Below are 115,343 nucleotides of genomic sequence, written 5' to 3' on the forward strand. Positions count from 1 at the left end.
TTCTGCCTCCTCGCCTTGAAGACCGTCCTCGCCGTTCAAAACGGTGTCCATGCTTTCAGGCAGTCCAAGGATTCTTAATACCTCAAAAATCAAAGTTTGTGCGTCCTGTGTATTGTTCATCTAGTACGCCGACTTAATACAAAACGGAGTTAGTTCTTCGCATGCCGCTCGTAAAAATGACCGCTCTCCTGAACAATTGGCAATGCACTGATCCAATATGACGAGATCGGCAGCGAGAAGCCCCCAGCCGATGCCTGGAATCCAGCGACCAACAAATCGCAATAAAGACTTCGTACTCGACATCTTGACAATTTTTGGTCCGCCAAACACCGGAGCTTTATTAGGAATGGATTTCGGTACTGGTACTTTTCCGAGCGAAGGAACCTTGTGTGCAATGATTGATGTTACAGAGGTGAATCTGCTTGCTGTGGGTCCTGCCCCTCTGGGGAGACCCACCCAGCTTTTCGGAACAGAGCCGCTACTTATTGCCCCGATACCTGTGACGGCGATTTCAGGAACAACACCACCGGTCAGGCACATCCATAGACAGTTTTTTTCTTCATCCTCTTGGAACGGTAATGCAATGGGTCTATAAATAAGGCTTTGCAGTTTTTGTTCATGCTCAGCAGTGTCAACGACACAATAGTTTTCTGGCAATGGAGGCGCTGCCTCGTTCACGTCAGATATTGTTATGCTCTCTCTTTCGTAGAATTCACCGAACATCACTGCTGTAGGTCTGGTTTCAATCAAAGTCATGATAATAATCCGAAATAGAAAATTGAATATATGTTAGTCTAGGACAAGCGGAAATAAATGCAACCTAGCCGCATTAGAGCGTGTCGCGATTGATCAGGTTCGGGATTCCTATTCGTCTTGATCTCTGATTCCTTGTTTGGAAACGAAACAAGGCGGTCTTCATGGGCAAACCTCATCCTGTGGAACTCCAGCAGCGCGTTGTTGCGCATGTTGAGGCGGGCAATACGCATACCTCTGCCGCGGCGCGGTACGACGTTTCGGTCAAATTCGTCAACGAGATGGTCAAGCTGAAGCCCGAGACCGGTTCCCTGTCGGCCAAACCGCAAGGCAATCCAGGGGGCGGCAAACTCACATCCCATGCGGACTGGGTTCGCTCCAAGGTCGATGCCAAGGGCGAGATCACGTTAGATGAATTGCTGCTGCTGGCAGATGAAAAGCAGATCTCCGTGCATCGCGCGACGGTCGGACGCCTGCTTCAGCGGCTCGGGCTCACGCACAAAAAAAGACCTGCAAGCGCTTGAACAAAAGCGGGCCGATGTGGCGGACTTGCATGATCACTGGATCACCCGCCGCCAGCCGTTCATGGCGCATATGCTGGAACGTATTGCGTTAATTGACGAAACCTGGCTGAAGACCAACATGGCAAGGCGCACCGGCTGGGCCCCGCGCGGCGAAAGGCTGGTCGATCATGCTCCCTTCGGCCATTGGCACACCCAGACCTTTGTCGCGGCCCTGCGCCATCACAGGCTGGCCGCTCCTTGGGTCCTTGACGGCACAATGAACCGCAAGAGGTTCGATGTCTATGTTGAAACCCAACTCGCGCCGACACTGCAAAAAGGCGACGTTGTCATCCTGAACAACTTGTCCAGCCACAAAAGCCCCCGCGCGCGGCTGAGATGCTGCGTGAGCGAGGGGCATGGTTCTTGTTCTTGCCGCCATATTCGCCGGATTTGAACCTGATCGAAATGGCCTTTTCAAAGCTCAAATCGCAGGTTCGAAAAGCGGCAGCAAGAACCTACTAGGACCAATGGAACGCCGTTGGCCATGTCTGCAATCTCTTCACCGAGGAAGAGTGCTACAACTTCTTCAAAGCCGCCGGATCCAGAACCAATTAAATGCGACGCGCTCTAGCTGCGGGCTTTCGCCTTGTTGCCGCGCCACAGGATGAACAGGCCGGATCCGACGATCACCGCGCAGCCGGCGAGCATCCAGACATCGATCTGTTCCCCGAACCAGACGGCCCCCAGCAGCACGCCGAACAGCAGCCGCGAATAGCGGAACGGCGTCACGGTGGCAACGTCGCCTGTCCGCATCGCCTTCATCAGCGCCGTGTAGGCGAAGACACCGCAAAAGACGGCGGCGGCGAGAGCCTGGAGAGCAGAAGCTGCAGGCATGACGAACGCCGACCGGTCCCAGAGGCCGAACAGCACGCCTGCGACAATGATCGTCAGGAAACCGTAGAACCCCAGAACGCGGGTGCTCAGGGAGGCGGGAGCGGCTCGGCTGGCAAGATCGCGCCCGGAAAAGCCGAGCATGCCGATCAGGGCGAGCAGCGAAAGCAACGAGAAACTGTCGCTGGCGGGGCGCAGGACGATCAGCACGCCCGCCAGGCCCACCAGGATGGCCGTCCACCTGCGCCAGCCGACCTTTTCACCAAAAAAAAGCGCTGCGCCGAGCACGACGAAGATCGGTGCGGCCTGTAGGATCGCCGTCGTCGAGGACAGCGGCGTCAGGGCGAGCGCAAGCACATAAAACAGCCGGCCGACAAGTTCGAACGCGAACCGGATCCGCATGACGGGCGACACCACATCGCGGGTGAACAGCGGCTCGCAGTTTGCCAGTGCCAGAGCGAAAAAGGCCAGGGCACCGCCGGCACCAAACAGAATCAGGATTTCCCAGACCGGCAGGTGAACGGCGGCCCGTTTGACGAAAGCGTCTTCCAGGGCGAAGGCCGCCATGGCGGCGATCATCCAGAGGCTGCCGACGAAGTTGGGTTGCAGCAGCATGTTCTTGAGGGATCGGGACGGCAAGGAGGGGATCCTGGATTGTCGTCATCGCGCCGTGAGGCCCGAAGGAAACGAACGGTCTGGAAGGGAAAGTCTGAAGCGGAACGATAGCACCGGTAATGCCGGATCGGGCTCAGGTCAAGGAACCGGCACTGATGAGACAGGCCTGCCGTTCACCGCCTCGCGCGTCCCGTCTTGACATGGATCAACGCGGCTTTTCGAGAGTCATGCGCATGGTCGTGCCATCGTTGGCACCTTGTAACGATTTTAAAGACTGGGGCGCTATAATGGCACAAAACAAGGCCAAGATGGTCTCGCTCGAGGAAGGCGGATTCGCCATCTTTCTCGTGCTGCTTGCATTTACCTGCATTATCGTGGCGGGCAAGACCTTTGACCAGGTCATGGCATTTCACGCTGGCATCGGCGCATTGTTCGCCGCCGTCAGTGTATTTCTGATCTTCAAGACCTATTTCGACGACGGCGGGGAACCGATACCGGCGGAGATTGACGGCAAGCCCAACTACAATATCGGGCCGATAAAGTTTGGCGCTATCGCGGCCATGTTCTGGGGCATCGCCGGGTTCACGGTCGGGCTGATCATCGCATCTCAGCTGGCCTGGCCGGCGCTGAACTTCGATCTGCCCTGGACCAATTTCGGCCGGCTGCGCCCTTTGCATACGTCGGCGGTGATCTTCGCCTTTGGCGGCAACGTGCTGCTGGCGACATCCATGTATGTGGTCCAGCGGACCTGCCGCGTGCGCATGCCCGGCAAGATCCTGCCGTGGTTCGTGATCCTGGGCTACAATACCTTCATCGTGATCGCCGGCACCGGCTATCTGCTGGGCGCGACGCAGAGCAAGGAATACGCGGAACCGGAATGGTATGCCGATCTCTGGCTGACCATTGTCTGGGTCTGTTACCTGCTTCTGTTCATGGGCACGCTGTGGAAGCGCAAGGAGCCGCATATCTATGTGGCCAACTGGTTCTATCTGGCGTTCATCGTCACGATCGCCATGCTTCACATCATCAACAACCTGACGGTCCCGGTGTCGATCTATTCGACCAAGTCCTACATCGTCTGGGCGGGTGTGCAGGATGCCATGGTGCAATGGTGGTACGGCCACAACGCGGTGGGCTTCTTCCTGACCGCCGGTTTCCTGGCCATCATGTATTATTTCATTCCCAAGCGCGCAGAGCGGCCGGTCTATTCCTACCGCCTGTCGATCGTGCACTTCTGGGCGCTGATCTTCATCTACATCTGGGCTGGGCCGCACCATCTCCATTACACGGCGCTGCCGCAATGGGCCTCGACGCTCGGGGCGACCTTCTCGATCATCCTGTGGATGCCCTCCTGGGGCGGCATGATCAACGGTCTGATGACGCTGTCCGGTGCCTGGGACAAGCTGAGAACCGATCCGGTGCTGCGCATGATGGTGGTCTCGGTGGCATTCTACGGCATGTCGACCTTCGAAGGACCGCTGATGAGCCTGCGTTCGGTCAACTCCCTGTCGCATTATACCGACTGGACCATCGGCCACGTGCATTCCGGTGCGCTCGGCTGGGTGGGGTACATCTCCTTCGGTGCGCTCTACTGCCTCATTCCGTGGCTTTGGAACAAGAAGGGCCTGTATTCCCTGAAGCTGGTCAACTGGCACTTCTGGCTGTCGACGCTCGGCATCGTTCTCTACATCACATCGATGTGGGTGTCCGGCATCATGCAGGGCCTGATGTGGCGCGCCTACGATCAGCTCGGTTTCCTGGAATATTCGTTCGTGGAGACCGTCGAAGCGATGCATCCCTTCTACATCATCCGTGCTCTAGGCGGTGCGCTGTTCGTGCTCGGTGCCGTGATCATGGCGTACAATCTCTGGATGACCGTTCGTCATGGCGAGGCCGAGGAAGCCGAAGCCACGCCGGCCGGCTCCCTGGCTCCGGCCGAATGAGGGAGGCTTGAAAAATGTCTGCATGGAAAAAACACGAAGTCTTTGAAAAGAACTCCTTCATCCTTCTGGTCGGCATCCTGGTCGCGGTCGCCATTGGCGGCCTGGTCGAGATCGCTCCGCTGTTCTACCTGAAGAGCACGATCGAGAAGACCGAGGGCATGCGGCCCTACACGCCGCTGGAACTCACCGGCCGCGACATCTTCATCCGCGAGGGCTGCTATACCTGCCATTCGCAGATGATCCGTCCGATGCGCGATGAGCTGGAACGCTATGGCCATTTCTCGCTGGCGGCTGAATCGATGTACGATCATCCGTTCCAGTGGGGGTCCAAGCGCACCGGACCGGACCTTGCGCGTGTCGGCGGAAAATACTCCGACGACTGGCATGTCGAGCATCTGAGGGATCCCCGATCCCTGGTTCCGGCCTCGATCATGCCCGGTTATCCGTTCCTTGCCGAAAACCGCCTGAGCGCCCGTGACATTCAGGCCGCCCTGTCCGTGAACACCTTCATCGGGGTGCCTTACACCGATGGGCAGATCGAAAACGCGCGCAGCGACCTGATGGGCCAGGCAAGCCCGGATACCGACGCAGCCTATGAATTCGAGGAACGCTGGCCGACGGCGAAAATCCGGGATTTTGACGGCAATCCGGCTGAAGTCACCGAGATGGACGCGCTGGTGGCGTATCTCCAGGTCCTCGGCACCATGGTGGATTTCTCCATCTATGACGACAAGGCAAACGCGAGGTAACGGCGATGAACGAGACATACAACGCTTTCGCAGGCTTCGCTCAGATCTGGGGCCTACTTTATTTCATGATCATGTTCGGCGTCGTCCTGGCCTACGTCCTGTGGCCCAAGAACCGTAAAAAGTTCGACGAAGCCGCGCAGATCCCGTTCCGGGAGGATTGATCCATGGCTGACATACACAACAAGGACGTCGACCGGGTTTCCGGGGTCGAAACCACGGGCCACGAATGGGACGGTCTGAAGGAGTTGAACAATCCTCTTCCCAGATGGTGGCTGTACAGTTTCTACGCCTGCATCGCCTGGGCGGTGGTCTATTGGGTGCTCTATCCCTCCTGGCCGCTGATTTCCAGTTACTCGACCGGCGTGCTGGGCGCCAACCAGCGACTTGAGGCGCTCGCCGCTCTGGACGAGGGCATTGCCGGCCGGTCGCAATTTGCCGACAAGATCGTCGCGACCCCCCTGGAGGATATCTCCACGGATCAGGAGCTTCTGCAATTTGCGCTGGCGAACGGCCAGGCCGCCTTCGGCGACAATTGCGCGCCCTGCCACGGCTCGGGCGGAACGGGTGCGGAAGGGTATCCGAACCTCCAGGATGACACCTGGCTGTGGGGCGGCACGCTGGAAGACGTTCACACCACGCTGCTCTACGGTATCCGGTCGGACCATGACGACGCCCGGATCGGCGACATGCCGGCCTTCGGCCGCGATGAGCTGCTGAGCCGCGAGGAAGTCAGCCAGGTCGCGAATTTCGTGGCTTCCAGGGCCGATGTGCCGACCGAAGACGGTGTCGATCTGGCCGCCGGCGAGACGCTCTATGCGGACAATTGCGCGGCCTGCCACGGCGACAATCTGGAAGGCATTCAGGAAACGGGTGCCCCCAGCCTGATGTCGGCGAATTACCTCTATGGCAATTCTCTGGAAGACATCAAGGCGCAGATCCACACACCGCGCAACGGCGTGATGCCTGCCTGGGTCGACCGTCTTGACCCGGCGACGATCAAGTCGCTGACCGTCTATGTGCATTCCTTCGGGGGTGGCCAGTAGGTCCCGCGGGATCCGGTGCGGCAAATGCGCCGGATCGCCCGGCAGATTTGATCCGGCGCAAGGTGTGACGCTTTGCGCCGGTTTATCTTGACGCCATGCCGGTCATGATCGCGGCATCGGGTTTTATCTGGATCCTGGTGGGGCAGGATCGCGTTACAAAGGACGGACGGTATGTCCACGGACACCGAAACGCAGGAGGGCGCGCACCCGGAGGAGTGGTTTGCGTCCGCCAAGAAGATCTATCCCATGGCGACCCACGGCCTGTTTCGCAGGATCAAGTGGACGCTGCTTTTCATCACTCTGGGGCTCTACTACTTCCTGCCCTTCGTTCGCTTCGACAGAGGGCCGAACGCCCCCGACCAGGCGGTTCTGGTCGATATGGAAGCCCGTAGGGCGTATTTCTTCTTCATCGAGATCTGGCCGCAGGAAGTCTATTATCTCACCGGCCTGCTGATCATTGCGGCGGTCGCGCTGTTTCTGATGAACGCGGTCGCCGGCCGGATCTGGTGCGGCTACCTGTGCCCCCAGACGGTCTGGACCGACCTGTTCCTCTGGGTCGAGCGCAAGATCGAGGGCGACCGGCGGGAACGGATCGTGCTCGACAAGGAACCCTGGACGTTCGGCAAGATCGGCAAGCGCGCCACCAAACACTTCTTCTGGCTGATGATCGCCTGGTGGACCGGCGGCGCATGGGTTCTCTATTTCAACGACGCGCCGACGCTGGTCATGGAGTTGCTGACCTTCCAGGCGCCCCTGGCCGCCTATGTCTGGATCGGCATCCTGACGGCGACGACCTATCTCCTGGCCGGCTTCATGCGCGAACAGGTCTGCATCTACATGTGTCCGTGGCCGCGTATCCAGGCGGCTCTGACGGATGAAAAGGCGCTCAACGTCACCTACCGCTGGGACCGGGGAGAGCCGCGCGGCTCGCTCAAGCAGAACAGGAAACTCGAAGAGAAGGGCCTGCCTGCCGGCGACTGTGTCGACTGTTTCCAGTGTTTCCAGGTGTGCCCGACCGGGGTCGATATCCGCAAGGGCATGCAGCTCGACTGCATCCAGTGCGGCCTGTGCATCGATGCCTGCGACAATGTCATGAAGAAGGTCGGCAAACCGACCGGACTGATCGGCTACGACACCGACGAGAACATCGAGCGTCGCATCGAGGGCAAGGAACCGGTCTACGAGATCGTCCGGGTCCGCACGGTGATCTATGCGGCCGTGATCGTGCTGGTCGGTGCCATCATGACGTTCACGCTGCTGAACCGGGATTTCGCCGATATCAGCGTTCTGCATGACCGCAATCCGGTGTTCGTGGAACAGTCCGACGGCTCGGTGCGCAACGGTTACATGGTGCGGCTGTCCAACAAGCGCCGCCATGACCGCAGTTTCGTGCTGCATGTCGAAGGCATGCCGCCCAACACGCTTGTCGAGGCGGTCGGGGTGGATGCCTCCTTCGCCGGACGGCCGATTGTCTCGGTCGGTCCGGACACGACCCGGGAAGTTCGTGTCCTGGTGACGTCCCCGCCCGGACTGGAAATGCCGCATTCCACCCCCGTGACCTTCCGGATCACGGAAAGCGTGATGGGCGAGGTGGTGACCGCCAGGGACACGTTCAAAGCTCCCGCCAAGCCTTGAGGAAAGACGCATGACAATGGTTCAGTCGAATATGAAAGACCCCAAGGCGATGACCGGCAGGACCGTGCTGTTCTGGCTGCTCGGTTTCTTCGGCATCATCTTCACCGCGAACGGGATCTTCATCTATCTCGCTCTCGGGTCGTTCCCGGGGGTGGTGGTGGAGAGTTCCTACGAGGCCGGGCAGGCCTACAACCAGGAAATAGCCGCGGCAAAGGCACAGGCGGATCTGAACTGGCAGGTGTCGAGTGAATTCATCCGCGCCGACGGCGACGGCGGCAAGCTGGTCGTCACTGCGGCCGACGCGGACGGCACACCACTTTACGGCATCAAGCTGAACGCCATGCTGCGCAATCCCGTGGCCGACAATTCCGATGTGAAAGTGGATTTTCACGCCGATGGCGGTGGCCGCTATGTCGGCGAGGTCACCAGGGTGGCCCCCGGAAACTGGACACTTGTTCTCCTGATCAGTCAGGATGGCGAGCGCAAGTTCAAATCGGAAAACCGGATTTTCCTGAGCGAGTGAGGCAGCGGGCGTGACGGTTCATCAGCGTGACTGGCAGGCATTCGTGACACCGGCAAAGGACGGCGCGGTTCACATGGACCTGGCCGTCGACGGCATCACCTGTGCGGCCTGCATGGGCGAGATCGAACGCGGCCTGAAACGGTTGCCCGGAATTCGCACTGCGCGGGTCAATCTTACCAGCCAGCGGCTGGCCGTCGACTGGGTCCAGGACCAGACCGGTGCCGACGAGATCGTGGCCGAACTTTCCCGGCTCGGCTATACGGCGCATCCCTTCGATCCGGCCAGTCAGAAACAGCGCCAGGACAAGACCGGCAAGCAGTTGCTGCGCTGCCTGGCTGTCGCCGGCTTCGCGGGCATGAACATCATGCTGCTGTCCGTGTCGGTCTGGTCCGGCAATGCCACCGACATCACGCCGGAAACGCGCGACTTCTTCCACTGGCTGTCGGCGCTGATCGCCTTGCCGACGGTTGCCTATGCCGGCCGCCCCTTCGTCACCAGCGCGCTCAAGGTCCTGTCCGCCGGCAGGCTCAACATGGACGTGCCGATCGTGATCGGTGTTTTCCTGGCGGTCGGCCTGTCTGTCGTGCAGACCATCCAGCACCAGCATCACGCCTATTTCGAGTCCGCCGTGATGCTGTTGTTCTTCCTGCTGGTCGGGCGCTATCTCGATCACAACATGAAGGGCCGCACCCGGTCCTTCGCCGAGAATATCGCGGCTCTCAAGGCCGAGGTCGCCGCGAGGGTCAATGCCGATGGCAGCGTGCGCGAGGTGCCGCTTTCCAGGATCGCCCCGGGGGACCTGGTCCTGGTCGCGGGCGGGGAAAGAGTGCCGGTCGACGGCATCGTCGAGACCGGCATTTCCGAAATCGATCAGAGCCTCGTGACCGGTGAAAGCGCCCTTGCGCCTGTCACGGCGGGACAAAGGGTCTATGCGGGAACGCTGAACGGGGCCGGGGCCCTGCAGGTGCGCGTGGAGTCTGCCTCTGGTGCGACGCTTCTGGACGAGGTCAACCGGCTTTTGGAGGCCGCGTCCCAGGCGAAGTCGAAATATGTCCGCATTGCCGACCGGGCCGCACGTCTCTATGCGCCCCTGGTGCATGGCGCGGCCGGATTGACTTTCCTCGGCTGGCTTTTGGCCGGACTGGACTGGCAACCGGCGCTGGTCATCTCCATTTCCGTTCTGATCATAACCTGCCCCTGCGCGCTCGGCCTGGCGGTGCCCGCTGTCCAGGTGGTCGTGTCCGGCCAATTGTTCCGCCGCGGCGTGCTTCTCAATTCCGGCGATGCCATCGAGCGGCTCGCCGCAGTCGACACGATCCTGTTCGACAAGACCGGGACGCTGACGCTCGCGGAGCCGGAATTGTGCAGCCGGGTCGATCCGCAGTCCGCGACGATGGCCCTGGCCGGCCGCCTCGCACTTGCCAGCCGCCACCCGTTGTCCGCGGCGCTCGTGAAGGCAACGGGTGCCTTGGTGCCCCTGCCGGATGTTACCGAAGTGTCCGGAGCCGGTCTGGATACCAGCGTCGACGGCGTGCCGCTGCGTCTCGGCAGTCCACTCTTCTGCGGTGCGCCGGCAAGTCTCGCCGAAAAGGTGCTGAACGATCATCCGGGAGCGTCCTTGCTTGCGGTCCGGCTTGGCGACGATCCCGTTGAGCTGCTGGCCTTCCGCCAGAAGTTGCGTCCGGACGCAAGACCGGTGCTCGATCTTTTGAGAACACAGGGATACGCCCTGGAGATCCTGTCGGGCGACACCCGTCAGGCGGTCGCTGCCTGCGCAGAGGCTCTTGGCGTGCCCAGGTGGCAAGCGGGCATGAAACCGGCGCAGAAGATGGCCCGGCTGGAGGAACTGCAGAGCCAGGGCCGCAAAGTCCTGATGGTCGGGGACGGTCTCAACGATGCCCCGGCACTTGCCGGAGCCCATGTGTCGCTGTCGCCTGTCTCGGCGGTTCATCTTTCCCAGGCGGCAGCCGATGCCGTCTTCCTGGGAGACCGGTTGCTTCCGGTCGCCGATGCGCTGCGCCTGTCGAAGAAGGCGCGTATCGCAATCGCGCAGAACCTCTGGTTGTCCGCACTCTACAACGTCATCGCGGTCCCGGTCGCCGTCGCCGGTTTTGTCACGCCGCTCATGGCGGCGGTTGCCATGTCGGCGTCTTCCCTGGCTGTCACCGCAAATGCCCTCAGGCTCCGCTGGCGCGCAGCGGGCGGGCAACCGCCGGCCGTGGACGAACACCTTGATGCCGCCCGTCCGGTGAAAGGATAACAAGTCCATGGATGTTCTGATTTATCTGATACCGGTCGCCCTTGGTCTGGGTCTTCTGGGCCTTGCCGCGTTTCTGTGGTCGCTGAGAAGCGGACAATACGATGATCTGGAAGGCGCGAAATGGCGCATCCTGGATGACGACGACCTCCCGGACTGACACCGTTCCGGGCCGAAGCCCGTCATGACAGCGCCGCAACGGCCCCCTGGCGAAGGGCCAGTCAATAATACGGGGGGAATGGGGTGGAATTGTTTCCGGCGGCGCATGAGCCGGGCTATGCGGTCTATTCAGGGAAATCGCTTGCCCTTTACGATGCGCTGGTGCCCGGGTTTTCCAATCGGCTCATCTGGCGGTGTCCGAGCCGGCATCTGACCGGCCATTACAGCCGCCATCTGTCATCGGATCATCTCGATATCGGGGTTGGAACGGGCTATTTCCTCGACAGGGCACCGTTCCCGGGGCCGCAGCCGAAGATCACACTGCTCGATCCCAATCTCCAGTGCCTGAAGGCTGCCGCCGCGCGGATCGGCAGGTACCGGCCGCGAACCGTTCAGGCGGATGCGCTGGTGCCCTGGCCGGCGGATCTCGGCCGCTTCGGCTCGATCGGTCTGAATTATGTTCTGCATTGCCTGCCGGGTGACATGACGGGCAAGGCCCGTCTGTTCGATTATCTTCTGCCGCATCTGGCCGAAGGCGGCACCGTCTTTGGCGCAACAATCCTGCAGGGCGACGTGCCGAGATCCCCGACCGCACGCGGATTGATGAAACTTTACAACGCCAACGGGGTCTTCTCCAATCGGAACGACACGCGCCAGGCCCTCGATACGGCCTTGCGGAAACGCTTCGGGCAAGTGCGGACAGACGTGATTGGATGTGTGGCGCTGTTTGGCGCGAGCGGTCCGGTTACGGTCTGAGCGGCCAGTTTGCGTGACTGGCGGCTGCGTGTCTGCTGGATGTTTCGCGGGACTCAGGACAGAACGTTGGACAGCACCATGCCGGTCGCGAGCAAGACGAGTCCGATGCCTGCCAGCAGCAGCAGGTTGTCCTTCAGCCCGCCATTCGGGCCGGAGGCGGATTTCCTGGACTTGCAGGAAATCTGTTCCTCTTCGCTGAATGATTCAGGTTCCCGGGACATGGTGCTTACAATCGTTGGCAAAGCCGTCTCACACGTGTTGTTTTCTCGACTGCAACATGGCGCCGCAGACTTGAAGGTCCCGTTAACATGGCCGCGCGCAGAAGATTAATTCTCTGCAATATTACCAAGGGATGAAATCGCACCTCCTATTCCTAGCGATTGGTGCAGGCATTTGTTTTCACCGCTATCGGCAAGGGGCTGCGTTCCAGCAGATGATGATCGGCATAACTCATTGTTCAGACTTTCATGTCAAAACGGAAGTCTAACAAGGAGGACTAGGTGAGCCTCGATCTTGCCTCGCTGACATTCTTGCTGGTCGAAGACAGCGCCTACATGCGGACGATCCTGCGCACGATGCTGCAGGGTTTCGGCGCGCGGCGTATTGTCGAGGCGGAAGATGGTGCGTCCGGCCTGGAGGCCATGGACCGCGCGAACCCGGATATCCTCATCCTGGACTGGGTGATGCCGATCCTGGACGGTGCGGACATGGTGCGCATGATCCGCAGTCCGAACAATCCTTTCGCCTACATTCCGATCATCATGGTCACCGCGCATACGGAACGCAGCAGGATCGTCGAGGCACGGCGTCTTGGCGTCCACGAATTGCTGTCCAAGCCGATCTCGGCGAAATCGCTTTATCAGCGCGTTTCGAGCGTGATCCTGCACCCGCGCGACTTCATCAAGACCGCGACCTATTTCGGCCCCGCGCCGCGCGAGATCCGCAATCGCCAGAAGATCTGGCAGGGCGGTCCGGGCCAGCCTGCGTCTCCTCAGCAGGAAGACAACGACGGTCAGACCACCGCGATCGGCTAGGGTGTCCTGTAGCTGCCACGTCATGTGATCAGATCGACACGGCTGCCGGAACAGCCGGCTGCGGTCCGTTTGACGGAACTCCGCAAGCGCAGGAGTGCGGTCGCCGCACGCTGGGAACGAGCCAGCCGAATGCCGCCAGACGCCCGCCGTCAGGCTATTCGACCAGCCGAAACAGGTTCCAGACATTTCAATTGAAGAGAATTGGGTTTCGCCGGGCCAGGATCAGGCTGCAGATTGCGCTGCCGTTTCACTTTCGAAAGCGTTTGCGCCCTGCATGGCAGAGTTGCCTGTTTCAGCGACTTCCGCGAATTGAGCGAGCACATCCAGATCCACGGTATAATGATCCAGCAGAAACTGTGAGAGCACATCAATCGGAAGATGATGATAGCCGTCCACTGCAGCCATCAGTGCTTCGAGTGTATCCAGCCGTTCGCGCAGCTTAATCATGTTGCCCCATTGAGCCGAGTTTTTCTTACTCTGGATATTCATAGTTAATAATACGTAAAGCCCTTGAAAGCAAGCGCGGCGCCCATGCTCTGTACTTTGAAAAGGTGCCGTCCACAGAAATTTCAGGAAAAGCGGCAATTTTCTTGATAAAACAGCGATCTGAAGGCATGTTGCCGAAGCATTTCGAGGACTTTTTCATGGCGTCGACCCTCTACATCCTGAACGGACCGAATCTCAATCTCCTTGGTCACCGGGAGCCGGAAATCTACGGTTCGCAGACATTGGAGGACGTCCGGCTGATGTGCGAGGCCGCGGCCGGGCAGGCTGGCCTTGAAACCGTGTTCCGCCAGAGCAATGCCGAACACGACCTGATCGACTGGGTGCACGAGGCCAGGGAAGCCGCAGCGGGCATCATCATCAATCCGGCCGCCTATACGCACACTTCGATCGCGCTTCTCGATGCCCTCAGCGCCTGCAGCTGTCCGGTGATAGAGGTGCATATATCGAACATCCACAAGCGCGAGAGCTTCCGGCACCATTCCTACGTTTCGGCGCGCGCGGATGCGGTCATTGCCGGATGTGGCGTGGAAGGCTACGTGCTTGCCGTGCAGCATATGGTGCGGCTCTGCGCGATGGGCTGAGCCGGGTTCAGCGATCGATCTGGCTCTGACGGCTCCCGATCCGGCAGTTACACAGGCGGACCCAGGTCGTCGAGTGCACGCGCGGTTCCAGTGGTAAAGTCAGTAACCACTGCCCTTGAAGAACTCCCTCACCAGCGTGGCGACAAGGATCCTGAGGTCCAGCAGAAACGATTGCCTGCGGATATAGGCCAGGTCATGTTCCAGCCGCATGTGAGCGGCATAGGCCTTGCGCGTGTCGCCCCTGAACCCGTTTGCCTGCGCCAGGCCGGTGATGCCGGGAAGGACGCTGTGGCGGTCCGGATATCTCGGGTCGAATTCCTCGTAGGGGACGCCGGCTGCGAGCATGCCCGGCACATGCGGCCGCGGGCCGACGAGAGACATCTCGCCCTTGAGGACATTGATCAGTTGCGGAAGCTCGTCGAAATTGCTCTTGCGCAGAAAGGCGCCGATTGGGGTCAGGCGCGGGTCGTTGGCGATGGTCTGAGCCACACCCGACACGTCGCACTGTTCGGTCCGCATCGACCGGAACTTGAGAACGGTGAACAGGGTTCCGTTGAGACCGAGCCGTTGCTGGCGGAAAAACACCGGGCCGCGGCTTGTCAGTTTTATTGCAATTGAAATTGCAACCATTAAGGGAAAAAGCAGGATCAACGCCGCCGCAGCACCGGTCAGATCCAGCATCTTCTTCAAGGCGGTGTTGATGATGAAGGTCGGGTAACCCCGTTTCGAGCGCGACCGGGCCGCGTCGGGGCCTGTGCTGTCCCACACCGAGTAGCCAACCAACTTCAACGCCTTGCGGCCCTGTCCGTCAGCGCTATAGGAAACTGTTTCGTTCGCCAAGTTTCGCCAGCCTCAACCCGTTACGCACGCCATACTAAGGTGCAACGGCACTTTATCCGGATGCGATTTCAACCGCTATTGAATCGTTAACGCTTGGTTAACGGAAACCGGAAAATTGTTCTCTATTAAGGATTTGGTTACCATGTCGGCGAAACCGGGGCAACATTCCCGGGCAAAATGTGATGTGAAATTTTGGTAATCTGAAATCAGGAACGCCGGGCCTGTCGGGGCCCGGCGTTCTGATGAAGGTCGATGGATCGAAGCGCTTGCCGTGCGGTCAGTAACTGCGTCCGACGCTGGTATATTCGAAGCCGCGCGCTGTCATGTAGTCGGTCTTGTAAATATTGCGAAGGTCGACAACCTTCGGCGAATTCACCAGAGATTTGACCCGGTCCAGGTCCAGCGCGCGGAACTGGTCCCATTCTGTCACGATTACAACCACATCTGCGTTTTCAATGGCATGATAGGGCCCGTCGCAGAACAGCACGCCGGACATGACCTTTTCGGCCTCTTCCATGCTGGCAGGATCATAGGCCCGTATTTTCGCGCCTGCCGCCTGCAGTTTCGCCACGATGTCGATGCTCGGGGCTTCGCGCATGTCATCGGTGTTGGGTTTGAAGGCCAGGCCCAGCAGGGCAACGGTCTTGCCGTCGACATCGCCGCCCAGGAAGTCGATGACCTTGTCGGCCATTTTCTTCTTGCGGGCGGTATTCACCTCAATGACGCTGTCGACGATCTTCAGGTCGGAGTGCGCATCGGCGGCGATCTTCGACAGGGCCAGCGTGTCTTTGGGAAAGCACGAGCCGCCATAGCCAGGACCCGCATGCAGAAACTTGCCGCCGATCCGGTTGTCCAGTCCGATGCCGCGCGAGACTTCCTGAACGTTAGCGCCGACCTTTTCGCACAGATCGGCGATCTCGTTGATAAAGGTGATCTTGACCGCCAGGAACGCGTTGGCCGCGTATTTGATCAGTTCGGAGGTCCGGCGCCGGGTCACGATGATCGGCGTTTCGTTGAGGTAGAGCGGCCGGTAGAGTTCCTTCATCACCTCCACCGCCTTTTCGTCCTCCGTCCCGACAACCACGCGGTCCGGCCGTTTGAAATCGCTGATCGCAGCGCCTTCGCGCAGAAACTCCGGATTTGAAACAACGGCGAAATCGGCCTTCGGATTGGTCTTGCGGATGATCGCCTCGACCTCGTCACCGGTTCCCACCGGAACCGTCGATTTGGTGACGATCACCGTGAAGCCGTCGAGAAGACCGGCGATTTCTTCGGCGGCCGCATAAACATATGTCAGGTCCGCATGACCGTCACCGCGGCGCGTCGGCGTGCCGACAGCGATGAAAACCGCGTCGGCCTCCCGGATCGCTTGCGCTGCTTCGGTGGAAAAGAAGAGGCGTTCCTCCTCGACATTCTTGGCAACCAGCTCCTGAAGACCGGGCTCGTAGATCGGGATGTGACCGTCATTCAACGCGTCGATCTTTGTCGCGTCCTTGTCGATGCAGGTCACCACATGGCCGAAATCTGCAAAACATGTTCCCGAAACAAGACCGACGTAGCCGGTTCCAATCATTGCAACGCGCATTCTGACATTCCTGCTTCTGGCCTGGTTCCGGCCTGCTTCTGGGTGGTCTTCCGGCAGTTGCCGACCACCGAAAGCCATTGAGTTTGGCCCGGATTACATGCACACGCGCGAAAAGGCCAGAGCCGAACACCGGCAAGCGGACAATTTGCCGCTTGGCCGGTAGCCGGGACGGGGATCACGGTCTGGGCCCTGACCCCAATTCATCCGTATGGCGAGCCTGATTGACGCGGCAAACCGCGCAAGTGGCGAAACGTTGCGGCGGCCGGATCAGTCCCGCCCGACACCGCACCACTGCGCCGTAAACAGCGCGATCGTCCGGGTAACCCGTTTCAAGGAAACAAGGTCGACGCATTCGTCGATGCCATGAATGTTCTTTGTTCGCGGTCCGTAGGTCAGGGCGGGGATGCCGCAATGGTTCACATAGAGTGCCGCATCCAGATAGCAGGCCATGATGGAGCGCGCCAGCGGCTGACCGTTGACGACGCCATGGGCTGACGCCAGCACGGCTTCGGCCTCTGTTTCTTGCTCCAGCCTGTATCCGGCCTGGCAGGTGCCGATCCATTCCAGCCGCGGGTTCGCCTGTTCAAGGCGCGCATCGCTCGATGCAAGGTTGCGCAGGAGGTGCTCAACCTCGGCCATGCGGTCCGACGGGGTGTCGCCCGGATAGAACCCGATGCGGCCCTCGAAGCGGCATTCGAACGGAATGGAGGCCGGCCACTCGCCGCCCTGGATGGTGCCGATGTTCAGACTGGCCGGATTGGCAAGGGTGTCGAACCCGGGATGACCGGATTTTTCCCTGTTCCAGAGGATCTCCAGTTCCTTCAGTTTTGCGATCACCAGAAAGGCGGTTTCGATGGCGCTCAGGCCGGAGCCGGGATCGCGCGGATGGGCCGGGATGCCCTGTACGGTGATCCTGAACTTGATCACGCCGGAATTGGCGAAGATGAGGTCCTCGTCCGTCGGCTCGGGGATCAGGACCGCGTCGGCGGTCGCACCGCCCGCGATCGCCGCGGCGGTGCCGTTGCCGGTGACCTCCTCGTCAATCACCGACTGAAACTCCAGCGGCGCCTGAAGGCTGTAGCCCGCAGTTTCAATGGCATCCACCGCAAAAAGGTTTGCCGCCAGTCCGGCCTTCATGTCGCCGGCGCCGCGTCCGAACAGCCAGTCGCCTTCGCGAACGGCCGCAAAGGGCGGATGGGTCCAGAACTCCGGATTCGCGGTCGGCACCACATCGACATGGGCATTCAGGATCAGCGAGCGGCCGGTCTGCCGCTCAGGAGCCTTGCGGCCCGACACGTTGAACGTGTCCGCGTAGTCGGTGGTTGCCGGCGAAAAAGCCGGATGGTCTTTCAGGAGCGCGACGTCGATCGGGCAGGTCGCCACGTCATAGCCTCTTGTCTCGAGCGCTTCCGCCACGATCCGCTGGACACCGGCTTCCTGGCCACGCAGGGACGGCGCCCGCATGATTTCCTGAAGAAAGGCGACTTGCTTTTCGAAGTCTTCCTCAACGGCCTTGGTGATGGCGGCAATCGTGTCTGCGGGCAGGGAAGGGAGCATGGCAGTCCGTTTCGGAGCTAGGAGGCAGGCTGTTTCGTGCCCGCACCCTAACAATCGGTTCCTCCGCGTCAAATCCTGCGTCAAGGGGACAGGATGCCGGTTGGCCTGGGCGCCCGCGGTCAAACGGTCAGATACTTCCGGACCTCCGTTTCGGACAGATCCGCTCCGGTTCCCGACAGCACGATCTCGCCCCGGTCCATCACGCAATAGTCGTCGGCAAGGTCGCGGGCGAACTCGAAATACTGTTCCACCAGCACGATCGCCATGGTTCCCTGGTCGCGCAGCCAGGAAATCGCCCGGCCGATATCCTTGATGATCGATGGCTGGATGCCTTCGGTCGGTTCGTCCAGCACCAGCAGTTTCGGCCGGGTCACCAGCGCTCTTGCGATGGCGAGCTGCTGCTGCTGTCCGCCGGACAGGTCGCCACCCCGGCGGCCGAGCATGTCCTTGAGCACCGGAAACAATTCGAAGATCGTCTCGGGAATGAACCGCTCCCGGCGGGCGATCGGCGCATAGCCTGTCTCCAGGTTCTCCTTCACGGACAGCAAGGGAAAAACCTCGCGCCCCTGGGGCACGACGGCAATGCCCCTGCGGGCGCGCGCATGAGCCGGCAGCGAGGAAATGTCCTGGCCGTCCCAGAGGATCTGGCCGGATGAAATGCCGTGCTGGCCGGCGACGGCGCGCAGCGTGGAGGTCTTGCCGACCCCGTTGCGGCCCATCAGACAGGTGACCTTGCCGATTTCGGCGGTCAGCGACACTTTCTTGAGGGCTTGAGCAGCGCCGTAGTGAAGATCGATATTGTCAACTTGCAGCATGGTTTCTGACCTAACGGACTTAAGTCCCTGGAGGGCGTTCCGGATCCTTATCGGCAATTCGGCTTGGAGGCTGGGCAAGGACCGTGTTCACGCGGCATCGTCATCGTCCCAGATAAACCTCAACGACCCGCTCGTCGGCTGAGACGTGGTCGAGGGAGCCTTCGGCAAGGACGGATCCTTCGTGAAGAACCGTGACCTTGACACCCAGGGAACGCACAAACACCATGTCATGCTCGACCACGACGACCGAATGATCATTGGCTATATCCTTCAGAAGTTCGGCGGTTTCAGCGGTTTCGGCGTCGGTCATGCCGGCGGCGGGTTCGTCCACCAGCAAAAGTTTCGGGTCCTGCGCCAGCAGCATGCCGATTTCCAGCCACTGCTTCTGGCCATGGCTCAGATTGGCTGCCAGCTCGTCGCGCTTGCCACCGAGCCGGATCAGATCCAGCAGGCCGTCAATGCGTTTGCGCTCGCCCTGGGCGATCACATGAAACAGCGTCGCGAAGGGGCCGCGCGGGGCTTTCAGGGCAAGTTCCAGATTGTCCCAGACCGTGTGGCTTTCGAACACGGTCGGTTTCTGAAACTTGCGCCCGATCCCCAGTTCGGCGATCGAGGCTTCATCCTCGCCGGTCAGGTCGACGCTGCCGTTGAAAAACACCTCGCCGGAGTCCGGGCGGGTCTTGCCCGTGATTACGTCCATCATCGTGGTCTTGCCCGCGCCGTTCGGGCCGATGATGGCGCGCATCTCTCCCGCGGCAATCGTCAGCGACAGTTCGTTCAGGGCCTTGAAGCCGTCGAAGGAGACGGACACCCCGTCGAGATACAGCAGGCTGCTTGCTCTTGCCATGGTGCTACTCCGCTGGCTGGGGCTCGGCGGCGCCGGGCGTCCGGTTGGATGGCTTGGGCGGCGTCACATTGGCCGGCGCACCGGGCGATTGTGGCGGCGCGGAGGGCGGTTCGTCCGATCCGGCTCCGTAATCCGCCGAGATCCGGCGCTGGCGCAGGGCGGTCCAGCCCTGGCCGAGCGTGCCGACGATGCCTTTGGGCAGGAACAGTGTGACGACCACGAACAGACCGCCGAGCGCGAACAGCCAGATATCGGGCAGGGCGGCGGTAAACCAGGTCTTGGCGAAGTTGACCAGCACCGCGCCGAGCACGGCGCCGACCAGCGTGCCGCGTCCGCCGACGGCCACCCAGATCACCACCTCGATGGAATTGGCCGGAGCGAATTCGCCCGGGTTGATGATGCCGACCTGGGGCACGTATAGCGCGCCGGCAACACCGGCCATCATGGCCGACAGGGTCCACACGAACAGCTTGTAATGTTCCACCCGGTAACCGAGGAACCGCGTCCGGCTTTCCGCGTCGCGCACCGCGACCAGAACCTTGCCGAGCTTGGAGCGGGTGATGGACCGGCAGATGAGGAAACAGATCACCAGCGCCAGCCCCGATGCGGCGAACAATCCGGCGCGGGTCGTGTCGGCCTGGATGTCGAAGCCCAGGATATCCTTGAAATCGGTCAGCCCGTTGTTGCCGCCGAAACCCATGTCGTTGCGGAAAAAGGCGAGCAGCAGCGCGTAGGTCAGCGCCTGGGTGATGATGGACAGGTAGACCCCGGTGACCCGTGAGCGGAACGCGAACCAGCCGAACACGAAGGCGAGCAGGCCGGGCGCCAGCAGCACCATCAGCGCCGCGAACCAGAACATGTCGAAGCCGTACCAGTACCAGGGCAGGTCCTGCCAGTTCAGGAACACCATGAAATCCGGCAGAAGCGGATCGCCATAGACACCGCGCGTGCCGATCTGGCGCATCAGGTACATGCCCATGGCATAGCCGCCGAGGGCGAAGAACGCCGCGTGGCCAAGCGAGAGGATGCCGCAATAGCCCCAGACCAGGTCGACGGCCAGCGCCAGCAGGGCATAGGTCAGATATTTGCCCATCAGCGTGACCGCGTAATTGGGCACGTGGAAGGTGGAACTTTCCGGGACCAGCAGGTTGGCGGCCGGAACCAGGACGATCACGGCCATCATCAGGGCCAGGAAAATCCCGGCGCGCACATCCATGGCGCGGAAGAGAAACGAGGTCATCATGCTTCGACTGCCCGGCCCTTGAGGGCGAACAGGCCCCTTGGACGCTTCTGGATAAAGAGGATGATGAAGACGAGCACGAAGATCTTGCCGAGCACGGCGCCGGCATAGGGCTCGAGGAACTTGTTGACGACACCGAGTGTCATGGCGCCCACCAGCGTGCCCCACAGATTGCCGACCCCGCCGAACACCACGACCATGAAGCTGTCGATGATGTAGCTCTGGCCGAGATTGGGCGAGACATTGTCGATCTGGCTGAGGGCGACACCGGCGATGCCGGCGATCCCCGAACCGAGACCGAACGTGAGGGCGTCGATCCACGGGGTGCGGATGCCCATGGAGGCGGCCATGCGCCGGTTCTGGGTGACCGCGCGGGTGTAGAGCCCGAACGGCGTCTTCTTGAGGAACAGCATCAGCCCTGCGAACACCAGCAGCGCGAAGACGATGATCCACATGCGGTTATAAGTGATCGTCATCTGGCCGAGTTCGAAGGCGCCGGACATCCAGTCGGGATTGCCGACCTCCCGGTTGGTCGGCCCGAAGATCGAGCGCACCGCCTGCTGCAGCATCAGGGAAATGCCCCATGTGGCCAGCAGCGTCTCCAGGGGGCGGCCGTAGAGCCAGCGGATGACGCCGCGTTCGATGGCGACACCCACCAGTCCGGAGGCGAGGAACGCTAGTGGCAGGGCGATGAACAGGCTGTATTCGAACAGGCCGGGCGCCGAATTGCGGATCAGCTCCTGCACCACGAAGGTCGTGTAGGCGCCGATCATCACCATTTCGCCATGGGCCATGTTGATCACGCCCATCACACCGAAGGTGATCGCAAGGCCGATCGCGGCCAGCAGCAGCACCGACCCCAGCGACAGGCCGTACCAGATGTTCTGGGCCGCATCCCAGCTGGCAATGGATTTCTGGATCTTCGTGACGGCCTGAGTCGCCGCCGCCTGCACGGCTCCCTCCGTGTCGGCCTGAACGGCGATCAGCAGAGACAGCGCATCCCGGTTGCCCATCTCGGAGAGGGTCTGTACCGCATCCAGTTTCTGGGGCTCGTCCAGGTCGGAATTCAGAACGGCCGCGGCGCGGGCTTCCGCCATCACCTTGCGCACGCCGTCATCGGTTTCCGCCGCGAGCGCCGCGTCAAGCGCCTCGATGCCGTCCGGATCCCGCGCCTTGAAGATCGCTTCCGCGGCCGCCTTGCGAACCTGCGGGTCGGGCGCCATCAGGGTGAGGGAGCCCAGCGCGGAGCGGATGACCCGGCGCAGCTTGTTGTTGACCTTGATCTTGGAGACTTCCCGCCGGCCGGCCTCGCCGGCCGCTTCCAGCGTCAGCGGATCGGTGAGCGCGTAGCCCTTGCCTTCCTTGCGGGTGATGAACACCGCGCCGTCGGATTTGCGGAAATAAAGGTCCCCCTCGCCGAGAGCCTCCAGTGCCGGCGCGACCAGCGGGTCGCCCGTGGCGACCAGCGTCCCGATCTGTTGTTCGGTCTGCGCGTATTTCCCCTTGGCAAGATCGTTGATCAGCGGACGCAGCGTGTCCGGATCGCTCTGGCCGAAGGACGGTCCGCTCGCGGCGCACATGAGAAGGCCGACGAGCAGGAAGAATGACTTCAGAAGGGACATCGTGTCCGCCTTGCGAGGGTTTGTTTTCATGTTGTTCTTGGGTTTCGAAGGAACCCCCACCCCTAACCCCTCCCCACAAGGGGGAGGGGGATTTGGCCTTGCCGGTGGCAACGCTCTACCGTGAGATTTGCTCACGATGAGGCTGCGGCCTGTCGGCGTCTTCAGCCTGGTTCCCCTCCCCCTTGTGGGGAGGGGTTAGGGGTGGGGGTGTTGCCCGAAGACAAAAAACCGGGAAGGGGCGGGCCCGGAAGGCCCGCCCCAACTCCGTTTTTACGTTAGGAGCCGGAACCGCCGCACTTGCCGGTTGCGGTGTTGAAGTTGCCGCAGGACAGGGGTGCACGCCAATCGGAGATCAGGTCCTTGGAGCCGTCCAGATAGTCGGACCACGCATCGCCGACGACGAGGCCGGAGGTTTCCCACACGGTTTCGAACTGGCCGTCATCCTGGATTTCTCCGATCAGCACCGGCTTGGTGATGTGGTGGTTCGGCATCATCGCGGAGTAGCCGCCGGTCAGGTTCGGAACGCTGACGCCGACGATGGAGTCGATGACCGCGTCCGGATCGGTGGTGCCGGCTTTCTCGACCGCTTCGACCCACATGTTGAAACCGATGAAATGAGCTTCCATCGGATCGTTGGTCACCCGGTTGTCGTCGCCGACATAGGCTTGCCAGGTTTCGATGAACTCGGCATTGGCATCGGTATCGGCGGACTGGAAGTAGTTCCAGGCGGCCAGGTGGCCGACGAGCGGCGCGGTGTCGAGACCGGCGAGTTCTTCTTCACCCACGGAGAAGGCGACGACCGGAATGTCTTCGGCCTTGATGCCCGCGTTGCCGAGTTCCTTGTAGAACGGAACGTTGGCGTCACCATTGATGGTGGAGACAACGGCGGTCTTCTTGCCGGCGGAGCCGAAGGTCTTGATGTCGGACACGATCGTCTGCCAGTCGGAATGACCGAACGGCGTGTAGTTGATCATGATGTCTTCTTCGGCAACGCCCTTGGCCTTCAGGTAGGCTTCGAGGATCTTGTTGGTCGTGCGCGGATAGACATAGTCGGTGCCGGCCAGAACCCAGCGCTCGACGCCTTCTTCGTTCATCAGGTAATCGACGGCCGGAATGGCCTGCTGGTTCGGTGCGGCGCCGGTGTAGAAGACGTTGCGCTGGCTTTCTTCGCCTTCGTACTGGACCGGGTAGAAGAGCAGCGAGTTCAGCTCTTCGAAGACCGGCAGAACGGACTTGCGCGAAACGGATGTCCAGCAGCCGAAGACGGCGTCGACGCCGTTGACTTCGATCAGCTCACGCGCCTTTTCGGCGAACAGCGGCCAGTCGGAAGCAGGATCGACGACAACGGCTTCCAGTTTCTTGCCGAGCAGGCCACCCTTCTTGTTCTGCTCCTCGATGAGCATCAGCATGGCGTCTTTCAGCGTGGTTTCCGAAATCGCCATCGTGCCGGAGAGCGAGTGCAGGATGCCGACCTTGATCGTGTCTTCCTGCGCGGACGCGCCACCGATCATGGTGGAGGCCATCAGGCCGGCAAGCGCGAGTTTGGTGAATGTCTTTTTCATGAAAGTTCCCCTGTTGATTGACGCCGCCGGTTCCCATGCCGGCGGTTGGCGGCTGGAAGGACTGCCGCTGTCGGGGACGGATCGTGCGCCGGAAGTGCCGCGCTGCAACATACGTCGTTTGACGTAATAGCAAGCGCGACAGACACGCCGTCCGACAGGGTCATCATTGTTGAGGGGCGCGCAAGCCACATACATTTCAGCCTGGCGTCGAGCGCATGACTTCCCCGCCGGGCACCGGCAGTCCGGAGCGATCGAAAAGGCTTTGCAGGCCAGGTTCGAATGATCTATGGATTTTTGCGTGGAGGACGTTTCCGGTCACTTTCAACGTGATTCCGGATCTTTTATAGTAGTTCTGAATAGCATAAAATATTATATCTGCCGACGCAAAAATACAAAAATATAAAATACATGTCGTCCATGCGAGAATTTTAGAATTCATGAGGGGAATTCATGTTTGAAATTGAGAAATACAACAAGAAGGCCAAATTGATCGCTGCGGCATTCGTTGCGGTTCTGGGGCTGGGAGCTGTTGTCTCACCGGCAGTCTCGGCCTCCATCGACCCACAGGTCTTCTATCGCCTTACCACGCAGTTCCGCGGGAACGACATGTGTCTCGATGTGTTCAATGGCGGCGAGAAAAACAACATGACGCACCTGGCGGCCTGTGCGGATTTCTCCGGGCAGTACTGGCGGCTGCAGCCTGCAGGGGCCGGATATTACCGGCTCACGACCATGTTCCGCGGCAACAGCATGTGCCTCGATGTCTACAATGGCGGTTCGCGCAACAATCAGCCGCATCTCACGAATTGCGCCGACTTTTCCGGACAATTCTGGAAAGTGACGGAAAGCGGCGGCTGGAGCCGGTTGACCACGCAGTTTCGTGGTGCCGCCATGTGTCTGGATATCTTCAATGGCGGTCCGGACAACAACATGCCTCACCTTGCAAACTGTGCGAATTTCTCCGGGCAGTTCTGGAAGCTGACCAGAACGAACAAGCGCCCCTAGTATACGTCCGCTGGAGTGGCCAAGGAGTCCGGTCAGGCCGGGAAGGGCGCGCCCGGTCCATTTCCCGGCACAGAAATTGCTCCATTGCAATTGCAGATTAAATATAGGGTTGTGACGGGCGGCGTATCCTTGCTTTCTGAAAATGAGTGCATGAAAATTAGGCGATTGCTTAATTGCGAGGCGGATTTGTGACCGCCCGCCAGCGCATTCTGCCGGTCCGCCGGCAGTACAACAAATGGGTCAACAACCAGACCCTGGAAGATTACGCCTTGCGGTTCACGGCCAAAAGCGCCCGCAAGTTCTCCTCCCGCGCAATTTCCCAGACCGCGATCGGTGCAATTTCCTTTCTGGCGCTTGAAGCCATCGGCGGTGCGATCACGCTGTCGCACGGCACCGCCAACGCGTTTCTGGCCATTCTTGTCGGCAGCATTGTCCTGCTCGTCGTCGGCCTGCCGATCAGCCGCTACGCCATGCGGTACGGCGTGGACATCGATCTTCTGACGCGCGGTGCCGGTTTCGGCTATATCGGTTCGACGGTAACCTCGCTGATCTATGCCAGTTTCACCTTCATCCTGTTCGCGATCGAGGCCTCGATCATGTCGAGCGCGCTGGAGTTCGCTTTCGGCGTGCCGCTCTGGCTCGGCTACATCATCAGCGCGGTGGCCGTCATTCCACTCGTGACCCACGGGATCACCTGGATCAGCCGGTTTCAGCTCGCAACCCAGCCCTTCTGGATCATCCTCAACATCCTGCCCTTCCTCTTCATTGTCTTTACCGACTGGCTGGCGGTTGGCGCCTGGCTGAGTTTCCCGGGCATCGACCCGGCGACCCAGGTGCCGCGCATCGACGGGGGCGGCTGGGCCAGCATCAATCTGATCAGTTTCGGCGCGGCGTCGGCGGTCATCCTGGCGCTGATGGCGCAGATCGGCGAGCAGGTCGACTTCCTGCGCTTCCTGCCGGCCCAGGATTTCGCCCGCCGGCGTCACCGGCTGGCGCTGTTCCTGGCAGGCCCCGGCTGGGTCGTGCTCGGCGCGCCTAAGATGGTCGCGGGCTCCTTTCTTGCCGTGCTGGTGCTGTCGCATGGTGTGCCCGTCGAGCACGCCGACGAGCCCTCGCGCATGTATACGGTCGCCTTCGGTTACATGATCCCGAACGAAACCGTCGTGCTTCTGCTGATGGCCGCCTTCGTCGTGGTGGCCCAGCTCAAGATCAACGTCATGAACGCTTATGCCGGCTCGCTGGCGTGGTCGAATTTCTTCTCCCGCCTGACCCATTCCCATCCGGGCCGGGTGGTCTGGCTTGTGTTCAATGTCGGCATCGCACTCCTTCTGATGGAACTCGGCATCTACGGTCTGCTCGAGGAAACGCTGGGCGTCTTCTCCATCATTGCCATGGCCTGGCTGTCGGCGATTTCTGCGGATCTCTTCATCAACAAGCCGCTCGGCCTGTCGCCGCCGGGCATCGAGTTCAAGCGGGCCCATCTCCACGACATCAATCCGGTCGGCACCGGAGCGATGCTGCTCGCGACATGCCTCGCGCTGGCCGCGCATTTCGGTCTCTTCGGAGTGACCGCAGCTGCCCTGGCCACATTCCTGGCCATGGTGGTCGCCTTCGTTGCCGCGCCGGCGATTGCCTGGCTGACCGGAGGCAAATTCTATCTGGCGCGTAAACCGCGCCAGAGCTGGCAGGCCCTGGACCAGATATCCTGTTCGATCTGCGAGAACCCGTTCGAGCCCGAGGACATGGCCTATTGCCCGGCCTATCAGGCCCCGATCTGTTCGCTGTGCTGTACGCTGGACGCCCGGTGCCACGATTCCTGCAAGCCGAAGGCCCGCATCGCCTATCAGGTCGGCACGGTTGCGGAGCGGTTTCTGCCGGAAGACGCGCTGATCTTCCTGCAATCGCGCCTCGGCCGCTACGCCCTTGCCTCGCTGATGTCGATTGCCGGAATCGGCGCCGTGCTCTGGTTCATCTATGCCCAGGCCGCCAGCCGGCTCGGCGATCCCACCGGCCTCATCGCGCAAACGGTGCTGCTGATTTTCTTCGTCTTCTCGATCGTCGCGGGCATCTCCTGCTGGTTCCTGGTTCTGGCGCATGACACGCGCCGCGTCGCGGAAGAGGAATCCGCCCGCCAGAACGCGCTGCTGCAGAAGGAGATCGACGCCCACAGCGCGACCGACGCCGCCCTTCAGAAGGCGAAGGAGAACGCGGAGGCGGCGAACCTTGCCAAGAGCCGCTATGTCGTCGGTCTCAGCCACGAACTCAGGACGCCGCTCAACGCCGTCATGGGCTATGCCCAGGTGCTCGAGCGCGATGAAAGCCTGCCGCCGGCGCGAAAACCCGCCGTCAGCACGATCCGGCGCAGCGCGGAGCACCTGTCCGGCCTGATCGACGGCCTCCTGGACATTTCCCGGATCGAGGCGGGGCGGCTGCAGATCTATTCCAACGAGATCAACATCCACGAGTTTCTGGACCAGATCGTCGACATGTTCCGCATGCAGGCCGCAGCCAAGGGGCTCGGTTTCAGCTATTCGCGGGCGGCCAACCTGCCTGCATTCGTCAGAACCGACGAAAAGCGCCTCCGGCAGATCCTCGTCAATCTCCTGTCCAATGCCATCAAGTTCACCCCGGAGGGATCGGTGTCCCTGACTGTCGGGTACCGGTCCCAGGTGGCCAGCTTCGTCATCTCGGACAGCGGGCCGGGGGTTGCCCTGGATGACCAGGCCAAGATCTTCGAGCCGTTCGGGCGGGGCAAACCGGTCAACGGAGTGCGCACCCCGGGTCTGGGTCTTGGTCTCACGATCACCAAGCTGCTGACGGAGACGATGGGCGGGGCGATCGCCCTTTCCAGCGAGCCGGGCAAGGGCGCGGTTTTCGAGGTCCGCCTGATGCTGGCGGCCGTCGACCGTCCCGTGGACACCGTCCGCCGGGAACGTCAGGTGCGGGGCTATCAGGGCCGGCGGCGGACCGTCGCGGTGATCGACGACAATCCCGATCACCGGGCGCTGGTCCGCGATATCCTGCAGCCGATCGGCTTCGACGTCGTCGAGGCGGACAACGGGCATGCCTGTCTGGACACCGTTCAGCCGCTGGCGCCGGAGCTTTACCTGATCGACATCCTGATGCCCGGCATGAATGGCTGGGAGCTGGCGAAAGCCCTGCGTGAGCGGGGCGACGCGGCACCGATCGTCATGCTGTCGGCGAACATCGGCGACAAGGCCTTGCGTCCGGACGGCCCGGTCCATCATTCGGCGACCCTTGCCAAGCCCTTCGGCATCGGTCAGCTCTACGACCTTCTGCAAAAGCACATGGGCGTGAGCTGGACCGAGCAGGCCAACGGCAATGACACGCCCGTGGCATCGGCAGCACCCTTGCTGTCGCCGGGCGCGGCGCATGTTGCCGATTTGATATCGCTGGCCGACATCGGATATGTGGAGGGCATAGAGGCGAAACTGAACGAGCTGGCGCAAGCGCCGGAAAACCGGCCCTTGACGGAGGCGTTGCAGGTGCATCTCTCCCGCTTTGATTTCAAGGCCTACAAAGACGTGTTGAGCGGACTGGAGACACATGACGGATGATCGCCGCGATACGGTCCTTGTGGTGGACGACAGCCCGGAGACGCTGGGCTTCGTCACCGAAGCGCTGAGGAAAACCGGCATCACTGTTCTGGTCGCCATCAACGGGGAGGCGGCACTCAAGGTCTGCGACAAGGTCACGCCGGACACGATCCTCATGGATGCGGTGATGCCGGGTCTGGACGGCTTCGACACCTGCCGAAGGATCAAGGACAATCCGGCATTGCGGCACATCCCGGTGATCTTCATGACCGGCCTGTCGGAAACCGAGCACATCGTCCGGGCGCTCGAATCCGGCGGCGTCGATTTCCTGACCAAGCCGATCGATGTCGACGAATTGAAGGCCCGCATCAGGGTTCATCTGAAAAACGCCCGCTCGGTGCAGAGCGCCCATGTGGCGCTGGATGCCGCCGGCCGGCACCTGGTGGCAGTTTCGGGCGACGGGGCGGTGCTCTGGTCGACGCCCCAGATCCAGAACCTGCTGGCCCGCACCGGCGCGGCCGATGCCAGCCTGTTCCGGCTGGGCAGGTCCCTGGGAGAGTGGCTCGATGCGTCGGACACGGCACAGGACCGGCGCAAGAGCTTCATGCTTGGCCTGTCGGAGGATCTCGCCGTGCAGCTCCATCCGCTCGGGCGCGTCGGCCCGGATGAAAACCTGTTCCGAGTCACGGCCGAGGACGAGGCCGGTCAGAAACAGGCGCTCCAGGAACGGTTCGAACTGACCCAGCGCGAGGCCGAGGTTCTGATCTGGATCGCGAAGGGAAAGTCCAACAAGGACATTGGCGAGATTCTGGGCCTGTCACCGCGCACGGTGAACAAGCACCTGGAGCAGATCTTCGTCAAGCTCGGCGTCGAAAACAGGGCCTCCGCCGCCGTCAGGGCGGCAGAGGTGATTTTCTCGCTTTGAGGACGCTGACGGCGCGCCGTGCTGAAGAAGCGGGCGGGAAAACGGGCCGCCCGTCAGGCGTGAAATGTCTCCTGTGAGGAGTTTATCTTGCAGCGCAACATTTTCTTTGCATAAAAAATGGTCCTGCGCATAATGGCGCCATGAGTGAGGGGTTGTCTATTCTCGTCATCGACGACAACAAGATCCGGGCGTCGATCATCGAAGAGGGATTGCGCGATGCCGGGCATGACGAGGTCATACTCGTTCATCAGCTGGACGGGCTGGTGCGCCAGATCGCCGACCTCAACCCCGATGTGATCGTCATCGACCTTGAAAACCCCAATCGGGACAGGCTGGAACACATGTTTCAGGTATCGCGCGCGGTGCGGCGGCCGATTGCCATGTTCGTGGACAAGGCCGACAGCCAGTCTATCGAAGCTGCCGTCGATGCAGGAGTGTCGGCCTATATCGTCGACGGCTTGAAGCGTGAGCGGGTGAAACCCATTCTCGACATGGCCATCAGCCGGTTCCGGGCGTTCTCTAAGCTTGCTACGGAACTGGAGGATGCCCGCAACGAACTGGCCGGGCGCAAGACGATCGATCGCGCCAAGGGCATTCTCATGAAGTCCAAGGGGTTGTCCGAGCAGGAAGCCTACGATCTTCTCCGCCGCTCGGCCATGAATCACGGCCGCAAGATCATCGACGTCGCCCAGAGCCTCGTGATCGCGAGCGGATTGTTGGAAGATTAGCACATGAGCTCTGCCAGATGGCCGGGAGGAAGCAGCTCCACGGCAGACCGGAGGAACATGGACACACATCTGACGCCCGTCATTGCCGGGTTCATACCGCTTCTGGACAGCGCCGTCCTGGTCGCGGCCAGGGAAATGGGTTTTGCCGAACGCGAAGGCATCGCGCTCAAATTGGTGCGCGAAACGTCCTGGGCGAACATCCGCGACCGCATTGCCGTCGGCCATTTCGATGTGGCGCATATGCTGGCGCCGATGCCGATTGCCGCCAGCCTCAACCTGACAAGTCTCGCCGTCCCGATGCTGGCGCCGATGATCCTCGGGCTCGGCGGCAACGCCATCACGGTGTCGGCGGATCTGTGGCGGAACATGGCGGGCTGGGGCGCCGGTCCGGATGGCGATCCGGTCTCCACGGGCGCGGCTCTGGCCAAGATCGTCCGGGACAGCGGCGCTGGCCCGGAGGCCCGTCTGCGTTTCGGTGTCGTGCACCCGTTCTCCGGACATGCCTATGAGTTGCGCTACTGGCTGGCAGCCGCGGGCATCGATCCGGATACGGATGTCGAAATTTCGGTGATCGCGCCGCAGCTCATGGCGGACGCCCTCGCAGCCGGTCAACTGGACGGGTTTTGCGTCGGTGAACCCTGGAACACGGTGGCTGTGGCCGCCGGCACGGGCCGGATCGCGACATACAAGCAGGCGATCTGGCCGGACAGTCCCGAGAAGGTCCTGGGCGTGACCCGCAAATGGGCCGAGGCGCATCCGGTGACGTTGTCCGCGCTGATGAGGGCGGTCTCGTCAGCGGCCGACTGGTGCGCGGATCCCGCGAACGCGGAACCGCTGGCCGTCCTGCTCGCGCGTCCGGAAATTCTGGCCTGTCCGGTCGAGGTCTGTCTTCCCGCCTTGAAGGGAGACATGCAGCTTGGACGCAACACGTCCCGGCGAATTCCGGAGTTCCTGACTTTTTCCGGCGGCGCGCGCGCGGCACCCTCACCCGGTCACGGCCAGTGGTTCTATGAACAGATGGTCCGCTGGGGGCAGGCGGAGCCTTCCGCGGAGGCGGAAGCCTCCGTGGCGCGGATCTTTTCGCCGGGGCTTTATCAGAGTGCGCTTGGTCTGGAAAATCTGCCGCGGCAGGCGCCGGCCCGGCTTTTCGACCGGCAGGACGGGACAGGCGGATGACCCTGCGGCAGCAGGCGCGACATTGGGGGCTCGGCCTCGCTGCAATGCACAAAAAAGCAACAGTTGCCTGCCGGACACGCCAACAAATCATGCATTGGCGCAGAATAGCCAAAAAACCGGTGTTGGTTCAGAGGTTTGATTTTTAAGGAAAAAATAAAGTTTTTCTAATCTGGCACGCATTGTGCTTTCCATAAATACGTGGCCGACGCTGGCCAATTCATATTGCGCCCATGGCAGGGCGCCCAGGCAATGCCGCCGTTGTGATCTGCATCTCCTTCTTTGATGCGTGGATCACAACGGCGGTTTTTTTTTAGCCAGCGTCCGGACAGGGCGCGTGGAAGGACAAGAGGGAACAGGACGTGACACAGGCAAGAACACTGAAGATGACCCGCAGGGTTGCATGTGCCGCCTTGATGGCCGCCACCGCGATCGTCCCGGCGTCCGGTGCATTCGCGGAGATGCTGGATGTCGAAAAGGACGAACTGACTTTCGGTTTCATCAAGCTGACCGACATGGCACCGCTCGCGGTCGCCTACGAGCTTGGGTATTTCGAGGACGAAGGCCTCTTCGTGACCCTGGAGCCGCAGGCCAACTGGAAGGTTCTGCTCGACCGGGTGATCACCGGTGAACTGGACGGAGCGCACATGCTGGCCGGCCAGCCGCTCGCGGCCACCATCGGCTTCGGCACCAAGGCGCATATCGTGACGCCGTTTTCCATGGATCTGAACGGCAACGGCATCACCGTTTCCAACGAGATCTGGGAGATGATGAAGCCGCATCTGGAAATGCAGGATGACGGCAAGCCGGTCCATCCGATCAAGGCGACCGCCCTGAAGCCGGTTGTCGAGGAGTTCAAGGCCGACGGCAAGCCGTTCAATATGGGCATGGTGTTCCCGGTCTCGACCCACAATTACGAGCTGCGCTACTGGCTGGCATCCGGTGACATTCACCCGGGCTTTTATTCCGGCTCCGACATTTCCGGCCAGATCCAGGCGGACGCGCTGCTCTCGGTCACCCCGCCGCCGCAGATGCCGTCAACGCTCGAAGCAGGAACAATCTACGGCTATTGCGTGGGCGAACCCTGGAACCAGCAGGCGGTCTTCAAGGGCATCGGCGTTCCGGTGATCACCGATTACGAGATCTGGAAGAACAATCCGGAGAAGGTCTTCGGCATGACCAGCGAGTTCACCGAGGAATATCCGAACACCACACTCGCCGTCACCAAGGCGCTGATCCGCGCGGCCAAGTGGCTGGACGAGAACGACAATGCCAACCGGATGGAAGCGGTCGAGATCCTCGCCCGATCCGAATATGTCGGTGCGGACGCGGAAGTCATCGCGAACTCCATGACGGGGACCTTCGAATACGAGAAGGGCGACAAGCGTGACGTGCCTGATTTCAACGTGTTCTACCGCTACTTCGCGACCTACCCCTACTATTCCGACGCGGTCTGGTATCTGACCCAGATGCGCCGCTGGGGCCAGATCGGCGAATACAAGCCGGACAGCTGGTACGGCGAGGTGGCAAAATCCGTCTACCGCCCGGACATCTATCTCAAGGCGGCGGAACTGCTCGTCGAGGACGGCCATGTCGCCAAGGAGGATTTCCCCTGGGACACCGACGGCTACCGCGCGCCGACCCCGTCCGGGGACATCATCGACGGCATCGCCTATGACGGCAAACTCCCCAACGCCTATATCGACAGCCTTCCGATCGGCCTGAAAGGCAAGCAGGTCGTGACCGGCAACGACGTCGTCGGCGGCTGACAGCAAGGGGCGGAGCGGCGGCATCAGCCCTGCCGCTCCGTTCTCTTCCATTGAAACGAACCAACAGAATTTCGAAACAGGGACGCCCATCATGGCCAATGCCGATACCGCAGGCAGTCAGAACCTTGCCCGCGCAGCGCGCCGGGAGAAGCTTTTCACGGGGATCAACAAGGCGTCCGGCTGGCTGGACGCGCTGGGTCTGTCCTGGACCGTGCCTCTCCTGAAGATGGCCGCCGGAGACAATCCGCGGGAACAGCTGGGGGAACTCAAGCGGGTGCTTTTGATCCCGCTGCTGGGCATTGCCGCCTTCCTGATCCTGTGGGGCGTTCTGGCACCCCAGGTTCACACATCTCTCGGAGCCGTGCCCGGTCCGGCGCAGGTCTGGTCGCAGACCGTCAACCTCTGGGAAGATCATGTGCGCGAGCGCGACAAGGCCGACGCCTTCTTCGAGCGCCAGGAAAAGCGCAATGCCAAGCTCGAAGCGGAAGGCAAGTCCGACAAGGTCAAGTGGCGCTCCTATACCGGCAAGCCGACCTATATCGACCAGATCGGCACCTCCCTGAAGACCGTCGGCCTCGGTTTCCTGATCGCGACGATCATCTCCGTTCCGCTCGGGATCGCCTCCGGTCTGTCGCGCTCCTTCAATGGCGCGATCAATCCGCTCATCCAGATATTCAAGCCGGTGTCGCCGCTCGCATGGCTGCCGATCGTCACCATGATCGTGTCGGCGACCTACGCCGATCCGGTCGACTGGCTGTCGAAATCCCTGCTGATCTCCGCCGTCACCGTGACGCTGTGCTCCATGTGGCCGACCCTGATCAACACGGCGCTGGGCGTTGCCTCCGTCGACAAGGACCTGATGAACGTCGGCCGTGTCCTGCAATTGCCGACCTGGAAGACCATCACCAAGCTGGTTCTGCCGTCCTCCCTGCCGCTGATCTTCACCGGACTGCGCCTGTCCCTGGGTGTGGGCTGGATGGTGCTGATCGCCGCGGAAATGCTGGCGCAGAACCCGGGTCTTGGAAAGTTCGTCTGGGACGAATTCCAGAACGGCTCTTCCCAGTCGCTCGCCAGGATCATGGTCGCGGTGCTGACCATCGGCATCATCGGGTTCCTGCTCGACCGGCTGATGTTCGCCCTGCAGCGCGCCTTCACCTTCTCGGCGAACAGATAAGGAGACCGGACATGGCCTTTCTGGAAATTTCCGGCGTCTCCAAGTCCTATGGCGAAGGTGCCCGTCGCACCGACGTTCTGGACGACATCAATCTGAAAGTGGACGAGGGCGAGTTCATTGCCATTGTCGGGTTCTCCGGAACCGGCAAGACCACGCTGATCTCCCTGCTCGCCGGCCTTATCGAACCGGACACCGGCGGCATCGTCTTCAAGGGCAGGGAAATCGACGGGCCGAGTGCCGACAGGGGCGTGGTTTTCCAGTCCTATTCGCTGATGCCGTGGCTGTCGGTCACGGGCAATGTGGCCCTGGCCGTGGACAGTGTCTTCAAGAAGAAGAGCGCCGCTGAGCGCAGAGCAATCTGCGACAAGTATATCGCGATGGTCGGGCTGGCGCACGCAAGGGACCGCAGCCCGGCGGAACTGTCCGGCGGCATGCGCCAGAGGGTGGCCGTTGCCCGCGCGCTGGCGATGCAACCGGAGCTTCTCCTGCTCGACGAGCCGCTGTCGGCGCTCGATGCACTGACCCGCGCCAAGCTGCAGGACGAGTTCGCCGCGATCTGCGAAGAAGAGAAAAAGACGATCGTCCTCATCACCAACGATGTCGACGAGGCCATCCTGCTGGCAGACCGGATTATTCCCCTGAAACCGGGAACAAGCGCGACGCTCGGCCCGGAATTCAGCGTGCCCTTCAAGCGCCCAAGGGACCGGGGAGAGCTCAATCACGACGAGGACTTCATCCGCCTGCGCGCGGAGGTGACCGCGTATCTGATGGAAGCCGGCGCCGAGCGCGGCGCGGATCTGGAGCGCGATATCGTTCTGCCGAACATCGTTCCGATCACCCAGCGCCCGAAAAACGGAGACAAGCTGCCGGACGCCTATGAGCGTGCGGCCGAAACCTCCAGGGAAGACCGTTATCTAGAGTTTTCGCAGCTCAAGAAGGTCTACCCGACCCCGAAGGGGCCTCTGACGGTCGTCGACGGGTTCGACATGAAAATGCGGAAGGGCGAGTTCATCACCCTGATCGGACACTCCGGCTGCGGCAAGTCCACGGTTCTGTCCATGGTCGCCGGCCTCAACCCGATCACCGACGGCGCGATCGTTCTCGACGGCACCCATGTGACCCAGGCGGGGCCTGACCGGGCCGTGGTCTTCCAGGCACCGAGCCTGATGCCCTGGCTGACGGCCTATGAAAACGTGGAACTGGGCGTCGACAAGGTCTACCCGGACGCCTCCCGCGCCGAGAAACGGGATGTCATCGAGTACTACCTGTCCAAGGTCGGACTTGCCCATGCCATGCAGAAGTCGGCGGCCGATCTGTCCAACGGCATGCGGCAGCGGGTCGGCATTGCCCGGGCCTTCGCCCTGTCGCCCAAGCTGCTGCTGCTCGACGAGCCCTTCGGCATGCTGGACAGCCTGACGCGCTGGGAATTGCAGGACGTCCTGATGGATGTGTGGAAGCGCACCCAGGTCACCGCGATCTGCGTCACCCATGATGTCGACGAAGCCATCCTGCTCGCCGACCGCGTGGTGATGATGTCCAACGGCCCGAATGCCCGGATCGGCAACGTCATGGAAGTCGACCTGCCGCGCCCGCGCTCGCGCCGGGAACTGCTGGCCCATCCGGATTACTACGCCTACCGCGAAGAGCTTCTGGACTTCCTGGAAGCCTACGAGGGCGGGGCTGATCCGAGTGAGGAACAGCTCAAATCCATTCAGGAAAAACGGGCCACCAGGATGGCCCGGCAGAAGGCTGCCGTCGAAGCCGCCGAATGACAGGAAGAGAGACTGCCATGACGCCAGACCAAATCCAGCTCGTGCAAACCTCCTTTGCGAAAGTGGTGCCGATCGCAGATGACGCCGCCACCCTTTTCTACAGCCGCCTGTTCGAGATCGCGCCCGAGGTCAGGCCGCTGTTCAGGTCCGATCTCGGCAACCAGGGACGCAAGCTCATGACCACGCTCGGCGTGGTGGTGAACGGGTTGAGCAACCTGGAAACCGTCCTGCCGGCAGCCGAGGCACTGGCCGTCAAGCATGTCGGCTACGGCGTCACGGCCGAGCATTACAAGCCGGTTGGCGAAGCACTTGTGTGGACGCTGGGCAAAGGTCTCGGCGACGCTTTCACCGAAGACACACGGCGTGCGTGGCTGGCCGCCTATTCAGCCCTATCCGGCGTGATGATCACAGCAGCTTATCCCGATGCTGCGGCTGCGGAGTAAATCCATGAACAAACAGAAACTCGTTATCGTCGGCAACGGCATGGCTCCCGGCCGGATGCTGGAAGACCTGTTCGAAAAGAACCCGGACGCCTTTGACGTCACCATTTTCAATGCAGAGCCGCGGGTGAACTACAACCGTCTCATGCTGTCTCCGGTGCTGTCCGGTGAGAAGTCCTACGAGGACATCATCACCCACGGGGACGACTGGTACCGCGAACACGGCGTGAAACTTCACAAGTCGGCCCGCGTGCAAGGCATCGACCGGGAAGCGAAAACCGTCACGTCGGAAACCGGTGTCACGGAGCCCTACGACAAACTGGTCATTGCCACCGGATCGGATCCCTTCATCATCCCGCTGCCGGGCAAGGATCTTGACGGGGTCCTGACCTACCGGGACCTGGACGACGTCGACAGAATGCTGGAGGCGGCCAGGCACGGTGGACGCGCGGTGGTCATCGGCGGCGGCCTGCTCGGCCTGGAAGCCGCCGCCGGCCTGAAGATGCAGGGCATGGATGTCACCGTGCTGCATCTGATGCCGACGCTGATGGAGCGCCAGCTCGATCCGGCTGCGGGTTTCCTGCTTGAGGAGGAGTTCCGGCGGCGCGGCATTGACGTGCGCACCAAGGCCAACAGCCATGAGATCGTCGATGACGGATCGGGCAGGGTCAAGGCCATTCGCCTGGACGACGGCTCGGAAATCGAGGCGAGCATCGTCGTGATGGCGGTCGGCATCCGCCCGTCCGCGGAGCTGGCGAAATCCGCCGACCTGGACGTCAATCGCGGTGTCCTCGTCGGAGACGACATGCGCACCAGCGATCAGAACATCTTCGCGCTTGGGGAATGCGTCGAGCACCGGGGCATGTGTTACGGACTGGTCGCGCCGCTTTACGAGATGGCGAAGGTCATTGCCGAGAACCTGCTGGAAGGGACGTCGGAATACACCGGTTCCCTGACGGCGACCAAGCTGAAGGTCACCGGGGTCGATCTCTATTCGGCCGGGGACTTCGCCGAAGGCGACGACCGGGAGGAGATCGTCCTCAGGGATGCCGCCGCCGGGGTCTACAAGCGGCTGGTCCTGAAGGACAACAGGATCGTCGGCGCGGTTCTCTACGGCGAGACCACCGACGGACCCTGGTTCTTCGATCTTCTCAAGAAGGGAACCGATGTCTCCGAGATGCGCGAGACACTCATTTTCGGCCAGGCCTACCAGGGGGGAGCCCCCCTGGACCCTACGGCGGCCGTTGCAGCCTTGCCGGATGATGCGGAAATCTGCGGCTGCAACGGCATTTGCAAGGGCAAGATCGTCACGACGATCACCGAGAAGGGGCTGACAAACCTCGATGGCGTGAGGGCGCACACAAAAGCGTCCGCCTCCTGCGGTACCTGTACCGGACTTGTCGAGCAGCTTCTGCAGGTCACCCTGGGCGACGCCTACAATCCGGCGGCGGTGACGCCGATGTGCGGCTGCACCCATCTGGGCCACAGCGATGTCCGCCGGCTGATCAAGTCCAAGGAACTCAAGACCATTCCGGCCGTCATGCAGGAACTGGAATGGACCTCCTCCGGCGGTTGCGCCAAATGCCGCCCGGCGCTGAACTACTATCTGGTTTCGGACTGGCCGGACGAATACGCCGACGACTACCAGTCCCGCTACATCAACGAACGCGTTCACGCCAACATCCAGAAGGACGGCACCTATTCCGTCGTGCCGCGCATGTGGGGCGGCATGACCTCGTCCAAGGAACTGCGTGCAATCGCCGATGTCGTCGACAAATACGAGATCCCGGCGGTGAAATGCACCGGTGGCCAGCGCATCGACATGCTCGGGATCAAGAAGGAAGACCTTCCCGGCGTCTGGGCCGATCTCGGCAAGGCGGGGTTCGTCTCCGGGCAAGCCTATGCCAAGGGCCTGCGCACCGTGAAAACCTGCGTCGGCACCGACTGGTGCCGCTTCGGGACCCAGGATTCGACCGGTCTTGGTATCAAGATCGAGAAGTTCATGTGGGGCTCCTGGACACCGGCGAAACTGAAGCTGGCGGTCTCTGGCTGTCCACGCAACTGCGCGGAAGCGACCTGCAAGGACATCGGCATCGTCTGTGTCGACAGCGGTTACGAGATCCATTTCGCAGGAGCCGCCGGCCTCGACATCAAGGGCACGGAAGTCCTGGGTCAGGTCAGGACCGAGGAAGACGCGCTGGAGCACGTCGTCGCTCTTGCCCAGATGTACCGCGAGCAGGGTCACTACCTTGAGCGGATCTACAAGTGGGCCAAGCGCATCGGCTACGACGAGATCCGCCGCCAGATCATGGACGATGCGGACAAGCGCAAGGCCTATTACGACAGTTTCGTCTTCTCCCAGAAATTCGCCCAGGTCGATCCGTGGTCGGAACGTGTGTCCGGCAAGGACAAACACGAATTCAACCCGATGGCCGTTCTGACCAAGGAGGCAGCCGAATGACCGCCGAAATCCGCAACTGGGTGCATATCGGCTCCCTGGAAGACATTCCCCGGCAAGGCGCGCGCTGCGTGAAGAACGGGGACATGACGGTCGCGATCTTCCGCACCGCCAAGGACGACGTCTTCGCGCTGGAAGACAAGTGCCCCCACAGAAACGGGCCGCTCAGTCAGGGGATCGTGCATGACGGCTGTGTGACCTGCCCGCTGCACAACTGGGTGATTTCTCTGGAAACCGGCGCCGCACAAGGCGCCGACGAAGGCCGGACCACGGCCTTCCCGGTCCGGCTCGAGGACAGCCGGATCTTCATCGACCTTTCTTACTCCCATGAAGCTGTCTGAACGGACGGGCCATCCGCGAAAGGAATCTCAATGTCATATGTGATGCCGCAGGAGTTCGCTTCGAAAATGATCGATGCGGGCGAATCCAAGATTTTCATGTCCACCAAGGACACCTTGATCCGTTCCTACATGGCCGGCGCCATTCTGGCCCTCGCGGCCGCCTTCGCCGTCACCATCGCGGTCAACACCGGCAACTTCCTGGTCGCGTCCGTGCTGTTCCCGGTCGGCTTCTGCATGCTTTATCTGCTCGGCTTCGACCTGCTGACCGGCGTGTTCACGCTGGCTCCGCTCGCGGTCATCGCCAAGCGCCCGGGCTGCACCTGGGGCGGCGTCTTTCGCAACTGGGGCCTGGTTTTCTGCGGCAACTTCGCCGGAGCCATGACCACGGCAGTGTTCATGGCCATCATCTTCACCATGGGCTTCAGCCAGGAACCGAATGCGGTCGGGCAGAGGATCGGCCAGATCGGGGAAGCCCGGACCCTCGGCTACGCCTCAGCCGGCTGGGCGGGGCTGCTGACCGTCTTTATCCGGGCCGTGATGTGCAACTGGATGGTGTCCACCGGTGTTGTCGCCGCGATGATGTCGAATTCCGTCTCCGGCAAGATCATGGCCATGTGGATGCCGATCCTGGTGTTCTTCTATCTCGGTTTCGAACATTCCATCGTCAACATGTTCCTGTTCCCGTCCGGCATCATGCTCGGTGGTGATTTCACCTGGTTCGACTATTTCGCCTACAACGAAATTCCGGTCGTGGTCGGCAATCTGGTCGGCGGTCTGACCTTCGTGGGCGGAATGATCTACGCCACCCACTACAAGACCTCGCCGAAACGCAATGCCGGCCTCGAGACGGCCCCGGCGGCAACTCCCGCCGAATAACAGGCCGATTGGCAGAACGGGACCCCGCCGCGCCGGCGGCGGGGATCTCCCCCTTCCGAAGGAAGTCCACCGTGCTGATGCAAGCCCCGCATGCAACCTTGAACGTCGAGACCGGCCAGTATTCGGCCGCCGGCGCAAAGCCTGACAATCAGGACTTTCACGGTCTGCTCGTGCCCGCGGGGCAGGCGCTGGTGCACAAGGGGGTCGCGGTCGCGATCGCCGACGGTATTTCCTCCAGTCCTCTTGCGCGTGTCGCCGCGGAGACCGCCGTCAAGTCGTTCCTGACGGACTATTACTGCACATCGGATGCCTGGTCGGTGAAGACCGCCGCAAGCCGCGTGATCCGCGCGACGAACTCCTGGCTGTTCAGCCAGACAAGACAGGCGCTCACTCCGGATCGCGGGCACGTCTGCACGTTCTCCGCGCTTGTCCTGAAGGGGCGCGAGGCGCATCTCTTCAATGCGGGTGACAGCCGGATCTGGCGCCTGTCCGGGCATGGCCTGGAGCAGTTGACGCAGGATCACACGGTTCAGGTCTCCTCGGGTGAGACTGTCCTTGGCCGGGCCCTGGGTCTGGCGGCAATGGTCGAATTCGACTACCGGGCGGAGGACCTGAAGACCGGCGACATCTTTGTGCTGACCACCGACGGCATCCATGAGGTCCTGTCGCCGGGAACCATCGCCGGCGCCATCACCGGAGCGTCCGCCCTGAACGCGGCGGCGGAGGCGATCGGCCGTCTCGCGCTGGAAGCCGGCAGCACGGACAATCTCACGGTCCAGATCGTACGGGTTGCCGGTCTGCCCGATGCGGACGCCGCCGGATTGCTCGCGGAGGAAGAAAACCTGCCCCCCGCCAGCCTGCCGCACGTGCCGGGATATTTCGAGGGCTTCCGCCTGTTGCGGTCTCTGCATGCGTCCAGCCGCAGCCACATTTACCTGGCGCGGGACGAGGCCCGCGGTGCGCTCGTGGCGCTGAAATTGCCGTCCATGGATCTGCGCGGCGACGAGGACTACCTTCGCCGCTTTGCTCTGGAGGAATGGATCGCCCGCCGGATGTCCTCGCCGCATGTGCTCAAGGCGGCGGAGCTGCCGCAGGACAGACAATCCCTGTTTGTCGCAACCGAGTATGTCGAGGGTCAGACCCTGCGGCAGTGGATGCTGGACAACCCGCATCCCGATCTGGAAACGGTGCGGGGTCTGCTTGAGCAGATCGCCAGGGGCCTGAGGGCCTTCCACCGCCAGGAAATGGTGCATCAGGACCTCAGGCCCGAGAACATCATGATCGACACAGCCGGTACCGTGAAGATCATCGATTTCGGTTCGGTCCGCATCGCTGGTGTCATGGAAGCGGCCCCCGCGCTGGACAGGGCCGAAATTCTCGGAACCCATCAGTACACTGCGCCGGAGCTCTTTCTGGGGTATCTCGGCACCAGGCGGAGCGACCTCTTCTCGCTGGGTGTCATCGCATATGAAATGCTCACCGGCAAGCTGCCCTATGGCGCAGGCGTCGCTCGGGCGACCAGCGAAAAAGCCCAGGCAAGGCTGCGGTATCGCAGCGCGGCCGCGCTCACCGGGAGGGTGCCGGACTGGGTCGACCATGCCTTGTGCCGTGCGGTCAGTCCCGCTCCGGGCAAGCGATACGAGGCAATGAGCGCCTTCCTGGAAGATCTGCGCCGTCCCAATCCCGCCTTCCGGTCGGAGGAATTCGTGCCGTTGGCCGAACGCGATCCGGTGCGCTTCTGGCAGATCGTATCTGTCTTGCTCGCAGTATTGTGCTCCGCGCTTTTCATCCAGCTTTTCAGCAATCCATAGGAATAGGAGGTCCCATGTCCGCTCTGACCCGTGAAGACGTCACTGCAATGACCCTGTCGGCGAAACGCCAGGCAGGCCTCACCTGGGAAGGCATCGCAGCGAAAATCGGCATGTCGCCGGTCTGGACCCATTCCGCGGCCATGGGCATGAACGCGATGCCGCAGGACAAGGCCGGAGCGATCACAGAAGTGCTCGGACTGCCCCAGGAAGCAGCGCTTCTGCTGCAGGAAAGTCCGACCAAGATCTGGGAACAGGCCATCCCGACCGATCCCTGCATCTACCGTCTTTACGAGATCGTCGGCGTGTACGGCCCGACCATCAAGGCGCTGATCCACGAAAAGTTCGGCGATGGCATCATGTCGGCGATTGATTTCGACATGTCGGTGACACGTGTCGAGAACCCGAAGGGCGACCGGGTGAAGGTCGAGATGTCCGGCAAGTATCTCGCCTACAACGCCTGGTAAGGCAGGCCCGGGGATGGAAGGCATGACAGAAAACAACACGACCACCCGGACCTGCTGTCCCTATTGCGGTGTCGGATGCGGCGTGATCGCCACCCGGCACGGCGACGGATCCGTGAGCGTTGCAGGTGACCCTGAGCATCCGGCCAACTACGGCCGGCTTTGCTCCAAGGGGTCTGCCCTTGGCGAAACGCTTTCCCTGGAAGACCGGCTTCTGCACCCCGAAATCGCAGGCAGGCGTGCGGGCTGGGACGAAGCGCTCGACCTGGTCGCGGACAAATTCACCACCGCGATCCGGGACCATGGTCCCGACAGCGTCGCGTTTTACGTTTCCGGCCAGATCCTGACCGAGGACTATTACGTCGCCAACAAGCTGATGAAGGGTTTCATCGGCTCGGCCAATATCGACACGAACTCCAGACTGTGCATGGCGTCCTCCGTCGCAGGCCACCGCCGTGCCTTCGGCGCCGACACGGTGCCGGGCACCTACGAGGATCTGGAACTGGCGGATCTGGTGGTCCTGGTCGGGTCCAACCTTGCCTGGTGCCATCCGGTCCTGTTCCAGCGCCTCGAAGCTGCCCGCGCGGCCAATCCGGCGATGCGGATCGTGGTCATCGACCCGCGCGAAACGGCGACCTGCGCGCTAGCCGATCTCCATCTCGCCCTGGCGCCGGATACGGATGTTGCGCTCTTCAACGGATTGCTGGCCTTTCTGGCGGAAACAGACGCACTCGACCATGCGTATCTGGCAAACCACACCCGGGGACTGGACCAGGCGCTCGCAGCAGCCGGGCCATGTGACGTCAAGCGCATTGCCGCCGAGACCGGGCTCCCGCCGCAGGATGTCGCGCTTTTCTACACGATGGTCGCCCGGACCTCGAAAACGGTCACGGTCTACAGCCAGGGCGTGAACCAGTCGGTTGTGGGGACGGACAAGGTCAACGCGATCATCAATACCCATCTGGCCACCGGCCGGATCGGCAAACCGGGCATGGGACCGTTCTCGGTCACGGGGCAACCCAATGCCATGGGCGGGCGCGAGGTCGGCGGGCTGGCCAACATGCTGGCCGCCCATATGGAAATCGACAATCCCGGCCACCGCACCCTTGTCCAGGACTTCTGGAACAGCCCGGTCATGGCGGAAACGCCCGGACTGAAGGCTGTGGACCTCTTCAAGGCGGTGAAGGCCGGCCGGATCAAGGCCCTCTGGATCATGGCGACCAGCCCGGTGGACAGCCTTCCGGACGCGGATGATGTGGCCGCTGCGCTGAAAACCTGCCCCTTTGTAGCTGTTTCCGAGGTGACGCGCGCCGCGGACACGGTGCCGTTCGCGGATGTGCTCCTGCCCGCCGCCGCCTGGGGCGAGAAGGACGGCACGGTGACCAATTCCGAGCGGCGGATCTCACGGCAAAGACGGTTCATGGACCTGCCGGGAGACGCCCGCCCGGACTGGTGGCAGCTTGCGGATGTCGCCAGGCGCATGGGCTTCGCCGACGCCTTTGCCTATCGTGGGCCGGCGCAGATCTTCCGCGAACACGCCGCGTTGTCCGCTGTCGGCAATAATGGCCGCCGCGACTTCGATCTCGGCGGCCTCGCGGACATCTCCGAAGACGACTATGACGCGCAGCCGCCGGTTCAGTGGCCGCAGGCGCAAAAGGGCGGCAGCGAGGAGACGCGGTTCTTCGGCTCCGGCGGCTTTTTCACGCGCGACGGCAAGGCCAATCTCGTCCCGACCGCGTTCAAAGCCCCCGAGAAACACGGGCGGACCTATCCCTTCACCTTGAACACCGGCCGCATCCGTGACCAGTGGCACACAATGACCCGCACCGGCATGACCGCGCGGCTGGCCTCCCACATTGCCGAACCCTTTGCCGAAATTCATCCGGAGGATGCCGCACCGCTGGGCATTTCCGCAGCTGATCTGGTCGAGGTCAAAAGCCCGTTCGGAAAGGTTACGCTCCGCGCGCAACTGACGGAACGGGTGCGGAAAGGCACGGTCTTCGTGCCGATGCACTGGACCGACCAGTTCGCCGCCTCCGCGCGCATCGACACGGTGGTCGCGCCGCGCACCGATCCGGTTTCGGGCCAGCCGGGCTCGAAATTCACACCTGTGTCCGTGAAAAGGTCGGCGATGATCTGGCACGGTTTCGCCATCCTGAGGCAAAGACCCCGGGACATCCCGGCAGACTATTGGGCGATTGCCAGGGTGGAGGACGGCTACCGTCTAGAGTTGGCGGGCAGCGGCGCGCCCGATCTGGAGGACCTGGCCACACGTCTTGCCGGCGATACCGGAGAAATGCTCCGGTTTCACGATGCGGCGAGCGGCCAGCTTCGTGTGGCCGTCTGGCAGGAGAACACACTGCAGGCGCTCATCTATCTCGGTGCGGAACCGGTTGCCGTCTCGCGCGGCTGGGCCTGTGGCCTGCTGGCGGAAGCCGCTGGTCAGCCGGGCTTGCGCCACCGGGTGCTGGCGGGACGCGCACCAGCCGACAGGCCCGACCCCGGAGCGATCGTCTGTTCCTGCTTCCAGGTCGGCGCCAACCAGATCGCGGACGCCGTCCAGGCGGGGGCGGACAGTGTCAAGGCGGTCGGAACCTGCCTGAAGGCCGGCACCAATTGCGGCTCCTGCCGTTCGGAAATCCGCATGCTCATCGATACACTCAACCAGGAGGTGGCCGAAGATGCCGACATCGCGAAAGCCGGTTGAGGTCGGTGCGCGCCGCCGCGCGGCACCCATCGAGACCCTTGCCAGTCTGCCGCTATTCTTTCCGTTGCAAGGGCGAAGGATCGTCGTCGCGGGAGGAACGGATGCGGCCTGCTGGAAGGCGGAACTGCTTGCCGCGAGCGGGGCGCAGGTTCATGTCTACGCCGAAAATCTGACCCCAGCCTTCCAGGACCTGATCGCGTCGGGAACGGACGGGCGGCATTACACCCATCATGCCCGACCCTGGAGCGCGGACTGTCTTCAGGGAGCGGCCCTGGCGGTGGCGGACGCGGCAAGCGACGGCGAGGCGAGGGCGTTTCACTGCGCGGCCGGGGCGGCCGGCGTTCCCGTCAACGTCATCGACAATCCGCCCTATTGCCAGTTTCAGTTCGGCTCCATCGTCAACCGGTCGCCCGTGGTGATCGGCATTTCGACAAGCGGTGTCGCGCCGATTCTCGGGCAGGCCATCCGCCGCCGCATCGAAACGCTTCTGCCGGCGAGCCTGCAGGACTGGGCGAAGCTCGCGGGCAGGGTCCGTCAACGGGTCATGACCAGCCTTTCCGCAGGTCTTGAGCGGCGCAGGTTCTGGGAAAGCTTCACCGACCTGGCCTTTTCCGGCCAGGCGGCGCCAGAGGAAGACCGGGCCAGGGACCTGCTGCCGCGGATCGAAGCCGGTTCCGGCTCGGCGGGAGGACGGGTGACGCTTGTCGGCGCCGGCCCCGGGGATGCGGAATACCTGACATTGAAGGCCGTCAGGGCCTTGCAGGGCGCCGATGTGATCCTGTTCGACGATCTTGTCGACGACGCGGTCCTGGAACTGGCCCGCAGGGAGGCCAAACGCATGCTCGTTGGCAAGCGTGGCGGCCGGGAAAGCTGCCGGCAGGAAGACATCAACGACCTGATGGTTTCGCTTGCGCGCCGGGGCAAGAATGTTGTCAGGCTCAAGTCCGGCGATCCGATGATCTTCGGCCGCGCGGGCGAGGAGCTGGAAAGGCTTCGCCAGGAAGGCATCCCGGCCTCGGTCGTCCCCGGCATCACCGCAGCCTCGGCCATGGCGGCCGCGCTCGGCATTTCGCTCACCCACCGGGATCACGCCCAGAGCGTGCGGTTTGTCACGGGCCACTCCAGAAACGGAGATCTGCCGGACACGGTCGACTGGAAGGGCCTGACGGACCCGGCGACGACAACCGTCTTCTACATGGCCGGCCGCATGGCCGCGCGCATCAGTGAGCGGCTGATCCGGGAAGGCCGCCATCCGGACACTCCCGTGCGTGTCATGACCAACATATCGCGATCCGATGCGGCGTCCTGGGCCGGGCCCCTGGCGGGTCTGGGCGAGGGCGTGGACGGACTGCGAACGGCGGGCCCCGTTCTCATCGCCGTTGGGGAGGTGTTGGCGGAACGGTCCATGGCGGCCGCCGAGGGGGCGTGTGATTCGGGAACGTCCGATGACCAGCCGGCCACTGCGTTCGGGTGACGCCGCCGTTGACATTTCGGGACCATGCGACTAGCTGCAATGTGTTCTCAGGGCGGGGTGAAAGTCCCCACCGGCGGTGATAGCCCGCGAGCGCCATTCCTTAAAATGGATCGGAAGATCCGGCTTTTGGATGGGTCAGCAGATCCGGTGAAATTCCGGGGCCGACGGTCATAGTCCGGATGGAAGAGAATTGGACAGCTCGGTTTCGGCCGAGGATTGTTCTGCTCTGGGATCTTGTCAGGTAAAAAGGATCCGGAACTGTGACAAAATCCCCCAGATTTGCATTTATCAAGGCCGGTTGGCATGCGGATATCGTCGATCAGGCCCTTGCCGGTTTCAAGGAACGTCTCGCGGAACTCGGCGCCGACGCCGATGTGGCCGTGTTCGATGTGCCCGGTGCCTTCGAAATGCCGTTGCTCGCGCAGAAACTTGCCGAGACCGGAACATATGACGCGATCGCGGCGTGTGCTCTCGTGGTCGACGGCGGCATCTACCGGCACGATTTCGTGGCCCAGGCGGTGGTCGAGGGGCTGATGAACGCCGGCTTGAAAACCGGCGTGCCGATCCTGTCGGTGTCCCTGACCCCGCATCACTTCCAGCCGTCGGTGGACCATCAGGAATTCTATCATGCGCATTTTCTGAAGAAGGGCCGCGAGGCGGCGGAGGCGGCTGTTCAGGTGGCCGGCGTCCATGCGGCCTTGCCGCGGATGCCCACGCGCGCCGTCGCCTGACCGGCTGCGTTCAGCCGGCGCTCACATTGCGGTCGAGCAGAAACCACAAGGCCAGCAGCGGGTCCGCACGTGATCGCATGGTGTGCCGGATCCGCGGCGGATTGTGAAACGTCCCACCGGCGCCCGGTTCCACCCAGTCGTCCTCGCCGTGACGGAACGCACCGTCCGACAGCGCGAGGTAGATTTCCTCCGGCGGATGGCTGTGGTCCGGATAGCGGACATCGGGCGCCATCAGCGACACGCCCAGCCAGACATCCGTGCGCTGCTCAAGACCGTTTGGACCGACGATGATCGCATTGGCATGGCCGTCCGGAAAACTGGCGCTGGCGTTTGTCAGGCCGCCGGCCCGGCGTGTCCAGGTGAGCAGCGGCTCGATTGCCTGAAACCGTGCCAGCAGATGCTGCAGAGCCGGCGCGTCCTGCCGACCGGGATCGGCTGCGCGGGCAAGATGCTCACAAACCGGCAAGCGGCTGCCGGCGGGGTCCGGAAACTGCCCCGGCAACTCCAGGGCCTTGTGTATCAGCCCGAAGGCGGACATCTGGGCAGGATCGCTCAAGGCCCCGCCGAGCACGCCAACGGCAGCGTCCAGAAACGATTGCAGATCGGGAGGGCGGGTCATGTGTCGGGCCTTGTCATGGTTCCCTGCCACTCCACCATTTGCATCCCCGTGCCGCAATGGCGGATCAGCGCTCGCGGGCGATTTGCCAGCCGGCCCAGGACTGGCTGACCGGCATGATTTCCAGGGAGTTGATGTTGAGATGTGCTGGCTGGGTGGCGATCCAGTGCACGGTGTTTGCAATGTCTTCTGGCTGGATCGCGTTGGCGCCGCCGTAGAGCGCGTCATAGCTTTCCTTGTTGCCGCCGGTGCGCACCAGCGTGAATTCGCTTTCGCACAAGCCCGGTTCGATCGAGGTCACCCGGACGCCCTTGCCATGAAGGTCCGAGCGCAATCCGAGTGAAAACTGGCGCAGAAAGGCCTTGGTGCCGGCATAGACATTGCCGCCCGGATAGGGCCAGTTGGCGGCGATGGAGGAAATGTTGACGATCATGCCCTTGCGCTCGATGAGTTTTGGAAGCAGCAGATCGGTGATCGTGACCAGACCGGTGATATTGGTATCGATCATGGTCTTCCAGTCGGACAGCTTCGTGTCCGGAGCCGACGCGGTGCCTAGGGCAAGTCCGGCATTGTTCACCAGAACGTCGATGTCCTGAAACGCTTCCGGCAGGCCGGCAAGAGCGTTTCTGGTTGCCGCCTCGTCCATGATGTCGAAGACCACCGGGCAAAAGGCGCCGCCAAGCTCTTCCCCCAGCTTTTCCAGCCGGTCTGCCCGCCGGCCGGTGCCCACGACCTTCCAGCCGTTTTTGGCAAACAGACGGGCCGTTGCCTGGCCGAAACCCGATGTGGTTCCGGTGATGAGGATTGTGCCGGTCATGGGCCTGCCTTTCTGAGTTTGCCTTCAGCGTTCGTGATGACCGGACCATACGAACATGGCGCGCCGGCACAATGGCCAATCGGGAGGCCGGCGTCCCTGGCCCTTACGAATCAGGGCGCTGGCTCTAAGGACGCGTCACGTCTGGTCCTAGGAGTGATCGGACCGTTTCGATCTTGAGGACCCGCACCATGACCCATATGCCGATCAACATGGACCATCACTGGATGCCGTTCACCAACAACCGGCTGTTCCACGAAGAGCCGCAGATGTTCGAACGGGCGGAGGGCGTGCGCTACTGGACACCGGAAGGCAGGGAAGTGCTGGACGGGTCATCGGGCCTGTTCACCTGCGCGGCCGGTCACGGACGCAGGGAAATCGCCGAAGCGGTCTACAAACAGCTTCAGGAGCTGGATTACACGCCGCATTTTCAGCGGGCCGCCCCGGTTTCCTTCAAGCTGGCCGAAGCCCTCAGCGAGATCCTGCCCGAAGGGCTTGACCGGATCTTCTTCGCCTCTTCCGGCTCCGAGGCGGTCGACAGCGCCATCAAGATCTGCCTTGCCTACCACAAGGCCAAGGGCGAGCCTCAGCGCACCCGGTTTGTGTCGCGGTCCTGGGCCTATCACGGCGTCAATCTCGGCGGCACCTCGCTGGCAGGGATGGTCGGCAACCGGCGCGACTTTTCCGGTGTGACCTGCGACGTGGTTCACATGCGCCACACCTGGAACGAGGACCAGCGGTTCACCAGAGGCCAGCCGGAAGACGGGGCCCATCTGGCCGATGACCTGGAGGAAATCTGCAGGACCTACGGCGGTGAGACCATCGCGGCCGTCTTTGTCGAGCCCATCGCCGGCTCCATCGGCACCATCGTTCCGCCCGTCGGCTACCTTCAGCGCCTGCGGGAAATCGCCGACAAATACGGCATTCTCCTGGTGTTCGACGAGGTCATCACCGGGTTCGGCCGCACGGGCTCCGCCTTTGCAGCCCAGGAATTCGGCGTGACACCGGATGTCATGACCATGGCAAAGGCCCTGACCAACGGCGCCATCCCGATGAGCGCCGTTGCCGTGAAAACCGAAATCCAGGAGGCCGTGATCGGTTCGATTCCCGGCGACAGGCCGGAACTCATGCACGGCTACACCTATTCGGCCCACCCGGTTGCCTGCGCGGCCGCTCTGGCAACCCTCGGCATCTACAAGTCCGAAGGCCTGTTCGAACGGGCCGCCAGCCTGTCGGCCCCCTTCCTCGACAGTGTCTTCAGCCTGCGCAACCTTCCCCACGTCTCCGACCTGCGCGGCTACGGCATGATGGCCGGCATCCAGCTCACGCCCGGAGAAGCGCCCGGAGCGAAAGGGTCGCTGGTGCAGCGGCGGCTGTTCGACGAGGGCCTGCACGTCAAGGCGACCGGCGACGCCCTGATCTTCGCCCCCGCCCTGACGACGCAGGAAGAGGACCTGTCGAAGATGGTCGACATGCTCCAGTCCGTGCTGGGCAGGGCGGAGCTGTAGCCACGCCCGCCGCCGCTGCCTCCAATGCGGTCCCGGCCCTGAGCCGGGCCTCTTTGCTCACGACGCAGGCTTTACCGTGTGAAAAGGTCCCGGAACTCCGCTTCGCTGCGTCCGGGACGGCACCGGGATGTTACCGCCGCGTGCTTTTCGTCAGAAGCTCGCCGAGCAGGCGGATGCCGGGTTCCATCTTTTCCTCGGCGATGGCGCCGAAGCCGAGACGGATGCGGTTGCGGGGCTTTTGCGGCGACAGATAGTGGATGTCGCCGGCTTCGATCAGGATGCCGTGCCGCGCGGCCAGATCCTGCAGCTCCATGGCTCGAGTTTCTTCGGGAAGCCTGATCCAGACGCCGGAGCCGCCGGTAGTGACGGTTGCCTCGCAGGCGGGCAGATGGGTTTCGATCAACCTGAAGATCTTCTTCCACTTTTGCGACAGGATTTTCCTCTGACGGCGGATGTGGGAATCGTAGTGGCCCTCGGAGAGAAAGATCGCCATCGCGCGCTGGTCGAGCGCGGAAGGGTGCCGGTACATCAGCCGCCGCAAGGCCCTGAGTTCCCTGACAATGCGCCGGTCCGCCGCGATGAAACCCAGACGCAGGCCGGGAAACAGCGCCTTTGACAGGCTGGCGACATGAATGACCCGGCCGGTCCGGTCGAAACTGCGCAGGGACGGTTTCTGGGCGCCGACAAAATTCAGCTCATGCTCATAGTCGTCTTCCAGGATGATGAAGTCCTGGGTTTCCGCCTGGGCCAGCAACCTCAGACGCCGTTCCATGGACATGGTGACATTGGTCGGCGACTGGTGCCCCGGCGTGACATAGACCAGCCGTGCGCCTGCCAGCTCCTCGCCGACACGCATGCCGTTGGAGTCTACCCGGTGGGACCTGATGCGCGCGCCGAGCGCCTGGAATATGTTGCGGGCATCCACATAGCCCGGTTCCTCGATATCCACCCGGACGCCGGGACGGCAGAACAGATGGGCCGCCATGAACAGCGCGTTCTGCGCTCCGACCGTGATCAGGATCTCGTCGGGATCCGCCCGGAAGCCCCGCTGGGGCAGCATCCGCCGGATGATCTGGTCGACCAGCATCGGATCGTCCCGGTCGACCAGGTCGCCGATCCAGGTGGGGGCATGCTGGGCGGTTCCGGCCAGACGGATGCAATCGCGCCAGCGCGCGACGGAGGTCTTGTCGGGCGCGAGCTGGCCAAAGATGAAGGGATACTCGAAGGACTGCCAATCGGCCGGTTTGAGAATGTTCTCCTGGTCCGAGTAGCGGCAGACCAGAAGCGCATCCGGGTCGAAGGGATGCTCGGATCGGGGAAGGATTTCCTTGGCATGATCGTCGACGCGGATGTTCAGTTGTTCGCGGACATGACGCTCGTTGATGAAATAACCGCGCCGGCTGACCGACTTCAGATAGCCGTCTTCCACCAGCCGCTCATAGACGATGGCGACCGTATTGCGCGATACGTTGATCTGCCGTGAAAACACGCGCGTTGCCGGCAGTGGCTCATGCAGGGGCCAGATGCCGTCGAGGATCGCCTCGATCAGCCGTTCCTGGATCTGGTGCTGCAGGCGCCGGTCCGGATCGAAAGGTGTGTCGAAATAGCTTGTAAGCATCTGAATTTCCGCAATGCCGAAAGGGGTGCCGCCGGGACCCACCGAAAGTCGCGGCGACAGTTTTGGCCTTGATTGCGCACCTGGCAAACCCCCTGGCATGCCCTGGCACCATAGTTTGCATCCTCTGGCTCTAAGGCGGGATGTTGCACCGCAATAGTCTTCGGGTCAACGCGGCGCAGGATCGTCATGGGCAATGCGACTCATACGAAAAAAAGCGGCCTGCTCCGCGCCAGAGCGATGAACAGTTTTGCAAGACCAGCAGGCAAGGGGATGTCACAATGAATTTCAAAAAGGGTGCACGCACCACGCGGCGCGATTTCCTGAAGAGCGCGGCCGCGGCCGGCGCGGGGCTGTCCATGCCCGCGATCGTCAGTTCCAGCGTGCTGGCCTCGTCCGGCGAAATCAACATCATGATGTGGTCGGACTATCTGCCGGAGAGCTTCGTCAGCGGCTTCACCGACAAGACCGGGATCAAGATCAACTTCACCGGCATCGGCTCCAACGAGGAAATCATCAACAAGCTGAAGGCCACAAGCGGCGAAGGCTTCGACATCGTCTCCCCGACCGTGAACCGCAATCTGCTCTGGGCGGAGCTTGGCCTGCTGCAGCCGTTCGACATGTCCAAGGTCGACATCGACAAGGTCAACCCTTCCATGGCACTCGGTGAGACCCACTGGAATTTCGACGGCAAGGGCGTTTTCTGGCTGCCGCATATCTGGGGCACGGAAGGCATCGCGTGGCGCACCGACGCCTTCGTGCCGGCGGGTGAATTCCCGAGCTACTATGACGTTTGGGACGAGGCCAACGCGGGCAAGACCATGGGCCGTGGCCACTCCATGCTGCTGGGCCTGGGCCTCGGTCTGGAAGGACGCGGCGAACTCGATGCCGGGTCCATGTGGGCAGCCTATGAAAGCCCGGAAAAGATGGACGAGGTCTGGACCAAGGTCGTCGACGCCGCCATCGCCAAGAAGCCGAACATCAAGCTGATCTGGAACGATGCCGACACCCAGAAGAACGGTCTCCTGAACGAAGGCGTCGTCGTCGGTCAGACCTGGGACGGTCCGCCGCTGGCGCTCAAGACGGCGGGTGAGCCGGTCATGTACCGGGCGCCGAAAGAAGGGGCCATGGCCTGGGTCGACGGTCTGGCCATGCCGACCGGCGCCAAGAACATCGAGCAGATCTACGCCTTCATCGAGGCGGCCTATGACGCCAAGCTGGCCGGCGAGGCGATCGCGACCCACGGCTACAATTCGCCTGTGGTCGGCGCTGCGGAGTTCGGCGGTGAAATCTACGCCAAGAACTTCGCCGATGCCTATCCGGGAGAAGCGCTGGGAAATCTGAACGCCTGGCCCGCCGAGGCGCCCTGGTACTCGGAAAAGCGGACCGAATACACCAACAAGTTCCTGTCCGCCTGACACATCCGGACGAACGGCTACCTGATGCCGGACGCAGTTCCGTCCGGCATCAGGGTGTCCGTTTTGTCCGTTCCGTTCAGCCGTCTTTCCGAGAGCGTCCCCGACAGCGTCATGGCCACAAAAGATATTGTACTGGATCACGTTTCCATACGCTTCGGCGCCTATACGGCGGTCGACAACGCGCATCTCGTGATCAAGGGCGGAGAGTTCTTCTCCTTTCTCGGCCCGTCGGGATGCGGCAAGACAACCTTGCTGCGCTGCATTTCGGGCTTCAGCGATCCGACCGAAGGCCGGGTCCTGATCGGCGGCCAGGACATGAAGGGCATCGGCCCCAACAAGCGCCCGACGGCGCTGATTTTCCAGAACCTGGCGCTGTTTCCGCTGATGAGCGTTGCCGACAACATCGCCTTCCCGCTGGAAGTGCGCGGTATCGGCCGCAAGGACCGCCGCAAGCGGGCCGAAGAGCTTCTGGAGATGATCGCGCTGCCCGGAGTCGGCGACAAGAAAGTCCACGAGTTGTCCGGTGGGCAGCGTCAGCGCGTCGCGATTGCCCGCGCCCTGGCAGTGGAACCCGACATTCTTCTGCTGGACGAACCCCTGTCCGCCCTTGACCTGAAACTGCGGCATCACATGCGTACGGAACTGCGCACCATTCAGCAGCAGGTCGGGCTGACCTTCATCTACATCACCCATGACCAGGGCGAGGCCCTGACCATGTCCGACCGGGTTGCGGTGATGAATGCCGGGGTCATCGAACAGGTCGATCCGCCCGAGACGATCTACAACCGCCCCAAGACCGCCTTCGTGGCCTCCTTCGTGGGCGAATCCAACGCGATCGAAGGCAAGGTGGCGTCCCAGGCGGACGCGCTTGTATCGGTCGAAACGCCGCTTGGGCGTCTGCAGGGACGCGCCGCCGGCGGGCGCCAGTACAAGGCCGGCGACGACTGCATCCTGTTCATCCGGCCGGAGCAATTGAGTGTCGGCGACGGCCTGTCGAATTCCGTGACTGCCAACTGGGTCAAGGAAGAGTTCGAGGGCAACGCACGGCAGATGTTCCTGGAGGCGAACGGCGTTCCGCTGCGCCTGTCCCGGGTCAATCTCGGCGGCACCGCCGGATCGATTTCGGGAGCGGCGGTGCCGATCGGTTTCGAACCCGACCAGGCCATCGTGCTGCCGCATGGCGATCTGGCGGGGGCATAGGGATGCGGGCCCTGCAGACCGCCATGAAGGAAATTGCCGGCAAGCACGGTCTCGGTGCGGCCGCCTTTGTCGGTGTCGCCGTCCTGATCTGGGTGATCTTCCTGATCGTCCTGCCCCAGATCGCGATGCTCGATTATTCGTTCCGGTTCAACCTGCCCGCCGCGGATGTCGGCGGGCCACAGGATGTCTATACGCTGGAGAACTACGCCTATTTCTTCCAGGGCAATGACGGCACGGTGAACACGCTCGATATCGGCATCCTGGTCAGGACGCTGGTCGCGGCGGTGTTCGTCACCTGCATCGACATCCTCTTGTGCTATCCGATCGCGTTCATTCTGGCCCATTCGGCAACCGGTGTCGCGGCACGAATGATGGTCATCGGCCTGATCGTGCCCTTCTGGGTCAACGAGATCCTGCGCGCCTTCGCCTTCCGCGTGCTGTTCGGCGCCACCGGCCTGATCAACGGCGTCGGCATGTCGATGGGCCTCTGGGACCAGCCGGTCGACTTCATCCGGGCGGATGTGGCGCTCTATTCCGGGCTGACCTATGCCTACATCCTGCTGATGGTGTTTCCGATCTTCAACGCCGTGGAAGCGCTGGACCGGAACCAGATCGAGGCGGCGCGTGACATGGGAGCGAGCTGGTGGCGGGTACATTGGCGGGTGGTGCTGCCGGTGGCCAAGCCGGGCATCGCCTCCGGCGCGACCATGGTCTTCATGCTGACGGCGGGTGCACTGGCCGCACCGCAGATCCTGGGCGGGCCGTCCAGCCTGTGGTTCACTCAGCTCATCTACCAGTGGTTCAACGAAAGCGCCAACTGGCAGCGCGGGTCGGCCTATGCGGTCATCCTGCTCATCGTCTGCATCTCCTTCGTGATGATGCTGATGCGGGTGTTCAAGGTATCCATCGGGGAGATCGGCCGATGAACCGGGGTGTGGGCGGCGGCGGCGTCGCGGCGGGGTTCTCCCTGCTTTTCTTCTCTTTCCTGTTCGGTCCGCTGATCATCATGGTGATCACGGCGTTCAACTCCTCGTCCTTCCCGAGGATCACCCCGTGGGAGTGTTTCACCACGGAATGGTTCGGTGTTCTGTTCGCCAACGACCGGCTGATGAGCGGGTTGCTGAACAGCCTGGTGATCGCCGTCAGCGTCGTGGCCATCGCCGTGCCGATCGGTCTGGCCGGCGCGCTGGCCCTGTCGGAGCTCAGTTCCCGGCTGCGGGCGGTGCTCTATACGGTGCTGATCACGCCGATCCTGATACCGGGCGTGGTTCTGGGAATTTCGACCATCGTCTTCTGGGGCGCGCTCGGGCGCAGCGTCGGCGCGGAATACGGGTCGTTCTTTTTCAGCGGAATGTTCCTGACTCTGGCCGGTCAGGTCACATTCGTATCCGCCTATGCCATGCTGGTGTTCCTGGCACGGCTGCAGAGGTTCGATCCGATCCTGACCGAGGCCGCGCTCGATCTCGGCGCCACGCCCGGCCAGGCCTTCCGCAAGATCCTCCTGCCGTTCCTCGGCCCGGCCATCGGCTCGGCGGCCTTTCTGACCTTCCTGGCATCGTTCGAGAACTACAACACCACCGTGTTCACGATCCTGTCCGGCAACACGTTCACCACGGCGCTGGCCTCCAAGGTCCGGCACGGCACCGATCCTTCGCTGTCGGCGCTGGCAGTGATCATCATCGGGATCACGCTCATCGGCGCCATCGTCCATGAGGCCCACACGCGCCGCAAGGAAATGCTGCGTTCCGGGGTCGCCACACGCTCGCGCATCTATGGCAATCCGGTTCTGAAGACCCTGGTCCATCCGTTGACGGTATTTCTGATTCTTGCAGGCCTTGCGGGCCTGGCCACCTGGCAGGGCACCCGGCAGGACGCGTCCGTCTGCAAGCAGCAGATCCTTGATGACAAGCGCGCGCGCCAGCACGAGCTTCTGGAACAGCAGCGCCTGAAAATGCAGGAACGGCAAAAGACCTCCGCACCGGCATCCGCGCCCGCCGACGCGCCGGCCAGGTCCAGCCCATCTCCGTTCGGCGGCGCCTTCAGCCCCAATGGCCTGAAACCGGGACAGGACGCGCCGGCTGCCGCCGATACACCGGCAAAGGCCAATCCCTCCCCGTTCGGTGGAGCGTTCAACCCGAACGGTCTGAAACCGGACTAGCGCCTGCGGGGCTCGGACCGGTTTCTGCCAGATTGGTGCGGGCAGTTCCGCGCCGTTGAGCACATTTGCAAAAAAAAACAGCCATCGCGACCGGCCAAGAGGAAAGCTGTGTCGTGGATCACGGTGCGCGGGTTCATCCGGTGCTAGTTCGATGGACATCCGGGGGGACATGTTCGGGAATGGGGAGGATGGCACGTTTCGGCGTGACGCAAATTCAGCCTCCACGGTCCCGTGAGCCAGCGAACCGAGGCGGGATGATGTCGAATTTACCCAGAGTCAGTATAGCCCGGTCGGTCGGCTATCGGGGCCAGAACAACATTGCAGATGTCCGAACCGTTCAGGAGCGGCTCAATCTTCTGTTGGATCCGTCCCGAACGCCCCTGGTGGAGGACGGCTTCCACGGTCCCCTGACCAAGGGACTGATAGGCGATTTCCAGAGCAAGGTTCTGGGTTTCATGAACCCCGATCAGCGCGTCGACCCGGTTGGCCCGACCCTGTCGGCGCTCAACGATGCGGCCTCGGCGGCAAAATGGAAGGGTGCGCCTGTCACTCCAAAACCGGTGCAGCCGAAGGACAATCCGAAACCGGACAAACCCGTTGATCCGAGTGGCATGCCAAAGATCTCCGTCTTCGGCCCGACAGACGGAAACCTGGGTTTCGACAGTTTTCCCGCGCCGTCGCAGGTGCTGGGTCCGTTACAGGTGAAATTCCCTCCGGAACGTGACGGCGCCTGGATCATGGTGCCGGAAGGGAGTGAACGCTCGCTCCGGATCGGAATCGATCCCGACAGTCCGGTCCGGATAGCGGGAAAGGGCGTCGACGAGGATGGCTATGCACGCGCCTTCAGCAACGAACGGCTGATCCGTGCGGTCATCAAGGGCCAGTGTCTGGTGATCAACGGACTGAACTCCTGCAAGGACTGCATGCTTGATCTGTTTCAGAACGGCAAACACCTGAGGGTCTATGTGTCCGTGAAACCGCGCAGGATCGTTCCTATCTTTGCCTTTTACGTGCAGCACGGACCAGGCCTGAAATCACGCGTCTCGAGCGGTGAACTGCGGACCGTGTTGAAAATCGCGAACAGCGAAATCCTGATCCCTCAGTGCAACGTGGAACTTCGGCTGCTCGGCGACGAATTGCTGTCGCACAAGGAGATCGGCCGCCATCTCGGCTTTGTCGTCCGGGAGGATGTGTTCAAGGAGAAAAAGGACGAATTCAAATACCTCAAGCCCTTTGCGAAGGATCGTATGTTTCCGCAACCGGCAGGGGCGGACCATGTCATGACAGTGAACGTGTTCATCGTGCGGGAAATTGTCAGTGCCCAGAAAAAGGGCGAACGGCCGATGAAGGTGAACGGCCTGATGAGTTACAACACCGGAATGTGCCTGCTCGATGACCGGTCCTATGGCAAGACGACCCACATTAAGTCGATTGCACGCACGCTTTCCCACGAAATCGGCCATCTTCTGATACAGCAGCTTTACACCCACAACGCCGACATGGTGCAGCCTAACGCGCATAATCCCTACGACGATGCGCTGATGTTTTCGGGAGGCCTGGGAAACAAGTTGTACCGGGTCGAGGTGGAAGCCATGAACCCGACGTCCTTCCGGCCGCCGTCCTGGTATTCGTAACCCTGAAATTTGCAGGACAGGCGGCTGGAAGCTGTTTCAGTGGCTGATCATCCACGGCCGTTTCGACGGGAAGGTCTTGCTGCCGTCGGCCTTGTAGACCGCACTGGAACGGAAATTTCCCTTGCTGCCGGAGCAGCAGGAACATCCGGACGGATGGCGCTTGCGGGCTTCCTTCGCCCGGTCCTCCCGTCCGGATTTCGTCGAGAACGCCGGGTTGTGGCGGGCGGTCTCGTTGCGCTCGTGTGCCGAACGCTGCTCTGTTGACAGGCCCGGCATGTTCGGCGCCCGCAGGAGGGCCCTTGGGGCCTCCTGCCTGCACGCCGGACAGTCGATCGGATCGGCATGCGCGGACATCGGCCGCTGGGCGGTGATGGGTCCGCAGGATGCGCAAAGATAGTCGTAGACCGGCATGGGCGCTCCTTAAAGATCCGGTGCCAGCGGCACGTCGATGGATCCGTCGAGATGTTTCATCGGCCCGTCCGACCCCGGCATCATGTCGAATTCGAAGATGTCGGTCGGCAGCCAGAGGGTCGCGCAGGCATTGGGAATATCGACCACGCCGGAGATATGTCCCTGCACCGGGGCGGTGCCGAGAATGGCGTAGGCCTGGGCGCCGGTATAGCCGAATTTCTTCATGTATTCGATGGCGTTGAGACAGGCCATGCGGTAGGCGATATGGACATCCAGGTAATGCTGGGTGCCGGCCTCGTCGACCGAAATGCCCTCGAAGATCAGGTAGTCGTCGTATTTCGGCGTGATCGGCGAGGGTTTGAAGATCGGGTTCTTGACACCGTATTTGGCGATCCCGTCCTTGATCAGGGTCACGCGGATGTGCAGCCATCCGGCCATCTCGATTGCGCCGCAGAAGGTGATCTCGCCATCGCCCTGGCTGAAGTGGAGATCGCCCATGGAAAGCCCGGCGCCGTCGACATAGACCGGGAAATAGATCTTCGAGCCGCGGGACAGATCCTTGATGTCGCAATTGCCGCCGTGTTCGCGCGGCGGCACGGTGCGGGCGCCTTCCGCGGCCGCCTTGTCCCTGGCCTCGCCCTTCAACTGGCCCATATGTGCCGACTGGGTGTTGGGCAGGGCGGCCAGCGCCGGCACCCGGTCCGGGTCCGTGTCGAAAAGGGACGTCTCGCGCTCGTTCCAGGTGTCGAGCATCTTGCGGTCCGGCAGGCAGCCGATCAGGCCCGGATGGATCAGCCCGGCATAGTTGACGCCCGGCACGTGGCGCGAGCGGGTGAACATGCCCTCGAAGTCCCAGATCGACTTCTGCGCCTGCGGGAAATGCTCGGTCAGGAAGCCGCCGCCATTCTGTTTGGAGAAGAAGCCGTTGAAGCCCCACAGCATTTCTTCCTTGGCGCCGATGTCGAGAATGTCGACCACCAGAAGATCGCCCGGTTCGGCACCCTTGACGCCGATCGGGCCGGACAGGTAGTGCACCTGTTCCAGTTCCACGTCGCGCACGTCGGCGGCGTCGTCGTCATTCTTGATCTGGCCGCCGGTCCAGTCGTAGGTCTCGACCTTGAAATCGTCGCCCGGCTCCACCCAGACCGCCATCGGAATGTCGGGATGCCAGCGGTTGTGGATCTTCTCGTTGGTATGTGGAGACTCGCTCAAGTCTACCGAGATCAGCGTATCAGCCATTGGGTTTCTCCTCTTGAAAATGCGCCGTTTTGCCGGGCGCGGTTGAGCTTTGAAAGATCCGGATCAGACGGACAGGAAAGCGGAGACCTTCGCCTCGTCGACATTGGCGCGGGGTTCATCGTGAACGAGCCGTCCGTTCTCCAGGACGAGCACCCGGTCGGCGACGTCGAGAGCGAAGGACAGCACCTGTTCCGAAACGATGATGGAAAGCCCGCGTTCATCGCGGATGCGTTTCAGGACACGCGCCATCTCGCGGATGATCGAGGGCTGGATGCCCTCCGTCGGTTCGTCCAGAAGCAGCACCTTGGGATTTGTCGCAAGGGCGCGGGCGATGGCGAGCTGCTGCTGCTGCCCGCCGGACAGGTTGCCGCCGCGCCGGCCTTTCATGTCGAGCAGCACCGGGAACAATTCGTAGATGTCGCCTGGAACCTTGCTCTTGCCGCCGATGATCAGGCCCGTCTCGATGTTCTCCTGCACCGTCATGGTCGGAAAGATCATCCGCCCCTGGGGCACATAGGCGATGCCCTTCGCGACCCGCTCGAAGCTCTTCATGTCGGTGATGTCGATGCCGTCGACGGCGGCCGCGCCGTCCTTAGTCGGCACGATGCCCATGAGGGATTTCATGAGCGTGGTCTTGCCCATGCCGTTGCGGCCCATGATGGCAATGATCTCGCCCGGTGCGACCGTGAAATCCAGCCCGTGAAGGACTTCGCTCTGGCCGTAGGCCACGTGGTAGTGCGCTACATTCAGCATGTTTGCCCCCTAATGTCCCAGATAGACGTCGATGACCCCGGGATCGGCCTGAACCTTTGCCATGGAGCCCTCGGACAGGATCTTGCCCTGGTGCAGGACGGTGACGCGGTGGGCGATGTCCTCGACGAACTTCATGTCGTGTTCGACCACCATCACCGAGCGGCCCTTGGTGATCTCGTTGAGGAGTTTCGCGGTCTGTTTGCGTTCCGAAACGCTCATGCCGGCAACCGGTTCGTCCAGCATCAGGAGTTCCGGGTCCTGGATCAGCAGCATGCCGATCTCCAGCCATTGTTTCTGGCCGTGGCTGAGCAGGGCCGCCTGCATGCCCAGCAACGTGTCGAGAAACACCATTTCGGCGATCTCGCGCACCCGCCCGATCACTTCCGTGTCGCGCTGGAAGGTGAGGGCACCCCAGACACTGCGTCCGCGCGGGAAGGACAGTTCCAGGTTTTCGAACACCGTCAGGTCCTCGTAAATGGACGGGTTCTGGAATTTGCGCCCGACCCCCTCGCGCACGATCTCGTGCTCGCGCAGGTCGGTCAGTTCCTTGTTGCGGAACTTGATCGAGCCGTCGGTCGCCTTTGTCCTGCCGCAGATGAGATCGAGCACGGTGGTCTTGCCGGCGCCGTTGGGGCCGATGATGACGTGGATCTCGTTCTCGTCGACATAGAGGTTCAGGTCGTTGACCGCCTTGAAGCCGTCGAAGGACACCGTCAGGTTCTCGATGGCGAGCAGGAAGTCCGTGTTGTTGTTGATCGTGTTCATGTCGGTCTCCTATTCGGCGGGTTTGGCGGCCGGTTCCGGCTCGAACGCGGCTGGCTCGAGAGGAGCCGCTCCGCTGGAGCCACCCTCCGGCGGCTTGCGGAAGATCCAGCGGTCGACATGCGGCGCCAGGTAGCTGCGATAGAGACCGGACAGACCGTTGGGGAACACCAGCACCACGGCGATGAACAGCGCACCGAGGCCGAACAGCCACAGTTCCGGGAAGGTTTCGGAGAAGGTCGTCTTGGCCCAGTTGACCAGCAGGGTTCCGTAGACGGCCCCGAAGATCGACAGACGTCCGCCGACCGCGCAGAAGATCACCATTTCGATGGACGGCACGATGCCGACGAAGGAGGGCGACATGAAGCCGACCTGCAGCGTGAACATCGCCCCGCCGATGGCCGACAGAACGGCGGCGAAGCAGAAGACGAAGATCTTGAAGTTGGCCACGTCGTAGCCGGAGAAGCGGACCCGATCCTCCTTGTCGCGCAGGGCGACCAGCAGCCGGCCGAGCTTGCTCTTCAGCACGAACTGGCACAGCACCAGCACACCGAGCAGCAGCGCGCCGTTGAGAAAATAGAGGATGTACTTGGCTTCGTCGGTGCGGATGTCCCAGCCTTTCAGGGTCCTCAGGTCGGTGATGCCGTTGACGCCGCCGGTGTAGCCCTGCTGGCCGATGATCAGGATCGTCAGGATGGCGGCGATCGCCTGGGTGATGATGGCGAAATAGACGCCGCCCACCCGGCGCTTGAACATCGCGGCGCCGATGATGAAGGCGAACAGTGCCGGGACCACTAGGATCGCGGCCAATGTGAACGTCAGGCTGTTGAAGGGCACCCAGAACCAGGGCAGATCGGTGATCTGGTTCCAGTCCATGAAGTCGGGAATGCCGGGTGTCGACTGGATGGCGGTTGCCTCCGGCGTGGAGGATTCCAGCTTCAGGTACATGGCCATGCAATAGCCGCCGAGCCCGAAGAAGACCCCTTGGCCGAGGCTGAGAATGCCGCCCTTGCCCCAGCACAGCACCAGGCCGATGGCGACGAACGCATAGGTCAGGTATTTGCCGAACAGGTTGAGCCGGAAAATGTCCATGGACAACGGCATGACGACGAACAGCACCGCGGCCAGGAGGGCAAGGGCGAGGATGTCCTGCCGCGCCATGAAGGATTTCAGGTTGGTCATGGGAACCTCCTCAACGACGGATCTTGGCGGAGAAAAGACCTTCCGGGCGCAGCATCAGGATGCCGACCACGGTCAGGAGCGTGAGGACCTTGGCCATCGAGCCGGACAGGAAGAACTCCATGGTCGACTGGGCCTGGCTGATCGCGAAGGAAGAGGCGATGGTGCCGAGCAGGCTTGCCGCGCCGCCGAAGACGACGATCAGGAAGGTATCGACGATATAGAGCTGGCCGGCGGTCGGCCCGGTGGAGCCGATCATGGTGAAGGCACTGCCGGCCACGCCGGCGATGCCGCAGCCGAGCGCGAAGGTCATGCGGTCGACCTTCTCGGTGTTGATGCCGACGGCGCCGGCCATCACACGGTTCTGGACCACGGCCCGGGTCTGCATGCCCATGCGCGAGCGGAACATCACGAAGTAGACGGCGATCGCGATCACCAGCGTCAGCACCATGACGAAGATGCCGTTGATCGGAATTTCGATGATGTCGGTGAGCGGCACGGAGCCGAGCAGCCAGTCGGGCAGGGTGACACCGACCTCGCGTGCGCCGAAGATCGACCGGTAGGCCTGCTGCAGGATGAGGCTGAGGCCCCAGGTGGCCAGCAGCGTGTCGAGCGGCCTTCGGTAGAGGTGCCTGATCAGCGACCATTCCACCAGCGCTCCGAGCGCTCCGGCGGCGAAGAAGGCCAGGATCATGGCAAAGAAGAAATAGACGCCGAACAGGGCGGGAATGAAGGTCTCGACGAAGTTGGAGCACAGGTAGGTGACATAGGCGCCGAGGATCATGAATTCGCCGTGCGCCATGTTGATGACGCCCATCTGGCCGAAAATGATTGCCAGTCCCAGGGCCATCAGGACGAACACGGAAAACAGGATCAGCCCGGCAAAGCCCTGCATGGCGAAAATGGACCCGAGTTCTGTCCATGTGTAGTCGGCGAACATTGCGCGCGTCTCCATGCTGCGGGGCCGGCTTTCAGAACCATGCGCCCCTCTATCGGGAAGAATTTGTGGAACGGTGTCGGAGGGGGCGCCGCGCAGGCTGCGCGCGCGGCGCCCCGGATGTAACCCGCGCCGCTAGGGAGCGGGATGGTCCTCCCCCGGGCGATGCGGGGGAGGTCAACCCGGGTTTACTGGTACCCTTCCGGGAACGGATCCGGCTCCATCAGGTCCGCGGTTTCATAGACCAGCTCGTACTGACCGTCGGGCTTGGCGAGACCGATGCGGGTCTTGGACCACAGGTGGTGGTTTTCGTGCACGCGCACATAGCCTTCCGGTGCGGACTTCAGTTCGATGCCCGGAGAGGCCAGCCGCACCTTGTCGATGTCGAAGCTGCCGGCCTTTTCGACCGCGGCCTTCCAGAGCCAGGGGCCGAGGTAGGCGGCCTGGGTCACGTCGCCGATGACGATGTCGTCACCCCACATTTCCTTGAAGGCCGTGACGAAATCCTTGTTGTTCTCGTTGTCGAGGGACTGGAAGTATTTCATCGCGGCATAGGCGCCCTCGATGTTTTCCCCGCCAATGCCGCGGATTTCGTCTTCCGTCACCGAGATGGTGAGCAGAACCGGCTTTTCCTTGGTCATGTCGATGCCGGCCGCCTTGAGCTGCTTGTAGAAGGCAACGTTGGACCCGCCCACGACGATCGCGTAGATCACGTCAGGCTTTTTCAGCTTGATCTTGTTGATGACCGAGTTGAACTGGGTGTGGCCGAGCGGATAATACTCCTCGCCGACGACCTTCATGCCCAGCTTCTCGATGTGCTTGCGGGCGATCTTGTTGGAAGTGCGTGGCCAGATGTAGTCGGAGCCGAGCAGGTAGAAGCTCTTGGCGCCCTTTTCCTTGGCGACCCAGTCGATGCCGGCGAGGATCTGCTGGGTGGCTTCCTGGCCGGTGTAGATCACGTTCGGCGACTGCTCCAGGCCTTCATAGAAGGTCGGATAGTAAAGCATGCCGTTGTACTGCTCGAAGACCGGCAGGACGGCCTTGCGCGAGGCGGAAGTCCAGCAGCCGAAGACCGCAGCCACCTTGTCGCTCACCAGAAGCTTCTTGGCTTTTTCAGCGAACGTCGGCCAGTCCGAGCCGCCGTCTTCCTGGATGTATTCGATCTTGCGGCCAAGGACACCGCCCATGGCATTGATCTGCTCGATCGCGAGCTTTTCGGCCTGCACCGATCCGGTCTCGGAAATCGCCATGGTGCCGGTGACGGAATGCAGGATGCCCACCTTCACCGTGTCTTCGGTGACCGCGAGACCGGTCGTGTTCACGTCATCGGCGTGCACAGGCGCAATGGCGCCGGCGGTGACCAGCATCGCCGCTGCGGCTGTCCCGGACAGGACAGACCGGCGCGAGAGCCGGTTTTCAATCAGGTCTTTCAGACGTCGCATTCTTGGACCCCTCCATGTTTGAGGTTGAGGCGAAGTGCCGGACGGCGTCTCCGCATGTCTCAAGGCTCGTCTGAATTTGTGCGCTGCCGCAATGCGTCGATTGCTGTGGGTTAATTGACTTATTTCCAGCCGGTCCGGAATGTGAAATAATCTAAAGTTTGCATATTGCCGATATGGAAGAAACAGTCCGGAAATACTTGCAACTGGAAGTTTATCCGTGATTCCTTATTTGAAATAACGAGGGTAATTCCTTTTGGAAGCGGAAAATTATCGAAATTTTCTGATTGAAACCATTAAAGAGGCACGGATATTGCAACAATTCACAGGGGCGCGCAGGAGCTGTTTTGTTTTGCCGGGAATGCCGGGAGAATAAGCGGATTGCGCATGAATGATGGTTGCGGTGCACAATTGATAGGCTGCGCATCGGGTGACCTGAAGGTCAGGTGGGGTGAATGCCAAGTCATCAGCGGGTGGTCCGCTTGCGCCGGACCTACAATCAATGGGTTGCCAACCAGACCCTGGAAGACTTCGCCCTGCGTTTCACCGCGAAAAGCGCCCGCCGCTGGTCCCCGGTCTGGGTCGCCAACACGGCGCTCGGGGCCATTTCCTTTCTCGCGCTGGAGGCGATCGGCGCTTCCATCACCTACAACTACGGCTTCACCAATGCGGTTTCGTCGATCCTTGTTGTCGGACTGATCATTTTCATTACCGGCCTGCCGATTGCGTTCTACGCGGTCAAATACGGCGTCGACATCGATCTCCTGACCCGCGGCGCCGGTTTCGGCTACATCGGCTCGACGGTAACCTCGCTGATCTATGCCAGCTTCACCTTCATCTTCTTCGCCCTGGAAGCGGCGATCATGGCGACCGCGCTGGAACTGTTCTTCGGTGTGCCTCTCAACATCGGCTATCTGGTCTGCACGCTCGTGATCATCCCGCTGGTGGTCTACGGCATCACGCTGATCAGCCGCCTGCAGATATACACCCAGCCGGTCTGGATCGTGCTGCAGCTCCTGCCCTTCGCGTTTCTGGCCTGGCAGGGTCTGGCGCCGCTGGAGGACTGGCAGAATTTCTCCGGAAGGTTTGGCGACGAAGGCGGGCGCTTCGATCTGCTGCTGTTCGGAGCCGCCAGCGCCGTGCTGTTTTCCCTGATCGCCCAGATCGGCGAACAGGTTGATTTTCTCCGGTTCCTGCCGCGCAAGCGGCAGGGGCGCAAGCTCAAATGGTGGCTGGCGATGCTGGCGGCGGGACCGGGCTGGATCGTGATCGGCACCATCAAGCTGCTGTTCGGGTCCTTTCTCGTGGTGGTCGCCTTGCAGAGCGGCCTCAGTCCCGACAAGGCCGTCGAGCCGACCCACATGTATCTGGTCGCCTTCACCCGGGCCACGTCTCCCGAAATGGCGGTCGCCCTGACCGGGGTGTTCGTGATCGTCTGCCAGATCAAGATCAATGTGACCAATTCCTATGCCGGCTCGATTGCCTGGTCGAATTTCTTCTCCCGCCTGACGCACAGCCATCCGGGCCGGGTGGTCTGGCTGGTCTTCAACGTGGCGATCGCGCTCGCCTTGATGGAACTCGGCGTCTACAAGGCGCTCGAACGCACGCTGGGGCTTTATTCGGTGGTGGCGGTCGCCTGGATCGGGGCGCTGTTCGCGGATCTGGTGATCAACAAGCCGCTCGGGCTGAGCCCGCCCCATATCGAATTCAAGCGCGCCCATCTTTACGACATCAATCCGGTCGGGCTCGGCTCGATGACCATCGCCAGCCTGACCGCGCTGGTCGCCTACTCAGGCGTTTTCGGCCAGACCGCTCACGCGCTTGCCAGCTATATCGCCCTGGTCGTCGCCATCCTTCTGGCGCCCCTGATCGCCTGGGCCACCAAGGGGCGCTATTACATCGCCCGCCAGCCCGAACCCATGGAACGGTGCGGGCAGGCAATACCAGATGCGGAAACCATGGAAGCGCAGCGCTTGTCCCTGCGCTGCTGCATCTGCGAACATTCCTTCGAGCGCGAGGACATGGCCCATTGCCCGGTCTACTCGGGCCCGATCTGCTCGCTGTGCTGCTCGCTGGACGCACGCTGCGAGGACGACTGCAAGGAAAACGCGCGCATCGGCGATCAGGTCAAGGCGCTGCTCAACGCGGTCTTGCCGAGCGATGTGGCCGGCTGGGTCAGTTCGCGTCTGGGCATCTATCTGTCGGTGATGACGATCGTCACCGTCTCGCTGGGCGCGATCCTGTCGCTGGTCTATGTCGAGGCCAGCACGCTCGGTCCGGACAGCAGCGGCGAGGGAATTGGCCGGGCGCTGACCCAGGTGTTCTTCATCCTGCTGGTGGTGTCGGGCGTGATGACCTGGCTGTTCGTTCTGGTGCATGAAAGCCGCAAGTTCGCCAATGAGGAAACCCGCCGCCAGACCAGCCTGCTGATGCGCGAGATCAGGGCGCACAAGCGCACCGACGCCAAGCTGGAGAAAGCCAAGGAGGCGGCGGAATCCGCCAACCAGGCCAAGAGCCGCTACGTGGTCGGCATCAGTCACGAATTGCGCTCGCCGCTCAATGCGATCGCCGGTTACGCGCAACTGATGCGCAAGGACCCGGCGATCCCGGCGCACCGGCGCGATGCGGTCAAGGTGATCCAGCATTCGGCCGACCATCTCGCCGGCCTCATCGAAGGGCTGCTGGACATTTCCAAGATCGAGGCCGGACATCTGACGATCTACCGCGAGCGCTTCAACCTGCACGAATTCCTTGCCCAGATCGTCGACATGTTCCGCCTGCAGACGGACGCGAAGGCACTGCGGTTCACGTTCGAGCCGGCAAGTCACCTGCCGGTCTACGTGTTCGGCGATGAAAAACGCCTGCGCCAGGTCCTGATCAACCTTTTGTCCAACGCGATCAAATGGACGGAAAGCGGCAGCGTCACCCTCAAGGTGACCTATCACAGCCAGGTGGCCGAATTTGCGGTGATCGACACCGGGATCGGGATCGCCCCGGAGAACCTGGAGCGGATCTTCAACCCGTTTGAGCGCATCGTGGAAGAGGGCCGGATGTCCGTGCCCGGCACCGGGCTCGGGCTGACCATCACCAAACTGCTCAGCGAGGTCATGGGCGGGGACATCCAGGTGGACAGCCGGCCGGGCAGGGGCAGCCGCTTCAAGGTCCGCTTGCTGCTGAGTGCCGCCGAGGCGCCGGTCAGGACCGTGCGCACCGAGAAGCGGATTGTCGGTTACCAGGGGCCGGTCCAGACGGTCATGGTTGTCGATGACGATCCCACCCAGCGGACTTTGATCCGGGATGTGCTGACGCCGCTCGGCTTCAAGGTCCTGACGGCCCCGGGCGGCCAGGCCTGTCTGGAAATCGCCGGGACGGAGCAGCCGGACGCCTTCCTGCTGGACATCAGCATGCCGGGAATGAGTGGCTGGCGCCTGGCGCGCAAGCTGCGCGAAAACGGTCACGGCGACGCGGTCATCATAATGATTTCGGCCAATGCGGACGACAGCGGCCGTGACCCGGCACACCGCATCTATCACGACGATTACCTGGTCAAGCCGGTGCGGCTGAGCGACCTGCTGGAAAAGCTGCATCTGGCGCTGAAACTGGTCTGGCGCACGGACGAGACCCGGGCACGCCCGGAACTGCTCGACAACGCGCCGCCCGGGTTTCCCGACTTCGAAAGCACCGCGCTGCCGTCGGAGGAAAGCCTCGGCATGCTGAAACAGCTCAGCAGCATCGGCTATGTGCGCGGCATCCGGGCCAAGCTGGACGACATCGAGGCCCATGAGCCGCACGCGGCCGCCTTCGTAGCCCACATGCGCGCCCTCATCGGAGAATTCGACCTGACCCGATATGACAAGCTCCTGGAAAGGCTCGGACATGATCATGAATGCTCCTAGCGAAACCGTTCTGGTTGTCGACGACACGCCGTCCTCCCTGGGCATGCTGACGGACGCGCTGGAGGAAGCCGGATATACGGTTCTGGTGGCGCGGGACGGAAAGAAGGCCCTCGACATCGTCGCGCAGATCACGCCGGGAGCGATCCTGATGGATGCGGTCATGCCGGACATGGACGGTTTCGAGACCAGCAAACGGCTCAAGGCCTTCGAGGCGCTGCGCGACGTGCCGGTGCTGTTCATGACGGGCCTGAGCGAGACCGAGCATATCGTGCGCGGCCTTGAAGCCGGCGGTGTCGACTACATCACCAAGCCGGTCGACCCGGACGAGCTGATCGCCCGCCTGCGGGTCCATATCGCCAATGCCCGCAACTCCCACAGTGCCCATGTGGCGCTGGATGCCTCCGGCCGGTTCCTGCTGTCGGTCGACCTCGCCGGCAACATCCGTTGGGCGACGCCCCAGGCCCTGGAACTGGTCGACGGCGATCCGGACGAAGACGCACAGACACGTGGCCGGCTTCCGACGGCCACGGTGGAATGGCTGCGCCAGCTCCTGCTCGATTCCGGCAAGGCGCCGCAGATGGGCCAGGACACGATCGCCAGCATGCGAGGACGCGAGCTCAAGTTCAGCTATGCCGGCGTGATCAGCACCACCGAGCACCTCCTCAGGGTCGTCGAGGTGGCCGGCGGCGCGCCTTCGGACGTGCTGAGGGCGGCTTTCAACCTGACCGAACGCGAGGCGGAAGTGCTCAGCTGGATCGCCAACGGCAAGTCCAACAAGGAGATCGCCGCGATTCTCGACATGAGCCCGCGCACCGTCAACAAGCACCTCGACCGGATCTTCGGCAAACTCGGCGTGGAGAACCGGACGTCGGCGGCGGTGGTGTCACTGAAGAGGTTGCTTGACGGCTAGGCAATCATGCCGGTCCAGAAACTCCTGAGCGCGCCGCTCGCAAGCACCGGCGTTTTGGCTGCGGGCCAGGGCGATCGCGCGTCTGAGCGCCAGTGAAACGTTTTTGGTTCGTCCGGCCTGAAGCGACAGGGCGGCCCACAAGCGGTACAGCTCCGGTTCACGCCAGCGCTCCCCTGTTGTGCGCGTGAGCCGCAGCGCCTCTCCGAGTGCGGTCAAACCTTCGGACGGATTGCCGCAACGCCCGGCGGCTTCCGCGTAGAGTTCCAGTCCGAAGGGGCGCGTCAGTTTCACGCCCATCTCGGTCAGCTCCTTCAGGCCTTTGCCGAGCTGCTGCATGCCCGAGTGGTCGCCAAGCGCGGTCAGGGCCCAGCCGGCCAACATGCTGCCATGGGGACGCCAGAATGGGATTGCCGCGCTGTCGCAGGTTTCGATCAGGGACAGCGCGCGTTCCAGAACACGTTCCGGCGCCTCCTGATCGCGGGCGATCAGCGCACCGGCCCAAAGCATCTGAGCCCGGCCGAACGGCTGGTCGAGCGTATGCGCCAGCCTCATGCCTTCGGCAAAATGCCGATCGGCGTCTTCGGTCCGGCCAAGCAGCTGATGAACGCAGGCGGCGTATTGCCGGCACACGATTCCGGGGTCTTCACCGAACAGAACCGTGGCTTCCGCACAGAACCGGGTGTCATAGGCCTCGCAAACGGCCTCGATGTGCGGCAGGCAGTCGGCAAGAGCACCGCCAAAGAAGCGCGTCTGCCCCGCCACGTTGTGCGCCACCATCGCGTGGAGCGCGGGCGCGCCTTCGGCAAGGTCGCCAAGGCTTCTTGCCAGATCATCGGCTGTGGCAAGGTCCGCTTTGGAAATGTGGTGGTTCCACAGACCCGCGAGCGCGGGCACGATCGTTGTCGGTTCATTGGTCTGCTCCGCCAGCCTTGCGGCCCGCTCGCACACCGTTCTCAGTTCCGTCTCGGTGAAGCTTGCCCCGACGCTCAGCGCCGCGCCAAGTCCCAGGAGCGTCCGGCATTCCGCCGTGCGCAATTCAGGATCCGGGGCACAGGCGGCGAAGAAATCCAGAGCTTGCCGGAACTGTTCCGATGCGTCGGTGACCGCGCCGCGTTTCAGGGCCGTAAGGCCCGACATCCCGCGATAGATCGCTGCGCGTCTCCTGTCGGCCGCACGCTCGAAATGATCCGCGAGCGTGGCGGCAACATCAGCGGGCCGTGTTTCGAACGCAGCTTCCAGACGGCATCCGATCCGTTCGTGAAGCCCCTGCCGGTTGGCTGCGGGAGTGGCCTCGTAAAGGGCCTCCTGGTAGAGCGCGTGACGGAACACATACTGTGTGGCCACCGTGCCGTCGGGCCAGGCCATGCTCCCGGCGCGCTCGATGAACCGCCGGACGCCTGCAAGACCGTCCAGTATCTTTTCGATCTCTTCCACCTCGTGCCGGCAATCGTGCAGCAGGGCCGCGGAAAAGCGTATGCCCGCGACACTTGCAACCTCGAGGACCTGCCGTTCGCGCGGAGCCAGCCTGGTTGTCTCCCCCGCGATGAAACTCCGGGTGCCCTCGGAAATCGTGGCCAGCAGGTCTTTTGCCTCCCGGTCGAGGATCCAGTGGTTCTCCATCTGCTTCAGCATGCCGTCCCTGCACCACAGGTCGGCCACGGCATCGACCAGAATGGCATGCCCTTCCGTTCTGCGTGTCAGCTCCCCGGCAAGGGCCTGCGGCAGCTTGCTGCCGGGAAACCGCCGGTCGAGAAGTTCGGCCACGGCGGCCTGGTCGAGACCCTCCAGCACGATCCTGGAGAAGCCCGGCGTGCGTTGGAGGAAATGCAGGGTGGTCGGCAGGTCTCCGGCCCGGTCCAGTTCGTCGGACCGGTAGGTGCCGAGAACGAGGGTTCTGGCGGCGGTACGGCGTTGGGCGAAAGACAGCAGCCACGCGAGCGTGCTCTGGTCGGCCCAGTGCAGATCCTCGACAATGAGCGCAAGGGGCTGGTGCCGGGAGAGACCCTCCAGGAGCGCGGTCAGCTCCCTCAGCATCGAATCGGGATGCGGATCGACAACAGGGTCCGGCCGGTCAGCCGGGCTGCGGCCCGTGCGCAGTTCCGGGATCAGGTCCCGCCACGACGGCGCGACTTCCTCCAGCAGGCGCAGTGCCGGTCCTTGGGCCAGTCCTAGGGCCGGTCCTTGCGCCGGTCCCTGGACGAGTTGCGCCACGATTTCGATCAACGGCCCGAAAGGCTCTCTGGCCCCGGGATGGGGTATGCACTGGCCCCGGGCGGTCCAGAAGGGCGAAGCACCCGGCAGCGTGGTGGCAAAAGCCTCGACCAGCCTTGATTTGCCGGCCCCCGCTTCCCCGCAAACCAGCGTCACGCCGCGCGTGCCACGGCGTGCGGCGGCCGCGCAATCGGCAAGCCTTGCCAGTTCGGCCTTCCGGCCGACGCACAGCCGGGCCGGGTCGGCTGCGGCAGGGCTCGCTGTCACAAGGGCGATCTCGCCGACAAGGCGGTAGCCCTGCCTGCCGACCGTTTCGATAAAACCGGGTGTTCGGGCGCTGTCGCCGAGCAGGCGCCTCAGTTCCCGGATGCATTGTTTCGGCCCGGTCTCGCGGCCGTGCTGACGCCCCCATACGGTGTTCCGGAGCTCCTCCTGGCTGACGACCTCGCCCCCCCGTGCCCGAAGCTCCGCCAGCACGGCGAGTGTCTTGGGACGCAATCGGTTGGCCACCCCGTCGCGCAACAGTTCACCACGAGAAATATCAAGTTCGATCTTTGACACTGAGACGCGGAGTCCGATGGTTCGGCAAGGCACCAGGGAGCGTGCCTTGAACAGAGTTTCGAATGACAAACTAGTTATTTATACCATTTTTGCACCGATGCCGACTTTGTTTCCCGGCCGTGTTTTCCTAAGACTGGTCCTCCGGGCGTGTGCCCCTGCCGCGAGTCGGGGTCACAAACGCTGTCCGCATTGGAACCTGAACAAGAGGACAACCCAGGTTGGCAACATCTGTCCCGAGGCGCCGGTCTCCCGCCATCCGTCATTCGAGAGCTTTCCACGCTTGCGGGCGAAAGAGGGCGTCGGAAGACAGTCCGGCAGGAACGGACACGACCTTGAACGGACATGCGGTTCCGCCCGTCGGCAGGACACGGGCAAGGACACGGGCAAGCAACGTTTCGGCATATGTTCCGTTTGCCGCAGGCCGGATGCGGGCGGCACCGGGTCTTGCCCCCGGGACGGCACCTGTTTTGGCCCCATTGATGGCTTTCCTGGTGGCTTTTGCGCTGGCCGCGGTGGTGGCTTCTGCTCCTGCCGGCGCGCAGACCGTCCGCACCTTCGATCGGGCCGCCGCCGGACAGACGGTCATCATCGAGCGGTTCACACCGCCCTCTGTACCCGGCACGGTCGACGTGAGGGTCGAGGACCAGCGCAAGCGCATTCCCGACGCCCAAGCCGAAGCGGTTCGCTTCAGGCTGCGTTCGATCGTGGTCGAGGGCGCCGTGACCGTCCCGCAAGCGACGCTCGCGGCGATCTGGCAGGGGCAAATTGGCGAGACCATTACCCTGGCGGACCTCTACCGGATCGCCGAGGCGGTCGATGCGGCCTATCTGAGGGCCGGATATTTCTCGATGACCGTCGTTCCGGTTCAGGACATTGCGACGGGCAATGTGACGCTCAGGGTTTACGAAGGCTATGTGGAAACGGTCGAGATCACCAGTTCGATCCCGCGTATCAGGGAACGCCTGGCGCCCTACATCAGGCGGCTGACCGCAATGCGGCCGATCCGGGTCAAGGACGCGGAGCGGATCCTTCTGTTGATGAGCGATCTGGGCGGTTTGCAGATCGAGGGGACCCTGGTGCGTCCGCAGACACCGTCGGGGGGCGGCACGCTCAAGCTTGAGGTCGGCTTCAACCGCTATGATGCCGGGGTCGGCCTGGACAATCTCGGCACCGAAGAGGTCGGCCCGTTCGAGCTTGCCGGCAACGCCACCATCAACGACATCTTCGGCCTGTTCGAGACCACCAGCCTGGTCGGCGTGACCATTCCGGACTCTCCGGAGGAAATGGTGCTGCTTCAGGTTTCCCAGGACATGCCGATCGGCTTTCACGGCCTTTCCGCGGGCTACGAGCTGACCTATGTGACCCAACGGCCAGGCGGGGATCTGAAGGATCAGGACGTTCATATCGAGACCGTGATCGGCTCGGCACATCTCCAGTATCCGCTGATCCGCACCATCGACCAGAGCCTCTACGGCAGGGCGGAGGTGAACCTGCGCAACGACCGGATCGACGTGATGGGCAACCGCGCCACCCGTGCCCAGACACGCTGGGCGAGCCTGTCCCTGCAATATGACCGCGATGCCGGCCCGACAAGCTTTTCCGCCGGTGCCGAAATCGGCCAGAGCCTCAGCCATGATGTGGAGCAGCGCAACGTGCCGGACGACTATCGCTACGGCCGTTTCAACGTCGATATCGCGCGTGGTCTGGGATCCCTGGCGCGGCTGCACCTGCGGGCAACCGGCCAGTATTCGCAGACGCCGCTTCCCGGTGCGGTCAGGTTCGCTCTCGGCGGCGACCCCTACGGCTGGGCGTTCGACGGCGGCAGCCTGTCCGGCGACAGCGGACTGGCGTCTTCTCTCGAAGTCAGCCACACCATCGAAACCGGCTGGTCCGAACTTCCCGGCCTGATGCTGACGGCATTCGCGGACTATGGCGTCGTCTGGAACCAGGGCGCGGCGGCCGACTATTCCCGCGACGCCCTCGGATCAGCGGGCGTCGGCGTCCGGGGCAGGGTGTCGGAGCGCGTCAAGTTTCAGGTGCTCTCGGCCACCCCCTGGCAAAAGCCGGAAAACGCCGAGGACCCCGGCACACGGGTCTTCTTCAGACTGGGCCTGGATCTCTGACGGGGTCGGATGAACACCGGGCTGCGCCATGCTGCAGGCCGACCGCGAGCGGTGTCTTCGGGTTGGCGGGCTTGTCTTCAAGGGCGTTAGGCTGTGTTGCTTTAGCGCCTTGCCGAATGGGTTTAGTTTGCAATTTCGGTTGTTTGAATTTTAATGGTGCTGCCGGAGAGATTCGAACTCTCGACCTCTCCCTTACCAAGGGAGTGCTCTACCCCTGAGCTACGGCAGCATCCGGCGCGTCTCCTGGGAGGGCGCTGCGTCGAGCCATTTGCCGGTGGGGCGCAGGTTTTCGGGACGCGGGTGCTGGTGCCGATCAGCGATGCCGACCGGAATGAAGGGGCTTTTGCCATAACGGGTCCCGGGACGCAAGCGGTGATTTGATTTTTTTGCGGGCCGCCCGGACCGCTGCCGGGCGCTGCGTGGGCCAACGGTTCAAGGGGGCCGGAAAAGCGCGCGGCAACGCCGTTTTTCCACCTGTGGATACAGGGTGTTGCAGGCGCGGAGAACGGCCCGGCCGGGGGATTGGCGCTGGCGCGCGCTGCCTGGTGCGCGCGGCCTGGCGGTCCGGTCTCGTACAGCAGGGCCCGTGCCCCGCGTCCCGTGCCCCGTGCCCCGTGTGCCGTGTGCCGTGTTCCGTGTCCCCGTCCAACGTGGGCTGCTGCCCTTCGAGCTGCTTTGAACAGGCACTCACGACCGGCTCTGAGCAACCGCTCAGGGCTGATCTTCTATACCGGCTCCGGAACAGACCCCAGAAGCGGCACCTGATCCGGCTCCTGATCCGGCCCGGACAGGCAGGCGCCTGGCTCCCGGCCCTGGGCGCCGGGGCCGGCCGCGGAAATCAGGTCCGGCGCCCGGCGCGGCGGTCGGCCTTGACGGTGCGGCGGTCGGCCTTGAAGGGCAGGAGGGGGCCTTTACGGTGCTGGTGCGGTGCTGGTTCTAGGGCGGTTGCCTTGACGGGGCGAAGGCTTTGCAAGCCGGGGCGGGCTTGGTATGGATGGCCAGGGATGATCAGGGCTGGTCATCTGTCCCGGTCGGGCGCCCCGGTGGCGACACGATCATCATTCGGGTGCGTCATGAGCGAAAACGACCGGAAAGACCGGAAAAATCTAAAAAGCCAAAGCGGTGCGGCGGATGCCCGCGCTTCTGACGAGGCTGCGGAGAAGCACGGCAGCGCGCCGGCGAAGACAACGCGCGAAGACCGGCTGGCGGAAGCCCTCCGGGCCAATCTGCGCCGGCGCAAGAGCGCCGCCAAATCCCGCAAGGACGGCTGAGCGGCGGCCCGGCGCCAACGAAGCGCACCGGATGCCGCGCGCTTTTGGCCGGAACAATGCCCGTTGTCCGCCATTACCCTGCCTTGCATGGGCCATAAGTTGCGTGTAGACCGCTGCGTTGATGTGAGCTTTCATTAAAGGGATAGCCGTGCGGTCGCGCGGTCCGGTTCGGGGAAAATCATGGACAGTATCAAGGTTGTCGGCGGCAGGGAACTGAACGGGACCATTCCGATTTCGGGGGCCAAGAACGCCACCCTGCCGTTGATGATCGCCTCGCTCCTGACCGACGAGACGCTGACACTCACCAATGTGCCGCGCCTGCGCGACGTGGCCCAGCTGACGCAGATCCTGTCCAATCACGGTGTCGACTATTCGGTCAACGGCAAGCGCACCGGCCAGGACGAACTGGCCGGCCAGACGCTGAACCTGACCGCCCGCGAGATCGTCGACACCACCGCGCCTTACGAACTGGTCTCCAAGATGCGCGCCAGCTTCTGGGTCGTCGGGCCGCTGGTCGCCCGCTGCCACGAGGCCCGGGTCTCGCTGCCCGGCGGCTGCGCCATCGGCACCCGTCCGGTGGATTTCTTCATCGACGGCCTGAGCGCGCTCGGCGCGCAGATCGAGATCGAGGCCGGCTATGTGGTCGTCCGGGCGCCGGGCGGGCTGAAAGGCGCGCGGGTGGCGTTTCCCAAGGTCTCCGTCGGCGCCACCCACACCATCATGATGGCGGCAACGCTTGCCAGCGGCGAGACGGAAATCGTCAACGCCGCGCGCGAGCCCGAAGTGGTCGATCTGGCCAAATGCCTGAAGGCCATGGGCGCGCGGATCGAGGGCGAAGGCACCTCGACCATCCGCATCCAGGGCGTGCCGCGCCTTCATGGCGCCCGCCATGCGGTGGTGCCGGACCGGATCGAGACGGGGACCTATGCCATGGCGGTCGCCATGACAGGCGGTGACGTGCTGTTGCAGGGCGCCCGCAGCGACCTTCTGGAAGCAGCGCTCGACACCCTGCGCCAGACCGGTGCGGACATCACCCAGACGCCCGACGGCCTCAAGGTCTATCGCAACGGCAACGGCATTCAGCCGGTGGATGTCACCACCGAGCCGTTCCCGGGCTTCCCGACAGATCTGCAGGCCCAGTTCATGGCGCTGATGACGAAGGCCGGCGGCACCAGCCGGATCACCGAGACCATTTTCGAAAACCGCTTCATGCACGTACAGGAGCTGGCCCGTCTCGGGGCCCAGATCAACGTGGACGGGCGCACGGCCACTGTCGACGGCGTCGCCACCCTGCGCGGCGCGCCGGTGATGGCGACCGACTTGCGCGCCTCCGTGTCGCTGGTGATCGCGGGGCTTGCCGCGGAAGGCGAGACCACGGTCAACCGGGTCTATCACCTCGACCGCGGCTTCGAGCGCCTGGAAGACAAGTTGACCCGCTGCGGCGCGCAGATCGAGCGGATTTCAAGCTAGCCCGCCTCGCACAGGCATCTCGAACAGGCCGTTCCGGTCCGGCAAGGGCTGTGCCGGGGGCGTGGGAGGACAGGCACCATGAACGCGCAGACACTCCGTCTTGTGATCCAGCTGGGCTTCGGCCTTGCCGGACTTGGCGCGGTGGCGGTGATTGCGCCGCCCTACGGGCCGACCCTCGGCCTGTTCCTGGTGGTGGTCGGCCTGTGGCTCGGCAGGCGCGTCTTCAGGCGCACCGCGCGGCTGGAAGAGAGCAAGGCGGATTTGCGGCAGCGGCTCGAGAAGGGCAAGGCGGACCTTCGCAGGCGGCTGGACGAGGGTCCGTGACCCGCGGCGCGGCCTGTTTGCGGTATTCGGCGTTGCCAAAGTCCGGTTTCCGCATTAGGTGAACAGCCTTGGGACTGGCGCGCACCATGCTTATATGCGTTCCTCCCGCAACGTGTGACCGGATCGGAATTCAGTTCAAAATGGATCAGCTGAAACTTGCCGCCCTCGACCAGGAGGACCTTCAGGTTCTCTCCGCCCATCTGCAGGACGCCGTCCTGACGGTGGCGGATATCCGCTATCTGCCCAAGGAGAAGAAAGCGGTGTTCGTGGTGAACCGCTTTGTCTGGGACAAGGAAGCCGACAAGAGATCGAAGGAACATGAGCGCCGCCGTTCGGCGCTGGCCTTCGCCCAGGTCACGGCTATGAAGGCGCAGGGCATCAACCAGAAAGCCAGGGGCGCCGTCCACGAATTGCTGGCCGTCACCTTCGAGCCCGGCGAGGACCCGTCCGGGAAAATCCTGCTCGCCTTCGCCGGCGGGGCCAGCCTCGAGCTGGAAGTCGAATGCATCGAGGCGCAACTGGCCGATCTCGGCGCCGCCTGGTCCACACCGAACCTGCCGCGGCACGATCTCGACTGACAGGTCTGACGTCACCAGCAGACCTGATCTGAAGAGACGGTGCCGCGCACCGCACAAGATGGAGAAACGCGTGGTTTTACGTCTGACTGGCACAGATGCCCGCTTCGAGGAGCAGTTCAGGGCGCTTCTCGCGGGCAAGCGGGAAGTGTCCGAGGATGTCGATCAGATCGTCCGGGACATTCTGGAGCGCGTGCGCGAAGACGGCGACCGCGCCGTTCTGGACTACACCCGCCAGTTCGACCGGCTCGACGCCGCCGCGATGACCGATCTCAAGGTCACCGGCGCGGAGATCGAGGCGGCGCTGAAGCAGGTACCGCGCGACACGCTGGACGCGCTGCAGCTTGCCCACGACCGCATTCACGCCCATCACGCCAGGCAACGGCCCAAGGATGACCGCTACACCGACGCGATCGGTGTCGAGCTGGGCTCGCTGTGGACAGCGGTCGAGGCGGTTGGCGTCTATGTTCCCGGCGGTCTGGCCAGCTATCCGAGTTCGGTCCTGATGAATGTGGTTCCGGCCAGGGTTGCCGGTGTCGAGCGTATCGTCATGGTGGTGCCGAGCCCGGACGGTGTGCTCAACCCGCTCGTTCTGGCCGCGGCGAAGGTCGCGGGCGTGTCGGAAATCTACCGGATCGGCGGCGCCCAGGCGGTGGCCGCCCTTGCCTACGGCACTGAAACCATCGCCCCTGTCGCCAAGATTGTCGGACCCGGCAATGCCTTCGTGGCGGCGGCCAAACGGCGGGTCTTCGGCACGGTCGGCATCGACATGATCGCCGGTCCGTCCGAAGTGCTGATCCTGGCCGACGGCGGCAACAATGCCGACTGGCTGGCCGCCGACCTGCTTGCCCAGGCCGAGCACGATCCCGCGGCGCAATCGATCCTGATCACCGACAGCGCCGACCTGGCGGACCAGGTCGAGACCGCCGTCGAGGCCCAGCTCAAAACGCTGCCGCGCGAGGATGTCGCGAGGGCAAGCTGGCAGGATTATGGCGCCATCATCCTGGTGGACGATCTGGAAGCGGCCATGCCGCTTGCCAACCGGATTGCGCCGGAGCATCTGGAGCTGGCGGTGGATGATCCCGAAGCACTGTTGAAGAAGGTGCGCAATGCCGGCGCGGTCTTCCTGGGGCATTACACGCCCGAGGCGATCGGCGACTATGTCGGCGGCTCCAACCATGTCCTGCCGACGGCCCGCTCCGCCCGGTTTTCCTCCGGCCTGTCCGTGCTGGAATTCGTCAAGCGCACGTCGGTTCTGAAATGCACCGCGGACAATCTGCGTCTGCTCGGGCCGGCGGCGATCGCTCTTGGCGAATCTGAGGGGTTGTCGGCGCACGCCCGCTCTGTTTCCATCAGGCTGAACTTGTAGACGGATCTCGAAAGGGGCTTCTTTCAGATGAGCGAACCGGAACCGGACACGGAAGCGCGCAAGAGCGGCGGCGGACTGGTGGACGTGATCCTGGACGAGGCCTCCATTGCCCGCTCGACGCCGGAAGTCGAGCACGACCGGGCGGTCGCGATCTACGACCTGATCGAGGAAAACGCGTTTCAACCGGTCGGCCAGCCGGTCGCAAACTATGTGCTCAACCTGTCGGTGATCGAAAAGAGGCTGGTCTTCGCGGTCCGCACCGAGGACGACAGGGATGTGGTCACCCATGTCCTGTCGCTGTCGCCTTTGCGCAAGATCATCAAGGATTACGACCTGATCTGCGACAGCTACTATGAGGCCATCCGCCATGCGACGCCCAGCCAGATCGAGGCGATCGACATGGGCCGGCGCGGCGTCCACAACGAAGGCTCGACCATCCTGATGGAGCGGCTGGCCGGAAAGATCGAAGTGGACATGGCGACCGCGCGGCGCTTGTTCACCCTCGTCTACGCCTTGCACTGGAAGGGCTGATGGAAAGGGCCGGCCCGCGTCTGCGGCCGACCGCGGTCCTTTATGCCTGCGGCATGAACTCCGTGCGCTCGCCCATGGCCGAGGCCCTGACCGGACAACTGTTTCCGGGCCAGATCTATGTGCGCTCGGCGGGCGTACGCTCCGGCAAGGTCGATCCATTTGTCGATTCGGTCATGGCCGAGATCGGCATCGACATGTCCCGGCACCAGCCCAAGACCTTCGAGGAGCTGGACGAATCCGGGTTCGATCTGGTGATCACCCTGGCGCCTGAAGCTCACCACAAGGCGCTCGACATGACCCGTACGGAGGCCGTCGACGTGGAATACTGGCCGACCCTGGACCCGACGCTGGCCACGGGCAGCCGGGAGCAGATCCTGAGCGAATACCGGGCCGTGCGCGACCAGCTGGCAATGCGCATCAGGAAACGGCTGGACTGGGTGCCGCCGCCGAGCGGCTGAAGGAAACGGACCAGCATGCTCTACAAAATCTCTTCCCCGGTCGAAACCGAGCGGCTCTTGCTGCGCCCCATGGAAGAAAGCGATGCGGTGGCCCTGCACGCCTATCAGGCCTTGCCGGAGATCGCCCGTTACCAGTACTGGGAGCCGCGCAGCCTGGCGGACATCCGGCTGAAACTGTTGGAATGGATGCCGATGCGCCGTCTGGACGGTGAGGGGACACTTGCCTTCGCTGTCGAAACCCGGGCGGAACGCAAACTGATCGGCGACGTTTCCCTGCGGCTGACGTCAGTCGAAGCCAGGCAGGGCACCTTCGGTTTCACCCTGCATCCGGCCCATCAGGGCAGAGGCTATGCGACTGAGGCCTGCCGGGCGCTGCTGAAGATCGGTTTCGATGGCCTCCGCCTGCACCGGATCTTTGCCTGCTGCGATGCCCGCAACACCGCCTCCTCGCGGGTCATGGAACGGCTCGGCATGCGCCGCGAGGCGCATTTCCGCGAACACGCGCTGTTCAAGGGCGGCTGGGACGAGGAGTTCCACTATGCGATCCTGGAAGACGAGTGGCGGCAGCAGTCCGTCGAATCCTGAAAACTACAGTGCCAAATGGGTCGTTCACCAGCTCCGCGAACGTGGCCCTGGAGGGCCTGGCAGTTTCTTTGGGAGGCGGTGGAAAGAAAGGTTCACTTTTTCCCCCAAATCCATTAGGTTCCGCGGCACCCGCGGGCAGGGCCCGCTTTATTCAGGATATCCAATGGCCAAAGAAGAAGCTCTGGAGTTTCCGGGCGTCGTGACAGAACTGTTGCCGAATGCGACGTTTCGCGTAAAACTTGAAAACGACCATGAAATCATTGCCCACACCGCTGGGCGCATGCGCAAGAACCGTATCCGCGTCCTGGCGGGCGACAAGGTTCTCGTCGAAATGACCCCTTACGACCTCACCAAGGGGCGGATCACCTACCGCTTCAAGTAAGCGGACACAGGGTGATCCCGGCTGCAAGGCGCGCAGAAATGACCAATGCCCCTCAGTTGATCCTGGCTTCCGCCTCGCCGCGGCGTTTGGCGCTGCTGCAGCAGATCGGTCTGGAACCGGACCATCTCCTGCCTGCGGACATTGACGAATCCGCGAAGAAGCACGAAACGCCGCGCAGTCTTGCGCTCCGCCTGGCGCGGGCCAAGGCCGAGGCCGTCCGCCAGACCGCGGATGCCTCGGAAGCCATGCGCGACAGCATCGTTCTGGCGGCCGACACGGTGGTCGCCGTCGGCCGCAGGGCCCTGCCCAAGGCGGAGCTGACCGACCAGGCGCTGCTGTGCCTGTCGCTGCTGTCCGGCCGGGGCCACAGGGTGTTCACGGGCGTCGCGGTCGCCGAGTCCAGTGGCAAGGTCCGCTCCAGGCTGGTCGAGACGCGGGTCCGCTTCAAACGCCTGTCGCGCAAGGACATGGACGACTACATCGCTTCGGGCGAGTGGCGCGGCAAGGCCGGTGGCTACGCGATCCAGGGTCTTGCGGGAAGTTTTGTCGTCAAGCTGGTCGGATCCTATCCGGCCGTCGTCGGGCTGCCGCTGGCGGAAACGGCGGCCCTGTTGAGTTCCGCCGGATATCCGGTCCACGAGGGCTGGGCGGCGGCCGCCGCCTGATCCCTGATCGACTGTCCCGCAAGGGCACCCGCCGCCAAGACACGCACTGCCAAGACATGCAAGGGGAGGCCGCCATGGCCAGCACTCAAAAACCTGACCGGCCCATGCGCCCTTGTCCGATCTGCTCGAAACTGTCGACGCAGGACAGCTATCCGTTCTGTTCGGACCGCTGCGCCAAAGTCGACCTGAACCGCTGGTTCTCCGAGGGCTACACCATTCCGGTGGTCGAAACCGACGACATCGACGAGAGCAATCTGCCTGACGACTGAGACCAGGTGCGATTGCCGGGACGGACCGCGCGAGGCCTGGAGCATCTGCCGGCCGTTCGCGGCGAAAAGCCGCCGCAAGCCGGTCGCAGGCCTTGTTTCCAATTCTGTTTTGCCGCTCGAGCCAATGCGCCCGACGTTGCGCGGGCGCTTTTGCGCCGCGCCGATGACGCCTGAGCGGGCGGCGATATTTCCGAAAGGAGAGGTTTGGCGGGATTGTCCGAAATTTAGACAGGTTTGCAAAAATATTTATCCGGCAAAATTTTTTTCAGTTTTGCGTGTCCGGGCTCTTGCAGGTGTCACGAAACTGCACCAAGATCGGCTTATACCGGCGATCCTGACGTCATCCATCAAGGGTGCAACCGGCATTTCGGCGCATCCTTGTGGTGGCGGAGCAGGGTCTGGAACAACACCGGGAGCCGGTGTCGGGTGGAGGTCCCTGGCGCGGCATCACCAACCTATCCAAAGGGCGAGGGTCCGATGAACAAACGTATTCTGAGCGCCGCAGTGCTGTCTGTGAGCACGGCACTGTCGACGGCAGCCTATGCCGATTATTCCCTGACGATCCTGCATCTGAACGATCTTCATTCGCGCATCGAATCGATCAGCAAATACGATTCCACCTGTGACGCCGAGTCCGAAGCGGAGGGCAAGTGCTTCGGCGGGATCGCCCGGATCAAGTCCAAGCTCGACGAGCGCAGGGCTGCACTGGATGGTGAGGGGCGGAATGTTCTGGTCGTCGATGCGGGTGACCAGTTCCAGGGCTCGCTTTTCTACACGACATACAAGGGCGATGCCGCCGTCGAGTTTCTCAACGCCATGGACATCGACGTCATGGCCGTCGGCAACCATGAATTCGACGACGGGCCTGCGGGTCTCGCCGGTTTCATCGACAAGGCCGAATTTCCGGTCATTTCCGGCAACATCGACGTCGACGCTGAGGCAACGCTCAAGGGCAAGGTCCCCGGTGTCCTGATCCTGGAGAAGGGTGGCGAGAAGATCGGCATCGTCTCAGTGCTTGCAGAGGACACCGTCGACACGTCTTCGCCGGGCGATGACGTGCGCTTCATACGGGCCGAAGACTATCTCAAGGGAGCCGTCGAAGGCCTTGAGGCCGCCGGTGTCAACAAGATCGTGGCCCTGACCCACATGGGTCTGCCGCGCGACAAGGAAATCGCGGCGGCCGTTTCGGGCATTGACATGATTGTCGGTGGCCACTCCCACACGCTCCTGTCGAATACGCAGGAACGGGCGGAAGGTCCTTATCCGGTCATCGTCACCAACCCGGATGGCCAGGATGTGCCCATCGTGCAGGCCTATGCCTATGGCAAGTTCCTCGGCGAGGTCGACGTGACCTGGGACGATGACGGCAACCTGCTTGAGGCCAAGGGCGAGCCGATCCTGCTCGATGCCTCGGTCACGCCCGACGAGACCTTTCTGGCGCGCGTCAAGGAACTGGCGGCGCCGATCGAAGATCTGAAGGTCAAGGTTATCGGTTCTTCGGAGACCGCTATCGACGGTGACCGCGGCTCCTGCCGCGCAGGCGAATGCCAGATGGGCAATCTGGTGGCCGATGCGATGCTGGACCGTGTGAAAGCTCAAGGTGTTCAGATAGCGATCCAGAATGGCGGCGGCCTCAGAGCTTCGATTGATGCCGGCGAAGTCACGATGGGCGAGGTTCTCACTGTTCTGCCGTTCCAGAACACCCTGTCCACCTTTGAACTCAAGGGCGCGGACATTCTCACAGCTCTGGAAAACGGTGCCAGCCAGGTGGAAGAGGGCGCCGGCCGATTCTCGCAGGTTGCCGGGCTGAAATACAGCTTCGACGTGGCGAAGCCTGCCGGCGAGCGCATCTCTGACGTGATGGTCCAGGAAGACGGCGGATTTGTGCCTCTGGATCCGGACAAGGTCTACGGTGTCGTCTCCAACAACTACATGCGCGGAGGTGGCGACGGCTACGAGATCTTCGAGACAGCCGGCATGAACGCCTACGACTTCGGTCCCGATCTTGCCGACGTGGTTTCCGAATACCTGGCGGCAAAGAACGGCTACACGCCCTATACCGACGACCGCATCACCGCGAAGTAACGGCGGGCGGACCGCCGCGATATCTGCAGGGCGCGCCGCATGCCGGTGCGCCTTTTTTTTGACCAGAGGCTGGCAGCAACGGCGAGAGCCGCGGAACGTGTCGCAAGTGCATCCGCGCATTTTCGGAATGAGGCGCTTGGGGCAATTCGGCACCTCTCCGGTGTCCCGGCATCGGTTCCTGTTTGTCGAGGCTGTTGTCAGGTCGTCACCGGCGGTTTTCACACTGTCCGGCGCCCCTGGCCGGTCCGGAGCATCATCGCCGGAGACCGCTTGGATCCGCGGCGTGCCGGTCCGGTGCCGTCTTTAAAAAACGCCGCTTTTTCAGATGCTTGCGGCGTCTCCGGGTTTTCAACAGATACGGAGGCGCCGAAAGGCAAAAAACTTTGCCGGGATGCTGGACAAGGCCGGAGCCAGCCTCTATAAGGACCGGGCTTTCAGCGAACGGGGCCTTGCTCCGGACTTTCCGCAAAGCACGCCCAGATAGCTCAGTTGGTAGAGCAGCGGATTGAAAATCCGCGTGTCCGTGGTTCGAATCCGCGTCTGGGCACCACTTTTCCCTTTGCTGCATCGTTGCCCTTATACCGACTTCAACAAATAAGAACCCATCTGACCGTGTCTGGAGACTGTTCAGCAAGAAGCAGGTCGCAGGGTGATATGGGTTATCGTCCAAGACCTTCGACGCCGCGGAACAGTCTCCAGACACGGCCTTCGGTGGCCTGTTCCGGCCCGCCGGACGGCGTTGCACCGCTTGAACGGCCAACCAGGCCGTCCTGCGCAACGCGCCTGGCCGGCAAACAGGAACAGTGCCATCAGATGGGTTCTTATTTGTTGAGGTTGGTATTAAACATGTTGAAGGGCATTTTCGTTTCCGGTGTTCTATCCCCTCGTGCCGGCGCGCGTCTCCCACGTCCGGGCAGGGTATGCATTGCGGTGGGTCATCCTGTCCGCGCTGCGCTCGAGAGCGCAGGCATCGCAGAGCTGGTCGACGTCCAGTGCCATCAGGCGGTCGGCGACGAAACCCAACATCCCGGCCAAAAATTGCGCGTCCGGCGTCTCTGGCAAAAGCGCGCAGGCTGTTGACACTTTGTGTCGCTTACGCAAATTCCTTGAACCCTTCCAGCGCCTTGCGATCATAGCCGTGCGAGGCTGTCCAGAGCTGGCGCGTGTAGTCATGGGCGACGTCGCCGGTTCGCAGCTGGTCCTCGGTCATTTCCTCGACGACTTCGCCCCGGTTCATCACCGCAATCCGGCTGCACAGATGACCGACCACGGCCAGATCGTGGCTGACCATGATGTAGGTAAGGCCGTGGGTCTTTCTGAGCGCGGAGAGAAGGTTGAGGATTTCCGCCTGAACCGAAACGTCCAGTGCGCTGGTCGGCTCGTCCAGCAGGATCACCCGTGGCTCCAGAATGAGGGCGCGCGCAATGGCCACGCGCTGGCGCTGGCCGCCGGAGAGCTGGTGCGGATAGCGGAAACGGTATTCCGGTCCGAGGCCGACCTCGGAGAGGATCTTCAGGACCCGCTCCTCGCGATTGTCCAGTCCGTGAATGGCCAGCGGCTCGCTCAAGGTGGCGTCGACCGTCCGGCGCGGGTGGAGTGAGCCGTAGGGGTCCTGGAACACCATCTGCATGTGCTTGCGCGATGCCGGCGTGCGCTTTTTCGCAAGTGGTTTGCCGTCGATACTTATGGTGCCGCTCCAGTGGGAATAGATGCCGACCATCGCCCTGAGGACGGTCGACTTTCCGGAGCCGGACTCGCCGACCAGGCCGTAGCTTTCGCCTTCCGCCACAGACAGCGTGAAGTTGCGGACGGCCCGAATCTGCTTTTGTCCGGTGCCGAACGTAATGCCGAAATTCTCGATCTCGATCATTGGTCAAAAACCCCGCCAACGTCGCTCGGCTCGGTGAGCCAGGCCGGGTCCCGTTTGAGGACAGGCAAATCGTCATGCCTGCCGTCGAGGCGCGGCAGGCAGTTCAAGAGACCTTTTGTATAGGGATGACGCGCTTCGTCCAGGCGCTTGGCATCGAGCGTTTCCATGATGCGCCCGCCATACATGACCAGCACCCGGTCGCAGAAGCTGGAGACGAGGTGCAGATCGTGGCTGATCAGCACGAGGCCCATGCCACGTTCGCGCACCATATCGTCGAGCAGCGACAGCACCTGCATCTGCACTGTCACATCCAGCGCGGAGGTCGGTTCGTCGGCGATCATCACTTCCGGATTGGTGATCAGCATCATGGCGATCATGATGCGCTGGCCCATGCCGCCGGAGACCTGGTGCGGATAGAGCGCATAGACCTTTTCCGGTTCGCGGATGCGGACCGTGTCGAGCATGGCGAGGGCACGTTTCTTCGCCTCGGCACGAGAGACCTTTTCGTGCTTCCGGCAAGACTCGGCGATCTGCGCGCCGACGGTCAGAACCGGGTTCAGCGAATATTTGGGATCCTGCATGATCATGGAGATGCGCGAGCCTCGGATGCTGCGCATGGTCCGGGCGTTTGCCTGCATCAGGTTCATGCCGCCGAACATCATCCTGTCGGCGTCGATGCGTCCGTTTCCTGCCGTCAATCGCAACAGGGCCCGCCCGGTCTGGGATTTGCCGGAGCCGGATTCGCCCACGATCCCGAGCCGCTCCCGGCCGAGATCGAAGCTCACACCACGCACCGCATGGACCGGTCCCTTGGGCGTGGAGAACCTGACATGCAGGTCGCGGACCGAGATCAGCGGTTGCTCCTGTTTCGGGTCCACATCAAAACCTGCCATCTTCATCTCGTTCATGGTCAGTGACCTCCCGAGCTGCGGGGGTCGAGCACATCGCGCAGGCCGTCTCCCAGAAGGTTGAACCCGAGCGAGACAACGAGGATGGCGATGCCGGGAATGGTTGGAACCCACCACTGGTCCAGCAGGTAATCGCGACCGGAAGCGATCATTGCGCCCCACTCGGCGAGCGGCGGTTGCGCGCCGAGGCCCAGAAAGCCGAGGCCGGCAGCTGTCAGGATGATCCCGGCCATGTCCAGCGTCAACCGCACGATGGTCGAAGACAGGCACATCGGCATGATATGGGCGAGCAGAATGCGAAGTTTCGAAGCGCCCATGATCTGCGCCGCCAGGATGTATTCGCTGTTGCGAAGGGTCAGCGTTTCCGCGCGGGCAAGGCGGGCATAGGGTGACCAGGTGGTCAATGCAATTGCCAGCACGGCGTTTTCAAGGCCCGGACCGAGCACGGCGACAAAGGCGAGCGCGAGTATCAGGCGCGGAAAGGCCAGGAAGATGTCGGTGATACGCATCAGCGTGGCATCGACGGCGCCGCCCAGAAGGCCGGCAGTCATTCCGATGACCAGGCCGATGGGCATGACGATGATCGACACCAGAAAGATGATGTAGAGGGTCACACGCGAGCCCCAGACAATCCGGTCGTAGATGTCGCGGCCGAGTTCATCCGTCCCGAACCAGTGCTCCGCACTCGGCGGGGCCAACCGGTTGGCGAGTTCCTGTGCCGTGCCGTCGCCGGACGTCAGAAGCGGTGCGAACAGCGCGACGAGACAGAGAAAAACCACGATGATCAAGCCGACCATCGCGATCGGGTTCGCCTTGAAGGACAGCCAGCTGATATAGGCGCGCTGGCAGCGGGCCTGAAGCGCGTTTTTAGGCGAATCCGCCAGCAGCCAGGACGATGTTGTCTTTTCGTTGAGTGCTTGTTGCGACATCATTTCGCCCTCGGATCGACGATGCGGTAGAGCATGTCGGACAACATGTTGATGAAGACGAAGGAAATGCCGACCACCAGCGTGCCGCCGATGACCGCGTTCATGTCTGCGTTGAAGAGCGAATTGGTTATGTACTGGCCGATGCCGGGCCAGGCGAACACGGTTTCGGTCAGGACGGAGCCTTCGAGCAGGCTCGCATAGGTCAGGCCGATGATGGTGATCAGCTGCACCATCACGTTGCGAAACGCGTGATACCAGATCACCGTGCCTTCGCCGAGGCCTTTCACCCGCGCGGTCAGAACGTATTCCTGGTTGAGCTGGTCCAGCATGAAGGACCGCGTCATGCGGGAAATGTAGGCCAGCGAATAGATCGCCAGCATGGATGCGGGCAGGATGGCATGGGAGAGGGCGTTCTGAAACACGTCCCATTCCCCGGCCATCAACGCGTCGATCATGATGACGCCCGTCACGGGATCGACGATCCCGTCGTAGAAAAAATCGATCCTGCCGGGGCCGGCCACCCAGTCCAGCTTGGCATAGAAGATCAGCAGCGCGACCATGCCGAGCCAGAAGATCGGGATGGAGTGTCCGAGCAGGCCGATGACCCTGACTATATGGTCAATCAGCGTGCCCTGGCGCACGGCGGCGAGGACCCCGGCAGGGATGCCGATGATCATGCCGGCAACCGTGGCGATGGTGGCCAGTTCCAGGGTTGCCGGGAAGAAGCGCTTGATGTCTTCCAGGACCGGCTGTCCTGTCATCACGGAACTGCCGAAATCGCCGCGCAGGATATCTCCCAGAAAAATCAGGTATTGCTGCCAGATCGGCTTGTTGAGGCCGAGCTGGAGATACATGGCGTCATAGACTTCCTTCGAGGCCCGGTCACCGACGATTGCCACCACCGGATCGTTCGGCATGATGCGTCCGATGATGAAGGTGATGGCCGTCAGACCGATGAAGGTGAGGCCCAGCATCACGATGCCGCCACCGATCGTTCGGGCGACGTCCAGATAGGGCTTGAAGTCCACCGCAGGTCGCGGGGGGACGGCGCTGTCGGTCATTTTGAGGTGCCTCTTGAGGACTTGATTTGAAACGGCGCCAGTTCCGAATGACGTTGCAGGAATGATGAGGCGTTCCGCAATTCGGCAGATCCTGAAACACGCAACCCGCGCTCCCGCATTCGATTTATGAAGGAGCGCGTTCTGCAAACCGTCGGCTGCCTGCGTTTTGTCGTCAGAACAACACAGGCAACCGGATCGGATCTTACTTGGTCACCGTGCGGTAGTACGCCTGGTCGGAGGTTACGCCGTTGACGAAACCCTCGACATTGGCCCGTTGCCCGAAGGTGCCGATCGCCTGGAACATGATGGTGAAGGCAGAGTCTTCCTGAACCATCTTCTGCAGCTTGGCATAAATTTCCTCGCGGACTTCCGGATCGGATTCAGCGGCTGCCTGGTCGGTGAGCTCGGTGAGGCCCTCGGCCGGCCAGGCGTTGCGCCAGGTCAGCTTGCCGGTCAGTTTGGCTTCGAAAGCGTTGTCCGGATTGTGCGCGAAGGCATCAGCGTTGGAGTGCGGATCGGAGTAATCCGGACCCCAACGGGCAACGATCAGATCGTGCTTGCGGGCACGATATTTCGGCCAAAGTGTCGCTCCGTCAGACAGAATGATCTCGGAGTCGATACCGAGTTCCTTGAGGCTTGCCTGAACGCTCTGGGCGACTTCGGAGAAGGGCGACTTGTTCAGGGTGTCGATGGTGATCTTCGTGCCCGGCTCAAGGCCGGCATCGGCGATCAGCGCCTTCGCCTTTTCCATGTTTTGGCTGTAGGGCGTGTCGGTTGCGGCAGCCCACATGCCGGACGGCCAGAAGTTCTGGTGGATCTTGTACTGGCCGTCGAGGAAGGACCCGACCATGCCGTCGTAATCGACCATGTATTTCAGCGCTTCACGGACTTCCGGCTTCGACAGGACCGGGTGCTCCATGTTGGTCGCCAGGTACATCAGGTATCCCTTGGGATAGCTTTCCGCCGAGACGTCCGTGTTGTCGGAGATCGCTTTGAGCTGATCTGCCGTGAGTTCCATGGCGGCGTCAACATCGCCCTTTTCCAGCAGCAGACGCTGTGCGGACGGTTCGGCCACATGCCGGATCACGACACGCTCCATTGCCGGCTTGCCCTGCCGGTAATCGTCAAAAGCCTCGAGCATGACAACTTCGTTGGCTTTCCAGGTCTTCAGCTTGTAGGGGCCCGAACCGGCGGAATGATCCTTCAGCCAGGCATAACCCATGTCACCGTCAACTTCGTGTGCCTGGACTTCCTTCATGTCGACGATGTTGGCGACACCGGCGGACAAGAGGTTCAGAACCAGCGCGGGCGACAGGTCGGACAGGATGTTGATTTCAACGGTGGTGTCATCGATGGCAACGATGGCCTCGTCGACATTTTCCGGTGTCCAGCCGATCTGCTTGATGATGAAGGCCGGCGTCTTGTCCAGTTTGATGGCGCGGCCGAGAGAATAAACCACGTCCGCGGATGTCAACGGGTTACCGGAGTGGAATGTCTGGCCCGGACGCAGCTTGACGGTGATCTTCTTGCCGTCCTCGGAAAACGTGTAGGACTCGGCAATGCCGCCGACCAGCTTGGTCAGATTGTCCGGCTCGAACTGGAACAGCCGTTCGTACAGGTTGGCAACAATACGTCCACCGGTGAATTCGAAGGTTTCCGCCGGATCGAGCGTGATGGCGTCTGCGGTATTGCGCGCGATCACGAATGTGTCGGCGGGTGTCTCGGCTGCCACTGGAAACGCTACGGAAGTAGCAAGAAGCGCAGCGAGTGAAGCGCTTTTCAACGTAGGTGTGAGTTTCACGATCATTCCCCCTTTGGAATAAATCAGGTGATCAAAACGCCAGTGTGAACCGGCTGCAACGTGTGCGGCCTGCTTCGTTCACCGAGCAAGAGGTCCGCACCTGACGGAAAAGCTTATATCGACTGATTGAATTCGACCAACAGCCTTGTTATGCATAATTTGCATATAATTTGACGCTGCTTAGTTTTTTTGCAAATGCCTTGAGGGAATCCACTTGGACACGAACTGGCTGACAGACTTTCTGGTTCTGAGCAAAAGGGGAAATTTCTCCCAGGCCGCGAACGAGCGCAACATTACTCAGTCCGCGTTCAGCAGGCGCATCAAGGCGCTTGAGATATGGTTGGGCACGGAGCTGTTCGACCGCAGCAGCTATCCGGTCACACTTACCGCCGAGGGTGAAACCTTTCTTGGAACCGCTCAAAACATTCTAAGGGAGCTGGATCTTAATCGGGTCGAGTTCCAGCGGCGCAGCGCGGCGTCCACTCCTGACCTGCGCCTGGCAGCGTCCACGTCCCTTGCGCTCAGTTTCGTGACTGACTGGCTGGGGCAGATCCGGGAGGCCTGCGGCGTGTTTTCGGTATCGATCGACACCTACGATTTCTTCGAAATGATCGAATTGCTGGACGAGCGCAAGATGGACCTCGTCGTCCTGTACTACAAGCCGGAAGCTTCGACATTTTTTGAGCATCAGGCGTTCGATGCGCTCAAATTGGGCGAAGACGCTATGCATCTTTGTACTGCGCTCGATGCCGAAGGCCGCCCCGCCTATGATGTCGACAACCCGCCGCGCGGTGGGCTGGAGTATATCGGTTATGGCCAGACAGGTTATTTTTCCAAGATCGAGGACCTGATCTTTGCCGGCATGACGCCGCAGGATCCGACGTTCGTATGCACCTCGCAAAGCGGGACCTGCGAGTTCATGAAACGCCTGGCCGTCATGGAGCAGAAGATGCTCTGGTTGCCGTCCTGCAGCGCACACGAGGCGGTAAAGTCCGGGCAACTCGCCCTGGCCGGCGACGGCAGATACGACACCAGCCTGGAGATCTGGGTCTACAAGAAACGCGACGCGCCGTCCCCGTTGGTTCAGAAGATCTGGACGCATCTGAAATCCAACCCGGGAACCGGGCATCTGGAGAAGTACCGGCTGCGATGAAGCCAAGCGCGCGGCTTTTCCATTTTGCACCTGTCATGAAGTGATTCCGCCCCGAGGTCTCAATTCCCGGTCACCAGTGTCATGAGCGCGATCACCGCGACGGCCGCAAGGTTCACCAGAAAGCCGGCTCGCATCATCTGGGGGATGCTGACCTGTCCCGTACCGACAACGATGGCGTTCGGGGGTGTCGCCACGGGCAGCATGAAGGCGCAGGAGGCGGCGAGAGCGGCGGGCGCGGCCAGGAACATCGGATCGAGTCCGGCGGTCACGGCGACCGCGCCGACCACGGGAAGGAACGCTGCTGTTGTCGCCGTGTTGCTGGTGAGTTCGGTCAGAAAGATCACCAGCACCGACACGGCAATGACCAGCACGAACACCGGCCAGGCGGCGAAAAAGGCGAGACCGTTGCCGATCCAGATGGCAAGACCCGTGTTGTCCACCGCCTGGGCGAGGCTGAGGCCGCCGCCGAACAGGATGAGGATCTCCCAGGGGGCCCGCTTCGCCCAGTTCCAGTCGAGCAGAAAGACACGGGCCCGATCTCCCGACGGGATCACGAAAAGAAGCAGTGCCCCGGAAATCGCGATGCCGGCATCGTGCAGACTGACCGGGCCGAGCCAGCCGGCAATCAGGGGGTTGAAGATCCACAGGGCGGCAACAAGCGCGAACACAGCCGCGACCCGTATTTCGGGAACGCTCACCGGCCCCATCTTGTCCAGTTCGCGCCGGATGACCTGCCGGCTCGCGTGCGTCGACGTGCCGTCGAGGTGAAACACGACCCTGGTGAGCAGGAGCCAGGTCAGCGGCAGCAACACCAGTGCGACCGGGAGCCCGACCGCCATCCACTCGGCGAAGCCGATGTGAACGCCGTGCCGCTGTTCCATGTAGGCAGCCAGAAGCGCATTCGGTGGTGAGCCGACCAGGGTCGCTAGACCGCCGATCGACGCCGAGTAGGCGACCGCGAGCAGGAGCGCGGTGGAGATGCCGGATTTTCCAGGCAGCCCGTCCTCGCTTGCGGCGTCGCTGCTGCCTTCGGCCGGTTCCTGTGTCACGACCGATATCAGGGAGACGGACAGAGGCATCATCATCATGGCTGTCGCCGTGTTGCTGATCCACATGCTCAGGAAGGCGGTTGCCGCCATCACGCCGCCGACGAGCGCGGACGGGCTGTCGCCGACGGCCGACAGGATATGCAGTGCGATGCGCCGGTGCAGGTTCCAGCGTTGCAGCGCCAAGGAGAGCAGGAAACCGCCGAGAAACAGGAAGATCAGCGGATTGGCGAAGGGGGCAGCGGTGCGGCCGAAATCGAAGATGCCGAACAGCGGAAAGAACACCAGCGGCAACAGGGCCGTCGCGGCAACGGGCAAGGCTTCGGTTGCCCACCAGATCGCCATCCAGACGGCGATCGCGGCGGTTGCCCAGCCGTGAAAGCTCAGGCCGGCCGGAACGGGCAGTATCAGCATGGCAAGCGCGGCGGCCGGACCGGCCGCCATGCCCGCCAGACTGTAGCCCTTCAACACAGTCTGCCCCTGGCCGTGTTCATTCATGTCCTTGTCTGTTTCCTTTGTCGCGGCGACACAGCCCATTTTCGCCGATGTCTGCCCACGGGATCGACCGTGTCCACATGGGATACGGTATACGCACCGCCCCTGCACAGCCATGCGCAACATCAAACCCGGCAGGAGCGCCACCGGCCGGCTGGTCTTGCAGCCTCACGCGCCATCCTGTCCGCCGACCGCCCTCAGCACTTCCCGGGCGACCGTCTGGGCCACCGGTGTCAGTATCTGGCCCTGGCGCGTAAGGAAGGAATAGGTTTCGACCGACAGGTGCAGATCGCTCTGAAGCTCGATGAGCGAGCCGGGAGCGCCGTCAGGACCCTCGGCGAAACTTATTGCAACGGACTGGGCCACAGGGGCAATGGCGTTGGTGCGCTGCACGGTCGCCAGGGTGAACAGGAAGGACGAGGTGGTCAACACCCGGGTGGGCTGGCTCAATCCCTTTTCTCGCAGGGCCTGCTCCGCCGACAACCGGATCGGCGCGCCGACCGGCGGCAGAACCCAGTCGAATCCGAGCAGAGCCTCGGCAGGAATCGGTGTTCCGGCCCGCGTCAGCGGATGGCCGATGCGGGCGACGATGCTGGCGGGCTCGCGCAGCAGCGGCCGTTCCTGAAAAAGGCCCGGATCCGCCTCCACCGGCACCCGGCTCAGGGAAAAATCCAGCCGTCCGTCCTCCAGTTTGGGCGCGAGATCCCGGCTGGGGGCGACATCGACGGAAATCGAGATGTCCGGATAGCTGAGACGGATATGGCGCAATGCGGGCAGGATGTATTCGATGGCCGGTCCGGTCACCGAACCGATGCTGACATGCCCGCTCTGGCCCGACTTGTGCTGCTCGATATCGCGGCCGGCATCGCCGAATTCCTGCAGGATGCGGACACAGCGGTCTGCGAGCTTCCGGCCCACGTCTGTCAGCTCGATGCCCCGGCCGCTGCGCACGTAGAGGTTAGCCTCGGTGATGCGTTCGATCTCTGAAATCAGCCGGGAGGCCGCCGGCTGGGTCATGCCGAGTGACCGCGCGGCGTCGGTCAGCCGGCTTTGCACGGCCAGTTCGCCAAGCAGCCGCAGATGAGAGATTTTCAAGCCGCGCCGCAGCAGGTCCAGGCTCATGTCAGGTCCCTCGAGCAAACTTGTTCATATCAATTTAGGTATGAAATGATAATGAATAATAATTTGACGGTCATGTAATATTTCTCCCATTTGTGGGCTGGCATCGTTGAAATCATGCCTGAAACTGACATGAGGCCGGTGGGGAACCGGCCCGGGAGGAAAAAATGAAGATTGTTTCCAAGACGCTGGTCGCGGTCGCGGCTGCAGCAACGCTTGTGTCGGGTGTTGCCCTGTCCGGTGCGGCTCAGGCCCAGGACAAGGGCACCATCGGCATCGCCATGCCGACCAAATCCTCGGCACGCTGGATTTCCGACGGCAATTCCATGGTCGAGCAGTTCACCGAAGCCGGTTACACCACCGATCTTCAATACGCCGAAGACGATATTCCGAACCAGCTTGCGCAGATCGAGAACATGATCACCAAGGGCGCCGATGTGCTGGTGATCGCGGCGATCGACGGCACCACGCTGTCGAATGCGCTTGAGAACGCGGCTGCGGCCGGCATCAAGGTCATTGCCTATGATCGCCTGATCCGCGACAGCGGCGATGTCGACTACTATGCGACCTTCGACAACTTCAAGGTCGGCGTGCAGCAGGCGACGTCTCTCGTTGGCGGCCTGAAGGAACGCTTCGGCGACGGACCGTATAACGTCGAACTCTTCGGCGGCTCGCCGGACGACAACAATGCCTATTTCTTCTATGACGGCGCGATGTCCGTCCTGCAGCCTCTGATCGACGATGGCAGCATCGTCATCCAGTCCGGTCAGACCGGCATGGACACGGTCGGCACCCTGCGCTGGGACGGCGCGGTCGCCCAGTCCCGCATGGACAACCTCCTTTCGGCCCACTACACCGACAAGACCCTGCACGGCGCGCTCAGCCCCTATGACGGGCTGTCCATTGGCATCCTGTCGTCCCTGAAGGGCGTCGGCTACGGCTCCGGCGACCAGAAGATGCCGATCGTCACCGGTCAGGACGCGGAAGTTCCGTCCGTGAAATCCATTCTGGCGGGCGAGCAATATTCCACCGTCTTCAAGGACACCCGCGAGCTGGCCCGCGTGACCGTTGGCATGGTCGACGCGCTGCTGGAAGGCGGAGAGCCGGAAATCAACGACACCAAGACCTACAACAACGGCGTCAAGGTGGTGCCTTCCTACCTGCTGGAGCCGGTCGCGGTCGATGCCGGAAACTGGGAAGAGATCCTGATCGGCAGCGGTTACTACACGGCTGACCAGGTCAAATAAACACCCTCCCGAGGGGCGCCTCCCGCCCGCATATTGTCCCTTTCCCGCCCGCGCAGACCCGGGAAGGAAAGGGGCACGTCCGGCCCCGCCGGACCTGCGGGCGGATCTTTTTTCGGAATTCGGAGATCTGGCCATGGCCCTCCTGTCCATGCAGAACATCAGCAAGACCTTTCCGGGCGTGAAGGCGCTGGACCGGGTCAGCCTGGATGTCCAAAAAGGCGAGATCCACGCCGTCGTCGGCGAGAACGGCGCGGGAAAGTCCACGCTCATGAAGGTCCTGTCGGGCGTCTATCCCCACGGCGACTATGACGGGGAGATCCTGTTCGACGGCAAACCTGCCCGGTTTTCCGGCATCTCGGACAGCGAAAAACAGGGCATCATCATCATTCACCAGGAACTGGCGCTGGTGCCGCAGCTGTCGATCGCCGAAAACATCTTTCTCGGCAACGAGTGCGCCCGAAAGGGCGTCATCGACTGGCGCGAGACCAACCGGCGCACCGGCGAACTTCTCGCCAAGGTCGGCCTCGCCGAAGCACCGACCACCAGGGTCGACAGCATCGGCGTCGGCAAGCAGCAACTGGTTGAAATCGCAAAGGCCCTGTCCAAGGACGTCAAGCTGCTGATCCTGGACGAGCCGACCGCGGCGCTTCAGGAAAACGACAGCCGCAAGCTGCTGGACCTGATGCTCGAACTCAAGGAACAGGGCGTCACCAGCATCATCATTTCGCACAAGCTGAACGAGGTCCGCTACGTGGCCGACAGCGTGACGGTCATCCGCGACGGAACGGCCGTGTCGAAACTGGACGCCAGGGCCGGTCTCAGCGAGGACATCATTGTCCGCGACATGGTCGGCCGGGACATGACCCACCGGTTTCCCGATCACAGGCGCACGCCCGGCAAGGTGCTTCTGGAGGTCGAGGGCTGGAATGTCTGGCATCCCGAACACGCCGAGCGCCAGGTCATCCGTGATGCGTGCTTCAATGTGCGCGCCGGAGAAGTCGTCGGCATTGCGGGACTGATGGGCTCCGGCCGGACCGAACTGGCGATGTCCATTTTCGGCCGTTCCTACGGCCGCAACATATCCGGCAGCGTCAGACTGCACGGCAAGCCGGTCGATGTGAGCACCGTCGACAGAGCGATTGCGGCCGGGATTTCCTACGTCACCGAGGACCGCAAGGCTCTCGGGCTGGTGCTCGACGAAACCATCCGGTTCAACACCACGCTTGCCAATCTGGACGGCGTCTCCTCCGGCTCCGTGCTGAAGCGCAACGAGGAAACGAAAGTTGCCGAACGATACCGTGAGGCGCTGGCCATCCGGACGCCGTCGGTGTTCCAGAAGACGGTCAATCTCTCCGGGGGCAACCAGCAAAAGGTGGTCCTGGCGAAATGGCTGTTCACCGCGCCGGAAGTGCTGATCCTGGACGAGCCGACACGGGGCATCGATGTCGGCGCCAAATATGAAATCTACACCATCATCAACGACCTCGCCGACCAGGGCAAGGCCGTGCTGATGATCTCGTCGGAAATGCCGGAACTGCTCGGCATGTGCGACCGGATCTACGTCATGAACGAAGGGGCCCTTGTCGGCGAACTGTCGGCCGGCGACGCGAGCCAGGAGCGCATCATGTCGCTCATCGTCAACGAGTGAAAGAGTGAAGCCCATGGAACTGGCTGACAACGACACCAAAGCGGCTCCGGCCGCAAGGACCAAGGGGATCGGTGCCTATATCTCCACGCATCTTCGCCAATACGGCCTGCTGTTCGCACTGATTGCAGTGATGCTCTTCTTCCAGATCGTCACCGACGGCACCTTGCTGCGCGCGGTGAACGTCACCAATCTGCTGCTGCAGAATTCCTACATCATCATCATGGCGCTCGGCATGCTTGTGGTGATCGTCTCCGGCAATATCGACCTGTCCGTCGGCTCTGTGATGGGCTTCATCGGCGCCCTGGCCGCCGTCATGATCGTGCAGTTCGATCTGCCGGTGCTTGTCACGATCCTCACCTGCCTTGTTGCCGGGGGGATCATCGGTGCCGCCCAGGGCTACTGGGTTGCCTACTGGAAGATCCCGTCCTTCATCGTCACGCTCGCCGGCATGCTTCTGTTTCGCGGCCTGTCGCTGTGGCTGCTGGAAGGCCAGTCGGTCGGCCCGTTCCCGAAGGAGTTCCAGGTTCTGGCCACCGGTTTCGTGCCGGACATCTTTCCGGCCGCGCTGGGCCAAGGGCTGGCGGAGATCTTCGGCGCCCGAAAGGTCAATGTCCTGGCGCTGGCGACCGGATTTGCCGCTGCCGCCCTCGTGGTCTGGATCGGCCTTCGCCAGCGGGCAGAGAACAAGTCCTACGGCATCGAGGACGAGCCGAAGAGCTTCTTCGTCGCCCGCACCGTCATCATCGCCGCGGCGCTGATCTTCGTCATGTACAAGCTGTCCCTGTTCCGGGGACTGCCGAACGTGCTGATCACGATGGGTGTCCTGACGGTGATCTACGCCTTCATCACGGAGACCACTACCGTGGGGCGGCGCATCTACGCGCTGGGCGGCAATCAGAAGGCTGCCAAGCTGTCCGGCATCAAGACCGAGCGTCTGACCTTCCTGGCCTTCACCAACATGGGTGTGCTGGCCGCCGCAGCCGGTCTGGTGTTCGCAGCCCGTCTCAACACGGCGACCCCGAAAGCGGGATTCGCGCTCGAACTCGACGTGATCGCGGCGGTGTTCATCGGTGGGGCGTCCATGTCCGGCGGGGTTGGTACCATCATCGGTGCCGTGGTCGGTGCCTTCCTGATGGGCGTGCTCAACAACGGCATGTCGATCATGGGCATCGGCATCGATTTTCAGCAGATGATCAAGGGCCTGGTTCTGCTCGCCGCCGTGATATTCGACGTCTACAACAAGACCAAGCAGGGGTAAGAGGATGCTGATTTCCCAGATACTGGATGACGCCGGCAAGCTGGCTGTCGTCGTCCGCGATGGCAGTGAAGCCTGTATTTTGAAAGGCGTTGCCTCCACCTATAACCTGGTGCAGGAAGCAATAAGCAGGGGCGCGAGCCTGACGGAGTGCATTCGTGGCCACGATCTGGGGGCGGCGGTCGATCTGGAAAAGCTGGCCGCCGAGGGCCGCCTGCTGTTGCCGATCACTCATCCCGATGCCGCGCATCTGCATCTGACCGGCACCGGCCTGACCCATCTGGGCTCCGCGGCCACCCGCGATGCCATGCACGCCAAAGCCAGGGCCGAGACCGGAGCCGCCGCCGCGGAAGAGCCACAGGTCACGGACAGCATGAAGATGTTCCGCATGGGGCTTGAGGGCGGCCGGCCTGAAAGTGGCAAACCCGGCGTGCAGCCGGAGTGGTTCTACAAGGGCAACGGCACCTGCGCGGTCGCGCCCGGTGGCAATCTGGTCAGTCCCGGCTTTTGCGAGGACGGCGGCGAGGAGCCGGAAGTCGCCGGGATCTATGTCATTGCCGGGGACGGCACGCCGGTCCGCGTCGGCTTTGCGCTCGCCAACGAATTTTCCGATCACGTGATGGAGCGCCAGAATTATCTCTTTCTGGCGCATTCCAAGCTGCGCCCGGCGTCCTTCGGTCCGGAACTGCTGGTCGGCGACCTGCCTGCGGACATCCACGGGACCAGCCGGATCCACCGGGACGGTGCCGTCCTGTGGGAAAAGCCGTTCCTGTCAGGCGAAGCCAACATGTCCCACACGCTGGCCAATCTGGAGCACCACCATTTCAAATACGGGGTCTTCTGCCAGCCGGGCGATGTCCACGTCCACATGTTCGGCACCGCGACCCTGTCCTTTGCCGACGGTATTTCCTGCCGGGACGGTGACGAGGTCGAGATTTCCGCTCCGGGCTTCGGCGTTCCCCTCAGGAACCGCCTGGTGTTCAATCCCGCGCAATCGGCAACCGTTCAGGTGAAGGTGCTTTAACGATGGTTTTCAAGCCGGCACACTGGCCGCGCAAGCTGCGCTCGGCCGAGTGGTTCGGCGGCACCAGCCGCGACCACATCTACCACCGCAGCTGGATGAAGAACCAGGGTCTGCCGAACGACATGTTCGATGGCCGCCCGGTGATCGGCATCTGCAACACCTGGTCCCAGTTGACACCCTGCAACGGTCACTTGAGGGATCTTGCGGAACGCGTTCGCCACGGCATCTACGAGGCCGGCGGTTTTCCCGTCGAGTTTCCGGTGTTCTCCACCGGGGAAAGCACGCTGCGCCCGACGGCGATGATGTTCCGCAACCTCGCCTCGATGGACGTGGAAGAGGCCATTCGCGGATCGCCGCTGGATGGCGTCGTCCTGCTGGTCGGCTGCGACAAGACCACACCGTCGCTGCTGATGGGGGCCGCCTCGGTCGACCTGCCGGCGATCGTGGTCACCGGCGGGCCGATGCTGAACGGCTGGTTCCAGGGCGAACGGGTCGGCTCGGGCACCCATCTTTGGAAATTCTCCGAGGCGGTGAAAGCCGGCGAGATGACCCAGGAGGAATTCCTGGAGGCGGAAGCGGCCATGAGCCGGTCGCCGGGCTCCTGCAACACCATGGGCACGGCCTCGACCATGGCCTCCATGGCCGAGGCACTCGGCATGGCGCTGTCCGGCAATGCCGCCATTCCGGCCGTCGACAGCCGCCGCCGCGTCATGGCGCATCTGTCGGGCCGGCGGATCGTGCAGATGGTCAAGGACGACCTGAAACCGTCGGATATCCTGACCCGGCAGGCCTTCGAGAACGCGGTGCGCACCAACGGAGCCATCGGCGGATCGACCAATGCGGTCATCCACCTGTTGGCGATTGCCGGCAGGGTCGGCGTGGATCTGTCGCTGGAAGACTGGGACCGGCTTGGCCGCGACATTCCGACCTTCGTCAACCTGATGCCGTCGGGCGAATATCTCATGGAGGAGTTCTTCTATGCCGGGGGTCTGCCCGTGGTGATCAAGCGCCTCGGCGAGGCGGGCCTGCTCAACAAGGACGCCATCACGGTGGCCGGCGAGCCGGTCTGGGATCAGGTCAAGGGCGCCCGCAACTGGAACGAAGAGGTCATCCTTCCGGTCGAAAGAGCCCTGACGCAACAAGGCGGCATCGCGGTCCTGAAGGGCAATCTGGCACCGGGCGGCGCAGTGTTGAAGCCGTCCGCCGCCTCGCCGCACCTCCTGTGCCATCGGGGCAGGGCGGTCGTCTTCGAGGACATCGACGACTACAAGGCGCGCATCGATGACGATGCTCTCGACATTGACGAGACCTGCATCATGGTGCTGAAGAATTGCGGACCAAAGGGCTATCCCGGCATGTCCGAGGTCGGCAACATGGGCCTGCCGCCGAAGGTGCTCAAAAAAGGCATCACCGACATGGTCCGCATCTCCGATGCGCGCATGTCCGGCACGGCCTATGGCACGGTTGTTCTGCACACCTCACCGGAAGCCGCCGCAGGCGGGCCTCTGGCCGTGGTGCGCACGGGCGACATGATCGAGCTCGACGTTCCGAACAGGAAGCTCCACCTGGAGATTTCGGAGAAGGACCTTGCCCGCAGGCTTGAAGACTGGAGCCCGTCCCACCACGTTCCGGAGAGTGGTTACGCCCGCTTGTTCCACGATCATGTGCAAGGTGCCGACACTGGTGCCGACTTCGACTTCCTGAAAGGCTGCCGGGGTTCCGCGGTGCCAAAGGACTCTCACTGATGGCTGAAAAACTGGCGCTGGTGGGCATCGGCAAGATTGCCCGCGATCAGCATATCCCCGCAATTGCAGGCAATCCGGACTGGTCGTTGGAGGCGGCGGTCAGCCGCCACGCCGCCGTCGACGGCATCGACAATTTCGCCACGCTGGACGATGTCCTTGAAAACCGACCGGACATCGGCACCGTATCTCTGGCCATTCCGCCTCAACCCAGGTTCGATTATGCCGCCAGGGCCTTGAAGGCGGGCAAGCATGTCATGCTGGAAAAGCCGCCGGGCCAGAGCCTCGCGGAATGTTTCACCCTTGAAGCGCTGGCCCGTGAACACGGCGTCACGCTCTTCGCCACCTGGCATTCGCGTTATGCGGACAGCGTTCCGAGGCTGAAGGCCTGGCTGGCGGAGCGTCGGCTCAAGCGCTTGAAGATCACCTGGAAGGAAGATGTCCGCCGCTGGCATCCGGGACAGGAGTGGATCTGGGAGCCGGGCGGCATGGGCGTCTTCGATCCGGGTATCAACGCGCTGTCGATCCTGACGGAAATCCTGCCCTACCCGGTGCATGTCAGTCAGTCTCTCCTGGAATTTCCGGAAAACAGGGCGACGCCGATTGCCGCGCAGCTCACTTTTGCAGATCCCGACGGAGCGGACATGAGCGCCGAATTCGACTGGCGCCAGCAGGGTCCGCAGACCTGGGACATCGAAATGGAGACCGACCGGGGCTCCGCAAAGCTGTCAATGGGCGGTGAGTGGCTTGAGATCGACGGCGCGACCGTTATACAAGGGAGCAACCACGAATACGCCAACCTGTATGCTCGCATGGCGGACCTGGTGCGTACCGGCGCGAGCGATGTCGATCTGTCGCCGATGATCCATGTCTGCGATGCCTTTTCGCTGGGACGGCGTGTCACCACGGATGCGTTCGAATTCTAATCCGGTTTTAATTTCTAGAAGGTTTGTCATGACATTTATGCCCCACGGAAAGCAGCTTGTTGCAGGTCAATGGATTGGCAGCGACCAGACATTCAAGTCAGAACCGGCACATGGTGCGGCCCACACCTTTTCGGCCGGCACCCCGGACCAGGTCGACGCCGCCTGTCGGGCAGCAGAGGAAGCCTTCTGGAGCTTCGGGTATTCCTCCAGCGAGGATCGGGCGAAGTTCCTGAACGCGATCGCCGACGAAATCGAGGCGCGCGCCGAGGCGATCACGGCCATCGGCACGTCCGAGACCGGCCTTCCCGAAGCTCGCCTCCAGGGCGAGCGCGGCCGCACCACCGGCCAGCTCCGCCTGTTCGCCAGCCATATCCTGAAAGGTGACTACCTTGACCGGCGCCACGACGAGGCCCTGCCGGACCGGCAGCCCCTGCCGCGCCCGGACCTGAAGCTGGTCCAGCGGCCGATCGGACCGGTCGCCGTCTTCGGCGCGTCCAACTTCCCGCTCGCCTTTTCCACCGCCGGCGGCGACACCGCCTCGGCACTGGCCGCCGGCTGTCCGGTGGTGGTCCGTGGCCATCCTGCCCATCCGGGCACCGGTGAAATTGTCGCCGAGGCCATTGCCGCCGCCGTCAAGTCCTGCGGTCTGCACCCGGGCGTGTTCTCTTTCATCCAGGGCAGCGGCTACGAGGTCGGCCAGGCGCTGGTGCAGCATCCCCTGATCACCGCCGTCGGCTTCACCGGTTCCTTGCGCGGCGGGCGTGCCCTGTTCGACATGTGCGCGCAGCGCGAGGTGCCGATCCCGTTCTTCGGCGAGCTGGGCTCGGTCAATCCGATGTTCGTTCTGCCCGTGGCCGCGAGTGCGCGCGGCGAGGCGATGGCCAAGGGATGGGCAGGATCGCTGACCATGGGGGCAGGGCAGTTCTGCACCAATCCGGGCGTTGTTCTGGTCCTCGACGGACCGGACGCGGATGCGTTCATCGCCGCCGCGAAAGAGGCACTTGCCGGGATGGGCGCGCAGACAATGCTCACCGACGGCATCGCCGAGGCCTTCCGGTCCGGCAGCCGCAAGGTGTCCGGTTCGACCGGCGTGCGCGAGCTGATCGGCACGTCCTGCGAAACCCGGGAAGCCGCGCCCTATCTGTTCGAGACCACCGGCGAAGCCTGGTTGGCCGACGAGGAACTCGGCGAGGAGGTTTTCGGTCCCTTGGGCATCGTGGTGCGCGTCAGGGACGAGGCACAACTCCTGGAAATCGCCAAGGGGTTGGAAGGTCAGCTCACCTGCACGCTGCAGATGGATGACGGCGACACGGATGCTGCCCGGCGATTGATGCCGATCCTGGAACGCAAGGCTGGCCGCGTGCTGGCCAATGCCTTCCCGACCGGTGTCGAGGTCGCCGATGCCATGGTGCATGGCGGACCTTATCCGGCGTCGACCAATTTTGGCGCCACCTCCGTTGGAACCCTCGCCATCCGCCGCTTCCTGCGGCCGGTCTGCTACCAGAACATCCCGGACGCCTTGCTTCCGGTAAACTGAGGCGGCGTCAGTCGAATATCACAACTAGAGCGTCGGACGTTCAGGCAACGCCCGACGCTCTAACACTCAGAAATCGATCAGCGGACAGTCAGCCATTGCGGACTGATCGTCCGCTGATCTGACCACATCCCGAGATGCCGCTCAGGCGGTGTTTCGTAGGAGGGCGGCGGCCGAGCGGAATACGCGTTTTCAGACACCCCAGGGCCTGCCGCACGTTGGATTGGATCCCCGCTCGGAGGCGGGGAAGGTTCTGTGGGTGGGGCAGGGGTTTCGTTCAAGACCGAGGTGTGTCTTCCCGGAGAGGCCCGGCGCCGTGCGCAGAAATCAGACGTTGAGCTCGATCTTCCGCCCGGCCAGGATGACCGCCTCCATCGCCTCATAAGCGCCCCTGGCGTCACCCGCCTTGATCGCGGTGACGATGGCCCTGTGACGTTCGACGAATTCACGGGTTTCCTGATCGTTGCGCTCGTTGGCCTCCGCGATGAACAGCGAATAGAGCGCGGCCTGTACGAGATCACCGAGAGACTGCAGGAACCGGTTGCCGGACAGTTTCAAAATCATCTTGTGAAATTCCAGATCCGCGACCGCGACCGCGGCCCGGTCCTTGCCCGTGGCGAGATTGTCGCACAGTTTCGAAAGAGCGGTGCATTCGGCGTCGGACGCTCTCCTGGCCGCGCTGCTGGCAGCGGCAGGCTCGAAGATCAGCCGGATTTCGAACAGGTCCTCCAGGAACGGGCGCTGGTTGTTGAGCGCCGCGTGCCAGCGCAGCACGTCGGGATCGAACATGTTCCATTCCGATGCCGGACGCACATGGGTGCCCACCTTGGCCTTTGACTGGATCAGACCCTTGGCGATCAGGGTCTTCTTCGCCTCGCGCACGACGGTGCGTGACACGGCGAACATTTCCGAAATATCCGGGTCGAGAGGGATCATCGTTTCCGGCGGATACTCGCCGGCAACAATGGCCCTGCCAATCTGCTCGACAACCTGATCGGTATGATTGCCGGTCTGGCTGCCCAATCCGCCGGTGGCGACGAAAGTCATGATTGCGCGGCGAACTCTGGCGCTGGTTTTCTGCGCAGTGTCGTTGCCCAAGTGAGACCCTTCTGAAGCAGGATGAAGCCGAACAGCAGACCGCCAATCACGATTTTGGTCCACCAACTCGACAATGTGCCATCGAAAACGATAAAGGTTTGTATCAACCCCATGATCAAAATGCCAAAGAATGTGCCGGCGACAAAACCGGTGCCGCCGGTCAGCAGCGTGCCGCCGATCACCACCGCGGCAATGGCATCCAGCTCGACACCGACGGTGGCGAGCGAATAGCCCGCGGAAGTGTAGAGCGAGAACACGATCCCGGCGAGACCGGCAAGGCCTCCCGAAGTGGCGTAGATGCCGATGGTGGTTGTCGCAAGGGGCACGCCCATCAGCCGCGCGGTCTGCAACCCGCCGCCGATGGCATAGACATTCTGGCCGAAACGGGTCCGGTGCGCGGCAATGATCCCGCCCAGAAATGTCAGCAGCATGATCAGCCCGGTCAGCCGGAAGCGCCCGCCGCCCGGCGCCTTCCAGTAGAGCGACTGCAGCGTGTCGTAGAATTCATGGGTGATGGGAACGCTGTCCGTCGACAGCACGTAGGCCGCGCCGCGCGCCAGGAACATGCCCGCCAGCGTGACGATGAAGGGCGGCATTTCCAGATAGTGGATCATGGCACCCATGGCCGCGCCGATCGAGATCGTGATCGCCAGGATCAGCGCGAAGGCTGGAAGCGGGTGGATCGAGGTTTCGCGCAGGATAACCGCGAGAAACACGCCGGTGAAGGCAATCACGGACCCGACCGAGAGATCGATGCCTCCGGACAGGATGACGAAGGTCATGCCGACCGCTGCAATGCCCAGAAAGGCGTTGTCCGTCAGAAGGTTGGCCACGACCCGGGTCGACAGCATCGTCGGATACTGCCAGGCGCACAGCGTGTAGGCCAGCAGGAAGGTGGCAATGGTGATCAGCAGGGGCAGATGGGTTGAGCGGATCATTGCGGGCTTTCTTTGGCTTGGCTTATGGTTCCGGGGGGCTGGGGGTCGGCCGAGGCGCGCAGGATATAGAGCGCGTGTTTGACCGTCGGGGACTGGATCACCAGGATTGCGATGATGATCAGCGCCTTGATGACGAGGTTGAACTCGGGAGGCATGCCGGACAGCAGGATCACCGAATTGACCGACTGGATGATCAGGGCACCGAGGAGCGAGGCGATGATGGAGAAGCGTCCGCCCAGCAGGGAATTGCCGCCGATGACCACCGCCAGAATGGCGTCCAGCTCCAGCCACAGGCCGGCATTGTTGGCATCCGCGCCCTTGATGTCCGCGGCCACGATGACCCCGGCCAGCGCGGCGCAGACGCCGGATATCAGATAAACGGAAACGATCAGAACCCGGCTGTTGATGCCGGCCAGCCGCGACGAACTCTCATTGATGCCGATCGCCTCGATCAACATGCCGAGGGCTGTCTTGCGCACGGCGGCGGTCACGATCAGGCCGAGGCCGATCCAGATCAGGATCGGCGTCGGGATGCCCGCGACAGTGCCCGCCCCCAGATGGATCAGGCCCGGATTGACGAAAGTCAGGATGGTGCCTTCGGTGACGAGCTGGGCGATGCCCCGTCCGGCCACCATCAGCACCAGGGTCGCCACGATCGGCTGGATCCTGAGAACCGCGACGAGGACGCCGTTCCAGGCCCCGCAGAGCGCGCCCGCGCAGACCGCACCCAGAAGCGCGACGTGCCATTCGTGGCCTTCGACGACAAGCGATGCGGCCACCGCCCCGGCGATCGCCATGACCGCCCCGACCGACAGGTCAATGCCTTTCGTCGCGATGACGAGGGTCATGCCGATGCACAGCAGCGCGGTCGGCGCCCCCCGGTTGAGCACGTCGATCAGGTTGCCGAACAGGCGGCCGTTCTGGAATTCGATCCGGAAGAAGTCCGGAAAGACCAGAAAATTCAACAACAGGACGCAGGCCAGGATGATCAGCTGCGGCGCGATGCGCCTGAGCGTGGAATGAAGCTGGCTCGTCATCAGACCACCTCCGCCATGGGTTCGTCGGCAATCGCCGAGACAATACCGGCGGTGGTGATCTCGTCGCCTGTCAGTTCCTTGACCTGGCGCCGGTCGCGCAGCACCACGACCCGTGTGGAATAGGCGACCAGTTCTTCCAGTTCGGACGAGGCCACCAGGAGTGCGAGACCGTCCTCGCGCAGCCGCTCGATCAGGGCGATGATTTCCGCATGGGCGCCGACATCGATACCGCGCGTCGGTTCGTCCAGGATCAGGAAGGCGGGATTGGTCGCCAGCCAGCGGGCCAGGAGGGCCTTCTGCTGGTTGCCGCCGGACAGAAGCCGGATGGGCATGTCGAGGCTGGCAAGGCGAATATCGAGCGCCTTGACGTAAGCGTCTGCCAGGTCGTTGACCTTGGCCTTCGGCAATGGCCGGAACCAGCCCTGCCGCGCCTGCAGCGCCAGAATGATGTTCTCGCGCACGGACAGATCGCCGACGATACCGTCGTTCTTGCGGTCCTCCGGGCAGAGCGCAAAGCGGTGTCCGACCGCGTCCCGGGGGTTTTTCAGGCTGATCTTGCGGCCTTCCAGCAGGGCTTCGCCCTGATCGGCCTGGACGGCGCCGAAAATCAGGTTCACGGTCTCCGTCCGGCCGGACCCCAGCAGTCCGGCGAGGCCGACGACCTCGCCCTTGCGGACCGTCAGCCCGAACGGCTCGATGACACCCCGGCGGCCGTAGTTCGAGAGCTCGACCAGGACATCGCCGGCTTCCGACGGCGCGCGGTCCTGGACCCGGGCTTCCAGTTGACGGCCGAGCATGAGTGTGACGATCTCGGTCTGCGTGGTGTCCGCGATCCGCCGCGTAGCGATCATGCGGCCATTGCGGAGAATTGTCGCACGGTCCGAGATCTCGAAAACCTGATCGAGAAAATGCGTGATGAAGACAATGGCAAGGCCGCGCGCCTTCAGTTTTTCGATCACTGAAAAGACCAGATCCACCTCGTCCCTGTCGAGACTTGCGGTCGGCTCGTCCAGGATCAGCACCTTGCCCGACAATTCGACTGCCCGCGCGATGGCGATCACCTGCTGAACCGCGACCGAATAGGACGACAGCGGCTCGGCGGGATTGATCTTCAAGCCGAATTGCGCCAGCAGATCGCCGGCCATCGCAAGCATCCTGCGTTGGGAAATGAAACCACGCCGCATGGGCTGGCGGCCGAGAAAGAGGTTCTCCGCGACGCTCAGGTTCGGCAGCAGGTTGACTTCCTGGTAGACCGTTCCGATGCCCAGCTTCTGGCTCTCCTGGGTGCTGTTCGGTGAAATCTCACGGGTCTCCAGCATGATCGTGCCGCCGTCGCGCCGATAGGCTCCGGTCAGGCATTTGATCAGGGTGGATTTACCGGCACCATTCTCGCCGAGCAGCGCATGAACTTCACCCGGGTAAAGGGTCAGGTCCACCGCATCAAGGGCAATGGCCCCTGGAAAAAACTTGGATATGCCCTTGCACTCAAGCAAAGGGCCCGTCGAACGTGCCATGGAATGGCATCCCCCCGAGAACAGTCTCTTGAAGTCTTTCGAGGTGCCGGGCGGTCGGGCCGCCCGGCACCGGGATGCCAATCAGTATCCCAGGTCTTTCTTCATCTCGTAGATGGCCATGTTGTCATCCTTGAGCGTGTAGAGTTTGGACTCGGTCTGGATCCACTTCGGCGGGGTCGTTCCGTCCGACAGATAGACTTCAAGCGCGTCCAGGGCGGGGCCGGCCATGTTCGGGGTCAGCTCGATGGTGGCATTCGCCTCTCCGTTCGCCATGGCCAGGTGAATATCCGGGACGCTGTCGATGGACACGACCTTGATGTCCTCGCCCGGTTTCAGTCCGGCTTCCTTGATGGCCTGGATCGCTCCGACGGCCATGTCGTCGTTATGGGCGTAAAGTGCACAGATGTTGGCGCCGCCGACAGCCTTCAGGAAACTTTCCATCACGACCTTGCCTTGGCTGCGGGTAAAGTCGCCGGTCTGGCTGCGGACGATGGTCAGATTGTCGTGGCCGGCGATGGCTTCCTCAAAGCCTGTTTTCCGGTCGATTGCCGGAGAGGAGCCGGTGGTGCCCTGCAATTCGACGATGTCGCATTTGGCACCGGCCGTCTCGTCGACCAGCCATTGGCCGGCAACCCGTCCCTCATGCACAAGGTCGGAAGTGACGGCGGTCATGTAAAGGTCGTCGGGCGCGTCGACCGTGCGGTCCAGCAGGACCACCGGGATTTCCGCATCCCTGGCTTCTTCCAGAACTTCATCCCAGCCGGTCGCGACCACTGGTGCGAGCAGGATGGCATCGACGCCCTGGGCGACGAAGGACCGGATCGCCTTGATCTGGTTTTCCTGCTTCTGCTGGGCATCGGCGAATTTCAGATTGATGCCCCGCTTTTCCGCTTCCTGCCTGGTCACGGTGGTCTCGGCGGCACGCCAGCCGGATTCAGATCCGATCTGCGAAAATCCGATGGTCAGGTCGACTGCCATGGCGCTCATCGGAACGAACGACATCGCCCCGGCAACAAGCATTGCCTTGAATTTCATAGTCTCCTCCACAAGGTTATTTTTCCTCACGAGGTCATTAAGTAATACTTTATTACTTTTGTAAAGTGCCCCGCGATTTTCCAAGGGCCGATCATGAAAAAGCCCGGGCAGGGATGCCCGGGCTCAGACTGCTGAGAAATCTGAAATCGCTCTCTCGTGATCCCGGCAAGGCGAAGCGCGCGCCGGGATCACGATGAAAAGGCTTGGCAAGAGACCGCGCGGAGACGGCCGTTGGTTCTGCCTGCCTCAGTGGTCCAGTTTCACCCAGGCGGAATTGCGCGCAGAGGAGCGGACGCAGGCATCGATGAACTGTTCGCCAGCCAGACCGTCTTCAATGCCCGGCACCAGCGAGGTCGTTGACTTGCCGTTCCGGTGAGCCCGGATGGCGTCGGCCGCTTCCGTGTAGAGATTGGCGAAGCCTTCCAGATACCCTTCCGGATGGCCAGGCGGGACACGGGTGGTCGATGCAAGCGCGGCGGACATGCCGGCGCCGCCGCGGGTGATCAGTCTCTGGGGTTCGCCGAACGGCGTGAACCGGAGATAGTTCGGGTCTTCCTGGTGCCATTCCAGCCCGCCCTTTTCGCCGTAGACCCGGATCTTGAGATTGTTCTCGTTGCCGGGTGCCACCTGCGAGCACCACAGCATGCCGCGCGCGCCGCCATCGAACCGCAGCATGACATGGGCATTGTCGTCGACCTTCCGGCCGGGCACGAAGGACTGGAGATCGGCTGCCAGGCTCTCGGCAGTCAGCCCGGTGATGAAACTGGCCAGATTGAAGGCATGCGTGCCGATGTCGCCCGTCGATCCGCCGATCCCGGTGCGGGCCGGATCCGTGCGCCAGTCCGCCTGCTTGTTGTGCACATCGACCGACAGCCAGTCTTGCGCGTATTCGACCTGCACGACACGGATCTTGCCGAGATCGCCGTTTGCGACCAGCTCGCGCGCCTGGCGCACCATCGGGTAGCCGGTGTAGTTGTGGGTCAGGAAGAACAGGGCATCGGAACTTTCCGCAGCCTTCACCAACTTCTTCGCATCGCTGAGCGTCGAGGTCAGCGGCTTGTCGCAGATGACATGGATGCCGCGCTTCAGGAATTCCTTCGCCACGGGATAATGCATGTGGTTCGGAGTGACGATGGCGACGGCCTCGATACCGTCCTTCAGCCGCGCTTCACGCTTGGCCATGTCGGCAAACGATCCGTAGATCCGGTCTTCCTTCAAGCCGAGCGCGCGGCCGGACTCCAGAGCCTTTTGCGGAGTGGAGGACAGGGCTCCGGCGACCAGGTCAAAGTGACCGTCGATGCGCGCCGCGATCCGGTGCACTGCACCGATGAAGGCATCCTTGCCGCCGCCGACCATGCCCAGCCGTACCGGCCGCACATGGTTGTTGTCTGTTCCGTCAGTGGCCATGTTGTCTCCTCCTGAATAGTTTTTCCGGTCCGCGCCGGACTGCTGAAACGAATGAACCGCAAAAAAACCTCATCCCGAACAGGACCGGAAGGTCCGTCTTGCGGCACGGGCGGATTGCTCCCGAACGCGCGGCCCAACGTTCGGGGCAGCGCTTTCGCGCGTGCTCGGGACAAGGGTGATTGGCCGATTGCCTTCGAGCAAGGCCGTTGCACGGGCAATCCGTTCGCCTCGCGGCCTACCCGATCCCCAGCATCTTCCGGTTGGCTGCATCATCACTACCGCCACCGGCAAAATCGTCAAAGGCCTTTTCCGTCACGCGGATGATGTGATCGGCGACGAACTGCGCGCCTTCGCGGGCGCCGTCCTCCGGGTGTTTCAGACAGCATTCCCATTCGACCACCGCCCAGCCGTCGAAGTCGATCGCGGCCAACTTGGAAAAGACCGCGCCGAAATCGACCTGCCCGTCGCCGAGCGAGCGGAACCGGCCGGCCCGATCGACCCAGGATTGGTAACCGCCATAGACGCCCTGGCGTCCGGTCGGATTGAACTCCGCGTCCTTGACGTGGAACATGCCGATCCGGTCCCGGTAGATATCGATATTGTCCAGGTAGTCCAGGCATTGCAGCACGTAGTGCGAGGGATCGTAGAGCATCTTGCAGCGGCTGTGGCCGCCCAGACGCTCCAGGAACATCTCGAAGGTGATGCCGTCGTGAAGGTCTTCGCCAGGGTGGATTTCGTAACACACGTCCACTCCCATTTCGTCGGCATAATCCAGGATCGGCCGCCAGCGCCGGGCGAGCTCGTCGAACGCGGTCTCGACCAGACCGGCGGGCCGCTGTGGCCACGGGTAAACATAGGGCCAGGCGAGCGCGCCGGAAAAGGTCGCATGCGCCGGGATGTCGAGATTGCGGCTCGCCGCCAGGGCAAGCTTGACCTGGTCCACGGCCCAGGCCTGCCGTGCGGCCGGATTGCCGCGCACCTCCGCAATGGCAAAGCCGTCGAAAACCGTGTCATAGGCCGGATGAACCGCCACCAGCTGGCCCTGCAGATGTGTCGAGAGTTCGGTGATTTCGACGCCGTTCTCCCTGGCCACGCCTGCGAAGTCTTCGCAGTAGGTCTTGGAACTGGCTGCCTTTTCAAGGTCGATCAGACGCGCGTCCCAGCTTGGCACCTGAACGCCGAGATAACCGCAATCGGCGGCCCATTTCGTGATCGAACCCCAGGAATTGAACGGTGCGTCGTCCCCGGCAAACTGCGCAAGGAACAGGGCAGGGCCTTTGATCGTCTTCATGACTGTCTCCCGGATTTAGGAATTTCGAAACAAAAAGGGCCGGAACCCCATCGCGGCAGGTTCCGGCCCGCTACTTCCGGTGCCTTAGAACGGCGAATCCGGGAAGTAGTAGCTTTCCGCGTTTTCAGGCGTGATCAGCGTCGCGCCCAGAATGTAGCGGCCGGCAACCGGTCCGTTGGACTTGAACGCCGAGACCGTCGCATCCATGGCGGTTGCAATCATCGCGGGCGGGTAGAGCACATCCACCGGAATGAGGCCTTCTCCATCCATGATGCCCTTGATGATTTCCTTCATGCCCGCACCGCCGACGACAAACATGCCGTCACCGTCGCGACCTGCCTGTTTCAGGGCGGCGACCACCCCGATGGCGATGTCGTCATCCTGGGCCCAGACCGCGTCGATGTCGGGGAAGCGGGACAGGAAGTCCTGCATCACCTCGAAACCGTCGTCGCGGTTCCAGTTGGCGTGTTTGTGGTCGAGCACGTTGATGCCCGAGCCCTCGATTTCCGCCATGAAGGCGTCGAAGCGCTCGTTGTCGATCACGGTCGGGATGCCGCGCAGGACAACGATGTTGTCGCCGTCCTTCAGCCGGGTTTTCATGTATTGCGCCGACACCCGGCCGAGTTCCGGGTTGTTGCCCGCCACATAAAGATCCTCGATGCCCGGCTGGCTGAGGCCACGGTCGACAACCGTGATCCAGGCGCCGGACTTCTTGACGTTCAGCACCGGGTCGGTAAGCGGTTCGGATTCGAACGGCAGCACGACCAGCGCGTCGATCTGATGCACGGAGACCAGATCTTCAAGGGCACCGGCCTGTGCTTCCGGATCCGGCGAGTTGACTAGGATGAGGTCGACGTCCGGATAGAGTTTTTCGAGCCGTTCTTCCGCCTGTTCCGCGTGCCAGTTCATGCCGGCGGCCCAGGCGTGTGTCGGGGTCGGGTAACTGACACCGATCTTGATCTTGTCCTGTCCGGCGACCGGGCCGGCGAATGCCAGCATTCCGGTTACCGCTATCGCTCCCACGACTTTCTTCATGAGCATGGTTTCCTCCTCCAATGCCTGCCAAATGAACGCACCTCTCCCGTCCGGTGCGCACCGGTTCTATTCCTGGGGGACGGGTCCCGATCGGTATTATTTGTTCTTGCCGAACTTCCAGTCGCTGCGCTGCAGAAAGACCGCAACGATGATGATCAGTCCCTGCATGGTTCCATTCAGGTAGTTCGAGATCAGGTCCGTGAAGTTCAAAATGTTGCCGATGGTGGTCAGGATCAGCGCACCCAGGATCGTCCCGCCGATCCGTCCGTAGCCGCCTTTCAGCACGGTGCCGCCGATGATCACCGCGGCAATCGCCTCCAGCTCCCACAACACGCCGGTGGACGCCGAAGCCGAGCCGAGGCGCGGCACATAGATGATGGTGGCGAAGGCGACGCACAGGCCCTGAATGACATAGGTGAGCGTCTTGACCCGGTCGACATTGATCGCCGAATACCTGGCAACGGCTTCATTCGAGCCGATGGCCGTGCAATAGCGTCCGAAGGCCGTCCGGTTGAGGAGCAACCAGCCGCAGATGGCCACCGCGATGAACACCCACACAGGGTAGGGCAGGCCGAGAAAGCTGTCGTAATAGACCGGCCGGTAGGTGCCGCGCACCCCGAAGTCCAGCGAAAGCGTGCCGCCGTCGGCGAAATAGGTGACCAGCGACCGGTAGATGCCCATGGTCCCGAGGGTCACGATGAAGGCCTCGATCTTGCCCCTGGTCGTCAGCGTGCCGTTGATCCAGCCGGCGCCGATACCCAGAATGATTGCGACGCCGCAGCCGAGCAGCACGGTCGCTATCCCGGTTCCCAGGGTATCGACGGCGCTGTCCATGACGATGATCATGACGCCGGCAATGGCTGCCGCCATGGACCCGACGGACAGGTCGATGCCTCCGGCGGTGATCACGAAGGTCGCCCCGACCGCGATGATGCCGATGAAGGCCGACCGGGTCAGAAGGTTGGTCAGGTTGCCTTCGCTGATGAAGGCGGGATTCAGAAGGAACCCGATCAGGCACAGCAGCAGCAGGGCGATCGCCGGGCCGAGGGTCTTGAAATCGACGGACCTTCTCTTTGCCGGCTTGGCCGCGGTATTTTCGGATGCGGTCATCATGGTCAATGGAGGTCCTCCCGCTTGAGACCGGCGGCATAGCGCATGATTTCGTTCTCGTTGATATGGTCGCCGGTCAGCACGCCGGTTATGTGGCCTTCACGCATCACGACGACCCTGTGGCAGATGCCGATGATCTCCGGCATTTCGGAGGAGATCACGACCACGGAAACACCTTCGGCGGCCAGCGCGGCGATGAAATGATAGATCTGCTGCTTGGTGCCGACATCGATGCCGCGGGTCGGCTCGTCGATGATGACGATCTTCGGATCGCCTTCCATGATCTTGGCCAGCAGCAGCTTCTGCTGGTTTCCCCCGGACAGCTTGCCGACG

The 115,343-nt window shown here is 62.5% G+C and carries 101 protein-coding genes, 2 tRNA genes and 1 riboswitch (2 of these 104 cut by a window edge); of the genes, 61 read left to right on the forward strand and 42 right to left on the reverse strand.

Annotated features, from left to right (window positions below; all coding sequences use genetic code 11):
* Together WNZ15_RS18655 and WNZ15_RS18660 are read right to left on the reverse strand one after the other, a co-directional pair.
* Positions 1–120, reverse strand: the 5' end (the start) of a protein-coding gene (locus tag WNZ15_RS18655; protein WP_342894524.1) for a hypothetical protein. It extends 201 nt beyond the left edge of the window; only the first 120 of its 321 coding nucleotides appear in the window; its start codon is at positions 118–120; its stop codon lies beyond the left edge, outside the window.
* Positions 121–756, reverse strand: a complete 636-nt coding sequence (locus WNZ15_RS18660; RefSeq protein WP_342894525.1) for a hypothetical protein — start codon at positions 754–756, stop codon at positions 121–123.
* 161 nt (positions 757–917) lie between these two features.
* On the opposite strand from WNZ15_RS18660, the gene WNZ15_RS18665 reads away from it, so the two are divergent.
* The 3 genes from WNZ15_RS18665 (at position 918) to WNZ15_RS18675 (ending at position 1,778) form a co-directional block, all read left to right on the forward strand.
* The gene (locus tag WNZ15_RS18665; protein ID WP_342894526.1) at positions 918–1,277 is read left to right on the forward strand and encodes a transposase; all 360 of its coding nucleotides are present in this window, start codon (positions 918–920) and stop codon (positions 1,275–1,277) included.
* Between the two features lie 61 nt (positions 1,278–1,338).
* Complete coding sequence (locus WNZ15_RS18670) at positions 1,339–1,710, forward strand: transposase (protein ID WP_342894527.1); 372 nt, start codon at positions 1,339–1,341, stop codon at positions 1,708–1,710.
* Positions 1,653–1,778, forward strand: a complete 126-nt coding sequence (locus WNZ15_RS18675) for a transposase (protein WP_342894528.1) — start codon at positions 1,653–1,655, stop codon at positions 1,776–1,778. Before WNZ15_RS18670 ends, WNZ15_RS18675 begins: the two co-directional genes overlap by 58 nt.
* A 105-nt stretch (positions 1,779–1,883) precedes the next feature.
* Here WNZ15_RS18675 and WNZ15_RS18680 read toward each other — a convergent pair whose 3' ends face one another.
* Complete coding sequence (locus WNZ15_RS18680; RefSeq protein WP_342894529.1) at positions 1,884–2,786, reverse strand: DMT family transporter; 903 nt, start codon at positions 2,784–2,786, stop codon at positions 1,884–1,886.
* 263 nt (positions 2,787–3,049) lie between these two features.
* Between WNZ15_RS18680 and ccoN the strand changes: the two genes are divergently transcribed.
* The 9 genes from ccoN (at position 3,050) to WNZ15_RS18725 (ending at position 11,827) form a co-directional block, all read left to right on the forward strand.
* Positions 3,050–4,705, forward strand: a complete 1,656-nt coding sequence (gene ccoN / locus WNZ15_RS18685; protein WP_342894530.1) for a cytochrome-c oxidase, cbb3-type subunit I — start codon at positions 3,050–3,052, stop codon at positions 4,703–4,705.
* Between the two features lie 14 nt (positions 4,706–4,719).
* Entirely contained in the window at positions 4,720–5,454 is a 735-nt protein-coding gene (ccoO, locus tag WNZ15_RS18690; protein WP_342894531.1) for a cytochrome-c oxidase, cbb3-type subunit II, read from the forward strand.
* A gap of 5 nt (positions 5,455–5,459) precedes the next feature.
* Positions 5,460–5,615: a cbb3-type cytochrome c oxidase subunit 3 gene (locus WNZ15_RS18695; protein WP_342894532.1), complete on the forward strand. Its 156-nt coding sequence runs from the start codon at positions 5,460–5,462 to the stop codon at positions 5,613–5,615.
* A gap of 3 nt (positions 5,616–5,618) precedes the next feature.
* Entirely contained in the window at positions 5,619–6,497 is an 879-nt protein-coding gene (gene ccoP, locus WNZ15_RS18700) for a cytochrome-c oxidase, cbb3-type subunit III (RefSeq protein ID WP_342894533.1), read from the forward strand.
* Between the two features lie 171 nt (positions 6,498–6,668).
* Positions 6,669–8,132, forward strand: coding sequence for a cytochrome c oxidase accessory protein CcoG (gene ccoG, locus WNZ15_RS18705; protein WP_342894534.1), 1,464 nt, complete (start codon positions 6,669–6,671; stop codon positions 8,130–8,132).
* Between the two features lie 10 nt (positions 8,133–8,142).
* Positions 8,143–8,655: a FixH family protein gene (locus tag WNZ15_RS18710; protein WP_342894535.1), complete on the forward strand. Its 513-nt coding sequence runs from the start codon at positions 8,143–8,145 to the stop codon at positions 8,653–8,655.
* A 10-nt stretch (positions 8,656–8,665) separates the two neighbouring features.
* On the forward strand, positions 8,666–10,915 hold the full coding sequence (locus WNZ15_RS18715) for a heavy metal translocating P-type ATPase (protein ID WP_342894536.1): 2,250 nt from the start codon (positions 8,666–8,668) through the stop codon (positions 10,913–10,915).
* Between the two features lie 7 nt (positions 10,916–10,922).
* Positions 10,923–11,072, forward strand: coding sequence for a cbb3-type cytochrome oxidase assembly protein CcoS (gene ccoS / locus WNZ15_RS18720; protein ID WP_342894537.1), 150 nt, complete (start codon positions 10,923–10,925; stop codon positions 11,070–11,072).
* 83 nt (positions 11,073–11,155) lie between these two features.
* Entirely contained in the window at positions 11,156–11,827 is a 672-nt protein-coding gene (locus WNZ15_RS18725; RefSeq protein WP_342894538.1) for a class I SAM-dependent methyltransferase, read from the forward strand.
* Positions 11,828–11,880: 53 nt separating this feature from the next.
* On the opposite strand, the gene WNZ15_RS18730 is transcribed toward WNZ15_RS18725, so the two are convergent.
* A complete protein-coding gene (locus WNZ15_RS18730; RefSeq protein ID WP_342894539.1) occupies positions 11,881–12,069 on the reverse strand; it encodes a hypothetical protein in 189 nt (62 codons plus the stop codon).
* Positions 12,070–12,327: 258 nt separating this feature from the next.
* Here WNZ15_RS18730 and WNZ15_RS18735 point away from each other — a divergent pair, with 258 nt between their 5' ends.
* Positions 12,328–12,861, forward strand: a complete 534-nt coding sequence (locus WNZ15_RS18735; RefSeq protein WP_342894540.1) for a response regulator — start codon at positions 12,328–12,330, stop codon at positions 12,859–12,861.
* A gap of 222 nt (positions 12,862–13,083) precedes the next feature.
* On the opposite strand, the gene WNZ15_RS18740 is transcribed toward WNZ15_RS18735, so the two are convergent.
* The gene (locus tag WNZ15_RS18740) at positions 13,084–13,446 is read right to left on the reverse strand and encodes a hypothetical protein (RefSeq protein WP_342894541.1); all 363 of its coding nucleotides are present in this window, start codon (positions 13,444–13,446) and stop codon (positions 13,084–13,086) included.
* Positions 13,447–13,505: 59 nt separating this feature from the next.
* Between WNZ15_RS18740 and aroQ the strand changes: the two genes are divergently transcribed.
* Positions 13,506–13,949 (forward strand): type II 3-dehydroquinate dehydratase, encoded by a 444-nt coding sequence (aroQ, locus tag WNZ15_RS18745; protein ID WP_342894542.1) that lies wholly within the window; start codon positions 13,506–13,508, stop codon positions 13,947–13,949.
* 99 nt (positions 13,950–14,048) lie between these two features.
* On the opposite strand, the gene WNZ15_RS18750 is transcribed toward aroQ, so the two are convergent.
* The 8 genes from WNZ15_RS18750 to urtA (WNZ15_RS18785) form a co-directional block, all read right to left on the reverse strand.
* Positions 14,049–14,789 (reverse strand): sugar transferase, encoded by a 741-nt coding sequence (locus tag WNZ15_RS18750; RefSeq protein ID WP_342894543.1) that lies wholly within the window; start codon positions 14,787–14,789, stop codon positions 14,049–14,051.
* 277 nt (positions 14,790–15,066) lie between these two features.
* Entirely contained in the window at positions 15,067–16,374 is a 1,308-nt protein-coding gene (locus WNZ15_RS18755) for a UDP-glucose/GDP-mannose dehydrogenase family protein (protein WP_342894544.1), read from the reverse strand.
* A 267-nt stretch (positions 16,375–16,641) separates the two neighbouring features.
* The gene (locus tag WNZ15_RS18760) at positions 16,642–17,931 is read right to left on the reverse strand and encodes an ArgE/DapE family deacylase (RefSeq protein ID WP_342894545.1); all 1,290 of its coding nucleotides are present in this window, start codon (positions 17,929–17,931) and stop codon (positions 16,642–16,644) included.
* 119 nt (positions 17,932–18,050) lie between these two features.
* Positions 18,051–18,746 (reverse strand): urea ABC transporter ATP-binding subunit UrtE, encoded by a 696-nt coding sequence (urtE, locus tag WNZ15_RS18765; protein WP_342894546.1) that lies wholly within the window; start codon positions 18,744–18,746, stop codon positions 18,051–18,053.
* Positions 18,747–18,846: 100 nt separating this feature from the next.
* A complete protein-coding gene (gene urtD, locus WNZ15_RS18770; protein ID WP_342894547.1) occupies positions 18,847–19,593 on the reverse strand; it encodes an urea ABC transporter ATP-binding protein UrtD in 747 nt (248 codons plus the stop codon).
* 4 nt (positions 19,594–19,597) lie between these two features.
* Positions 19,598–20,836 carry an urea ABC transporter permease subunit UrtC gene (urtC, locus tag WNZ15_RS18775; protein WP_342894548.1) on the reverse strand — a complete coding sequence of 413 codons (1,239 nt, stop codon included), beginning with the start codon at positions 20,834–20,836 and terminating at the stop codon, positions 19,598–19,600.
* Positions 20,833–22,455, reverse strand: a complete 1,623-nt coding sequence (gene urtB, locus WNZ15_RS18780; RefSeq protein ID WP_342894692.1) for an urea ABC transporter permease subunit UrtB — start codon at positions 22,453–22,455, stop codon at positions 20,833–20,835. Before urtB (WNZ15_RS18780) ends, urtC (WNZ15_RS18775) begins: the two co-directional genes overlap by 4 nt.
* Before the next feature lie 275 nt (positions 22,456–22,730).
* On the reverse strand, positions 22,731–24,017 hold the full coding sequence (gene urtA, locus WNZ15_RS18785) for an urea ABC transporter substrate-binding protein (RefSeq protein ID WP_342894549.1): 1,287 nt from the start codon (positions 24,015–24,017) through the stop codon (positions 22,731–22,733).
* Positions 24,018–24,467: 450 nt separating this feature from the next.
* On the opposite strand from urtA (WNZ15_RS18785), the gene WNZ15_RS18790 reads away from it, so the two are divergent.
* From WNZ15_RS18790 to WNZ15_RS18870, 17 genes are all read left to right on the forward strand, one after another.
* Entirely contained in the window at positions 24,468–25,022 is a 555-nt protein-coding gene (locus WNZ15_RS18790; RefSeq protein ID WP_342894550.1) for an RICIN domain-containing protein, read from the forward strand.
* Between the two features lie 188 nt (positions 25,023–25,210).
* Positions 25,211–28,600 carry an ATP-binding protein gene (locus tag WNZ15_RS18795; protein ID WP_342894551.1) on the forward strand — a complete coding sequence of 1,130 codons (3,390 nt, stop codon included), beginning with the start codon at positions 25,211–25,213 and terminating at the stop codon, positions 28,598–28,600.
* Positions 28,590–29,504: a DNA-binding response regulator gene (locus WNZ15_RS18800; protein WP_342894552.1), complete on the forward strand. Its 915-nt coding sequence runs from the start codon at positions 28,590–28,592 to the stop codon at positions 29,502–29,504. Before WNZ15_RS18795 ends, WNZ15_RS18800 begins: the two co-directional genes overlap by 11 nt.
* Positions 29,505–29,644: 140 nt before the next feature.
* Positions 29,645–30,232 (forward strand): ANTAR domain-containing protein, encoded by a 588-nt coding sequence (locus WNZ15_RS18805; protein ID WP_342894553.1) that lies wholly within the window; start codon positions 29,645–29,647, stop codon positions 30,230–30,232.
* Between the two features lie 57 nt (positions 30,233–30,289).
* Positions 30,290–31,408: a CmpA/NrtA family ABC transporter substrate-binding protein gene (locus WNZ15_RS18810; protein ID WP_342894554.1), complete on the forward strand. Its 1,119-nt coding sequence runs from the start codon at positions 30,290–30,292 to the stop codon at positions 31,406–31,408.
* A 413-nt stretch (positions 31,409–31,821) separates the two neighbouring features.
* Positions 31,822–33,174: a CmpA/NrtA family ABC transporter substrate-binding protein gene (locus WNZ15_RS18815; protein ID WP_342894693.1), complete on the forward strand. Its 1,353-nt coding sequence runs from the start codon at positions 31,822–31,824 to the stop codon at positions 33,172–33,174.
* A 91-nt stretch (positions 33,175–33,265) separates the two neighbouring features.
* A complete protein-coding gene (locus WNZ15_RS18820; protein WP_342894555.1) occupies positions 33,266–34,348 on the forward strand; it encodes an ABC transporter permease in 1,083 nt (360 codons plus the stop codon).
* 11 nt (positions 34,349–34,359) lie between these two features.
* Positions 34,360–36,120 (forward strand): nitrate ABC transporter ATP-binding protein, encoded by a 1,761-nt coding sequence (locus WNZ15_RS18825; RefSeq protein WP_342894556.1) that lies wholly within the window; start codon positions 34,360–34,362, stop codon positions 36,118–36,120.
* A gap of 17 nt (positions 36,121–36,137) precedes the next feature.
* Positions 36,138–36,563 carry a globin family protein gene (locus WNZ15_RS18830; protein ID WP_342894557.1) on the forward strand — a complete coding sequence of 142 codons (426 nt, stop codon included), beginning with the start codon at positions 36,138–36,140 and terminating at the stop codon, positions 36,561–36,563.
* 4 nt (positions 36,564–36,567) lie between these two features.
* Complete coding sequence (gene nirB / locus WNZ15_RS18835; RefSeq protein WP_342894558.1) at positions 36,568–39,021, forward strand: nitrite reductase large subunit NirB; 2,454 nt, start codon at positions 36,568–36,570, stop codon at positions 39,019–39,021.
* Positions 39,018–39,359: a nitrite reductase small subunit NirD gene (gene nirD / locus WNZ15_RS18840; RefSeq protein ID WP_342894559.1), complete on the forward strand. Its 342-nt coding sequence runs from the start codon at positions 39,018–39,020 to the stop codon at positions 39,357–39,359. Before nirB ends, nirD begins: the two co-directional genes overlap by 4 nt.
* A gap of 30 nt (positions 39,360–39,389) precedes the next feature.
* Positions 39,390–40,235, forward strand: a complete 846-nt coding sequence (locus WNZ15_RS18845) for a formate/nitrite transporter family protein (RefSeq protein WP_342894560.1) — start codon at positions 39,390–39,392, stop codon at positions 40,233–40,235.
* Positions 40,236–40,312: 77 nt separating this feature from the next.
* Positions 40,313–42,046, forward strand: coding sequence for a bifunctional protein-serine/threonine kinase/phosphatase (locus WNZ15_RS18850; protein ID WP_342894694.1), 1,734 nt, complete (start codon positions 40,313–40,315; stop codon positions 42,044–42,046).
* A gap of 14 nt (positions 42,047–42,060) precedes the next feature.
* Entirely contained in the window at positions 42,061–42,510 is a 450-nt protein-coding gene (cynS, locus tag WNZ15_RS18855; protein WP_342894561.1) for a cyanase, read from the forward strand.
* A gap of 22 nt (positions 42,511–42,532) precedes the next feature.
* Complete coding sequence (locus WNZ15_RS18860; RefSeq protein WP_342894562.1) at positions 42,533–45,214, forward strand: molybdopterin-dependent oxidoreductase; 2,682 nt, start codon at positions 42,533–42,535, stop codon at positions 45,212–45,214.
* Entirely contained in the window at positions 45,189–46,688 is a 1,500-nt protein-coding gene (gene cysG, locus WNZ15_RS18865) for a siroheme synthase CysG (RefSeq protein WP_342894563.1), read from the forward strand. Before WNZ15_RS18860 ends, cysG begins: the two co-directional genes overlap by 26 nt.
* Before the next feature lie 39 nt (positions 46,689–46,727).
* Positions 46,728–46,883: riboswitch (FMN riboswitch) on the forward strand.
* A 65-nt stretch (positions 46,884–46,948) separates the two neighbouring features.
* Positions 46,949–47,419 (forward strand): 6,7-dimethyl-8-ribityllumazine synthase, encoded by a 471-nt coding sequence (locus tag WNZ15_RS18870; protein ID WP_342894564.1) that lies wholly within the window; start codon positions 46,949–46,951, stop codon positions 47,417–47,419.
* Positions 47,420–47,429: 10 nt separating this feature from the next.
* Here WNZ15_RS18870 and WNZ15_RS18875 read toward each other — a convergent pair whose 3' ends face one another.
* Positions 47,430–48,038: a dimethylsulfonioproprionate lyase family protein gene (locus WNZ15_RS18875; protein ID WP_342894565.1), complete on the reverse strand. Its 609-nt coding sequence runs from the start codon at positions 48,036–48,038 to the stop codon at positions 47,430–47,432.
* A gap of 64 nt (positions 48,039–48,102) precedes the next feature.
* On the reverse strand, positions 48,103–48,852 hold the full coding sequence (locus tag WNZ15_RS18880) for an SDR family NAD(P)-dependent oxidoreductase (RefSeq protein ID WP_342894566.1): 750 nt from the start codon (positions 48,850–48,852) through the stop codon (positions 48,103–48,105).
* 188 nt (positions 48,853–49,040) lie between these two features.
* Here WNZ15_RS18880 and WNZ15_RS18885 point away from each other — a divergent pair, with 188 nt between their 5' ends.
* Positions 49,041–50,357: an aminotransferase class III-fold pyridoxal phosphate-dependent enzyme gene (locus WNZ15_RS18885; protein ID WP_342894567.1), complete on the forward strand. Its 1,317-nt coding sequence runs from the start codon at positions 49,041–49,043 to the stop codon at positions 50,355–50,357.
* Between the two features lie 130 nt (positions 50,358–50,487).
* Here the strand turns inward: WNZ15_RS18885 and WNZ15_RS18890 are convergent, their stop codons facing one another.
* Complete coding sequence (locus tag WNZ15_RS18890; RefSeq protein WP_342894568.1) at positions 50,488–51,975, reverse strand: PLP-dependent aminotransferase family protein; 1,488 nt, start codon at positions 51,973–51,975, stop codon at positions 50,488–50,490.
* Between the two features lie 278 nt (positions 51,976–52,253).
* Here WNZ15_RS18890 and WNZ15_RS18895 point away from each other — a divergent pair, with 278 nt between their 5' ends.
* From WNZ15_RS18895 to WNZ15_RS18915, 5 genes are all read left to right on the forward strand, one after another.
* Entirely contained in the window at positions 52,254–53,390 is a 1,137-nt protein-coding gene (locus WNZ15_RS18895) for an extracellular solute-binding protein (protein WP_342894569.1), read from the forward strand.
* Between the two features lie 111 nt (positions 53,391–53,501).
* Complete coding sequence (locus WNZ15_RS18900; protein WP_342894570.1) at positions 53,502–54,590, forward strand: ABC transporter ATP-binding protein; 1,089 nt, start codon at positions 53,502–53,504, stop codon at positions 54,588–54,590.
* Between the two features lie 2 nt (positions 54,591–54,592).
* The gene (locus WNZ15_RS18905) at positions 54,593–55,516 is read left to right on the forward strand and encodes an ABC transporter permease (protein ID WP_342894571.1); all 924 of its coding nucleotides are present in this window, start codon (positions 54,593–54,595) and stop codon (positions 55,514–55,516) included.
* Complete coding sequence (locus WNZ15_RS18910; protein ID WP_342894572.1) at positions 55,513–56,748, forward strand: ABC transporter permease; 1,236 nt, start codon at positions 55,513–55,515, stop codon at positions 56,746–56,748. Before WNZ15_RS18905 ends, WNZ15_RS18910 begins: the two co-directional genes overlap by 4 nt.
* A gap of 257 nt (positions 56,749–57,005) precedes the next feature.
* A complete protein-coding gene (locus WNZ15_RS18915; RefSeq protein ID WP_342894573.1) occupies positions 57,006–58,382 on the forward strand; it encodes a hypothetical protein in 1,377 nt (458 codons plus the stop codon).
* Positions 58,383–58,418: 36 nt separating this feature from the next.
* Here WNZ15_RS18915 and WNZ15_RS18920 read toward each other — a convergent pair whose 3' ends face one another.
* From WNZ15_RS18920 to urtA (WNZ15_RS18950), 7 genes are all read right to left on the reverse strand, one after another.
* Entirely contained in the window at positions 58,419–58,793 is a 375-nt protein-coding gene (locus tag WNZ15_RS18920) for a zinc ribbon domain-containing protein (protein ID WP_342894574.1), read from the reverse strand.
* Positions 58,794–58,802: 9 nt separating this feature from the next.
* A complete protein-coding gene (fmdA, locus tag WNZ15_RS18925; RefSeq protein WP_342894575.1) occupies positions 58,803–60,032 on the reverse strand; it encodes a formamidase in 1,230 nt (409 codons plus the stop codon).
* 63 nt (positions 60,033–60,095) lie between these two features.
* Positions 60,096–60,785, reverse strand: coding sequence for an urea ABC transporter ATP-binding subunit UrtE (gene urtE, locus WNZ15_RS18930; protein WP_342894576.1), 690 nt, complete (start codon positions 60,783–60,785; stop codon positions 60,096–60,098).
* Between the two features lie 9 nt (positions 60,786–60,794).
* Positions 60,795–61,550, reverse strand: coding sequence for an urea ABC transporter ATP-binding protein UrtD (gene urtD, locus WNZ15_RS18935; protein WP_342894577.1), 756 nt, complete (start codon positions 61,548–61,550; stop codon positions 60,795–60,797).
* A 9-nt stretch (positions 61,551–61,559) separates the two neighbouring features.
* Complete coding sequence (urtC, locus tag WNZ15_RS18940; RefSeq protein ID WP_342894578.1) at positions 61,560–62,729, reverse strand: urea ABC transporter permease subunit UrtC; 1,170 nt, start codon at positions 62,727–62,729, stop codon at positions 61,560–61,562.
* Positions 62,730–62,739: 10 nt separating this feature from the next.
* A complete protein-coding gene (gene urtB, locus WNZ15_RS18945; protein ID WP_342894579.1) occupies positions 62,740–63,666 on the reverse strand; it encodes an urea ABC transporter permease subunit UrtB in 927 nt (308 codons plus the stop codon).
* A 185-nt stretch (positions 63,667–63,851) separates the two neighbouring features.
* Positions 63,852–65,030 carry an urea ABC transporter substrate-binding protein gene (urtA, locus tag WNZ15_RS18950; protein WP_342894695.1) on the reverse strand — a complete coding sequence of 393 codons (1,179 nt, stop codon included), beginning with the start codon at positions 65,028–65,030 and terminating at the stop codon, positions 63,852–63,854.
* A 527-nt stretch (positions 65,031–65,557) separates the two neighbouring features.
* Here urtA (WNZ15_RS18950) and WNZ15_RS18955 point away from each other — a divergent pair.
* Both WNZ15_RS18955 and WNZ15_RS18960 read left to right on the forward strand, forming a co-directional pair.
* The gene (locus WNZ15_RS18955; RefSeq protein WP_342894580.1) at positions 65,558–68,998 is read left to right on the forward strand and encodes an ATP-binding protein; all 3,441 of its coding nucleotides are present in this window, start codon (positions 65,558–65,560) and stop codon (positions 68,996–68,998) included.
* Positions 68,985–69,908 (forward strand): response regulator transcription factor, encoded by a 924-nt coding sequence (locus tag WNZ15_RS18960; RefSeq protein ID WP_342894581.1) that lies wholly within the window; start codon positions 68,985–68,987, stop codon positions 69,906–69,908. Before WNZ15_RS18955 ends, WNZ15_RS18960 begins: the two co-directional genes overlap by 14 nt.
* Here the strand turns inward: WNZ15_RS18960 and WNZ15_RS18965 are convergent.
* Complete coding sequence (locus WNZ15_RS18965; protein WP_342894582.1) at positions 69,882–72,680, reverse strand: AAA family ATPase; 2,799 nt, start codon at positions 72,678–72,680, stop codon at positions 69,882–69,884. The two genes, WNZ15_RS18960 and WNZ15_RS18965, sit on opposite strands and share 27 nt — an antisense overlap.
* A 479-nt stretch (positions 72,681–73,159) precedes the next feature.
* Here WNZ15_RS18965 and WNZ15_RS18970 point away from each other — a divergent pair, with 479 nt between their 5' ends.
* Entirely contained in the window at positions 73,160–74,803 is a 1,644-nt protein-coding gene (locus WNZ15_RS18970) for a ShlB/FhaC/HecB family hemolysin secretion/activation protein (RefSeq protein ID WP_342894583.1), read from the forward strand.
* 154 nt (positions 74,804–74,957) lie between these two features.
* Here the strand turns inward: WNZ15_RS18970 and WNZ15_RS18975 are convergent.
* Positions 74,958–75,032: transfer RNA gene (locus WNZ15_RS18975), tRNA-Thr, on the reverse strand.
* Between the two features lie 844 nt (positions 75,033–75,876).
* On the opposite strand from WNZ15_RS18975, the gene WNZ15_RS18980 reads away from it, so the two are divergent.
* The 13 genes from WNZ15_RS18980 to WNZ15_RS19040 all read left to right on the forward strand — a co-directional run bounded on the left by WNZ15_RS18980 (position 75,877) and on the right by WNZ15_RS19040 (position 85,337).
* A complete protein-coding gene (locus WNZ15_RS18980; protein ID WP_342894584.1) occupies positions 75,877–76,074 on the forward strand; it encodes a hypothetical protein in 198 nt (65 codons plus the stop codon).
* Positions 76,075–76,254: 180 nt separating this feature from the next.
* The gene (gene murA, locus WNZ15_RS18985) at positions 76,255–77,544 is read left to right on the forward strand and encodes a UDP-N-acetylglucosamine 1-carboxyvinyltransferase (RefSeq protein ID WP_342894585.1); all 1,290 of its coding nucleotides are present in this window, start codon (positions 76,255–76,257) and stop codon (positions 77,542–77,544) included.
* A gap of 78 nt (positions 77,545–77,622) precedes the next feature.
* Positions 77,623–77,868 (forward strand): hypothetical protein, encoded by a 246-nt coding sequence (locus WNZ15_RS18990; protein WP_342894586.1) that lies wholly within the window; start codon positions 77,623–77,625, stop codon positions 77,866–77,868.
* Positions 77,869–78,008: 140 nt separating this feature from the next.
* The gene (locus WNZ15_RS18995) at positions 78,009–78,446 is read left to right on the forward strand and encodes a DUF2948 family protein (RefSeq protein ID WP_342894587.1); all 438 of its coding nucleotides are present in this window, start codon (positions 78,009–78,011) and stop codon (positions 78,444–78,446) included.
* Between the two features lie 58 nt (positions 78,447–78,504).
* Complete coding sequence (gene hisD / locus WNZ15_RS19000) at positions 78,505–79,812, forward strand: histidinol dehydrogenase (RefSeq protein WP_342894588.1); 1,308 nt, start codon at positions 78,505–78,507, stop codon at positions 79,810–79,812.
* Positions 79,813–79,839: 27 nt separating this feature from the next.
* Positions 79,840–80,343, forward strand: a complete 504-nt coding sequence (locus tag WNZ15_RS19005) for a UPF0262 family protein (RefSeq protein WP_342894589.1) — start codon at positions 79,840–79,842, stop codon at positions 80,341–80,343.
* Positions 80,343–80,801, forward strand: a complete 459-nt coding sequence (locus WNZ15_RS19010) for an arsenate reductase ArsC (protein WP_342894590.1) — start codon at positions 80,343–80,345, stop codon at positions 80,799–80,801. Before WNZ15_RS19005 ends, WNZ15_RS19010 begins: the two co-directional genes overlap by 1 nt.
* Before the next feature lie 15 nt (positions 80,802–80,816).
* The gene (locus tag WNZ15_RS19015; protein ID WP_342894591.1) at positions 80,817–81,386 is read left to right on the forward strand and encodes a GNAT family protein; all 570 of its coding nucleotides are present in this window, start codon (positions 80,817–80,819) and stop codon (positions 81,384–81,386) included.
* A 163-nt stretch (positions 81,387–81,549) separates the two neighbouring features.
* Positions 81,550–81,768 (forward strand): translation initiation factor IF-1, encoded by a 219-nt coding sequence (gene infA, locus WNZ15_RS19020; protein ID WP_006939340.1) that lies wholly within the window; start codon positions 81,550–81,552, stop codon positions 81,766–81,768.
* Positions 81,769–81,806: 38 nt separating this feature from the next.
* A complete protein-coding gene (locus WNZ15_RS19025) occupies positions 81,807–82,433 on the forward strand; it encodes a Maf family nucleotide pyrophosphatase (RefSeq protein ID WP_342894592.1) in 627 nt (208 codons plus the stop codon).
* 74 nt (positions 82,434–82,507) lie between these two features.
* Positions 82,508–82,702, forward strand: a complete 195-nt coding sequence (gene yacG / locus WNZ15_RS19030) for a DNA gyrase inhibitor YacG (RefSeq protein WP_342894593.1) — start codon at positions 82,508–82,510, stop codon at positions 82,700–82,702.
* Positions 82,703–83,179: 477 nt separating this feature from the next.
* Positions 83,180–84,787 carry a bifunctional metallophosphatase/5'-nucleotidase gene (locus WNZ15_RS19035; protein ID WP_342894594.1) on the forward strand — a complete coding sequence of 536 codons (1,608 nt, stop codon included), beginning with the start codon at positions 83,180–83,182 and terminating at the stop codon, positions 84,785–84,787.
* A 474-nt stretch (positions 84,788–85,261) separates the two neighbouring features.
* A tRNA-Phe gene (locus tag WNZ15_RS19040) sits at positions 85,262–85,337 on the forward strand.
* A gap of 543 nt (positions 85,338–85,880) precedes the next feature.
* On the opposite strand, the gene WNZ15_RS19045 is transcribed toward WNZ15_RS19040, so the two are convergent.
* The 5 genes from WNZ15_RS19045 to WNZ15_RS19065 form a co-directional block, all read right to left on the reverse strand.
* Positions 85,881–86,657: an ABC transporter ATP-binding protein gene (locus WNZ15_RS19045; protein ID WP_342894595.1), complete on the reverse strand. Its 777-nt coding sequence runs from the start codon at positions 86,655–86,657 to the stop codon at positions 85,881–85,883.
* Entirely contained in the window at positions 86,654–87,565 is a 912-nt protein-coding gene (locus WNZ15_RS19050; RefSeq protein WP_342894596.1) for an ABC transporter ATP-binding protein, read from the reverse strand. Before WNZ15_RS19050 ends, WNZ15_RS19045 begins: the two co-directional genes overlap by 4 nt.
* 2 nt (positions 87,566–87,567) lie before the next feature.
* Entirely contained in the window at positions 87,568–88,494 is a 927-nt protein-coding gene (locus WNZ15_RS19055) for an ABC transporter permease (RefSeq protein ID WP_342894696.1), read from the reverse strand.
* The gene (locus WNZ15_RS19060; RefSeq protein ID WP_342894697.1) at positions 88,494–89,468 is read right to left on the reverse strand and encodes an ABC transporter permease; all 975 of its coding nucleotides are present in this window, start codon (positions 89,466–89,468) and stop codon (positions 88,494–88,496) included. The genes WNZ15_RS19055 and WNZ15_RS19060 overlap by 1 nt, the downstream gene beginning before the upstream one ends.
* A 289-nt stretch (positions 89,469–89,757) precedes the next feature.
* A complete protein-coding gene (locus tag WNZ15_RS19065) occupies positions 89,758–91,356 on the reverse strand; it encodes an ABC transporter substrate-binding protein (protein ID WP_342894597.1) in 1,599 nt (532 codons plus the stop codon).
* A 214-nt stretch (positions 91,357–91,570) separates the two neighbouring features.
* Here WNZ15_RS19065 and WNZ15_RS19070 point away from each other — a divergent pair, with 214 nt between their 5' ends.
* Complete coding sequence (locus WNZ15_RS19070; protein WP_342894598.1) at positions 91,571–92,509, forward strand: LysR family transcriptional regulator; 939 nt, start codon at positions 91,571–91,573, stop codon at positions 92,507–92,509.
* Between the two features lie 59 nt (positions 92,510–92,568).
* Here WNZ15_RS19070 and WNZ15_RS19075 read toward each other — a convergent pair whose 3' ends face one another.
* A complete protein-coding gene (locus WNZ15_RS19075) occupies positions 92,569–94,053 on the reverse strand; it encodes a DASS family sodium-coupled anion symporter (protein ID WP_342894599.1) in 1,485 nt (494 codons plus the stop codon).
* A 165-nt stretch (positions 94,054–94,218) separates the two neighbouring features.
* Entirely contained in the window at positions 94,219–95,172 is a 954-nt protein-coding gene (locus WNZ15_RS19080) for a LysR substrate-binding domain-containing protein (protein WP_342894600.1), read from the reverse strand.
* Positions 95,173–95,336: 164 nt separating this feature from the next.
* On the opposite strand from WNZ15_RS19080, the gene chvE reads away from it, so the two are divergent.
* From chvE to WNZ15_RS19115, 7 genes are all read left to right on the forward strand, one after another.
* Positions 95,337–96,416 (forward strand): multiple monosaccharide ABC transporter substrate-binding protein, encoded by a 1,080-nt coding sequence (gene chvE, locus WNZ15_RS19085; RefSeq protein WP_342894601.1) that lies wholly within the window; start codon positions 95,337–95,339, stop codon positions 96,414–96,416.
* Positions 96,417–96,549: 133 nt separating this feature from the next.
* The gene (gene mmsA, locus WNZ15_RS19090; protein ID WP_342894602.1) at positions 96,550–98,064 is read left to right on the forward strand and encodes a multiple monosaccharide ABC transporter ATP-binding protein; all 1,515 of its coding nucleotides are present in this window, start codon (positions 96,550–96,552) and stop codon (positions 98,062–98,064) included.
* Positions 98,065–98,077: 13 nt separating this feature from the next.
* Positions 98,078–99,322, forward strand: a complete 1,245-nt coding sequence (gene mmsB / locus WNZ15_RS19095) for a multiple monosaccharide ABC transporter permease (protein ID WP_342894603.1) — start codon at positions 98,078–98,080, stop codon at positions 99,320–99,322.
* A 4-nt stretch (positions 99,323–99,326) separates the two neighbouring features.
* Positions 99,327–100,343, forward strand: coding sequence for an AraD1 family protein (araD1, locus tag WNZ15_RS19100; RefSeq protein ID WP_342894604.1), 1,017 nt, complete (start codon positions 99,327–99,329; stop codon positions 100,341–100,343).
* Between the two features lie 2 nt (positions 100,344–100,345).
* Positions 100,346–102,088, forward strand: a complete 1,743-nt coding sequence (gene araD / locus WNZ15_RS19105) for an L-arabinonate dehydratase (RefSeq protein ID WP_342894605.1) — start codon at positions 100,346–100,348, stop codon at positions 102,086–102,088.
* A complete protein-coding gene (locus WNZ15_RS19110; RefSeq protein WP_342894606.1) occupies positions 102,088–103,011 on the forward strand; it encodes a Gfo/Idh/MocA family oxidoreductase in 924 nt (307 codons plus the stop codon). Before araD ends, WNZ15_RS19110 begins: the two co-directional genes overlap by 1 nt.
* Before the next feature lie 28 nt (positions 103,012–103,039).
* Positions 103,040–104,548, forward strand: a complete 1,509-nt coding sequence (locus WNZ15_RS19115) for an aldehyde dehydrogenase (NADP(+)) (protein ID WP_342894607.1) — start codon at positions 103,040–103,042, stop codon at positions 104,546–104,548.
* A gap of 324 nt (positions 104,549–104,872) precedes the next feature.
* On the opposite strand, the gene WNZ15_RS19120 is transcribed toward WNZ15_RS19115, so the two are convergent.
* The 10 genes from WNZ15_RS19120 to WNZ15_RS19165 form a co-directional block, all read right to left on the reverse strand.
* Positions 104,873–105,592, reverse strand: coding sequence for a FadR/GntR family transcriptional regulator (locus WNZ15_RS19120; RefSeq protein WP_342894608.1), 720 nt, complete (start codon positions 105,590–105,592; stop codon positions 104,873–104,875).
* Positions 105,589–106,578 (reverse strand): galactofuranose ABC transporter, permease protein YjfF, encoded by a 990-nt coding sequence (gene yjfF, locus WNZ15_RS19125; RefSeq protein WP_342894698.1) that lies wholly within the window; start codon positions 106,576–106,578, stop codon positions 105,589–105,591. Before yjfF ends, WNZ15_RS19120 begins: the two co-directional genes overlap by 4 nt.
* Positions 106,578–107,618 (reverse strand): ABC transporter permease, encoded by a 1,041-nt coding sequence (locus WNZ15_RS19130; protein ID WP_342894609.1) that lies wholly within the window; start codon positions 107,616–107,618, stop codon positions 106,578–106,580. Before WNZ15_RS19130 ends, yjfF begins: the two co-directional genes overlap by 1 nt.
* Positions 107,618–109,132 (reverse strand): sugar ABC transporter ATP-binding protein, encoded by a 1,515-nt coding sequence (locus WNZ15_RS19135; protein ID WP_342894610.1) that lies wholly within the window; start codon positions 109,130–109,132, stop codon positions 107,618–107,620. The genes WNZ15_RS19130 and WNZ15_RS19135 overlap by 1 nt, the downstream gene beginning before the upstream one ends.
* A gap of 81 nt (positions 109,133–109,213) precedes the next feature.
* A complete protein-coding gene (gene ytfQ, locus WNZ15_RS19140; RefSeq protein ID WP_342894611.1) occupies positions 109,214–110,167 on the reverse strand; it encodes a galactofuranose ABC transporter, galactofuranose-binding protein YtfQ in 954 nt (317 codons plus the stop codon).
* Positions 110,168–110,413: 246 nt separating this feature from the next.
* A complete protein-coding gene (locus WNZ15_RS19145) occupies positions 110,414–111,574 on the reverse strand; it encodes a Gfo/Idh/MocA family oxidoreductase (RefSeq protein WP_342894612.1) in 1,161 nt (386 codons plus the stop codon).
* A gap of 235 nt (positions 111,575–111,809) precedes the next feature.
* Positions 111,810–112,865, reverse strand: coding sequence for a sugar phosphate isomerase/epimerase (locus WNZ15_RS19150; RefSeq protein WP_342894613.1), 1,056 nt, complete (start codon positions 112,863–112,865; stop codon positions 111,810–111,812).
* An 84-nt stretch (positions 112,866–112,949) separates the two neighbouring features.
* Complete coding sequence (locus tag WNZ15_RS19155; protein WP_342894614.1) at positions 112,950–113,906, reverse strand: substrate-binding domain-containing protein; 957 nt, start codon at positions 113,904–113,906, stop codon at positions 112,950–112,952.
* A gap of 90 nt (positions 113,907–113,996) precedes the next feature.
* Positions 113,997–115,013 (reverse strand): ABC transporter permease, encoded by a 1,017-nt coding sequence (locus tag WNZ15_RS19160; protein ID WP_342894615.1) that lies wholly within the window; start codon positions 115,011–115,013, stop codon positions 113,997–113,999.
* A 2-nt stretch (positions 115,014–115,015) separates the two neighbouring features.
* On the reverse strand, positions 115,016–115,343 hold the 3' portion of the coding sequence (locus WNZ15_RS19165) for a sugar ABC transporter ATP-binding protein (RefSeq protein WP_342894616.1). 1,196 nt of this gene lie beyond the right edge of the window; 328 of the gene's 1,524 nt are visible here — the last part of the coding sequence; its start codon lies off the right edge, out of view; its stop codon occupies positions 115,016–115,018.

Source organism: Roseibium sp. AS2 (genome assembly GCF_038900065.1).
Taxonomy (GTDB): Bacteria; Pseudomonadota; Alphaproteobacteria; order Rhizobiales; family Stappiaceae; genus Roseibium.

Coding starts and splice junctions, on each gene's coding strand:
- WNZ15_RS18660 (WP_342894525.1), bottom strand. CDS start 756: ATGACTTTGATTGAAACCAGACCTACAGCAGTGATGTTCGGTGAATTC.
- WNZ15_RS18665 (WP_342894526.1), top strand. CDS start 918: ATGGGCAAACCTCATCCTGTGGAACTCCAGCAGCGCGTTGTTGCGCAT.
- WNZ15_RS18670 (WP_342894527.1), top strand. CDS start 1,339: ATGGCGCATATGCTGGAACGTATTGCGTTAATTGACGAAACCTGGCTG.
- WNZ15_RS18675 (WP_342894528.1), top strand. CDS start 1,653: ATGCTGCGTGAGCGAGGGGCATGGTTCTTGTTCTTGCCGCCATATTCG.
- ccoN (WP_342894530.1), top strand. CDS start 3,050: ATGGCACAAAACAAGGCCAAGATGGTCTCGCTCGAGGAAGGCGGATTC.
- ccoO (WP_342894531.1), top strand. CDS start 4,720: ATGTCTGCATGGAAAAAACACGAAGTCTTTGAAAAGAACTCCTTCATC.
- WNZ15_RS18695 (WP_342894532.1), top strand. CDS start 5,460: ATGAACGAGACATACAACGCTTTCGCAGGCTTCGCTCAGATCTGGGGC.
- ccoP (WP_342894533.1), top strand. CDS start 5,619: ATGGCTGACATACACAACAAGGACGTCGACCGGGTTTCCGGGGTCGAA.
- ccoG (WP_342894534.1), top strand. CDS start 6,669: ATGTCCACGGACACCGAAACGCAGGAGGGCGCGCACCCGGAGGAGTGG.
- WNZ15_RS18710 (WP_342894535.1), top strand. CDS start 8,143: ATGACAATGGTTCAGTCGAATATGAAAGACCCCAAGGCGATGACCGGC.
- ccoS (WP_342894537.1), top strand. CDS start 10,923: ATGGATGTTCTGATTTATCTGATACCGGTCGCCCTTGGTCTGGGTCTT.
- aroQ (WP_342894542.1), top strand. CDS start 13,506: ATGGCGTCGACCCTCTACATCCTGAACGGACCGAATCTCAATCTCCTT.
- WNZ15_RS18755 (WP_342894544.1), bottom strand. CDS start 16,374: ATGCGCGTTGCAATGATTGGAACCGGCTACGTCGGTCTTGTTTCGGGA.
- WNZ15_RS18760 (WP_342894545.1), bottom strand. CDS start 17,931: ATGCTCCCTTCCCTGCCCGCAGACACGATTGCCGCCATCACCAAGGCC.
- urtE (WP_342894546.1), bottom strand. CDS start 18,746: ATGCTGCAAGTTGACAATATCGATCTTCACTACGGCGCTGCTCAAGCC.
- urtD (WP_342894547.1), bottom strand. CDS start 19,593: ATGGCAAGAGCAAGCAGCCTGCTGTATCTCGACGGGGTGTCCGTCTCC.
- urtC (WP_342894548.1), bottom strand. CDS start 20,836: ATGATGACCTCGTTTCTCTTCCGCGCCATGGATGTGCGCGCCGGGATT.
- urtB (WP_342894692.1), bottom strand. CDS start 22,455: ATGTCCCTTCTGAAGTCATTCTTCCTGCTCGTCGGCCTTCTCATGTGC.
- urtA (WP_342894549.1), bottom strand. CDS start 24,017: ATGAAAAAGACATTCACCAAACTCGCGCTTGCCGGCCTGATGGCCTCC.
- WNZ15_RS18790 (WP_342894550.1), top strand. CDS start 24,468: ATGTTTGAAATTGAGAAATACAACAAGAAGGCCAAATTGATCGCTGCG.
- WNZ15_RS18800 (WP_342894552.1), top strand. CDS start 28,590: ATGACGGATGATCGCCGCGATACGGTCCTTGTGGTGGACGACAGCCCG.
- WNZ15_RS18805 (WP_342894553.1), top strand. CDS start 29,645: ATGAGTGAGGGGTTGTCTATTCTCGTCATCGACGACAACAAGATCCGG.
- WNZ15_RS18810 (WP_342894554.1), top strand. CDS start 30,290: ATGGACACACATCTGACGCCCGTCATTGCCGGGTTCATACCGCTTCTG.
- WNZ15_RS18815 (WP_342894693.1), top strand. CDS start 31,822: ATGGCCGCCACCGCGATCGTCCCGGCGTCCGGTGCATTCGCGGAGATG.
- WNZ15_RS18820 (WP_342894555.1), top strand. CDS start 33,266: ATGGCCAATGCCGATACCGCAGGCAGTCAGAACCTTGCCCGCGCAGCG.
- WNZ15_RS18825 (WP_342894556.1), top strand. CDS start 34,360: ATGGCCTTTCTGGAAATTTCCGGCGTCTCCAAGTCCTATGGCGAAGGT.
- WNZ15_RS18830 (WP_342894557.1), top strand. CDS start 36,138: ATGACGCCAGACCAAATCCAGCTCGTGCAAACCTCCTTTGCGAAAGTG.
- nirB (WP_342894558.1), top strand. CDS start 36,568: ATGAACAAACAGAAACTCGTTATCGTCGGCAACGGCATGGCTCCCGGC.
- nirD (WP_342894559.1), top strand. CDS start 39,018: ATGACCGCCGAAATCCGCAACTGGGTGCATATCGGCTCCCTGGAAGAC.
- WNZ15_RS18845 (WP_342894560.1), top strand. CDS start 39,390: ATGTCATATGTGATGCCGCAGGAGTTCGCTTCGAAAATGATCGATGCG.
- WNZ15_RS18850 (WP_342894694.1), top strand. CDS start 40,313: ATGCAAGCCCCGCATGCAACCTTGAACGTCGAGACCGGCCAGTATTCG.
- cynS (WP_342894561.1), top strand. CDS start 42,061: ATGTCCGCTCTGACCCGTGAAGACGTCACTGCAATGACCCTGTCGGCG.
- WNZ15_RS18860 (WP_342894562.1), top strand. CDS start 42,533: ATGACAGAAAACAACACGACCACCCGGACCTGCTGTCCCTATTGCGGT.
- cysG (WP_342894563.1), top strand. CDS start 45,189: ATGCCGACATCGCGAAAGCCGGTTGAGGTCGGTGCGCGCCGCCGCGCG.
- WNZ15_RS18875 (WP_342894565.1), bottom strand. CDS start 48,038: ATGACCCGCCCTCCCGATCTGCAATCGTTTCTGGACGCTGCCGTTGGC.
- WNZ15_RS18880 (WP_342894566.1), bottom strand. CDS start 48,852: ATGACCGGCACAATCCTCATCACCGGAACCACATCGGGTTTCGGCCAG.
- WNZ15_RS18885 (WP_342894567.1), top strand. CDS start 49,041: ATGACCCATATGCCGATCAACATGGACCATCACTGGATGCCGTTCACC.
- WNZ15_RS18890 (WP_342894568.1), bottom strand. CDS start 51,975: ATGCTTACAAGCTATTTCGACACACCTTTCGATCCGGACCGGCGCCTG.
- WNZ15_RS18895 (WP_342894569.1), top strand. CDS start 52,254: ATGAATTTCAAAAAGGGTGCACGCACCACGCGGCGCGATTTCCTGAAG.
- WNZ15_RS18900 (WP_342894570.1), top strand. CDS start 53,502: ATGGCCACAAAAGATATTGTACTGGATCACGTTTCCATACGCTTCGGC.
- WNZ15_RS18905 (WP_342894571.1), top strand. CDS start 54,593: ATGCGGGCCCTGCAGACCGCCATGAAGGAAATTGCCGGCAAGCACGGT.
- WNZ15_RS18910 (WP_342894572.1), top strand. CDS start 55,513: ATGAACCGGGGTGTGGGCGGCGGCGGCGTCGCGGCGGGGTTCTCCCTG.
- WNZ15_RS18915 (WP_342894573.1), top strand. CDS start 57,006: ATGTCGAATTTACCCAGAGTCAGTATAGCCCGGTCGGTCGGCTATCGG.
- WNZ15_RS18920 (WP_342894574.1), bottom strand. CDS start 58,793: ATGCCGGTCTACGACTATCTTTGCGCATCCTGCGGACCCATCACCGCC.
- fmdA (WP_342894575.1), bottom strand. CDS start 60,032: ATGGCTGATACGCTGATCTCGGTAGACTTGAGCGAGTCTCCACATACC.
- urtE (WP_342894576.1), bottom strand. CDS start 60,785: ATGCTGAATGTAGCGCACTACCACGTGGCCTACGGCCAGAGCGAAGTC.
- urtD (WP_342894577.1), bottom strand. CDS start 61,550: ATGAACACGATCAACAACAACACGGACTTCCTGCTCGCCATCGAGAAC.
- urtC (WP_342894578.1), bottom strand. CDS start 62,729: ATGACCAACCTGAAATCCTTCATGGCGCGGCAGGACATCCTCGCCCTT.
- urtB (WP_342894579.1), bottom strand. CDS start 63,666: ATGTTCGCCGACTACACATGGACAGAACTCGGGTCCATTTTCGCCATG.
- urtA (WP_342894695.1), bottom strand. CDS start 65,030: ATGCTGGTCACCGCCGGCGCCATTGCGCCTGTGCACGCCGATGACGTG.
- WNZ15_RS18955 (WP_342894580.1), top strand. CDS start 65,558: ATGCCAAGTCATCAGCGGGTGGTCCGCTTGCGCCGGACCTACAATCAA.
- WNZ15_RS18960 (WP_342894581.1), top strand. CDS start 68,985: ATGAATGCTCCTAGCGAAACCGTTCTGGTTGTCGACGACACGCCGTCC.
- WNZ15_RS18970 (WP_342894583.1), top strand. CDS start 73,160: ATGGCTTTCCTGGTGGCTTTTGCGCTGGCCGCGGTGGTGGCTTCTGCT.
- WNZ15_RS18980 (WP_342894584.1), top strand. CDS start 75,877: ATGAGCGAAAACGACCGGAAAGACCGGAAAAATCTAAAAAGCCAAAGC.
- murA (WP_342894585.1), top strand. CDS start 76,255: ATGGACAGTATCAAGGTTGTCGGCGGCAGGGAACTGAACGGGACCATT.
- WNZ15_RS18990 (WP_342894586.1), top strand. CDS start 77,623: ATGAACGCGCAGACACTCCGTCTTGTGATCCAGCTGGGCTTCGGCCTT.
- WNZ15_RS18995 (WP_342894587.1), top strand. CDS start 78,009: ATGGATCAGCTGAAACTTGCCGCCCTCGACCAGGAGGACCTTCAGGTT.
- hisD (WP_342894588.1), top strand. CDS start 78,505: ATGGAGAAACGCGTGGTTTTACGTCTGACTGGCACAGATGCCCGCTTC.
- WNZ15_RS19005 (WP_342894589.1), top strand. CDS start 79,840: ATGAGCGAACCGGAACCGGACACGGAAGCGCGCAAGAGCGGCGGCGGA.
- WNZ15_RS19010 (WP_342894590.1), top strand. CDS start 80,343: ATGGAAAGGGCCGGCCCGCGTCTGCGGCCGACCGCGGTCCTTTATGCC.
- WNZ15_RS19015 (WP_342894591.1), top strand. CDS start 80,817: ATGCTCTACAAAATCTCTTCCCCGGTCGAAACCGAGCGGCTCTTGCTG.
- infA (WP_006939340.1), top strand. CDS start 81,550: ATGGCCAAAGAAGAAGCTCTGGAGTTTCCGGGCGTCGTGACAGAACTG.
- WNZ15_RS19025 (WP_342894592.1), top strand. CDS start 81,807: ATGACCAATGCCCCTCAGTTGATCCTGGCTTCCGCCTCGCCGCGGCGT.
- yacG (WP_342894593.1), top strand. CDS start 82,508: ATGGCCAGCACTCAAAAACCTGACCGGCCCATGCGCCCTTGTCCGATC.
- WNZ15_RS19035 (WP_342894594.1), top strand. CDS start 83,180: ATGAACAAACGTATTCTGAGCGCCGCAGTGCTGTCTGTGAGCACGGCA.
- WNZ15_RS19045 (WP_342894595.1), bottom strand. CDS start 86,657: ATGATCGAGATCGAGAATTTCGGCATTACGTTCGGCACCGGACAAAAG.
- WNZ15_RS19050 (WP_342894596.1), bottom strand. CDS start 87,565: ATGAACGAGATGAAGATGGCAGGTTTTGATGTGGACCCGAAACAGGAG.
- WNZ15_RS19055 (WP_342894696.1), bottom strand. CDS start 88,494: ATGTCGCAACAAGCACTCAACGAAAAGACAACATCGTCCTGGCTGCTG.
- WNZ15_RS19060 (WP_342894697.1), bottom strand. CDS start 89,468: ATGCTGGGCCTCACCTTCATCGGTCTGACGGCCATCACCTTCATCATC.
- WNZ15_RS19075 (WP_342894599.1), bottom strand. CDS start 94,053: ATGAATGAACACGGCCAGGGGCAGACTGTGTTGAAGGGCTACAGTCTG.
- WNZ15_RS19080 (WP_342894600.1), bottom strand. CDS start 95,172: ATGAGCCTGGACCTGCTGCGGCGCGGCTTGAAAATCTCTCATCTGCGG.
- chvE (WP_342894601.1), top strand. CDS start 95,337: ATGAAGATTGTTTCCAAGACGCTGGTCGCGGTCGCGGCTGCAGCAACG.
- mmsA (WP_342894602.1), top strand. CDS start 96,550: ATGGCCCTCCTGTCCATGCAGAACATCAGCAAGACCTTTCCGGGCGTG.
- mmsB (WP_342894603.1), top strand. CDS start 98,078: ATGGAACTGGCTGACAACGACACCAAAGCGGCTCCGGCCGCAAGGACC.
- araD1 (WP_342894604.1), top strand. CDS start 99,327: ATGCTGATTTCCCAGATACTGGATGACGCCGGCAAGCTGGCTGTCGTC.
- araD (WP_342894605.1), top strand. CDS start 100,346: ATGGTTTTCAAGCCGGCACACTGGCCGCGCAAGCTGCGCTCGGCCGAG.
- WNZ15_RS19110 (WP_342894606.1), top strand. CDS start 102,088: ATGGCTGAAAAACTGGCGCTGGTGGGCATCGGCAAGATTGCCCGCGAT.
- WNZ15_RS19115 (WP_342894607.1), top strand. CDS start 103,040: ATGACATTTATGCCCCACGGAAAGCAGCTTGTTGCAGGTCAATGGATT.
- WNZ15_RS19120 (WP_342894608.1), bottom strand. CDS start 105,592: ATGACTTTCGTCGCCACCGGCGGATTGGGCAGCCAGACCGGCAATCAT.
- WNZ15_RS19130 (WP_342894609.1), bottom strand. CDS start 107,618: ATGACGAGCCAGCTTCATTCCACGCTCAGGCGCATCGCGCCGCAGCTG.
- WNZ15_RS19135 (WP_342894610.1), bottom strand. CDS start 109,132: ATGGCACGTTCGACGGGCCCTTTGCTTGAGTGCAAGGGCATATCCAAG.
- ytfQ (WP_342894611.1), bottom strand. CDS start 110,167: ATGAAATTCAAGGCAATGCTTGTTGCCGGGGCGATGTCGTTCGTTCCG.
- WNZ15_RS19145 (WP_342894612.1), bottom strand. CDS start 111,574: ATGGCCACTGACGGAACAGACAACAACCATGTGCGGCCGGTACGGCTG.
- WNZ15_RS19150 (WP_342894613.1), bottom strand. CDS start 112,865: ATGAAGACGATCAAAGGCCCTGCCCTGTTCCTTGCGCAGTTTGCCGGG.
- WNZ15_RS19155 (WP_342894614.1), bottom strand. CDS start 113,906: ATGCTCATGAAGAAAGTCGTGGGAGCGATAGCGGTAACCGGAATGCTG.
- WNZ15_RS19160 (WP_342894615.1), bottom strand. CDS start 115,013: ATGATGACCGCATCCGAAAATACCGCGGCCAAGCCGGCAAAGAGAAGG.